This is a genomic window from Paenibacillus validus NBRC 15382 (genome assembly GCF_004000985.1).
Classification (GTDB): Bacteria; Bacillota; Bacilli; order Paenibacillales; family NBRC-103111; genus Paenibacillus_G; species Paenibacillus_G validus.
This window is the reverse complement of sequence record NZ_BIMH01000001.1, coordinates 230686-346028: the sequence shown is the minus strand read 5'-3', so window position 1 is coordinate 346028 and position 115343 is coordinate 230686. Positions and strand designations below refer to the sequence as shown.

115 protein-coding genes (1 of these 115 running past the window's edge) are annotated in these 115343 nt (G+C 53.6%); 111 read left to right on the top strand and 4 right to left on the bottom strand.

Going from position 1 to position 115343, the window contains the following annotated elements; all coding sequences use genetic code 11:
* Window positions 1-16 precede the first annotated feature (16 nt).
* Both rsmD and coaD read left to right on the top strand, forming a co-directional pair.
* A complete protein-coding gene (gene rsmD, locus PVA01S_RS01660; protein WP_127604611.1) occupies window positions 17-568 on the top strand; it encodes a 16S rRNA (guanine(966)-N(2))-methyltransferase RsmD in 552 nt (183 codons plus the stop codon).
* Between the two features lie 66 nt (window positions 569-634).
* Complete coding sequence (coaD, locus tag PVA01S_RS01655) at window positions 635-1150, top strand: pantetheine-phosphate adenylyltransferase (RefSeq protein WP_054798240.1); 516 nt, start codon at window positions 635-637, stop codon at window positions 1148-1150.
* Window positions 1151-1167: 17 nt separating this feature from the next.
* Here the strand turns inward: coaD and PVA01S_RS01650 are convergent, their stop codons facing one another.
* Complete coding sequence (locus PVA01S_RS01650) at window positions 1168-2454, bottom strand: nucleoside recognition domain-containing protein (RefSeq protein WP_127604608.1); 1287 nt, start codon at window positions 2452-2454, stop codon at window positions 1168-1170.
* Between the two features lie 147 nt (window positions 2455-2601).
* Between PVA01S_RS01650 and PVA01S_RS01645 the strand changes: the two genes are divergently transcribed.
* Complete coding sequence (locus tag PVA01S_RS01645) at window positions 2602-3687, top strand: SepM family pheromone-processing serine protease (RefSeq protein WP_127604606.1); 1086 nt, start codon at window positions 2602-2604, stop codon at window positions 3685-3687.
* Here the strand turns inward: PVA01S_RS01645 and PVA01S_RS01640 are convergent.
* Entirely contained in the window at window positions 3684-4946 is a 1263-nt protein-coding gene (locus PVA01S_RS01640; RefSeq protein ID WP_127604604.1) for a nucleotidyltransferase, read from the bottom strand. The genes PVA01S_RS01645 and PVA01S_RS01640 overlap by 4 nt on opposite strands.
* Before the next feature lie 134 nt (window positions 4947-5080).
* On the opposite strand from PVA01S_RS01640, the gene PVA01S_RS01635 reads away from it, so the two are divergent.
* The 26 genes from PVA01S_RS01635 to PVA01S_RS01510 all read left to right on the top strand — a co-directional run bounded on the left by PVA01S_RS01635 (window position 5081) and on the right by PVA01S_RS01510 (window position 28988).
* Complete coding sequence (locus PVA01S_RS01635; protein ID WP_054800294.1) at window positions 5081-5605, top strand: YceD family protein; 525 nt, start codon at window positions 5081-5083, stop codon at window positions 5603-5605.
* Window positions 5606-5650: 45 nt separating this feature from the next.
* A complete protein-coding gene (gene rpmF / locus PVA01S_RS01630) occupies window positions 5651-5824 on the top strand; it encodes a 50S ribosomal protein L32 (protein WP_127604602.1) in 174 nt (57 codons plus the stop codon).
* Window positions 5825-5987: 163 nt separating this feature from the next.
* Window positions 5988-6596, top strand: coding sequence for a transcription factor FapR (fapR, locus tag PVA01S_RS01625; protein ID WP_054798551.1), 609 nt, complete (start codon window positions 5988-5990; stop codon window positions 6594-6596).
* A complete protein-coding gene (gene plsX, locus PVA01S_RS01620; protein WP_127604600.1) occupies window positions 6580-7575 on the top strand; it encodes a phosphate acyltransferase PlsX in 996 nt (331 codons plus the stop codon). The genes fapR and plsX overlap by 17 nt, the downstream gene beginning before the upstream one ends.
* A 6-nt stretch (window positions 7576-7581) precedes the next feature.
* Entirely contained in the window at window positions 7582-8568 is a 987-nt protein-coding gene (locus tag PVA01S_RS01615; protein WP_127604598.1) for a beta-ketoacyl-ACP synthase III, read from the top strand.
* 42 nt (window positions 8569-8610) lie between these two features.
* The gene (gene fabD / locus PVA01S_RS01610; protein WP_127604596.1) at window positions 8611-9549 is read left to right on the top strand and encodes an ACP S-malonyltransferase; all 939 of its coding nucleotides are present in this window, start codon (window positions 8611-8613) and stop codon (window positions 9547-9549) included.
* Between the two features lie 79 nt (window positions 9550-9628).
* The gene (gene fabG, locus PVA01S_RS01605; protein WP_054798548.1) at window positions 9629-10369 is read left to right on the top strand and encodes a 3-oxoacyl-[acyl-carrier-protein] reductase; all 741 of its coding nucleotides are present in this window, start codon (window positions 9629-9631) and stop codon (window positions 10367-10369) included.
* Between the two features lie 164 nt (window positions 10370-10533).
* Window positions 10534-10767: an acyl carrier protein gene (gene acpP, locus PVA01S_RS01600; protein WP_054798549.1), complete on the top strand. Its 234-nt coding sequence runs from the start codon at window positions 10534-10536 to the stop codon at window positions 10765-10767.
* 179 nt (window positions 10768-10946) lie between these two features.
* Window positions 10947-12185: a beta-ketoacyl-ACP synthase II gene (fabF, locus tag PVA01S_RS01595; RefSeq protein ID WP_127604594.1), complete on the top strand. Its 1239-nt coding sequence runs from the start codon at window positions 10947-10949 to the stop codon at window positions 12183-12185.
* Window positions 12186-12302: 117 nt separating this feature from the next.
* The gene (gene rnc / locus PVA01S_RS01590; RefSeq protein WP_127604592.1) at window positions 12303-13007 is read left to right on the top strand and encodes a ribonuclease III; all 705 of its coding nucleotides are present in this window, start codon (window positions 12303-12305) and stop codon (window positions 13005-13007) included.
* A 114-nt stretch (window positions 13008-13121) separates the two neighbouring features.
* Entirely contained in the window at window positions 13122-16697 is a 3576-nt protein-coding gene (smc, locus tag PVA01S_RS01585; protein ID WP_127604590.1) for a chromosome segregation protein SMC, read from the top strand.
* A gap of 152 nt (window positions 16698-16849) precedes the next feature.
* Window positions 16850-17848, top strand: a complete 999-nt coding sequence (ftsY, locus tag PVA01S_RS01580; RefSeq protein WP_127604588.1) for a signal recognition particle-docking protein FtsY — start codon at window positions 16850-16852, stop codon at window positions 17846-17848.
* A 325-nt stretch (window positions 17849-18173) separates the two neighbouring features.
* On the top strand, window positions 18174-18524 hold the full coding sequence (locus PVA01S_RS01575; protein WP_054798472.1) for a putative DNA-binding protein: 351 nt from the start codon (window positions 18174-18176) through the stop codon (window positions 18522-18524).
* Window positions 18525-18562: 38 nt separating this feature from the next.
* Window positions 18563-19930 carry a signal recognition particle protein gene (gene ffh, locus PVA01S_RS01570; RefSeq protein WP_054800296.1) on the top strand — a complete coding sequence of 456 codons (1368 nt, stop codon included), beginning with the start codon at window positions 18563-18565 and terminating at the stop codon, window positions 19928-19930.
* Between the two features lie 59 nt (window positions 19931-19989).
* Window positions 19990-20262: a 30S ribosomal protein S16 gene (rpsP, locus tag PVA01S_RS01565; RefSeq protein ID WP_054798473.1), complete on the top strand. Its 273-nt coding sequence runs from the start codon at window positions 19990-19992 to the stop codon at window positions 20260-20262.
* Between the two features lie 22 nt (window positions 20263-20284).
* Window positions 20285-20515 carry a KH domain-containing protein gene (locus tag PVA01S_RS01560; protein WP_054800297.1) on the top strand — a complete coding sequence of 77 codons (231 nt, stop codon included), beginning with the start codon at window positions 20285-20287 and terminating at the stop codon, window positions 20513-20515.
* 67 nt (window positions 20516-20582) lie between these two features.
* Entirely contained in the window at window positions 20583-21107 is a 525-nt protein-coding gene (gene rimM, locus PVA01S_RS01555) for a ribosome maturation factor RimM (protein ID WP_054798474.1), read from the top strand.
* Window positions 21104-21856 carry a tRNA (guanosine(37)-N1)-methyltransferase TrmD gene (gene trmD, locus PVA01S_RS01550; RefSeq protein WP_054800298.1) on the top strand — a complete coding sequence of 251 codons (753 nt, stop codon included), beginning with the start codon at window positions 21104-21106 and terminating at the stop codon, window positions 21854-21856. Before rimM ends, trmD begins: the two co-directional genes overlap by 4 nt.
* 202 nt (window positions 21857-22058) lie before the next feature.
* A complete protein-coding gene (gene rplS, locus PVA01S_RS01545) occupies window positions 22059-22400 on the top strand; it encodes a 50S ribosomal protein L19 (RefSeq protein ID WP_127604586.1) in 342 nt (113 codons plus the stop codon).
* A 74-nt stretch (window positions 22401-22474) separates the two neighbouring features.
* Window positions 22475-23059 (top strand): signal peptidase I, encoded by a 585-nt coding sequence (gene lepB / locus PVA01S_RS01540; protein ID WP_230876013.1) that lies wholly within the window; start codon window positions 22475-22477, stop codon window positions 23057-23059.
* Window positions 23060-23101: 42 nt separating this feature from the next.
* On the top strand, window positions 23102-23977 hold the full coding sequence (gene ylqF, locus PVA01S_RS01535) for a ribosome biogenesis GTPase YlqF (RefSeq protein ID WP_127604582.1): 876 nt from the start codon (window positions 23102-23104) through the stop codon (window positions 23975-23977).
* Between the two features lie 320 nt (window positions 23978-24297).
* Entirely contained in the window at window positions 24298-24921 is a 624-nt protein-coding gene (locus PVA01S_RS01530) for a ribonuclease HII (protein WP_306439391.1), read from the top strand.
* Window positions 24922-25318: 397 nt separating this feature from the next.
* Window positions 25319-26815: a hypothetical protein gene (locus PVA01S_RS01525; protein ID WP_127604578.1), complete on the top strand. Its 1497-nt coding sequence runs from the start codon at window positions 25319-25321 to the stop codon at window positions 26813-26815.
* The gene (locus PVA01S_RS01520) at window positions 26812-27111 is read left to right on the top strand and encodes an EscU/YscU/HrcU family type III secretion system export apparatus switch protein (protein ID WP_054796982.1); all 300 of its coding nucleotides are present in this window, start codon (window positions 26812-26814) and stop codon (window positions 27109-27111) included. Before PVA01S_RS01525 ends, PVA01S_RS01520 begins: the two co-directional genes overlap by 4 nt.
* Complete coding sequence (locus tag PVA01S_RS01515) at window positions 27108-27482, top strand: YraN family protein (protein WP_054796983.1); 375 nt, start codon at window positions 27108-27110, stop codon at window positions 27480-27482. Before PVA01S_RS01520 ends, PVA01S_RS01515 begins: the two co-directional genes overlap by 4 nt.
* Before the next feature lie 54 nt (window positions 27483-27536).
* Window positions 27537-28988, top strand: a complete 1452-nt coding sequence (locus PVA01S_RS01510; protein WP_164751701.1) for an ATP-binding protein — start codon at window positions 27537-27539, stop codon at window positions 28986-28988.
* 168 nt (window positions 28989-29156) lie between these two features.
* Here the strand turns inward: PVA01S_RS01510 and PVA01S_RS01505 are convergent, their stop codons facing one another.
* A complete protein-coding gene (locus tag PVA01S_RS01505) occupies window positions 29157-30725 on the bottom strand; it encodes a YifB family Mg chelatase-like AAA ATPase (RefSeq protein WP_127604574.1) in 1569 nt (522 codons plus the stop codon).
* Between the two features lie 177 nt (window positions 30726-30902).
* Between PVA01S_RS01505 and PVA01S_RS01500 the strand changes: the two genes are divergently transcribed.
* Window positions 30903-31160, top strand: a complete 258-nt coding sequence (locus PVA01S_RS01500; protein ID WP_054796985.1) for a hypothetical protein — start codon at window positions 30903-30905, stop codon at window positions 31158-31160.
* Window positions 31161-31199: 39 nt separating this feature from the next.
* Here PVA01S_RS01500 and PVA01S_RS01495 read toward each other — a convergent pair whose 3' ends face one another.
* Complete coding sequence (locus PVA01S_RS01495) at window positions 31200-31736, bottom strand: 5' nucleotidase, NT5C type (RefSeq protein WP_054796986.1); 537 nt, start codon at window positions 31734-31736, stop codon at window positions 31200-31202.
* Between the two features lie 275 nt (window positions 31737-32011).
* Here PVA01S_RS01495 and sucC point away from each other — a divergent pair, with 275 nt between their 5' ends.
* From sucC to yfmH, 81 genes are all read left to right on the top strand, one after another.
* On the top strand, window positions 32012-33172 hold the full coding sequence (sucC, locus tag PVA01S_RS01490; RefSeq protein WP_127604572.1) for an ADP-forming succinate--CoA ligase subunit beta: 1161 nt from the start codon (window positions 32012-32014) through the stop codon (window positions 33170-33172).
* Between the two features lie 61 nt (window positions 33173-33233).
* A complete protein-coding gene (gene sucD, locus PVA01S_RS01485; RefSeq protein WP_127604571.1) occupies window positions 33234-34166 on the top strand; it encodes a succinate--CoA ligase subunit alpha in 933 nt (310 codons plus the stop codon).
* Between the two features lie 120 nt (window positions 34167-34286).
* Window positions 34287-35390: a DNA-processing protein DprA gene (dprA, locus tag PVA01S_RS01480; RefSeq protein WP_127604569.1), complete on the top strand. Its 1104-nt coding sequence runs from the start codon at window positions 34287-34289 to the stop codon at window positions 35388-35390.
* A gap of 40 nt (window positions 35391-35430) precedes the next feature.
* Window positions 35431-37542, top strand: coding sequence for a type I DNA topoisomerase (gene topA / locus PVA01S_RS01475; protein WP_127604567.1), 2112 nt, complete (start codon window positions 35431-35433; stop codon window positions 37540-37542).
* A 63-nt stretch (window positions 37543-37605) separates the two neighbouring features.
* The gene (trmFO, locus tag PVA01S_RS01470; protein ID WP_127604565.1) at window positions 37606-38934 is read left to right on the top strand and encodes an FADH(2)-oxidizing methylenetetrahydrofolate--tRNA-(uracil(54)-C(5))-methyltransferase TrmFO; all 1329 of its coding nucleotides are present in this window, start codon (window positions 37606-37608) and stop codon (window positions 38932-38934) included.
* Between the two features lie 127 nt (window positions 38935-39061).
* On the top strand, window positions 39062-39604 hold the full coding sequence (gene hslV, locus PVA01S_RS01465; protein WP_054796988.1) for an ATP-dependent protease subunit HslV: 543 nt from the start codon (window positions 39062-39064) through the stop codon (window positions 39602-39604).
* A gap of 17 nt (window positions 39605-39621) precedes the next feature.
* The gene (gene hslU / locus PVA01S_RS01460) at window positions 39622-41019 is read left to right on the top strand and encodes an ATP-dependent protease ATPase subunit HslU (RefSeq protein ID WP_127604563.1); all 1398 of its coding nucleotides are present in this window, start codon (window positions 39622-39624) and stop codon (window positions 41017-41019) included.
* Window positions 41020-41042: 23 nt separating this feature from the next.
* Window positions 41043-41816 (top strand): GTP-sensing pleiotropic transcriptional regulator CodY, encoded by a 774-nt coding sequence (gene codY / locus PVA01S_RS01455; RefSeq protein WP_054799589.1) that lies wholly within the window; start codon window positions 41043-41045, stop codon window positions 41814-41816.
* 253 nt (window positions 41817-42069) lie between these two features.
* Window positions 42070-42468, top strand: a complete 399-nt coding sequence (gene flgB / locus PVA01S_RS01450) for a flagellar basal body rod protein FlgB (protein ID WP_127604561.1) — start codon at window positions 42070-42072, stop codon at window positions 42466-42468.
* Window positions 42469-42471: 3 nt separating this feature from the next.
* Window positions 42472-42927 carry a flagellar basal body rod protein FlgC gene (gene flgC, locus PVA01S_RS01445; RefSeq protein ID WP_054796990.1) on the top strand — a complete coding sequence of 152 codons (456 nt, stop codon included), beginning with the start codon at window positions 42472-42474 and terminating at the stop codon, window positions 42925-42927.
* Between the two features lie 35 nt (window positions 42928-42962).
* Entirely contained in the window at window positions 42963-43262 is a 300-nt protein-coding gene (fliE, locus tag PVA01S_RS01440; protein ID WP_054799591.1) for a flagellar hook-basal body complex protein FliE, read from the top strand.
* A 45-nt stretch (window positions 43263-43307) separates the two neighbouring features.
* Window positions 43308-44915 carry a flagellar basal-body MS-ring/collar protein FliF gene (gene fliF, locus PVA01S_RS01435; RefSeq protein WP_127604722.1) on the top strand — a complete coding sequence of 536 codons (1608 nt, stop codon included), beginning with the start codon at window positions 43308-43310 and terminating at the stop codon, window positions 44913-44915.
* Between the two features lie 13 nt (window positions 44916-44928).
* Window positions 44929-45945 carry a flagellar motor switch protein FliG gene (gene fliG, locus PVA01S_RS01430; protein WP_127604559.1) on the top strand — a complete coding sequence of 339 codons (1017 nt, stop codon included), beginning with the start codon at window positions 44929-44931 and terminating at the stop codon, window positions 45943-45945.
* Window positions 45938-46756 (top strand): FliH/SctL family protein, encoded by an 819-nt coding sequence (locus tag PVA01S_RS01425; protein WP_127604557.1) that lies wholly within the window; start codon window positions 45938-45940, stop codon window positions 46754-46756. The genes fliG and PVA01S_RS01425 overlap by 8 nt, the downstream gene beginning before the upstream one ends.
* Window positions 46757-46760: 4 nt before the next feature.
* Window positions 46761-48080 (top strand): flagellar protein export ATPase FliI, encoded by a 1320-nt coding sequence (gene fliI, locus PVA01S_RS01420; RefSeq protein WP_127604555.1) that lies wholly within the window; start codon window positions 46761-46763, stop codon window positions 48078-48080.
* Between the two features lie 8 nt (window positions 48081-48088).
* On the top strand, window positions 48089-48529 hold the full coding sequence (gene fliJ / locus PVA01S_RS01415; protein WP_127604553.1) for a flagellar export protein FliJ: 441 nt from the start codon (window positions 48089-48091) through the stop codon (window positions 48527-48529).
* A gap of 24 nt (window positions 48530-48553) precedes the next feature.
* Window positions 48554-49477 carry a MotE family protein gene (locus PVA01S_RS01410; protein ID WP_054796991.1) on the top strand — a complete coding sequence of 308 codons (924 nt, stop codon included), beginning with the start codon at window positions 48554-48556 and terminating at the stop codon, window positions 49475-49477.
* Window positions 49478-49504: 27 nt separating this feature from the next.
* The gene (locus PVA01S_RS01405; RefSeq protein ID WP_127604551.1) at window positions 49505-50995 is read left to right on the top strand and encodes a flagellar hook-length control protein FliK; all 1491 of its coding nucleotides are present in this window, start codon (window positions 49505-49507) and stop codon (window positions 50993-50995) included.
* A 50-nt stretch (window positions 50996-51045) separates the two neighbouring features.
* Window positions 51046-51519, top strand: coding sequence for a flagellar hook assembly protein FlgD (gene flgD, locus PVA01S_RS01400; protein ID WP_127604549.1), 474 nt, complete (start codon window positions 51046-51048; stop codon window positions 51517-51519).
* The gene (locus tag PVA01S_RS01395) at window positions 51516-51899 is read left to right on the top strand and encodes a TIGR02530 family flagellar biosynthesis protein (protein ID WP_054796993.1); all 384 of its coding nucleotides are present in this window, start codon (window positions 51516-51518) and stop codon (window positions 51897-51899) included. Before flgD ends, PVA01S_RS01395 begins: the two co-directional genes overlap by 4 nt.
* Before the next feature lie 108 nt (window positions 51900-52007).
* Window positions 52008-52832: a flagellar basal body rod protein FlgG gene (flgG, locus tag PVA01S_RS01390; RefSeq protein WP_127604547.1), complete on the top strand. Its 825-nt coding sequence runs from the start codon at window positions 52008-52010 to the stop codon at window positions 52830-52832.
* A gap of 66 nt (window positions 52833-52898) precedes the next feature.
* Window positions 52899-53120: a flagellar FlbD family protein gene (locus tag PVA01S_RS01385; RefSeq protein WP_127604545.1), complete on the top strand. Its 222-nt coding sequence runs from the start codon at window positions 52899-52901 to the stop codon at window positions 53118-53120.
* A gap of 1 nt (window position 53121) precedes the next feature.
* A complete protein-coding gene (locus PVA01S_RS01380; protein WP_127604543.1) occupies window positions 53122-53610 on the top strand; it encodes a flagellar basal body-associated FliL family protein in 489 nt (162 codons plus the stop codon).
* A gap of 42 nt (window positions 53611-53652) precedes the next feature.
* Window positions 53653-54651 (top strand): flagellar motor switch protein FliM, encoded by a 999-nt coding sequence (fliM, locus tag PVA01S_RS01375; RefSeq protein WP_127604541.1) that lies wholly within the window; start codon window positions 53653-53655, stop codon window positions 54649-54651.
* A complete protein-coding gene (fliY, locus tag PVA01S_RS01370) occupies window positions 54641-55945 on the top strand; it encodes a flagellar motor switch phosphatase FliY (RefSeq protein WP_054796995.1) in 1305 nt (434 codons plus the stop codon). Before fliM ends, fliY begins: the two co-directional genes overlap by 11 nt.
* Window positions 55946-55975: 30 nt before the next feature.
* Window positions 55976-56338, top strand: coding sequence for a response regulator (locus tag PVA01S_RS01365; protein WP_127604539.1), 363 nt, complete (start codon window positions 55976-55978; stop codon window positions 56336-56338).
* Window positions 56339-56373: 35 nt separating this feature from the next.
* On the top strand, window positions 56374-57009 hold the full coding sequence (locus PVA01S_RS01360; protein WP_236595864.1) for a flagellar biosynthetic protein FliO: 636 nt from the start codon (window positions 56374-56376) through the stop codon (window positions 57007-57009).
* Complete coding sequence (gene fliP, locus PVA01S_RS01355) at window positions 57006-57767, top strand: flagellar type III secretion system pore protein FliP (RefSeq protein ID WP_127604537.1); 762 nt, start codon at window positions 57006-57008, stop codon at window positions 57765-57767. Before PVA01S_RS01360 ends, fliP begins: the two co-directional genes overlap by 4 nt.
* A gap of 27 nt (window positions 57768-57794) precedes the next feature.
* Window positions 57795-58064 (top strand): flagellar biosynthesis protein FliQ, encoded by a 270-nt coding sequence (gene fliQ, locus PVA01S_RS01350; RefSeq protein WP_054796996.1) that lies wholly within the window; start codon window positions 57795-57797, stop codon window positions 58062-58064.
* Between the two features lie 10 nt (window positions 58065-58074).
* Window positions 58075-58854: a flagellar biosynthetic protein FliR gene (gene fliR / locus PVA01S_RS01345; protein ID WP_127604535.1), complete on the top strand. Its 780-nt coding sequence runs from the start codon at window positions 58075-58077 to the stop codon at window positions 58852-58854.
* A 12-nt stretch (window positions 58855-58866) separates the two neighbouring features.
* Window positions 58867-59958 carry a flagellar biosynthesis protein FlhB gene (flhB, locus tag PVA01S_RS01340; protein WP_413773683.1) on the top strand — a complete coding sequence of 364 codons (1092 nt, stop codon included), beginning with the start codon at window positions 58867-58869 and terminating at the stop codon, window positions 59956-59958.
* 49 nt (window positions 59959-60007) lie between these two features.
* On the top strand, window positions 60008-62041 hold the full coding sequence (flhA, locus tag PVA01S_RS01335) for a flagellar biosynthesis protein FlhA (protein ID WP_127604531.1): 2034 nt from the start codon (window positions 60008-60010) through the stop codon (window positions 62039-62041).
* Window positions 62038-63387, top strand: coding sequence for a flagellar biosynthesis GTPase FlhF (flhF, locus tag PVA01S_RS01330; RefSeq protein ID WP_127604529.1), 1350 nt, complete (start codon window positions 62038-62040; stop codon window positions 63385-63387). Before flhA ends, flhF begins: the two co-directional genes overlap by 4 nt.
* A complete protein-coding gene (locus PVA01S_RS01325) occupies window positions 63380-64252 on the top strand; it encodes a MinD/ParA family protein (protein WP_127604527.1) in 873 nt (290 codons plus the stop codon). Before flhF ends, PVA01S_RS01325 begins: the two co-directional genes overlap by 8 nt.
* Window positions 64253-64334: 82 nt before the next feature.
* Complete coding sequence (locus PVA01S_RS01320) at window positions 64335-65477, top strand: protein-glutamate methylesterase/protein-glutamine glutaminase (RefSeq protein ID WP_127604525.1); 1143 nt, start codon at window positions 64335-64337, stop codon at window positions 65475-65477.
* Between the two features lie 40 nt (window positions 65478-65517).
* Complete coding sequence (locus PVA01S_RS01315) at window positions 65518-67560, top strand: chemotaxis protein CheA (protein ID WP_127604523.1); 2043 nt, start codon at window positions 65518-65520, stop codon at window positions 67558-67560.
* 49 nt (window positions 67561-67609) lie between these two features.
* Window positions 67610-68071, top strand: coding sequence for a chemotaxis protein CheW (locus tag PVA01S_RS01310; RefSeq protein ID WP_054796998.1), 462 nt, complete (start codon window positions 67610-67612; stop codon window positions 68069-68071).
* Window positions 68072-68109: 38 nt separating this feature from the next.
* Window positions 68110-68697: a chemotaxis protein CheC gene (locus PVA01S_RS01305; protein ID WP_155614373.1), complete on the top strand. Its 588-nt coding sequence runs from the start codon at window positions 68110-68112 to the stop codon at window positions 68695-68697.
* Entirely contained in the window at window positions 68694-69188 is a 495-nt protein-coding gene (locus tag PVA01S_RS01300) for a chemotaxis protein CheD (protein WP_054797011.1), read from the top strand. Before PVA01S_RS01305 ends, PVA01S_RS01300 begins: the two co-directional genes overlap by 4 nt.
* A 2-nt stretch (window positions 69189-69190) precedes the next feature.
* On the top strand, window positions 69191-69619 hold the full coding sequence (locus PVA01S_RS01295) for a hypothetical protein (protein WP_054796999.1): 429 nt from the start codon (window positions 69191-69193) through the stop codon (window positions 69617-69619).
* Between the two features lie 17 nt (window positions 69620-69636).
* Window positions 69637-70419, top strand: a complete 783-nt coding sequence (locus tag PVA01S_RS01290; protein ID WP_127604519.1) for a FliA/WhiG family RNA polymerase sigma factor — start codon at window positions 69637-69639, stop codon at window positions 70417-70419.
* A 23-nt stretch (window positions 70420-70442) separates the two neighbouring features.
* Complete coding sequence (locus PVA01S_RS01285) at window positions 70443-71852, top strand: DUF342 domain-containing protein (RefSeq protein ID WP_127604718.1); 1410 nt, start codon at window positions 70443-70445, stop codon at window positions 71850-71852.
* A gap of 36 nt (window positions 71853-71888) precedes the next feature.
* The gene (locus tag PVA01S_RS01280; protein ID WP_054799596.1) at window positions 71889-72215 is read left to right on the top strand and encodes a hypothetical protein; all 327 of its coding nucleotides are present in this window, start codon (window positions 71889-71891) and stop codon (window positions 72213-72215) included.
* A gap of 27 nt (window positions 72216-72242) precedes the next feature.
* Window positions 72243-72875: a hypothetical protein gene (locus PVA01S_RS01275; protein ID WP_127604517.1), complete on the top strand. Its 633-nt coding sequence runs from the start codon at window positions 72243-72245 to the stop codon at window positions 72873-72875.
* Window positions 72875-73378 carry a hypothetical protein gene (locus PVA01S_RS01270; protein WP_127604515.1) on the top strand — a complete coding sequence of 168 codons (504 nt, stop codon included), beginning with the start codon at window positions 72875-72877 and terminating at the stop codon, window positions 73376-73378. Before PVA01S_RS01275 ends, PVA01S_RS01270 begins: the two co-directional genes overlap by 1 nt.
* A gap of 260 nt (window positions 73379-73638) precedes the next feature.
* Window positions 73639-74337, top strand: a complete 699-nt coding sequence (gene rpsB / locus PVA01S_RS01265; RefSeq protein ID WP_127604513.1) for a 30S ribosomal protein S2 — start codon at window positions 73639-73641, stop codon at window positions 74335-74337.
* A gap of 95 nt (window positions 74338-74432) precedes the next feature.
* The gene (gene tsf / locus PVA01S_RS01260; protein ID WP_127604511.1) at window positions 74433-75083 is read left to right on the top strand and encodes a translation elongation factor Ts; all 651 of its coding nucleotides are present in this window, start codon (window positions 74433-74435) and stop codon (window positions 75081-75083) included.
* 95 nt (window positions 75084-75178) lie between these two features.
* Window positions 75179-75904 carry a UMP kinase gene (pyrH, locus tag PVA01S_RS01255; protein ID WP_054797002.1) on the top strand — a complete coding sequence of 242 codons (726 nt, stop codon included), beginning with the start codon at window positions 75179-75181 and terminating at the stop codon, window positions 75902-75904.
* 3 nt (window positions 75905-75907) lie between these two features.
* Window positions 75908-76465, top strand: a complete 558-nt coding sequence (gene frr, locus PVA01S_RS01250) for a ribosome recycling factor (protein ID WP_127604509.1) — start codon at window positions 75908-75910, stop codon at window positions 76463-76465.
* 65 nt (window positions 76466-76530) lie between these two features.
* Complete coding sequence (locus PVA01S_RS01245; RefSeq protein WP_127604507.1) at window positions 76531-77298, top strand: isoprenyl transferase; 768 nt, start codon at window positions 76531-76533, stop codon at window positions 77296-77298.
* Window positions 77299-77318: 20 nt separating this feature from the next.
* Window positions 77319-78107, top strand: coding sequence for a phosphatidate cytidylyltransferase (locus tag PVA01S_RS01240; protein ID WP_054797003.1), 789 nt, complete (start codon window positions 77319-77321; stop codon window positions 78105-78107).
* Window positions 78108-78132: 25 nt separating this feature from the next.
* Window positions 78133-79281 carry a 1-deoxy-D-xylulose-5-phosphate reductoisomerase gene (locus PVA01S_RS01235; RefSeq protein WP_054797004.1) on the top strand — a complete coding sequence of 383 codons (1149 nt, stop codon included), beginning with the start codon at window positions 78133-78135 and terminating at the stop codon, window positions 79279-79281.
* Between the two features lie 174 nt (window positions 79282-79455).
* Window positions 79456-80724 carry an RIP metalloprotease RseP gene (rseP, locus tag PVA01S_RS01230; protein WP_127604505.1) on the top strand — a complete coding sequence of 423 codons (1269 nt, stop codon included), beginning with the start codon at window positions 79456-79458 and terminating at the stop codon, window positions 80722-80724.
* A 34-nt stretch (window positions 80725-80758) separates the two neighbouring features.
* A complete protein-coding gene (proS, locus tag PVA01S_RS01225) occupies window positions 80759-82216 on the top strand; it encodes a proline--tRNA ligase (protein WP_127604503.1) in 1458 nt (485 codons plus the stop codon).
* 107 nt (window positions 82217-82323) lie between these two features.
* Window positions 82324-86640, top strand: a complete 4317-nt coding sequence (locus tag PVA01S_RS01220; RefSeq protein ID WP_127604501.1) for a PolC-type DNA polymerase III — start codon at window positions 82324-82326, stop codon at window positions 86638-86640.
* Between the two features lie 183 nt (window positions 86641-86823).
* Window positions 86824-87282 carry a ribosome maturation factor RimP gene (gene rimP, locus PVA01S_RS01215; protein ID WP_054797007.1) on the top strand — a complete coding sequence of 153 codons (459 nt, stop codon included), beginning with the start codon at window positions 86824-86826 and terminating at the stop codon, window positions 87280-87282.
* Window positions 87283-87332: 50 nt separating this feature from the next.
* Window positions 87333-88430 carry a transcription termination factor NusA gene (nusA, locus tag PVA01S_RS01210; protein ID WP_054799598.1) on the top strand — a complete coding sequence of 366 codons (1098 nt, stop codon included), beginning with the start codon at window positions 87333-87335 and terminating at the stop codon, window positions 88428-88430.
* 42 nt (window positions 88431-88472) lie between these two features.
* The gene (gene rnpM / locus PVA01S_RS01205) at window positions 88473-88790 is read left to right on the top strand and encodes an RNase P modulator RnpM (protein WP_054797008.1); all 318 of its coding nucleotides are present in this window, start codon (window positions 88473-88475) and stop codon (window positions 88788-88790) included.
* On the top strand, window positions 88777-89076 hold the full coding sequence (locus tag PVA01S_RS01200) for a YlxQ family RNA-binding protein (RefSeq protein WP_127604716.1): 300 nt from the start codon (window positions 88777-88779) through the stop codon (window positions 89074-89076). Before rnpM ends, PVA01S_RS01200 begins: the two co-directional genes overlap by 14 nt.
* 22 nt (window positions 89077-89098) lie before the next feature.
* Window positions 89099-91987, top strand: a complete 2889-nt coding sequence (gene infB, locus PVA01S_RS01195) for a translation initiation factor IF-2 (protein WP_127604499.1) — start codon at window positions 89099-89101, stop codon at window positions 91985-91987.
* Between the two features lie 14 nt (window positions 91988-92001).
* Window positions 92002-92358: a 30S ribosome-binding factor RbfA gene (gene rbfA, locus PVA01S_RS01190; RefSeq protein WP_127604497.1), complete on the top strand. Its 357-nt coding sequence runs from the start codon at window positions 92002-92004 to the stop codon at window positions 92356-92358.
* Complete coding sequence (locus tag PVA01S_RS01185) at window positions 92355-93344, top strand: DHH family phosphoesterase (RefSeq protein ID WP_127604495.1); 990 nt, start codon at window positions 92355-92357, stop codon at window positions 93342-93344. The genes rbfA and PVA01S_RS01185 overlap by 4 nt, the downstream gene beginning before the upstream one ends.
* Entirely contained in the window at window positions 93341-94279 is a 939-nt protein-coding gene (gene truB, locus PVA01S_RS01180; RefSeq protein ID WP_127604493.1) for a tRNA pseudouridine(55) synthase TruB, read from the top strand. The genes PVA01S_RS01185 and truB overlap by 4 nt, the downstream gene beginning before the upstream one ends.
* Window positions 94280-94314: 35 nt before the next feature.
* The gene (locus PVA01S_RS01175; protein ID WP_174817548.1) at window positions 94315-95259 is read left to right on the top strand and encodes a bifunctional riboflavin kinase/FAD synthetase; all 945 of its coding nucleotides are present in this window, start codon (window positions 94315-94317) and stop codon (window positions 95257-95259) included.
* A gap of 184 nt (window positions 95260-95443) precedes the next feature.
* Window positions 95444-95713, top strand: a complete 270-nt coding sequence (rpsO, locus tag PVA01S_RS01170) for a 30S ribosomal protein S15 (protein ID WP_054795795.1) — start codon at window positions 95444-95446, stop codon at window positions 95711-95713.
* Window positions 95714-95951: 238 nt separating this feature from the next.
* Window positions 95952-98057: a polyribonucleotide nucleotidyltransferase gene (gene pnp / locus PVA01S_RS01165; protein WP_127604489.1), complete on the top strand. Its 2106-nt coding sequence runs from the start codon at window positions 95952-95954 to the stop codon at window positions 98055-98057.
* 184 nt (window positions 98058-98241) lie between these two features.
* Window positions 98242-99285, top strand: coding sequence for a polysaccharide deacetylase family protein (locus PVA01S_RS01160; protein ID WP_127604487.1), 1044 nt, complete (start codon window positions 98242-98244; stop codon window positions 99283-99285).
* A gap of 68 nt (window positions 99286-99353) precedes the next feature.
* Complete coding sequence (locus PVA01S_RS01155) at window positions 99354-100604, top strand: M16 family metallopeptidase (protein ID WP_054795796.1); 1251 nt, start codon at window positions 99354-99356, stop codon at window positions 100602-100604.
* A gap of 1 nt (window position 100605) precedes the next feature.
* The gene (dut, locus tag PVA01S_RS01150; protein WP_054799138.1) at window positions 100606-101052 is read left to right on the top strand and encodes a dUTP diphosphatase; all 447 of its coding nucleotides are present in this window, start codon (window positions 100606-100608) and stop codon (window positions 101050-101052) included.
* Between the two features lie 178 nt (window positions 101053-101230).
* A complete protein-coding gene (gene dpsA / locus PVA01S_RS01145) occupies window positions 101231-102127 on the top strand; it encodes a dipicolinate synthase subunit DpsA (protein ID WP_054799139.1) in 897 nt (298 codons plus the stop codon).
* Window positions 102127-102720, top strand: a complete 594-nt coding sequence (locus PVA01S_RS01140; RefSeq protein WP_127604484.1) for a dipicolinate synthase subunit B — start codon at window positions 102127-102129, stop codon at window positions 102718-102720. The genes dpsA and PVA01S_RS01140 overlap by 1 nt, the downstream gene beginning before the upstream one ends.
* A gap of 42 nt (window positions 102721-102762) precedes the next feature.
* Complete coding sequence (locus PVA01S_RS01135; protein ID WP_127604483.1) at window positions 102763-103803, top strand: aspartate-semialdehyde dehydrogenase; 1041 nt, start codon at window positions 102763-102765, stop codon at window positions 103801-103803.
* A gap of 118 nt (window positions 103804-103921) precedes the next feature.
* A complete protein-coding gene (gene dapG / locus PVA01S_RS01130; protein WP_127604481.1) occupies window positions 103922-105136 on the top strand; it encodes an aspartate kinase in 1215 nt (404 codons plus the stop codon).
* 21 nt (window positions 105137-105157) lie between these two features.
* A complete protein-coding gene (gene dapA / locus PVA01S_RS01125; protein WP_127604479.1) occupies window positions 105158-106021 on the top strand; it encodes a 4-hydroxy-tetrahydrodipicolinate synthase in 864 nt (287 codons plus the stop codon).
* A gap of 214 nt (window positions 106022-106235) precedes the next feature.
* Entirely contained in the window at window positions 106236-107912 is a 1677-nt protein-coding gene (locus PVA01S_RS01120; RefSeq protein WP_054799141.1) for a ribonuclease J, read from the top strand.
* A gap of 156 nt (window positions 107913-108068) precedes the next feature.
* Window positions 108069-108833 (top strand): ClpP family protease, encoded by a 765-nt coding sequence (locus tag PVA01S_RS01115; RefSeq protein ID WP_054795799.1) that lies wholly within the window; start codon window positions 108069-108071, stop codon window positions 108831-108833.
* Window positions 108830-109063: a YlzJ-like family protein gene (locus tag PVA01S_RS01110; RefSeq protein WP_127604477.1), complete on the top strand. Its 234-nt coding sequence runs from the start codon at window positions 108830-108832 to the stop codon at window positions 109061-109063. The genes PVA01S_RS01115 and PVA01S_RS01110 overlap by 4 nt, the downstream gene beginning before the upstream one ends.
* A 71-nt stretch (window positions 109064-109134) precedes the next feature.
* Window positions 109135-111735 carry an FtsK/SpoIIIE family DNA translocase gene (locus tag PVA01S_RS01105; protein ID WP_127604475.1) on the top strand — a complete coding sequence of 867 codons (2601 nt, stop codon included), beginning with the start codon at window positions 109135-109137 and terminating at the stop codon, window positions 111733-111735.
* 111 nt (window positions 111736-111846) lie between these two features.
* Window positions 111847-112677, top strand: coding sequence for a spore cortex-lytic enzyme (gene sleB / locus PVA01S_RS01100; protein ID WP_127604473.1), 831 nt, complete (start codon window positions 111847-111849; stop codon window positions 112675-112677).
* A gap of 94 nt (window positions 112678-112771) precedes the next feature.
* On the top strand, window positions 112772-114088 hold the full coding sequence (gene yfmF, locus PVA01S_RS01095) for an EF-P 5-aminopentanol modification-associated protein YfmF (protein ID WP_127604471.1): 1317 nt from the start codon (window positions 112772-112774) through the stop codon (window positions 114086-114088).
* Window positions 114089-115343, top strand: partial view of an EF-P 5-aminopentanol modification-associated protein YfmH gene (gene yfmH, locus PVA01S_RS01090; RefSeq protein ID WP_127604469.1) — the 5' portion only. The gene runs 32 nt beyond the window's last position; only the first 1255 of its 1287 coding nucleotides appear in the window; its start codon is at window positions 114089-114091; its stop codon lies beyond the right edge, outside the window.

Here is a 115343-nt window from a genome sequence, read left to right as displayed (position 1 = left end):
AGGAAGGCTTTTCGACATGAGAGTGATTTCGGGGGATGCCCGGGGACGAGCGCTGAAAGCGGTGCCGGGCACGGGGACCAGGCCTACGACGGATAAAGTGAAAGAAGCGGTATTCAGTATGATTGGTCCGTATTTCGACGGCGGACAGGTGCTTGACCTGTTCGGGGGTACGGGCGGACTCGCGATTGAGGCGCTCAGCCGCGGGATGGAACGCGCGGTTTTGACGGATACCGACAAGAAAGCGATCGATACGATTCGGCAAAATTTGCAGGTAACCGGTTTCGCGGACCGTGCCGAGGTGTATCGCAATGATGCAAGCCGGGCATTGAAGGCGCTTGCGAAGCGGGAGGTCAAGTTTGATCTCGTGTTTCTCGATCCGCCTTATAAATTGAAGGTGATCGGCGGCTTGCTCGAGCAGCTTATGCAGGACGAGCTTTTGGCGGAAGGCGCCACGGTCGTTGTCGAGCATGATGCGGAGGATCGTTATGACGATCCGGTAGGGGAACTCGCCCCGTTGCGACGAGCGGAGTATGGGGATACGGCGATCACCATTTTCCGTAAGGGCTGACGAAGGGCGGAACCTGCGTGAACCGACATAATAGAGGGATGTATACAGAGGGAGCTGACCGTACGAATGGATGCAAGTGTGCAACGAAGTGATAGAGTGGCGGTATACCCGGGCAGTTTCGATCCGGTGACGAACGGGCATTTGGACATTATCCGCAGGGCGGCGAAGGTATTTGACAAGCTGGTCGTCGCGGTGCTGAACAATACGAGCAAAAATCCGCTGTTCACGGTGGAGGAACGTACCGAGCTGCTGCGCAAGGTGACTGCCGACTTGCCGAATGTGGAGATCGACAGCTTCCGCGATTTGCTGATTAATTATATGAAGCAAAAGGATGCGCAATTGATCGTCCGGGGGCTGCGGGCCGTTTCCGATTTTGAATACGAGCTTCAGCTCGCGTCTACGAATCGCAAGTTATGCGAGGACATCGAGACGTTCTTTATGACGTCCACGCCGAAATATTCCTACTTAAGCTCGAGCATTGTTAAGGAAGTCGCCCGCTTCCACGGACCGGTGGTCGACTTGGTGCCGCCGGAAGTGGAGCGGGCGCTGCGCGGGAAATACGGGAGCAGGCCAAAGGCGTAACCGGCGTTAGAGGCCGGTTACGCCTTTCGTCCCCGCCCACGTCGGAACAAGAAGGCGGCGAATACGGACAGGACAAGCATGACGAGCAGCACGCTGCCGAACTGCAGCATCATCGGGCTGATGAACGGCCACCCCTGGTTCTGCTCAAGCGACCAACCGCCGTTCCAGGCGGCAATCGGCGCCCAGGTAGACACAGCGGCGCCTTCCTGGAAATACTGCAGGAGCGGGCGCCAGGCCACCAAGGTCAGGACAAAGGCGATGCCGCCGTGCTGCAGCCTTGCCGACAAGAAGCGGACAAACCGCAGGTCGGTGGCGGCGGTGAAGCTGCGCACCTGGGCGTGCGTGGATAGCCCGCCCCAAGCGAGCAGCGCGCTGAGTGCGGCATACCCGAGCGAGGACGCGCTCCCGGGAGGGCCGACCTGCTGCGTCATCGCATATGCGCCCAAATGCGGCTCGATGATCCCGGTCATCAAGGCGGTCAACAGCGACGCAGCTTCGCCTTGTCCGATATCGCTGACAACAGCGACGACGATGGAGGTCAGCCCGTCGATCATACCCGTCAACGGGATCGCCTGAAGCAGGACGGAGAACATCATCATATAACCACCGATGACGAACAATTGCTGGACGCCGGAAGATACCGCGTCGCCAAGCAGCTTGCCGAACGTACGGCCGTCGCGGCTGCGGGCATCTTCCAGCGTATGCCAGAAGCGGCTAAGGAAGCCGCGTTCGCCCGGCTGCGTGTCGTAAACGCTCCGCGCTTCGCTCGCCCGCTCTGCGCGAAGGCGGTGCGCCAAGGCCATCAGCAGCGCCGAGCCGTAATGAATGACGGCGAGGGCAAGGCCGGCGGGCGCGCTGTGCAGGAAGCCGACGCCCACGACGCTGATCAAGATGACAGGGCTCAGCAGATGGGATACGGCGAGCAGCCGTTCGCCTTCGTCGCGCGTCAGCTGCCCGTCCTTGCGCATGCCGCCGATGGCGGCGGCACCCGCCGGCATCCCCGCCGTGAATGCGATCGCCATCACGAAGCCGCCGATGCCAGGCACGCGGAACAGGATGCGGAACAGCGGTTCGAGCAGCACGCCTAACGCGTGCAGAGCGCCGAGACCGCGCAGCATCTCGGTGAGGATCAGGAAGGGCAGCAGGGCGGGGAAGACAAGCTTCCACCAGAGCTGCAAGCCTTGTAAAGACGATTGAAATGCCAGGTCGGGGAATAAGATGATGCTGATGACTAAAGCAAGCGCCGAGGCGCCTAACAGGAGCGTCGTGAATTTGGGGGAGAATAAGCTGGATAACCGCGGCATACGAACCCCTCCGGCTTGTCAGAATGGTACATGTTTACGCTTGGCCCGCATGGATTAGACCTGACGGGCGTACGATAGACAAGAACCGGGAGAACCGGAAGAGGCAGATTCGGGTAGAAGATCCGATACGGGAGAGAGGAGAGCCGTATGGAGGACAGAAGACATGTGAAGCAGGCGTCCCGCATCGTATTTAGCGTCTTTATCGCGATCGGGCTGCTGTTTATCGTTTATTTTATTCCGCTGCCGCTGTATGTGTTTAAACCGGGTACGGCGGAGGTGCTCGCGCCGATGGTGCAAGTCAAACAGGCGGCCGGTGCGGATCGCGGCGAGTTTATGCTAACGACGGTGGAGCTTAGCGACGTCAATCTCGTCAGCTATGTGCTGTCGTTCGTGAGACCTTATCAGGAGCTTCGGCTCAAGAAGGAGCTGCTGCAAAACAACGAAACCCGCGAGGAGTACTCGCAGCGGCAAGAAATTGTGATGCTGACCTCGCAGGCGGACGCGATTCAGGCGGCCTACAACAAGCTAGGGGTGCCGTATCATATTCAGAAGGACGGCGTCGTGGTCCAGCAGGTGTACCCCGAATTTCCGGCGAGCGAAACGCTGCATGCGGGAGACTACATTCTGGAGATTGACGGGCAGGCCATCCAAACGTATGAAGAGTTGCGGGCTGCGGTGGGAAATAAACAAGCGGGAGACACGGTCAAGATCGTTTACAAGCGAGGCGGCGTCACCCGAACGAAAGACATTGCGCTGGCCGTGCTTCCGGAACAGGAAGACATGGCGGAGAACGCCAAGCGCGTGGGACTGGGCATTGTGCCGACTGAAGTACACAGCGTGAAAGCGGAATCGCCCGATCATCAAATTGAGATCAAAGCCGGAGAAATCGGCGGTCCGTCCGCCGGACTTATGTTTGCGCTTGAAATTTATAACCGGTTAAGCGCGGAAGATATTACGAAGGGGTATAAAATCGCCGGTACCGGCGAAATTGATCCCGACGGCAAGGTCGGCGTCATCGGCGGCATCAAACATAAAGTCGTGGCCGCCGACCGGGCCGGGGCGGAAATTTTCTTCGCGCCCGAGGACTACAAGTCGCCGACCGGCGGGACAATTCCCAATTACTCGGATGCCAAGGCGAGGGCGGAGGAGATGGCTACATCGATGAAAATCGTGCCGGTCGCGACGCTGGACGACGCTTTGAAGTATTTGGCTGCGTTGACGCCGAAGCCTTAATCGTCCGGATTGCCGGTAGAGGCTAACCGCACCGGCGGCTCGTAATAATCGCGCAGCCAGTCCCGCGGACCGGAATCGCGGTAAGCCAGCGCGTGCACGGAAGTCGCACGCACATCCATCGCTAAGAGAGGCGAAGATTCCCGGGTCACTTTCGTGATGACGGGGACCTTCGCTTTCGTTTTCATCGCCCGCAGCAGCTCGCGTCCGCGCGGGCTGAAGCCCAGCACGCGAATGTACGGCGCCCCTTGCCGCAGAAGCTCCGGCGCAAGGTCCGCCTTGCGGTGCTCGAGCAGGATGCGCAGCAGCGTCCGCTGCAGCTTCGTGCGGGTATACCGCCGTGTCTTGAGCCGTTCCAGCAGCGCCTCCACCGTCCGTCCGCTGCGGGCCTCCTCAGGGTCCATCTCGCGAAGTGCCGCGGCGATGCGGTGCTCAAGTCCTTCGTTGACCTCGCAGCAGTCGGCAAGCCGCTCCGGCGGCTGGGAGAGCAGCTTGTGCAGCAGCGGCTGCGCGAACAGTTCCCAATGCACCGGCGCGCGGCCGGCCCGCCATTCGCGCTCCAGGATGTCTGCCGTGGCTGGCGGCACGTAAGGGCGAATGGCATCCAGCGAGCCGCCGCCGAGCAGCAGCTTGCGCAGGGCGGTAGCGCTGGCAATGGAACCGTCGGTCACGTCCGCTTGGTTGTAATCCGCCTTCGTGCGGCGGATCGTCCTGGGCGTTATGGAGCTGCCCAGCCGATGCAGGGCAATCAAGTAATGCAGGCCAAGCGTATTGTTCGGCTTTGCCAATTCGTCAACGTCTGCGCCGGGCACGAAGCGGGCGACGGTCCGGCTGTAAGCGGCCGGGTAAGGCAGGCCGCCGGCAAGCTCTTCCCGCAGCAGGGCCGCGAACGCCGGCGGCTCGCGGTGCAGCAGCTCGGCTGCGGCGCTCAGCACGGACAGGTCGCCGCTCTCGCTGCCGAAGCAGAGGCTGTCGACGACGCCCGTCGCCTCAAGCACGGACACCGCACCGTACGCGAACCATTCCGCGGGCTGCGCGGCATAAGCGACGGGCAGCTCGAGCACCAGATCGGCGCCCATGGCGAGCGCCATCTCCGCGCGAGCCCACTTGTGGACAATCGCGGGCTCCCCGCGCTGCAGGAAGTGGCCGCTCATGACGCAGACGGCGGCGTCTGCGCCCGTTTCCTTTTTCGATTGTTGGTAATGATAGTAGTGACCATTATGCAGCGGATTATATTCGACGATAAGACCTACTGTACGCATGGCGGCGATTCCCCCGGATATTTGACTCCTGCTGTCTATCGTTCTATGATTTTACATGATAGCATGAACTGAAAATGTTGACAAAAGGTGAAGCGAGTCGATATAATAATCTTTGTTTGTTTGGAGTGATGCCCATGTTTATACAACTGAAGGAATTGGCGACCAAAGGCTCGATCCGGCTGGAAGGTCAAGAGGATCTCACCGACAACCTGCCCAAGACGGGAAGCTTGCTCGGATACGGACCGCTTCAGGTTCGGCTCGAAGCGCGTGATGTCGAAGGCGCGGCTGAAGTTGACGGAGAACTCGAGATCGACGTCGAGCAATCGTGCTCGAGATGCTTGGCTCCGGTGGCGCAGCATGTGACGGTCCCTTTTCATGAAACGTTCGTGAAGGGTGAAGAGAAGGCGATCGATGAAGAGAGCGACGAGGACGAGGAAGACGACGACGTTCTCTACGTAACCGGAGATCGCATTGAACTGAAGCCTTATTTGGCGGAAGCAGTCATGCTGTCGCTTCCGTTCATTCCGTTATGTAAAGAAGATTGCAAGGGCTTGTGTCCCGTTTGCGGTACGGATCGCAACGAACGCGAATGCGGCTGCAAGCAGGAGAAGGTTGATCCGCGATTGGCCGGGCTGGCGGACTTTTTCAAGAACGAGTAGCTCCGGGGCGCCGAACGCGTGAATTCGTTGAAGGAGGTGGGAAATATGGCAGTACCTCAAAGGAGAACGTCCAAAACACGCCGTGACAAGCGTCGGACTCACTTTAAATTGGAAGTACCGGGTATGGTGAAATGTGACAATTGCGGCGAATTGAAGTTGGCTCACCGCGTTTGCAAATCTTGCGGCACGTATAAGAACAGAGAGATCATCAACCAGTAATTTCATACACACACAAAGAGATAGTATCCGCCGCCAAGGTTGGGTGCTATTTTTTTTGCCTGTCCTCGCTTCCCTTTTCTTGCCGAATCCAGTATACTTTTCTTTATGACTTGGTCATAAGATATAGTGTAAATCATAGGATATACGTAGATTGGATCATAAGGTGGTGCTCGCGATCGAACGCCTTCCCAAAAGACAACGCCAGCAGCAACTGGCGAAAGCTATTGAACAAAATCCTTTCATCACCGACGAGGAGTTGACTCGGCTGTTTCAGGTCAGCATTCAGACGATTCGTCTGGATCGGCTCGAGCTCGGGATTCCGGAGCTGCGCGAGCGGATGAAGCTGATGGCCGAGCAGTCTTACGACCAAGTGCGTTCGCTGCCGCTTCACGAGGTGATCGGGGACGTCATCGACTTGCAGCTCGACAAGAGCGGGATATCGATGTTTGAAATTAAAGAGGAGCATGTGTTCTCGCGAACGAAAATCGCGCGGGGCCACCACATCTTCTCGCAAGCCAATTCGCTTGCCGTGGCGCTCATTAACGATCAGGTCGCATTGACGGCGGCCGCGGACATCAGGTTCGTCCGTCCGGTTCGCCTTTCCGAAAAATGTATTGCCAAAGCATATGTACGTTCCATCTCCAAAGGCAAAGCTAAGGTGGAAGTGTTTACTTACGTTGGCGACGAAGTGGTGTTCCAAGGCAATTTTATTATTTATCACGCGAGCAAAGACCGCTCCGAAGGAGGAGAACTGCATGCGGATAGCGATTGACGCGATGGGCGGGGACCACGCCCCTGCGGCGCAAGTGGAAGGCGCGCTGCTGGCGGCTGCGGAATGGTCCGATACGACCGTCGTGCTCGTGGGCGACAGCGCCCGAATCGAACCGCTGCTTCAAGGCAGGAAGCCGGCGAATGTGGAGGTCCGTCATGCCTCGGAAATCATCGAAGCCGAAGACGAACCGGTGAAAGCCGTCCGGCGCAAGAAGGACGCTTCGATGGTAATCGCCGGGCGTATGGTAAAAGACCGCGAGGTCGACGCGATGATCTCGGCCGGCAATACCGGCGCGCTGATGACGACGGGGCTGCTCGTGGTCGGCCGGATTAAAGGGATTGAGCGTCCGGCGCTCGCTCCGATGCTGCCGTCGCTGGACGGCGAAGGGGTGCTTGCGCTGGACTTGGGCGCGAATATGGACGCGACGCCCGAACAGCTTGTGCAATATGCGATTATGGGCAGCATCTATCGCAGCAAGGTACATGGCCTGAAGGAGCCGCGTGTAGGCTTGCTTAACGTCGGTACCGAAGCGATGAAAGGCAATGAACTTACGAAAGCGGCATACCCGCTGCTGGAACAGGCGCCGGTTCGATTCGTCGGCAACATCGAGTCGCGCGACATCTTGAAGAAGCCATGCGACGTGATCGTCTGCGACGGCTTCGCCGGCAACATTATGCTGAAATCGCTGGAAGGAGCGGCTTCGGTCATTTTTTCCGTGCTCAAAACGGAATTCACGCGCACGTGGTATACGAAATTGGCCGCAGCTGTCGTGAAGAAGGGAATCGGGCAGTTCCGGAAAAAGATGGACTACAACGAGCACGGGGCGGCGCCTCTGCTTGGCGTGGACGGGCTCGTGCTGAAAAGCCACGGCTCTTCCAACGCGCTCGCCATCAAGAATGCCGTGCGCCAAGCGCGCATTGCGGTTTCGAACGAACTGGTCAGCAGTATACGGGTGGAAATCAGTAACGGAAGCGAGTGACCTAAGATGAGTTTATTGCCTGTCGGCATCATCGGTACGGGTAAATATGTGCCTGAACGGGTGTTAACCAATCAGGAGCTGGAACAAATGGTGGAAACGAACGATGAATGGATCGTCTCCCGGACGGGCATCCGCGAACGCCGGCTCGCGTCGAGTGAGCAAGCAACGTCGGATTTGGCGTACGAGGCGGCGCTCATCGCCCTGCGCAATGCGGGCGTGAGCGCCGAGAATCTCGACTTGATTATCGTGGCGACGGTGACGCCGGACATGTCTTTTCCGTCCACCTCCTGCATTTTGCAGGAGAAGCTGGGCGCCAAGAAGGCGGCTGCGTTCGACCTGTCCGCGGCCTGCTCCGGTTTTATATACGGTCTCGCGACCGGCTCGAACTTTATAGCGACCGGCGTGTACAAGAATGTGCTTGTCGTGGGAGCGGAATGCTTGTCCAGGATTACGGATTACACGGACCGCAACACCTGCATTTTGTTCGGGGACGGGGCAGGCGCGGTCGTGCTCGGCCAAGTGCCGGAAGGACGCGGTTTCAAATCGTTCGAGCTGGGCGCCGACGGCACCGGCGGTCCGCTGCTGAGGGTAGCCGCCGGGGGCTCACGCTGTCCGGCAACGCCGGAGACGCTTCAAGGCAAAGATCATTTCATCTATATGGCCGGAGCGGAAGTGTTCAAATTCGCCGTTCGCATTATGGGTGGTGCGGCGGAAGAAGCGCTTCGCAAAGCGGGTCTGGAGAAGAGCGACATCGATCTGCTCGTTCCGCATCAAGCGAACATCCGGATTATTCAATCGTCGCTGCAGCGTCTGGAGCTCAGCGAAGACAAGTGCATGATCAACTTGGATAAATACGGCAACATGTCAGCAGCCTCGATCCCGGTGGCTTTGGCGGAAGCCGTGGAAGCGGGACGGGTCCGGGAAGGCGACTGCGTCGTGCTTGTCGGGTTCGGCGGCGGTTTGACTTGGGGCGCATCCGTGCTGATTTGGTAACAACGCGATCGTAAGGGGTCAATCGTTGAAGGAGGCTTTCTGATGGGGAAATTGGCATTTGTGTTTCCGGGACAAGGGGCGCAGGCGGTCGGCATGGGCAAAGACATCGTCGAAGCCGACCCGGAGGCGAAACGCGTATATGAGGCTGCGGATGAAGCGCTTGGTATGGCGTTAAGCCGCATTATCCTGGAAGGACCGGAGGCCGAGCTGAAGGCGACGTACAACACGCAGCCGGCGCTCTTGACGACGAGTATCGCCTACCTGGAACGCTTCCAGGCGCGCTACGGCTTGAAGCCGGATTATGTCGCCGGCCACAGTCTGGGCGAATACTCGGCGCTGGTGGCGGCGGGCGTTATGAGCTTCGCCGATGCGGTGCGCACCGTGCGGGCGCGCGGGGAGTTCATGGAAGCCGCCGTGCCGAGCGGACAAGGGGCCATGGCGGCCGTTCTCGGCGCGGACCGCGAAGCGCTGAAGTCGCTGTGCGCGTCAATCAGCGGCGAAGCTGGCATCGTTGAACTGGCGAACTTGAACTGCCCCGGCCAAATTGTCGTATCCGGCAGTGTGGCGGGCGTTCAGGCCGTCGGCGAGCGGGGCAAAGAGGCGGGCGCCAAACGGGTTATTCCGCTTGAAGTGAGCGGTCCGTTCCACTCTTCCATGATGCGTCCGGCTTCGGAGAAGCTGGCCGGGGTGTTGTCCGGCATCGAGATGGCGCGCGCTGCAATTCCCGTTGTCGCTAACGTCAACGCCCGGCCGGTACAGGATCCGGCGGAAATCCGCAGCCTGCTCGTGGAGCAAGTATACAGCTCCGTCCTGTGGGAAGACAGCGTAGTCTGGTTGATCGCCGAAGGCGTGGATACGTTCGTCGAATTCGGCAGCGGCAGCGTGCTGGCGGGGCTGATCAAAAAAATCGACCGCAGCGTTACGGTGCATTCGATCAACAGCTTGGAAGCGCTCGAGAAATTTCAAATCGAATCCGTGTGACCCCAAGGGTTGGGGTTGCTTAGGATCGGAGTTCCGCGCGAAGTTATCTGCCGGAACGCGAATCTGGGAGGGATAACGTATGCTTACGGGAAAAGTGGCGCTCGTGACGGGCGCATCGCGCGGGATCGGCCGCGCCATCGCGGTTACGCTTGCCGAAGCGGGCGCCGATGTCGTCGTCAATTATGCGGGCAGCGAAGCGGCGGCGGCGGAGACGGTCGCGCTGATCGAGGCTCTCGGACGCCGTTCGTTCAAGGTGCGGGCGAATGTCGGTTCTTCGCAGGAAGTGGACGAGATGTTCAAGCAAGTGCTGGAGACGTTCGGCCGCATCGACATTCTGGTCAACAACGCCGGCATTACGCGCGACAATTTGATCATGCGCATGAAAGAGGAAGAGTTCGACCAAGTGATCGAAACGAACCTTAAAGGCGTGTTTAATTGTGTGAAAGCGGCGACGCGTCCGATGATGAAACAGCGTTCCGGCCGCATCATCAACATTTCGTCGGTCGTCGGCGCGCTCGGCAACGCGGGACAGGCGAATTACGTGGCGGCCAAAGCCGGCGTCATCGGGATGACGAAGGCGACGGCGAAGGAGTTGTCCTCCCGCGGCATAACGGTCAACTGTGTTGCTCCGGGCTTTATCGAGACCGACATGACCGACAAGCTGTCCGAAGAACTGCGCTCCGGCTTGCTTCAGCAAATTCCGCTCGCCCGTCTCGGGAAGCCGGAAGATATCGCGAAAGCGGTGCGGTTCCTGGCGTCCGACGATGCGTCTTACATGACCGGCCAAACGATACACGTCGACGGCGGCATGTATATGTAACGGACGCCACGGCAACAATGAGCAAAGGTATTCGGTCGTAAACGCCCGATTTCGGGCGATATGCGTCGAAAACGGAAGTCCTCGTGTTTTTTTAACTGCGATTGGGGCTGGCTATGGCAATTTGTCCATAAGTTAAGTATAATACCAAAGAGGAGGTGAACCGGATGTCCGACGTAATAGATCGCGTAAAGCGAATCGTCGTTGACCGTCTTGGCGTTGATGAGGCGGAAGTGACCTTGGAAGCATCGTTTAAAGATGATTTAGGTGCCGATTCTCTCGATGTAGTGGAGTTGGTTATGGAATTGGAAGATGAGTTTGATATGGAAATCTCTGACGAAGACGCAGAGAAAATCGCTACTGTAGGTCAAGTAGTTGAGTACATAAAATCTCATACGTAAGACGTATAAGTCCCGTTACTGTTAAGCGACGGGACTTATCTCCATCTCCGCCTAACGAGGAGCGAAGCCCGGTATATAAGCGCTCTCCTGTTTGACGTAATTGGCTACTAATTCTGGTGACAACGAGAATCGGACGATGCCGGTCTCGGTGCAACCATATTCATAGAGGTGGGTTTATAGTGAAGCAAAGAGTCGTGATAACCGGTCTTGGTGTTATGTCCGCGCTCGGCCGCGAAGTGGAAACGTTCTGGTCGAATTTGCTTGCGGGGAAATCCGGGGTCAGCACCATCGAATCGTTCGATGTAAGCGAGTACCCTACACGGATTGCTGCAGAAATTAAAGACTTCGTTGTTGAAGAATATGTGGATAAGAAAGAAGCGCGCCGCATGGACCGTTTTGTTCAGTTCGCCGTTGCGGCGACGCTGAATGCGTTGAAGGACGCGCAGCTCGACGTTCGCGAGCAAACCGATCCCGAACGCGTCGGGGTGTATGTCGGCTCGGGAATCGGCGGTTTGTCGACATGGGAAGAGCAGCACAAGATTTTGCTTGAAAAAGGACCGAAGCGCGTCAGTCCGTTCTTCATTCCGATGATGATCGCGAACATGGCATCGGGCCAAATTTCGATGATCACCGGTGCAAAAGGCCCGAACAGCACGGCGGTTACGGCTTGCGCAACGGGAACGCACTCGATCGGCGACGCCTACAAAACGATCCAGCACGGCGATGCCGATGTGATGATTTGCGGCGGCGCGGAAGCGACGATCAGTCCGACGGGCGTGGCCGGCTTCTGTGCGCTGCGCGCCATGTCTACCCGCAACGACGAGCCGGAGAAGGCGAGCCGGCCGTTCGATACAGGCCGCGACGGCTTCGTGATGGGGGAAGGGGCCGGGATTTTGATTCTGGAGTCGCTGGAGCATGCGCAGAAGCGCGGCGCCCGTATTTACGGCGAAGTGATCGGATACGGGATGAGCGGCGATGCGTACCATATGACCGATCCGGATCCGGACGGCGCGGCCCGCTGCATGGTGAAAGCGGTCAAGGATGCCGATATTCCATTTGAAGCGATCGATTACATTAATGCGCACGGCACGTCGACCCCGGTCGGGGACAGGTCTGAAACGACCGCGATCAAGAAAGCGTTCGGCGACCATGCCTACAAGCTGGCGGTCAGCTCGACCAAATCGATGACGGGTCATCTGCTTGGGGCGGCCGGCGGTGTCGAAGCGCTGATCTGCGCGCTCGCGTTGAAGAACAGCATCATTCCACCGACGATCAACCTCGACAATCAAGATCCGGAATGCGATCTGGATTACGTGCCGAACACGGCGCGTCCGGCGGATCTGGGCATCGTGATGTCCAACTCGTTCGGCTTCGGCGGCCACAACGCCACCATCATTTTGAAAAAATACGAGGCGTAACTTGCCTCACCGGAATTTGATCCTGCACGATGTTTAATGGGGCTGGGCGAGCTTGGCGGAAGTTACGCATTAGGCGCCCAGCCTCATAACCAATAGCCTATACGAAGGTGATACGACATGCATCGTAATTTAAAACAGTTGCAATCGGAGCTGTCCATCCCGTTTGGGAATCCGGACCTGCTAAGGCAGGCGTTTACGCATTCGTCCTACGTGAACGAGCACCGCATGGGTCATCATAAGGACAATGAGCGCATTGAATTTTTGGGAGACGCGGTGTTGGAACTTACGGTATCCGAATATTTATATGAGAAATACCCGGACCGGACAGAAGGAGAATTGACGAAGCTGAGAGCTTCAATCGTTTGCGAACCTTCGCTCGTCGGTTTTGCCGAGCAGCTCCAATTCGGTTCTTATGTGCTGCTAGGCAAAGGCGAAGAGCTGACTGGGGGACGCACCCGGCCTGCGCTTTTGGCGGACGTGTTCGAATCGTTCATCGGGGCGCTGTATCTGGACCAGGGACTCGAGGTGGTGCGCATGTTTTTGCAGCGGCATATGTTTCCTTACCTGCCGGAGCAGGGGCGGTTATTGACGGCCGATTACAAAACCTTGCTGCAGGAGCATACGCAGCAGCACAATCTCGGTCCGCTTGAGTACAGAATCGTGGACGAACGCGGACCGGCGCACGAGCGGGTGTTTATCGCCGAAGTGTTTCTGCACGATCGGATGCTCGGGCAAGGGGCGGGGCGCTCCAAGAAAGAAGCGGAGCAGCATGCGGCTGCCGGGGCGCTTGAAGCTTTGAAGGTAAGAACGGTGCAATCGTAAAGCAAGGAGGAGCGGCGGCCGGTGGTCGCCGTTTCTTTTTTGCGGCCCGACCGGGATCGGGGTATCTACGAAGCGCTGAGGATGTGTTACAATAGCCGTAAGAGGTGAGCCAATTTGTTTTTAAAGCGTATTGAGCTTTCGGGTTTCAAATCATTCGCCGACCGCACCGAACTGGAGTTCGTGCAAGGCATTACGGCGGTCGTCGGCCCGAACGGAAGCGGCAAGAGCAACATCTCCGACGGCATCCGCTGGGTGCTCGGGGAGCAAAGTGCGAGATCGCTGCGCGGGGGCAATATGCAGGATGTCATTTTTGCCGGAAGCGATGCGCGTAAAGCGGTCAATTACGGCGAGGTGTCGCTGACGCTGGATAATGCCAGTCAATCGCTGCCGCTTGATTTTAACGAAGTGACCGTGACCCGGCGGGTGCACCGGAGCGGGGAAAGCGAATATTTAATTAATAAACAGCCGTGCCGTTTGAAGGACATCACCGAGCTGTTCATGGATACCGGGATTGGAAAGGAAGCGTACTCGATTATCGGGCAGGGCCGGATCGAGGAAATTTTAAGTACGAAATCGGAGGACCGCCGGGGTATTTTCGAAGAAGCTTCGGGGATCGTCAAATATAAATCGCGGAAGAAGGAAACGGAGAAAAAGCTGCAGGAAACCGAGCAAAACCTGCTTCGGATTCATGATTTGGTGTCGGAGCTCGAGGATCAGCTGGATCCGCTTCGCACGCAATCCGAGAAGGCGATTCGCTTCAAGGAATTGAAGGAAGAGCTGAAGTCGAGCGAAATCGCCATGTACGTGTATCAGATCGAACAGATTTACGAGACGTGGGCGGATACAAATACGAAGCTGGAGACGTTGAAGCAGTCTCAGCTGGAGCTTGCCGGTTTCGTCAGCGCGCACGATGCACAGCTCGAGACCGACCGCTGGGAGCTGCGGCGCTTGGAAGAAGTCGTCGAAGGGCTGCAGGCGAGCTTGCTGCAAATCAGTGAGGAGTTCGAGAAATGCGAAGGCCAGGGCGAAGTGCTGAAGGAGCGGAAGAAGAACTACGCTTCGAACCGCGCGCAGCTGGAAATTACGGCGAGGCAGCAGGAAGACCGCTTGGCGGACAAGCAGGCTGAGCTTGGGGAGCTGCGCGGGAAGCTGCAGGCGGTCGCAGACAGGCTCGCCGAAACGCAAGGGATGCTGCGGGCCGAGGAGGACCGGCTGCTCGGCGTAGCCGGCGGCATCAGCAGCGCCGAAGAAGACCGCTTGAAGACCGAGCTGCTCGAGCTGTTGAACCAAACGGCGAATGCACGCAACGAAGCGCGTTATGCGGAGCAGCAGCTGGAGGCGCTGTCACGGCGCATGGGCCGGCTCGGCGACGAGCACCGCAAATGGCGGGAGCAGCAGGACGGCATTGCGGCGCGTAAAGCTGAGCTGGAGCTCCGGCTCGCGCAAGCGGTCGCCGGCATCGAGGAGGTACGTAACCGTTATTTGCAGGTGAACCAAGGTCTGCGCGCGAAGCAGACGCTTTCGGACGAAACGCAGGCGACGGTGCGCAAGTGGGAGCAAAAGCTGGATGCGCTTATTTCACGGCGGGACACGATGAACGAAATGGCCAGCGATTACGACGGCTTCATGCACGGGGTTAAGGAAGTGCTGAAGGCCAAAAGCCGCGGCGATCTTCGCGGGATACGCGGCGCCGTGGCCGAGCTTGTGAAAGTGCCTGCCCAGGTGGAAGTGGCGATGGAGACCGCACTCGGCGGGGCGCTGCAGCATGTCGTCGTCGAGAGCGAGGCGGAAGGCCGCGAAGCGATCGCCTTCCTGAAGCGCCGTCAGCTCGGACGCGCCACGTTCCTGCCGCTTGATGTCATCCGCGGGCGGTCCATTCCGGACAGCGAACAGCGCGCCATTCAAGGCATGGATGGCTTTGTCGGCATAGCGGTCGATCTCGTGCAGTTTGAGGAGACGTACCGGCATATCGTCGGCAGCTTGCTCGGCAATGTGATCGTCGCCCAGACGCTTGAGGTGGCGAACCGCATTGCGGCGCGCGTTCAATACCGTTACCGCGTCGTCACGCTGGAGGGGGACGTCGTCAACCCCGGCGGTTCGATGACCGGGGGAAGCCAGCAGAAGAAAACGACCAGCTTGCTCAGCCGTCAGCGGCAAATCGAGGAGATGGATAAAGAAATCGCCGTCTCCCAGTCGCAGCTGCGCGAGCTGCGTGCGAAATCGGAAGCGATGCGGCAGGAAGTCGCCGATGCGAACAAAGAGCTGGACGAGCTTCGCGCTCTTGGGGAAACCCGGCGCATCGAGGAGCAGCAAATTCGCGCATCGCTTGCGCCGCTTGACAGCGAAGCGAAGCAGGCGGCCGAGCAGCTGGAGCTGTACGGGGCCGACGATGAGTCGCTCTCGGCGGAACGCACGGAGCTGGAGCGCAAACGCGCTGCCGCCCTGGAAGCATTGGAGCGTCTTGCGAAGGAGGAGGCCGATCTGCAGCAAGCGATCCGGGATGCGGAAGTTCGCCGGAAGGCAAGCGAGTTCGCCAAGGAAGAGCTGCAGTCGCAGCTGACCGATCTGAAAGTGAAGGTCGCCTCCCAAATGCAGGAGAAGCAATCGCTCCAAGAGCAGGAACGCCGGATGTCGGCGGAGCTGGAGTCGATCCGGACCGAGCTGGAAGCATGCCGTTCTGCGCTCCGGCAGCTGGAAGCGGACATGGACAATCATGATCAGGCGACGATTCGGCAGATTGAGCAGCTGAACGAATTAAAGCTGAAGAAGCAAGAGGTCGCCGAACAGCTGGACATGAAACGGGCCGAACGGGCAAGCGGCGTGGCCAAGCTGGAAGCGGAGGAGAACAAGACGAAGGAGCAGCGCAACGAGCTGCGTGCGGTCGAGGAGCAGCTGAGGCAAACCGAGGTTCGGGTGAACCGGTTGGATGTCGAGCTCGAGAACTTGTTGAAGAAGCTGTCCGAGGACTACGAATTGAGCTACGAGCTGGCGAAGGAGCGGTTTCCGGTGCCGGAGGACGTGCTCGGTACGCAAAACAAGGTGCGCGACCTGAAACGCGAAATTTCGATTTTAGGCGATGTCAACTTGGGGGCGATCGAGGAGTATCAGCGCGTCAATGAACGGTTCCAGTTTTTGTCGGAGCAGAAGAACGACTTGGTTGAGGCCAAGACGGCGCTGTATGCGGTCATCCGCGAGATGGACGAAGAAATGGCGAAGCGATTCCGCACAACGTTCGACGCGATTCGCTCTCACTTCGTCGTCGTGTTCGCGAAGCTGTTCGGCGGCGGCCGCGCGGATCTGATCTTGTCCGAGCCGGATAACCTGCTCGATACGGGCATCGAAATCGTCGCTCAGCCTCCCGGCAAAAAGCTGCAAAACCTGCAGCTGCTGTCCGGCGGCGAGCGTGCGCTGACTGCGATCGCGCTGCTGTTCTCGATCATCCGCGTCAAGCCTGTGCCGTTCTGCGTGCTCGATGAGGTGGAGGCGGCGCTGGACGAAGCGAACGTCACTCGTTTCGCCGAATATTTGCGCGAGTTTTCGCAGCAAACGCAGTTTATCGTGGTGACGCACCGCAAAGGCACGATGGAGGAAGCCGATGTGTTGTACGGCGTGACGATGGAGGAAGGCGGCGTGTCCAAGCTCGTGTCCGTCCGGCTGGAGGAAGACGAAGCGATTATGGAGGCCGGCTGATCCGGGCTAGCAGGCTCGCCCTTCCCGGGTGCGGCTGCCGGCCTGGTAGCTTCCTTCGGCACGTTTGGCGGAAATAGCGGAACTGTGGTATCTTAATTTACGCCGATAACCGAAGAAGATTCGCTTATTTTACATAAAAGGTGGATGGTTTCGTGAGTTTTTTTAAACGATTGAAGGAAAGCATTTCGTCCAAAGCCGAGGCGGTGACGAGCAAGTTTAAAGAAGGGCTTGCCAAGACGCGGGATGTGTTCGTCGAACGGGTCGAGGATTTGTTCACGCGCCGGAAAAAAATCGACGAGGAGTTTTACGAGGAGCTTGAAGAGATTCTGATCGGGGCGGACGTTGGCGTAAATACGGTGCTGAAGCTGATCGAGGAGCTGCGCGCCGAGGTGCGTAAACGCAAAATTGAGAGCCCGAGCGAGCTGCAGCCGATTTTGTCGGAGAAGATCATCGCCCTGCTGAAGGGGGAAGAGCACGCCGCATTGAACATGGCTGCCAGCGGGCTAACGGTCATTCTGTTTGTCGGCGTCAACGGTGTCGGCAAGACGACGACGATCGGCAAGATGGCGCATATGCTCAAGTCGGAAGGCAAGAACGTTCTGCTTGCCGCCGGCGACACGTTCCGTGCCGGTGCGATCGAGCAGCTTGAAGAATGGGGGAGGCGCGTCGGCGTCGACGTCATCAAGCAGCAGGCCGGGTCCGATCCGGCGGCGGTCATGTTCGATGCGCTGCAAGCGGCCAAGTCGCGAGGCGTCGACGTGCTGCTGTGCGATACGGCAGGACGGCTTCAGAACAAAGTGAATCTGATGGAAGAGCTGAATAAAATATTCCGCATCATCCGCCGGGAGGTGCCGGATGCGCCGCACGAAGTGCTGCTTGTGCTCGACGCGACGACCGGTCAGAACGCGCTGATGCAAGCGAAGCTGTTCGACGAGAAGTCCGGGCTAACCGGTCTCGTCCTGACGAAGCTGGACGGGACGGCCAAGGGCGGTATCGTCGTGGCGATTCGTCAAGAGCTGAAGCTGCCGGTGAAATTCGTCGGCCTCGGCGAGAAGATGGACGATCTGCAGCCGTTCGACTCCGATCAGTTCGTACACGCGTTGTTTAACAAATGGGTGGAAGCGGAGAAGGAAGAGACGTCCCAAAGTTAGCAGTGAACAGGCGGAAGCCTGCTGCCGAGACCAAACCGTGGATGGGCCGGGGCCTGTCCGTGTGTATATCTTGGGCGCTGGCGGAGAGCAATCCGAAAGCAGAGAACAGTCTGGTTGCAATTGGAGAGCAGTCGGCGCGAGCCCGGCATCAGCCTGAGGAGCCATCCAACAGTTGACTGAGTGTCCTGCAGGGGCAAGGCGTGCGGCGCGCATCTTCCGCTTATAGCCTGACAAGGAGAAAAGCTTGACATCTGTTGATCGTTTCAGTATGATAAGTGATGTTGTCTGCTGTAAAGTGTTTTACCTTAACGGAGGTGAGGCGCGGATGTCGGAAGAGAGCGTCCTCCAGAAAACCAATCGGATCAACCTGCTGTTCGATTTTTATGAACGTCTGCTGACCGAGAAGCAGCAAGTGTTTATGAAGCATTATTTTCACGACGATTATTCGCTCGGGGAAATCGCAACGGAGTTCAATATTAGCCGCCAAGCGGTCTACGAACATATAAAGCGTGCCGAATCCGTGCTTGAAGAGTACGAATCGAAGCTGAATCTGCTCGTCAAGCATGAGGAGCGCGGACGGCTATTGGAGCGAATGACCGCTCTAGCGGACGCGCTGCCCGACGATGAGAAGCGTCAGCTGCTTGAGCTGGCGGATCGGCTGCAAACACTCGACTAAACGCGGGGGATATTCCTCCTTAAAGGTGGTGACGACGGATGGCATTCGAAGGATTATCCAACCGGCTGCAAAGCGTCTTCAGCAAGCTGAGAGGCAAAGGAAAGCTGACCGAAGACGATGTCAACGAAGCGCTTCGCGAGGTTCGTCTCGCGCTGCTGGAAGCCGACGTCAACTTTAAAGTCGTGAAAGATTTCGTCGCCAAAGTGAGAGAACGGGCGATCGGCCAAGAAGTGCTGCAAAGCTTTACGCCGGGCATGGTCGTCGTCGATATAGTGAACAAAGAGCTGACCGCGCTGATGGGCGGGACGCAAAGCAAGCTGGCTCGCGCCAACAAGCCGCCGACCGTGATCATGATGGCCGGTTTGCAAGGTGCGGGTAAGACGACGACGACGGGGAAGCTGGCGAAGATGCTTCAGCAGCAAAACCACCGTCCACTGCTTGCGGCGGCGGACATTTACCGGCCGGCTGCGATTAAGCAGCTCCAGGTGCTCGGCGAGCAGCTGAAAATTCCGGTATTCGCGCTGGGCGACAAGGTGAGCCCGGTAGACATCGCGAGGCAAGCGCTGCAGCATGCGAAAGACAATCATAACGATTATTTGATCATCGATACCGCGGGCCGCTTACATATCGACGAGAACTTGATGGACGAGCTGAAGCAAATCGCCCAAGCGGTTAGTCCGGACGAGATTCTTCTGGTCGTGGACGCGATGACCGGACAAGATGCGGTTAACGTTGCCGAAAGCTTCCACAAACAGCTGGAGCTGACCGGTGTCGTGTTGACGAAGCTCGACGGCGATACGCGCGGCGGAGCTGCGTTGTCCGTTAAAGCGGTCACCGGCTGCCCGATCAAATTCGCGGCGATGGGCGAGAAGATGGATGCGCTCGAACCGTTCCATCCGGAGCGGATGGCTTCGCGGATTCTCGGCATGGGCGACATGCTGACGCTGATTGAGAAGGCCCAGGCCGGCATCGACGCGGATAAAGCCAAGGAAATGGAACGCAAGCTGCGGCAGGCGGAATTCACCTTCGACGATTTCCTCGATCAGATGGAACAAGTCAAGAAGCTCGGCCCGCTTGATCAGATCCTGGATATGCTGCCGGGGGCAGGGAAGCTCAAGGGCATGAAGGACGTCAAGGTGGACGACAAGCAAATGGCGCGAATTGCGGCGATTGTGAAGTCGATGACGAAGGAAGAGCGGCAAAATCCGGATTTGCTGAGTCCAAGCCGACGCAAGAGACTGGCTGCTGGCAGCGGCAATTCCGTGCAGGACGTGAACCGGTTCATCAAGCAGTTCGACGATATGCGCAAGATGATGAAGCAGTTCTCCAGTATGATGGGGCCGAAAGGCGCCAAACAGATGAAAAACCTCAAGAAGTTAGGCCGCGGGATGAAGTTCCCGTTCTAAATAGCCGAAAGGCGCGCGGCTTTTACGCCGTTTATCTTATCAGGGAGGTGAATTTTAACATGGCAACTCGCATTCGTCTTAAACGTATGGGCGCTCACAAAGCTCCTTTCTACCGTGTGGTGGTATCGGATTCCCGTTCCCCGCGTGACGGTCGCTTCATCGAAGAAATCGGTACTTACAATCCGGTGGCTCAACCCGCTGTTGTAAATATTGACGAGGAAAAAGCACTGAAATGGCTTCAAAACGGTGCTCAAGCTTCCGATACGGTCCGCAGCCTGTTCAGCAAAGCAGGTATCATGACCAAGTTTCACGAATCCAAACTGCAGAAGTAATCTGTAAGATTCGGAGGGTACGATGAAAGATCTGATTCTCGTAATAGCGAAGAGGCTTGTCGATCATCCGGATGACGTACGTGTGAATACGGTCGAAGACGAACGCAATATTACGTTCGAGCTTTCCGTTCACCCCGACGATGTCGGGAAAGTGATCGGAAAGCAAGGACGCATTGCCAAGGCGCTTCGCACCGTGGTCACTTCTGCTGCAGTGAAGGAATCGAAACGTGTTTCGGTTGAAATCGTATCATAATGGAAATGATGAGGGTTAGGAGCTGCTTCCTAACCCTTTTCTTGTTTAAGGAGGCCCTGAGATTACGATGAGCGAAAAGCTGTATACAGTCGGTAAAATCGTCAATACGCACGGCATTCGCGGCGAATTGAAAATCGTGCCGCAAACCGATTTTGCGGACGAACGCTTCGCCGCAGGCAGCAAGCTGGTGTTCGTCGATCCGAATTCATCGGCGACCTTGCCTGTCACAGTCGAGTCGGCCCGGGAGCATAAAACGATGTTCATTATCCGCTTCCGGGGATTCGGGAATATCAACGAGGTGGAGAAGTACAAAGGCTGGCTGCTGAAGGTCGAGGAAAAATACTTGTCGGAGCTTCCGGACGGCGAGTTTTATTATCATGAGATCGTCGGCTGTACGGTGGTAACGGAAGAGGGCGAAACGCTCGGGGAAATTACCGAGATTTTATCCCCCGGCGCCAACGACGTGTGGGTCGTGAAACGTCCGAAGGGCAAACCGCTTCTGCTTCCTTACATCGACGACGTCATTTTGGATGTGGATGTCGAAGGGAAGAAAGTGACAGCCCGATTAATGGAAGGCTTGCTCGACCTATGAGGATCGATGTGCTGACGCTGTTTCCGGAGATGTTCGAAGGCGTGTTTACCTCCAGCATTCTCGGCAAGGCGAGAGAGAAAGGGCTTGTAGAGCTCCATACCGTCAACTTTCGGGATTACGCGAACAACAAGCATAACACGGTTGACGATTACCCGTACGGCGGTGGAGGCGGCATGGTGCTGAAGCCCGATCCGATTTTCGCCGCGGTGGAAGACATAACGCCAAAAGACGAAACGAAGCCGAGAGTCATCCTCATGTGCCCGCAGGGCGAGCCTTTTACGCAAAAGAAAGCGGAGGAGCTGTCAGCGGACAAGCATCTGATCTTCATCTGCGGCCACTACGAAGGCTACGACGAACGGATTCGCGAGCATCTGGTAACCGACGAGCTATCGATTGGCGATTACGTCCTGACTGGCGGCGAGCTGCCGGCCATGGTTGTGATCGATAGTGTCGTGCGGCTGCTGCCCGGCGTCCTGGGTAATGAAATGTCAGCGGTGACGGACTCGTTCAGCACCGGTTTGCTGGAGTATCCGCACTACACCAGGCCTGCCACATTCCGCAATTGGAGCGTGCCGGATGTGCTCATTTCCGGGCATCATGGACATATTGACGAGTGGCGCCGCAAGCAATCGTTGTACCGGACTTGGAAGAAGCGGCCCGATCTGCTGGCAGCTGCCGACCTTACCCCGAAGGATCGCAAGTGGCTGGCGGAATTCGAAGCGGAACGTGATCGGACGGAAGCCGATTGAGGGACTCGTCCGACCGAAATTACATAGGCAAAAAAGCAGGAGAAATCCGGAAGTTCATATTGAATAATGCACGAGTTTATGTTATGATATTTGACGTTGTGGCATTTTGCCACGAGTACGGTGGTCCTCTGCGCGTGACGAATGAAAAGACAGGCATCTTAAGAAGCGGCAAGAACACCTGTGTGGAAGGAGGGAGTCATCCATGAATTTGATTCAAGAGATTACGAAGGAACAGCTTCGCAGCGACATTCCGAGCTTTCGTCCTGGCGACACGTTGAAAGTGTATGTTAAGGTTATCGAGGGTTCGCGCGAGCGGATTCAGCTGTTCGAAGGCGTTGTAATTAAACGTCGCGGCGGCGGAATCAGCGAAACGTTCACGGTAAGAAAAATTTCTTACGGTGTCGGCGTTGAAAGAACGTTCCCGATTCATACTCCGAAGATCGACAAGATTGAAGTGGCTCGCCGTGGTAAAGTCCGTCGCGCGAAGCTCTACTATCTGCGCGGCCTTCGCGGTAAAGCAGCAAGAATTCAAGAAATTCGATAAGAAGAACACCGGGGGCTTGTTCAGACAAGCCCCTGTTCTATTTTTTCAGCACGATGCAAAGGGGTAGAACGCCGATGGAGCAGGGACAGGAACAATCCGTGAAAAAAGCGAATTCGGTCAAGAACGAAGCTTGGGAATGGACGAAGGCGCTGCTGCTGGCGGCAGCTCTTGTGATTATCATACGCTGGCTTATTTGCTCCCCGTTCGTCGTAGAAGGCCCGTCTATGGAGCCGAATTTCTACACGGGCGAAAAAATGATCGTGAACAAAATTTTGTATAAGTTCCGTGAGCCGAAACGCGGCGAAGTGCTCGTATTCCTCGCTCCCGACGGCAGAGACTACATAAAACGCGTCATCGCCTTACCGGGCGATAAAGTCCGGGTAGAGGGCGACAAAGTGTACGTCAACGACACGCAGGTCGAAGAAGCTTATTTGAAGGAAGCGTTGGATGAAGCTGCGAAGAAGGGCGTACCTTATAACCGACTGAACAATTTTGCGGAACAAACTGTGCCCGAAAACAGCTTGTTCGCGATGGGCGACAATCGTTCGAACAGCCTGGACAGCCGGGACAGCCGCGTAGGCTTTGTGCCGTATGATCATATCATTGGACGGGCGGATGTCATTTACTGGCCGCTCGATAAAATCAGCCTGATCCATTAACCGGGTCAGGCTTTATGTATACTTAGGCGAGGTGACGATAACATGACGATTCAATGGTTCCCGGGACATATGACGCGGGCGCGGCGTCAAATTCAAGACAAGCTGAAACTGATCGATCTGGCGATCGAGCTGCTCGATGCGCGCATTCCCCTGTCCAGCCGGAATCCGATGATCGATGAGATTTTACAGAGCAAGCCGCGGCTCGTGCTGTTAAATAAAAGTGATTTGGCCGATCCCGAGGCTACGCGCAGGTGGGTTGAATTTTTTGCCGATCAGGGCCTTCCCGCGCTGCCGATCGACGCCGTAGGGGGCAACCCGTCCCGTGAGATCTTGCTGCGCAGCAAGCAGCTGCTGTCTGCGAAGATCGAGGCGCAGATTCGCAAAGGCATGAATCCGCGCGCGATTCGCGCGCTGATCGTCGGCATACCGAACGTAGGCAAGTCGACGCTGATCAACAAGATGGCCGGCCGCAAGGTGGCGGCGACGGGGGATAAGCCGGGCGTAACGAAAGGGCAGCAGTGGATCAAGGTCGGTACGGAGATGGAGCTGCTCGATACGCCGGGCATTCTATGGCCGAAGTTTGAAGATCAGACAGTCGGGTTCCGACTCGCCGCTACCGGCGCGATCAAAGAAGAAATTTTGCAGCCGGAAGAAATCGCCTTGTTCGCGATGCGATATTTGGTCGCGCGCTACCCGGCAGCGGTGGGGGAGCGGTTCGGCGTCAACGAGGTGCCTGCCGACCCGTCCGATACGGATGCGGTTGTAGCTTTGATGGAAGCGATCGGCCGGAAACGCGGAGCGCTTGTCAGCGGCGGACGCGTCGACCTGGAGAAGGCATCTCTGGCCATCCTGCGCGAGCTTCGGGCAGGCAAGCTGGGGCGGATTACTTTGGAAATGCCGGATGAAGTTCAGGCTTAACTGAAGGAGCAGCAGCCGCAGTAGCATAGAGGGATGACGTTACGGGTAAAGCAAACGGAGAGCCTTCGCCGAGAACGGCGATTTTCTTGCGTATAACTGCATGCGCAGCAGACCGAGTCCTTGCGCGACGGCGCAATCATAGAAGAGTGAACCCGGCGTTCGAGTCAACGCCGGGCTTTTTCCATATGCTGCGAAAGGCTGCGCGCTCCTATACGAGCAAGACGTTTGCCTGCAGAAGCGTACGTACAGTTCCGGTTTCAGGGATGGTCAGAAGCCGGTGTTCGCGTTATAATGGTACATCATGACAAGTTAGGGAGAGAGTGCGGTTGGATGTCATGCTGGACTATGAACGCAAGTTATGGGAACAAGGGAAAAGGCATATCGCGGGCGTCGATGAGGTCGGCCGGGGATGCTTGTTCGGGGATGTGGTGGCGGCGGCCGTTATTTTGCCGCAAGGGCTTGTCCTGGAGGGTGTGAACGATTCCAAGAAGCTGAGCGAGAAGAAGCGGGAAGCGCTGTTTGACGTAATCCGGCAGCAAGCGCTGGCGATCGGCATCGGCGTCGTCGACGTGGCGACGATCGAGCGAATCAACATCAAGCAGGCGGCGCGGCTGGCTATGAAGAAAGCGGTGGAGCAGCTGCAGCCGGAGCCGGACATGCTGTTGGTCGACGCGGAGAATGTGGACGTCGCTTGCGAACAGCTTGCCGTCATCCATGGGGATGCGTTGAGTCAATCTATTGCGGCGGCGTCGATCATCGCCAAAGTGACAAGAGACCGGATGTGTAAAACCTGGGACCTGGAGTTTCCCGAATACGGTATCGCCATACATAAAGGGTACGCAACCAAGCTGCATCGCGAACGCATTGCCGCTTACGGCGCTTCGCCGCTGCACCGACGAACGTTTTTGAGAAATATCGAATTTGAGCAGCAGGTGTTGTTTTAGTGAAATGTCAGGCAGCTGCTGCCGATATATAGAAGTACCGGAACCGTAAGCCGGCAGGGGCGCGAAGGAAGTGAAGCGTCCCAGGCCGGCTTGTCGTTTAGCTGGCAGAACGTTATGGAGAAGTCGTTAGGACAGGCATTAACAAATAGCAGACATATGCAGCGGCTGCGCGCGCCCGGAACGATTGCACGCAGGCGGATGGGGCGTTCCATGAGCAGCAAGGCGCTTCCGTTTATCGGTTAGGATCATGGCCGAGCTATGATAGGTGAATCGGGATATAGGTTGCGTAATGGGAAATTCCGTTATTTTTTAAAATCCGTTCATTCCGCAGAAATTCAAATACGAGAGTATCGTTATGGTTGGCATGGCAGGTCAGGGAGACGAAGGAGGGGCAGCGGTGAATATTAGCGGGTTGTTACGCGGCTTGATCGGCGACGCTCAGGTTCAAGAGCCGAAGTCCTTGGAACTGAAGGCCGGGCAAGTCGTGAAAGGGATGGTTCTGCAGACGTTCTCGGACCAGGACGCCTTGATCAATATTAGCGGGGTTCAGGTACGCGCGCAATTGGAAGCGCCGTTAAAGCAAGGGGAATTGACCATGCTGCAGGTGCAGCCGGAGTCGAAGGACGGTCAAATCGTGTTGAAGCCGCTGCAGACCTCGCAGGTTCAAATAGCCGACGGTTCGCTGGGGGAAGTATTGAAATCGATGGGGATGAGCGATACGCCAGAAAACCGGCAGCTTCTTCAGCTGCTGCATCAGTCCGGCGTTGCATTGTCGAAAGAAACGGTCCAGGCTTTTGCGGCGCTGCAGGCCCGGATGTCTTCCGACATTCCGCAGGAAAACTGGTTGCCGACAGCTGTGATCGCTTATCAAAAAGGTCTTCCGCTGACTCCGGACACCGTAGCTTCTCTAAAACAAGCTGTTCAAGGCCCGCCGCTGCATGAAATGCTGGATCAATTAACGCGCACGGTTGAGAAGGAAGAACAGGGCGGGAAGGCATTGTCTCCGCAGACGCGCGCCTTGGTTGAAGCGGTACGCGTACTGCTGCAGCAGGTCAAAGAGGCCGGCGGCCAGTTGACTGGCGCAAGCGCGCCCGCAGGCGGCCCGGCGCAGCCCGGCAGCGTGAGCGCGCCCGCAGGCGGCACCGCGCAGCCCGGCGGAGCAAGCGCGCCTGCAGGCGATCCGGCACAAGCGCGCCCGATCGAAGAAGGCCATCATGCGCTCGGGCGCATCATGAAAGCGATCGGCGTCGAGCATGAGCATCAGGCGTTCAAGCTGCTCGGGACGGATTCGCCGTCGGAAGCGAGAGATAGACAAGCCGATTCGCTGAAGAGCGTGCTGATGCAGCTGGCGCAAGTGCCGGACGCATCGGAAGAGGTCAAGCAGGCCGCCCAGCAGGCGGTGCAGCAAATTACAGGTCAGCAATTGTTGTTGAGTCCAGACCGGAACGCCCTTTTTTCCCATGTCACCCTGTTCGTTCCGCTTGTTCAAGCGGACGGCACGCAGACGGCCGCCATACACATTCAGTCCCGCAAAGGGAAGAAGGGCGGTCTGGATGCGAGCAATTGCCGGCTCGTATTCGATTTGCAGATGAAAGCGCTCGGCGATACGTTAGTGGACGTTCAGGTGGTGAATCGAATCGTCAGCCTTCATGTGCATAATGACTCCTCGTTCACCGCGGCGCTTCTGGAGTCGTACCGCGAAGAAATTGCCGGAGGTCTTGCATCGATTGGTTACCAATTTATTTCCATGAAAGTAAGTCCATACCCGGCCAAGTTAAGCGATATTAACGACGCATCGGGCGAAGACCGCATGTCGGGGAAAGATTCCAAATCGAACGGAATTCCGTCGGTCTACTCGCACAAGCCCTATAAAGGGGTGGATATACGCGTATGAGTAAAAACGAACCGTCTGGAGCCGTAAAGAGAGCGGTGGCCCTCAAATATGCGCCCGAAAGCACGGCAGCGCCGAAGCTGGTGGCCAAAGGGAAGGGCCGGATCGCCGAATTGATGCTGGACAAAGCCAAAGAAAACGGCGTTCCGATTCAAGAGGATCCTTCGCTCGTCGAGGTGCTGTCCAAGTTGGACATCGATCAGGAAATACCGCCCGAGCTGTACAAGCTTGTGGCGGAGGTGCTCTCCTACATTTACCGTTCGGATTCCCGGGCGAAGGAATGGAGGAGTGAGCATTGACGGATCGGCTCGCCAATAGGAAACAAAGGGGCGCCAAGAGCGAAGCGGAGGCAGCGGCCTATTTAAACCGCGAAGGATGGACGATTGTTGCACGAAATTGGCGCTGCCGCACAGGAGAGCTGGATATCGTGGCGGAGGAGAAAGGGACGCTCGTTATTGTTGAAGTGCGCAGCCGAAATTTGAACGAGACATACGGTACGCCTTCCGAATCGGTCAACGGCAGGAAGCAGCGCCAAATCCGGGAGACGGCCGAAGTGTACTTGCACCGTTATCGGGTGTACGACCGTCAAGTCCGGTTCGACGTAGTCGCAATCCGGATGGATCGTGAGGACAACGTCATACAGCTGGAACATATCCGCAACGCTTTCTGACGGGAGAGCGATTGCGGATTTTGTATGTTGTCGAGACTTTGGAATTGCAGTGCCTTGGCCAAGGGGGGCGTCTACCGTTGTTGCTTCCTTTCGGGCGGCGTCAAGGAGCAGACGTTTGGCGATTTGTTTATTTTCAGGAAGGTCTCTACGCATAGAAGGATAGCGACAAGGGTTGTCGAATTCTATACAAAAAAATGGTTTTTGTTTCTGGAAGTGGAGAAAAACAGGAGAAATAAACTGGAGGCAACTATGATCGCTTATTTCAAAGATTTCTTGTTAAATATTTTCATTATCTTTTCTCCGCTCGTATTTTATCCCTATATTTACAAAACCAAAAGCAGAATTCTACTATACCGATTGCTGTTGTATATCCTCTTTGCGTTTGCCTTAGTAGTCACCATGTCCTTTCCAATCAATCTGAATGGATTAAATTATGATTTTCGCTCGATTCCTTTAGCGGTCGGAGCTCTGTATGGCGGAACGCAAGTCTCCCTTTTATTATACGCAACCCTCATTTTATACCGTTATCTTGCAGGATATCCGTACAATTTGTTTTACGCCATTGCGTTACTGCCCAGTTTTATTGTGATCGTTTTCTCGCTTAGAAAGTATGCCTATTTAAAGCTGTCTCATAAAATCATAGCAGCGGTCCTTTTATGTACCCTGATTAAACTGACGACATTTACCGCTTATCTCTTCATGACGCAGCAAATCGAACTTTTTATTAATAACCCTATGGAAACCTTGCAGACCTATGCCATCCAAGGTGTAATCGTGGGCTTATGCGTTTATTTAGTGGAATTTCTGAATACCTATTTTCACATGCAAGAAGAGGTTAGCAAAAGCGAGAAAATGAAAATGGTCAGCGACATGGCCGCTTCCGTTGCTCATGAGATTCGGAACCCGCTTACAACGGTGAGAGGTTTTATCCAGTTGTTTGGATCAGAAAACTTAGATAAAGATAAGAGACAACTGTATCAAAAAATATGTTTGGAAGAATTGGATCGTGCCCAGGTCATTATTACCGATTATCTCTCGCTGGCCAAACCCGATCCTGAAATTATTGAAAAGATCCATATTCATGAGGAAATCAGTTATTTATCGAATGTTCTCCTGACGTATGCCAATTACAATAATATACAAATCAATGCTATATTGCCTAAAGAACATCTCCTGCATATTGTGGGAGACCGCTATAAATTTAGACAGGCTTTAATCAATATCGGCAAGAACGCTATTGAGGCCATGTATAATGGAGGTCTTTTGGAAATTAAGGCTTATAAAATGTACGATCATGTTGTCATCATCATTAGCGATACCGGAATTGGAATGACTGCCGAGCAAATCAAAAGACTTGGAACCCCTTATTATTCGACCAAGGAAAAGGGCACAGGTCTCGGGACTATGGTTTCCTTCGGCATTATAAAAAAGATGAATGGGAAGATCGATATTAAGAGTGAGCAGGGCAAAGGTACGGAATGCAATATTATGTTCCCCAGCGCCTAGTTGAAAATGATGCGGCCGATAGCAGCGGCTATTAGCCGGGACGGCTAAGGCGGATTTGTACCGGCATACGGTATGCGCGCCAAGTCCGCTTGAATCTTAGCGATATTCGAGTATAGATTGAGGCAGCATCGTACAGGTCGGACAGTGGGCAGGATCCGCAGACGCTTCCTAACGGGAGAGCGATTGCGGCTTTTGCTTCTTGTCGAGACTGCGGTATTGCAGCGCCTCGGCGACATGATGGGCGTTCACTTCATCGCTTCCCTCCAAATCCGCAATCGTGCGCGCGACTTTAATAATCCGGTCATAAGAGCGAACGCTTAAGCCGAGCAGTGTGAACGAACGCTCCAGCAAGGCGGAGGCGTCCCGCTGCAGCCTTCCGTATTCGCGTAAACGGCGGCCGCTCAGCTCGCTGTTGAACAGTATGCCGGTTCCCTGAAAACGCCGTTTCTGCGTCAAGTGCGCCTGCTCGACGCGTTCCCGCATTTCGGACGATGACATCGGCTTCTCCAAGCCGGCTAATTGCTCAAAGGGAACCCGGGGCACCTCGACATGCAGGTCGATCCGGTCCAGCAGCGGGCCGGAAATTTTCGAGCGGTATTGCGCCAATTTCAAGGGGGAGCAGAAGCAGGCATCGTTCCCGTCGCCCGTATCGGCTCCCCAATATCCGCATGGACACGGATTCATCGAAGCGGCCAGCAGAAAATGGGCAGGAAACCGATAGACGGCTTTCGCCCGTCCGATCGTTACCCATCGTTCCTCCATGGGCTGGCGCAGCACCTCCAGCACCGTTCTCGTAAATTCAGGCAGCTCGTCCAGAAATAACACCCCGCGATGCGCGAGGCTGATCTCGCCGGGCTTGGGCACGCCGCCTCCACCGACTAACCCGGCCGCCGATATCGTATGATGCGGCGTGCGGAAAGGGCGTTCCCGCACCAGCTGCCGACGATCGGCGAATTTGCCGGAGGCGCTGTAAATTTTAGTTACGTCTAACGATTCCTGCTCGTTCATGGGCGGCATGATGGTGGGCAGTCGTTTGGCAAGCATCGTTTTGCCCGTGCCGGGCGGCCCGATTAACAGGATGTTGTGCATGCCCGCGGCACTGACCATCAGCGCGCGCTTGACGTGCTGCTGTCCGCAAACGTCGGCGTAATCGTCGGCTTGTGCATCCGCTTGAAGGGACGCTGCTTGTGCAAGCGCAGGGGCTAAAGCCTGTCGTCCGCCATCCGTATCCGCTGTCAGCCTCAAATTCCATTCCGCTAAATGGCTGGCCGGCACGACTTCACAGCCTTGAATCCAGCCAGCTTCCTCGGCGTTATCCCGCGGTACGATCACCCGGCGGATCCCTCGTTTAACCGCCGATTCGATCATCGACAACACGCCGGGTACTGGGCGAATCGATCCGTCCAAAGCCAGCTCGCCAATCAGGAGCGAACGCTCCAGCGCTTCCGGCTCCAGCTGGCCGCTTGTCGCGAGAATGCCTAATGCGATAGCCAGGTCGAATGCGGCGCCTTCTTTGCGAATGTCGGCCGGCGCCAAGTTCACCGTGATTCGCTGCAGCGGAAAGGTAAACCCGCAGTTTTTGACGGCCGCCCGCACGCGCTCGATCGATTCTTTGACCGCGCTGTCCGGCAAACCGACAATATTCATTTGGGGAAGTCCGTTGCTCAAGTCGACCTCAACCTCGATCAATCTGCCTTCCACGCCGTGCAAACATGCGCTCGTTACTTTTCCGTACATGCCAAAAAACACCTCTCCCATGAATTTGCCATGGCTAAAGGTGCTTCCTTATCCGCCTCATTATGATTGTATTGTAATCGTTCCCTTCAAAGCTTGCAACAGTTTGCACGCAGAAGCTGTAACACGACGTTTGAACCGCCGGAATTTTGGCGACAATGGGGCTAGAGGTGATGAGAGATGCAGGAAAAACCGTACTTTTGTCCGAATTGCCGGTCCAATCGTATTAAGTTCAGCATCATATCGAGCTACTCGCAGCGTTTTCTGAAAGACGCGATAACCGGGACGGTCCAGCAGGTGACCGAACCCGAAGCGATCGAAGGCCAGGAGCCGACGATCCAATGTCTGGTGTGTCAATTCACCGGAAACGAGCTGCGCTTCATTAAACAAGCGGAGAGAGAGCCTCGAGAATCGACTTCCATCAATACGATTTATTGAGACCGGAACGCGCATCTTCTTTGACGGAAATGCGCGTTTTTACATGTTTAACGCCTTGGCGAAGAAGTCTCGAACCTCCAGCCAATTATTCACGCGAACGTAACCCGTTTCAAGAATGTTGTGAGGAGACGTAAACAGCAGGCCTTGTCCTTCAAACCGTTCAAAATGCTTCGCATTATCGTCGATCAAGTAATCGGCCCGAATGATGCTTTTATCCCCGCAAAACACGAAATTCATATCCGACAAGAACGGAAAGTGCTCCTTCAGCCAAGCATACTTGGCATTAAAAGACGTCGGCACTTCCATGGCAGCGGTCGTGATGAAGATTTCGTACGATTCGCTCAATTCGCGAATGACTTCCTGACTGTGAGGCATGACCTCCAGGTCGCGAAAGAAGTCGTTCGTCATGAAAATCTCATGTATATCGTCGCTTCTTTCCGGCCGCAATGCGCGCAGCTTAACGCCGTGCAAATCCGCGGCAGTCAATTGTTCCTGGAAGCCCTCGTTATACAAACGCAAATATTTGCTCATGGCATCCGCAATGACTTCATCCATATCAATAGCAATTCGTTTCAACTTCACTCCGCCTTCCGTCTTTGTCTAATTTTGTCGAATCAGAAAACTGCTCCGTTCCGAAAACTAATATTTTGTGAATCTATAAAAATAATATATCGCTATTTTAACATAAAAAATAAGGTATCCGCTTAAAAAAAGTGTTACAATGATAAAGGTTTGCCAGATCGGACATGCTATTGTTTGGCAAGCGCGCGTATTTTTAGCGGTCAACTCTTACCGGAAGGGAAGGGTCGATTCCATAGAGCAAGTCAATACCGATAGGAGGATTTTGCTAAATGAATATCCATGAGTATCAAGGCAAAGAAGTGCTGAAGCAGTACGGGGTTGCCGTACCGGAAGGTAAAGTGGCTTTCACGGTGGACGAAGCGGTGGAAGCGGCGAAGTCGCTCGGTACTCCGGTCGTCGTCGTCAAGGCGCAAATTCATGCTGGCGGCCGCGGTAAAGCTGGCGGTGTTAAGGTTGCCAAAAACCTGGATGAAGTGCGTACATACGCTGAGCAAATTCTCGGCAAAGTGCTGGTGACTCACCAAACGGGTCCGGAAGGTAAAGAAGTGAAGCGCCTTTTAATCGAACAAGGCTGCGATATTAAGAAAGAATACTACATTGGCGTCGTCGTAGACCGCGGTACGGGACGCGTCGTGATCATGGGCTCTGAAGAAGGCGGTACGGAAATCGAAGAAGTAGCCGCTCATTCCCCGGAGAAAATCTTCAAAGAAGTTGTCGATCCGGCCATCGGCTTGCAACCGTTCCAAGCGCGTAGACTCGCCTATAACATCAATATTCCTAACGAGCTCGTAAATAAAGCGGCTAAATTTATGCTGTCGTTATATACCGCTTTCGTTGAGAAAGATTGCTCTATCGCCGAAATTAACCCGCTCGTTGTTACCGGCGATGGCAACGTTATGGCTCTGGATGCCAAATTGAACTTCGATTCGAACGCTTTGTTCCGTCACAAAGACATTGTTGAGCTTCGCGATTTGGAAGAAGAAGACGAGAAGGAAATTCAAGCGTCCAAGTATGACCTCAGCTACATCGCGCTCGACGGCAACATCGGCTGCATGGTTAACGGCGCAGGTCTGGCCATGGCGACGATGGACATTATTAAATATTACGGCGGCGACCCGGCCAACTTCCTTGATGTAGGGGGCGGCGCTACCAAGGAGAAAGTAACGGAAGCGTTCAAAATCATTTTGTCCGACGAGAACGTCAAAGGGATTTTCGTCAATATTTTCGGCGGCATTATGAAATGCGACATTATCGCGGAAGGTGTCGTTGCTGCGGCTAGAGAGCTGGGATTGTCTCGTCCGCTCGTCGTCCGTTTGGAAGGCACGAACGTAGAGCTCGGCAAAAAAATCTTGAACGAATCCGGCCTGAATATCGTGGCTGCCGATTCGATGGCAGACGGCGCTCAAAAAATCGTGGCACTGGTGAAATAAGTCGAACGACGCAAACAGGCAAAGCCTTTTCTAAATAATTCAGGGGATGTGAACCATAAACATGTCTATTTTGGTAGATAAAAATACAAAGGTCATCACACAAGGGATTACCGGCGCGACCGGTTTGTTCCATACCAAGGGCGGTTTGGAATACGGTACGCAAATGGTTGGCGGCGTAACGCCGGGTAAAGGCGGAACGAACATCGATATTACGCTGGAGAACGGTACAACCGTCTCTCTGCCGGTTTTCAATACGGTTCAAGAAGCGAAAAAAGCGACCGGCGCGACCGCATCCGTTATTTATGTTGCCGCTCCGTTCGCCGCAGACGCAATCATCGAAGCCGTTGACGCCGAGCTTGACCTCGTCATCTGCATCACGGAAGGTATTCCGGTTCTGGACATGGTTAAAGTCAGCCGTTACATGGAAGGCAAGAAGACCGTCCTGATCGGACCGAACTGCCCGGGCGTCATCACGCCGGACGAGTGCAAAATCGGCATCATGCCGGGATATATTCACACCAAAGGTCATGTCGGCGTTGTTTCCCGAAGCGGAACGTTGACATACGAAGCCGTGCATCAATTAACGACTCGCGGTATCGGCCAATCGTCCGCTGTAGGTATCGGCGGCGACCCGGTTAAAGGCTCCGAGTTCATCGATATTCTTAAATTGTTCAACGAAGATCCGGACACTTACGCGGTCATCATGATCGGTGAAATCGGCGGTTCTGCCGAAGAAGAAGCGGCCGAATGGATCGCGGCGAACATGAAAAAACCGGTTGTCGGCTTCATCGGCGGACAAACGGCGCCTCCGGGCAAACGGATGGGCCATGCCGGCGCTATCATTTCCGGTGGTAAAGGGACGGCAGCTGAGAAAGTGGCCACGATGGAACGCTGCGGCATCAAGGTTGCACCGACTCCTTCCGAAATGGGCTCCACGCTTGTCAGCGTGCTTCAAGAAAAAGGTCTGCTCGAAAAGTGCACGACCCGCAAATAATTCCCGAGAACGGCAAGCAGCCTCTCATTCTCCGCATGACGGAGATGAGAGGTTTTTTTTGTTGGATTCGCCCCGAGTTTCAGTAAAGTTGTTTCTATTATAAGGAGTGATATATACTATATGAACAACCGGCACCTTTTGTTTGCGCTTCATCAACTGCCCGGCATCGGTTGGAAGACGATTCAACGGCTTGTATCCCGATTCGAAACGCTTGACGATATGCGAACGCTGGAACCACGCGAATGGACGCAGTTCGGATTCACACCCGGCCGGGCCGGACAGATGAGTTCCGCATTGCGGGAGCTGTCCGAGCGGACTTTGGAGGACTGGCTCGCGAGGTATGAACGCGAGGGAATCCGCTGGCTGACCGTCTGGGATGCGGATTACCCGGCGCTGCTGAAAGAAACGGCCGATCCGCCGTGGATTATATACGGCAAGGGCGACTTCTCTTTAAGCGGGCGATTATGTATCGCGTTGGTAGGGACGCGAACGCCGACCGTGTACGGCAAGCTAACGGCGGAAAGGCTCGGTGAGTCGCTTGCGAATGCCGGTGTTTGCGTCGTCAGCGGCATGGCGCGGGGGATTGACAGCCTATCGCACGAAGGCGCTTTAAGGGGAAAGGGTGGTACGATCGCCGTCCTTGGCTGCGGGCTGGACACGGTGTATCCGCCGGAAAATAAAGCGTTGTTTCACCGGGTCGCGGAGCAAGGGCTGCTCTTGTCCGAATATCCGCTCGGTACGCTGCCGCGCGCAGGCTTGTTCCCGCAGCGAAACCGCATTATTGCAGGGCTAAGCGTGGGCGTCGTCGTGGTGGAAGCGGCGCTTCAAAGCGGATCGCTGATAACGGCCAACCTTGCGCTCGACTACTCGCGCGACGTGTTTGCGATTCCGGGGCCGATTCATTCGGCCAAGAGTCAAGGAACGCTGAAGCTCATCAAGGATGGGGCCAAAATGGTTACAAGCCCGGACGATATTATGGAGGAATATGCGAGCCGGATAGCCTCGGAGCATTCCGCATACATTAATGACACGAAGGAAACACTGGGAATTATGGCTGAAGACGAACGGAAAATCTATGAATTGCTGGAGTCCGGTCCGAAAACGATCGATCAGCTCTTGGGGCAAAGTCAATTTAACTTTGGACATTTGCACGCAGTTCTGATAAATTTACTAATGATGCGACGAATTGTAGAACTACCGGGATCAGCCTACACGATACCTTGATTTGTATACATATATATATGTTGAAGGGGGAAGGACACCTATGGCCGATTCGTTAGTCATTGTGGAGTCACCCGCAAAAGCCAAAACGATTGGTAAATACTTGGGCAGTAAATATATCGTAAAAGCTTCCATGGGGCACATTCGAGATTTGCCAAAAAGCCAGATCGGCGTTGAGATCAAAAAAAACTTTGAACCGAAATACATTACGATTCGGGGCAAGGGCTCTGTTCTGAAAGAATTGAAAGACGCGAGCAAACGCGTAAAAAAAGTATATCTGGCGGCTGACCCGGATCGCGAAGGGGAAGCGATCGCCTGGCATTTGGCGCACTATCTGGAAATTTCCGATCAGGACCCCTGCCGCGTCGTGTTTAACGAGATTACGAAGCAAGCCGTGAAGGACGCGTTCAAGACGCCGCGCAAAATCAATCAGGATTTGGTTAATGCGCAGCAAGCCAGACGTATTTTGGACCGGTTGGTCGGTTATAAGATCAGTCCGCTGCTCTGGAAAAAGGTGAAAAAAGGACTTTCCGCAGGCCGGGTACAATCTGTAGCTGTCAAGCTCATTTACGACCGGGAGAACGAAATTAATGCGTTCGTGCCGGAAGAATACTGGACGATTACGGCAAAGCTGTCTACGGGCAAAGCCGATTTCGAAGCGAAGTTCTACAGCGTCGGCGGCAACAAGAAGGATTTAAAGAATGAAGCCGAGGTTAAAGAAGTTCTTCAAGGGTTAAGCAAGTCGGAGTTTGTCGTCAGCGAGGTGAAAGAGAAGGAGCGGCACCGCAATCCTTCGCCGCCGTTCATCACAAGTTCGCTGCAGCAGGAGGCCGCTCGTAAGCTCGGCTTCCGCGCCTCGAAGACGATGTCCGTTGCGCAGCAGCTATACGAAGGTATTGATCTCGGCCCGGAGGGCACGGTCGGGTTGATCACTTACATGAGAACCGACTCGACCCGTATTTCGCCGGTGGCGCAAGAAGAAGCGAAGGACTTCATTGTGAATAAGTTCGGGGCGGAGTATTACCCGGAGACGCCGCGTGTTTACGTCAAGAAAAACAGCAACGCGCAGGATGCTCATGAAGCGATCCGGCCAAGCTCGGTGCTTCGCGACCCGGATTCCATCAAATCGCATTTGAGCCGGGATCAATTCCGTTTGTATAAGCTCGTTTGGGAACGCTTTGTCGCAAGCCAGATGGCCTCGGCCGTGCTGGATACGATGACCGTCGATTTAACGGCGGGCGAAGCTGTTTTTCGGGCGGTCGGGTCCAAGATAAAGTTCCACGGTTTTATGAAAGTTTATGTTGAAGGCAATGACGACGCGGCCGATTCCGGCGATGACGACGATCGTTTGCTGCCTCCGCTGAAGCAGGGCGATCAGGTAACAAAGAAACAGATTGATCCCAAGCAGCATTTCACACAGCCGCCGCCGCGATTTACGGAAGCGCGCCTCGTGAAAGCGCTCGAGGAGATGGGCATCGGACGACCGAGCACGTATGCGCCGACGCTCGAAACGATCCAGAAGCGCGGGTATGTCGCAATTGAAGATAAGAAGTTCGTTCCCACAGAGCTCGGCGAGCTTGTGATCCAGCAGATGATCGAGTTTTTCCCGGAAATCCTGGACGTGGAATTTACCGCGCATATGGAAGAGGGACTCGATCATATCGAGGAAGGCAAGGAAGACTGGGTTCAGGTATTGAGCGAATTTTACGAATCTTTCGAAAAAAGGCTGGAAGTTGCGGAAGAAGAAATGGAGAAGGTGGAAATCCAGGATGAGGTTTCCGACGAAATTTGCGAGAAGTGCGGCCGCAATTTTGTATACAAGATGGGTCGATTCGGCAAGTTTCTTGCCTGCTCAGGCTTTCCGGACTGCCGCAATACGAAGCCGATAGTCAAAGATATCGGCGTGCCGTGTCCGACTTGTCATCAAGGAAAAATCATCGAACGCCGCAGCAAAAAGGGACGCATATTTTATGGTTGCGACCGCTATCCCGAGTGCGAATTCGTCTCGTGGGATAAGCCGATCGGCCAGCCTTGTCCGAAGTGCAGCGGGATGCTGATCGAGAAGCGCAACAAGTCGGGTGTCTTTATTCAATGCGTCTCGTGCGACTTCAAGGAAGAAGCGAAGGACAACGAGAACGAGAGTGAAATGGAGTAACCGCATTATCGCTGACAGCGGTTAGCGGAGGCGTTGATGCGGAACATGCAGGAGGAACGAACGTTGACTGAAGGAAATAAAGTGACCGTCATCGGGGCGGGGCTTGCGGGCAGCGAGGCCGCCTGGCAAATCGCGTCGCAGGGCGTCCCGGTGGTTCTATATGAGATGCGGCCGGTGCGCAAGACACCGGCGCATATATCCGATCAATTCGCGGAGCTTGTCTGCAGCAACTCGCTGCGAGCGAACGGCTTGACGAACGCTGTCGGTTTGCTGAAGGAAGAAATGCGTATCATGAACTCGCTGATATTACGTGCGGCGGACAAACATGCGGTGCCTGCCGGCGGTGCACTTGCCGTCGATCGCGAAGGGTTCTCGGGCGAGGTCACCTCGATGCTGCGCAATCACCCGCTGATCGAGGTTCGCAACGAGGAGCTGGAGACGCTGCCGGACGGGATTACCGTAGTGGCTACAGGGCCGCTAACGTCGCCAGGCTTGTCCAAGCATCTGCAGGAGCTATTCGGCGAAGAATATTTGTACTTCTACGATGCGGCCGCTCCGATTGTCGAGAAAGATTCGATCGACATGAGCAAAGTGTACTTGGCCTCGCGTTACGATAAAGGCGAAGCCGCCTACTTAAACTGTCCGATGAACGAAGAAGAGTTTAACCGTTTCTACGATGCGCTTGTTACGGCGGAGACGGCGCCGATGAAGGAATTTGAGAAGGAAATTTATTTCGAAGGCTGCATGCCGATCGAAGTCATGGCTAAGCGCGGCCGGCAAACCGTTCTATTCGGACCGATGAAGCCTGTCGGACTCGTCAATCCCCATACGGGCGAACTGCCGCACGCGGTCGTTCAGCTCCGTCAGGACAACGCGGCGGGCACCTTATACAACCTGGTCGGATTTCAGACCCATTTGAAATGGGGCGAGCAAAAGCGCGTCTTCTCGCTAATTCCCGGTCTGGAGAATGCGGAGTTTGTCCGATACGGCGTGATGCACCGCAATACGTTTATCAACTCGCCCCGCTTGTTGAAGCCGACCTATCAATTCCGCAATCGCGACAACCTGTTTTTTGCCGGACAGATGACCGGGGTGGAAGGATATGTGGAATCGGCTGCTTCCGGCTTGATCGCAGGCATGAACGCAGCGCGCTTCGCCAAGGGGGAAGAATGCGTCGTATTGCCGGCAGATACGGCATTAGGCAGTATGGCGCAGTATATTACGACGGCGGACTTTAAACATTTTCAACCGATGAACGCAAATTTCGGATTATTTCCGCCGCTGGAAGAACGAATCAAGAACAAGAAGCTGAAGTACGAGAAAATCGCTGAACGAGCAATTGCGAAAATTCAGAATTTTTCACAAAACACACACAATTCGGCTTGTCAATGAAACTTGTACTATGTTACGATATACCCGTCTATCATGCATGTACCTTGGTCATGGGTCGGAAACTCACGGAAACTAAGCTTGTAATTAAGCTTAGTTTTCGTCTTGAATAGAGGAGGAAATTCGCCTTATGGAGACATTTCACGCGACGACGATATTCGCGATCCGGCATCAGGGGAAAGGCGCCATCGCCGGGGACGGTCAAGTGACGTTCGGCAACAGTATGGTGATGAAGTCGCAAGCGAAGAAAGTACGCCGATTGTACCGCGGCAACGTCATCGCCGGCTTTGCAGGCTCGGTGGCGGATGCGATCACCCTTTTTGAGAAATTTGAGGCCAAGCTTGAGGAGCATCACGGCAACTTGCAGCGGGCCGCGGTGGAGCTGGCCAAAGATTGGCGTCAAGACCGGGTGCTCCGGCGTCTTGAGGCGATGATGATCGTCATGGATCGTACGGGCCTGCTGTTGATTTCCGGCAATGGCGAAATTATCGAACCGGACGACGGCATACTGGCGATCGGCTCCGGAGGCAGCTTCGCGCTTGCGGCGGGTAGAGCGCTTCACCGGTACGCGCCCGACATGAGTGCCAAGGAAATCGCGAAGGCGGCTTTGACGATGGCTGCCGACATCTGCGTATTCACAAACCATAACATTATCGTCGAAGAGATCGAATAATCCGGGAGGTGGCGGACGTGCCTGCAAACAGCTTGACTCCGAAAGAAATCGTAGCCGAATTGGATAAATATATTATCGGCCAGCGGCAGGCTAAGAAATCAGTCGCCGTTGCCTTGCGCAACCGTTATCGCCGCAGCCGATTGGAAGAATCGCTCCGGGATGAGATTGTGCCGAAAAACATTCTTATGATCGGACCTACCGGCGTTGGGAAGACGGAAATCGCCCGACGGCTGGCTAAGCTTGTCGGGGCGCCTTTTATTAAAGTCGAAGCGACCAAATTTACGGAAGTCGGGTATGTCGGACGCGATGTCGAATCGATGGTTCGCGATTTGGTCGAAACGTCGATCCGGATGGTGAAAGCGGAGAAAACGGACCGATTGAAGGACAAAGCGGAGCAAATGGTCGTCGAACGTATCGCTGCGATCCTTGTGCCGAGCCCCTCGAAATCGAAAGGACAACGCAACCCGTTCGAAATGTTGTTCGGCAATCAAGGAAATCCGGCGGCCGAAACGGAGCCGGAGAATGACGCCGCGATTATCGCCCGACGCAAAGAAGTGAAGGAGCAGCTTGAGCGAGGCGAGCTTGAGCAGAAGGTGATTGAGATCGAGGTGGAGGACAACAGTCCGACAATGCTCGACATGCTGGGCGGCCAAGGTAACGAGCAGGCGGGCATGAATATGCAGGAGCTGTTCGGGAGCTTATTGCCGAAGCGTACGAAAAAGCGCAAGCTGCCGATCAAGGAGGCGCGCAAGACGCTGCTTCATGAGGAAGCGCAGAAGCTGCTTGATATGGACGAAGTCATTCAGGAGGCGGTGCTTCGCGCGGAGCAAAGCGGCATTATTTTTATCGATGAAATCGACAAAATTTGCAGTTCCGGCCGCGGCGGTGGGCCCGACGTATCACGCGAGGGCGTGCAAAGGGATATCTTGCCGATTGTGGAAGGCTCGACCATTTTGACGAAGTACGGACCGGTCAAAACCGATTTTATTTTATTCATGGCTGCTGGGGCGTTTCATATTGCCAAGCCTTCCGATTTAATTCCCGAGCTGCAGGGGCGCTTTCCGATTCGCGTCGAATTAAGCAGCCTGACCCAGCAAGACTTCGTACTGATTTTGAAAGAACCCAAAAACGCACTGACGAAGCAGTACACCGCATTGCTCGAGACCGAGGGCATCCGTGTCGAATTTTCAGATGAGGCGATTCTTGAAATTGCGCGGATTGCCGCAGAAGTGAATCAGAACACCGACAATATCGGTGCGCGTCGTCTGCACACGATACTTGAGAAACTGCTGGAGGACTTGTCTTTTGAAGCGCCTGAGCTTACCTTGGAGCAAATCGTAATCTCTCCCGAATATGTGCGCGAGAAGTTGTCCGATATCGTTCAGAATCGGGATTTGAGCCAATATATACTGTAATCGTTTGACTTGGAGGCACGAACATGACACTTTTGATGAAAACCAGAAGGCTGAATAAATTGTTGCAAAAAGAAGCGGGCAATCCGGTCAGCTTTATGGATATGGCGGCCGTTCTCGGCGATATTTTGTCCGCTGATATTTTTGTCGTCAGCCGGAGGGGAAAGGTGCTGGGCAGTTCGCTTACCACGTCGGGGCAGGAGGCTTGGACGAGGCTTTCCGTTCTGCAAGAAAATCGCTTTCCGAACGAATATAATCAACTTCTCATGCAGGTGACGGAAACGTCGTCGAATTTAGAAGCGGGTTCCGCTTATGACGTGTTCGGCGATCATGCGGATGAGCCGAGATTTCATATCACGCTTGTCCCGATTATTGGAGGCGGGGAACGCCTCGGGACGCTCGTGCTGACGAAGCGCGGCCGCGAATTTATCGACGACGACTTAATATTGGCTGAATACGGTTCAACGGTTGTGGCGATGGAGATTTTGCGGGAAAAGGCGGAGCAGATCGAAGTGGAAGCAAGAAGCAAGGCGGTCGTTCAGGTAGCGGTAGCCTCGCTGTCCTTCAGCGAACTGGAAGCGGTCGAGCATATTTTCGAGCAGCTTGAAGGCATGGAAGGGCTGCTCGTGGCCAGCAAAATCGCCGATCGTGTCGGCATTACGCGTTCGGTTATCGTCAATGCGCTGCGCAAGTTGGAGAGCGCCGGCGTCATCGAAACGCGCTCCCTCGGGATGAAAGGGACGTATATTCGAGTCCTGAATGATCAACTTCTTGCCGGTATACAGAGCGTGAAATTATAAATTTTTTTTGAAATGTGTCGAAATTAACAAAATAACATCGTTTTTTAAAGTCCTATATGAAAATATAGGGCTTTTTTCTTATTGAAATCATTTCCATCTTTCTTCAATATAGATATAGTTCTCGGTTACTACAATATATGCCATGGTTGTTATTATTTTTTTAAAAGATATTGTCGAAGAAAGGAGGATATTACCCCTCCCTTGTTGAATTACTACTCTCAGATTATTTCGTGCGAAAGTAGGAGTTTTTCTTATGATGATCCTGAATAAGCCCGGTTTTCAAATGATGGAACGCACGTTGGATGCGGCCACCTTACGGCAAAGAGTTATTGCCGATAACATAGCCAACGTCGATACGCCATTTTTTAAGAGATCGGAAGTTCGATTTGAAGAATTGCTGCAGCAGGAAATAAACGGAGGTTCAATCCAAGGATTTCGGACGGATCCGCGGCATATTGAAATTGGGCGTCCTAGTCAGCCCCAGCCGCAGTTGATACGGGACAATCAAACATTAATCAACAATAACCTGAATAATGTCGACATCGATTATGAAATGGCCTTAATGGCCAAGAACCAATTACGCTACAATACGATGGTGCAGCAAGTGAGTGCGGATATCAAAAAGGTTAGAACAGCTATAGGGGGACGGTAAGCGGTGAGATTAACGAACGGTTATGACATAAGTGCTTCCGCCCTGACGGCTCAGCGGTTTCGAATGGATGTCATTTCTTCCAACATTGCCAACGCCGACTCGACGCGCGCGCGCATGGTGAACGGCAAATGGGTACCTTATCAACGAAAGCTCGTAACGATGGAGCCGAAGCAGCAAAGTTTTGCCTACACGCTTCAAAACGCAATGTCCGGTAAGGATGCCGGGGCAGGCGAAGGGGTAAGAATTGCGCAGGTGATTGAAGATACTTCACCGCTTAAGCAAGTATACAATCCGACGCATCCCGATGCGGACGAGAACGGATTTGTCATGCTGCCGAACGTAGACATTCTGAAAGAAATGGTTGACATGATGTCGGCAACGCGATCCTATGAAGCGAATGTTACCGCTTTGAACGCCTCCAAGGCGTTGGTGACCAAAGCGCTCGAAATCGGTAGATAAAAACGACAAGCCATTTGGGTAAAGGGGTTACGAACATGATTGATAAGCTGAGCTTGCAACCGTTAATGACGGTCAAAGCCGCTGAGCCGAAAACCTTGACCGCTGCTGAAGTGTCCGACCAATTCAGTCGATTTTTAAACGGCGCGATTGCGGATTTGAACGCCCAGCAAGCTGGCGTAGATAAATTGAACAACCAATTCGTTAAAGGTGAAATTTCCGACGTTCACCAACTGATGATTGCCTCCGAAAAAGCATCGCTCGGATTGGAACTAACGGTTCAAGTAAGAAACAAAGTTATTGAGGCCTATCAGGAAATTATGCGTATGCAGGTCTAATCTTACTTGATTTATCTTCGTGATGTTCAGGTTGAATGGGGTGAAATGGTGAACGAGAATGTACTCCAATATTGGAACCGCATTAGACAATATTGGAATCAATTTAGCAAAACACAAAAGTTTACACTGATCGCCACTGTGATTTTGATCATACTGACGGTAGGGATCATCAGTTATAATTTTTCCAAGACGGAGTACGCACTGGCTTATACGAATTTGCAACCTAGCGATGCGGCAGCGATCAAAGGATATTTGGACGGGGCTAAAATCCCGTATCAGCTAAGCGATGACGGGAAGAGCATCGGCGTCCCCCGAAGCGAAGTGGCCAACGTCAAATTGGCGGTCGAATCGCAAGGTTTGAACAAAACCGGCAACGTCGGTTACGGCGCATTTAACCAGAGCAGCACATTCGGGACAACGGATCGCGAATTCGACGTGAAATACGTCAATGCCGTTCAAGGCGAACTGCAGCAGTTGATCAATTCCAACAATGCCATCCAGAGTTCCAAGGTTCTGATCAGCTTGCCTAAAGAAAGCGTGTTTCTTCCGAAGGGCGCCGAGCCGGAGAAAGCTACCGCATCCGTCGTTCTTGAGATCAAACCCGGATACACGCTGGATCAAGCAAAAGTAGATACGATGTACAACCTCGTTTCCCACAGTGTGAAGGGATTGCCGGTCGAAAATATTACCATTTCCGATCAGAACGGGGACTTGCTGGAATACTCCAAAGGCAAAGGAAAGACGAACGGTTCGTCCAGCCTGGCGAAAGACCAATTCGAAATCAATAACCAATTCCGCAATGATGTGCAGCGGAACGTGCAACAGATGCTCAGTGCCATCCTTGGCAGAGACAAGGTTATCGTCAGCGTGTTCTCTACAATGAACTTTGATCAAACGAGCTCTAAGCGCAATCTGGTGACGGCTCCCAATGAAGTCGATCAAAGAGGACTTGAAATTTCCGTTCAGGAAATTCAAAAAAATTATAACAGCGACAACAGCGCCGCAAACGCCGGTGTACCGGGAACCGGTGCAACCGATGTACCCGGATATCCAGGCAGTAACAACAGCGGCACGTCCAATTCCGAAGAATTGCAGCGAACCGTAAACTATGAAGTGAACCGCATCACGGAAGAAATCGTAGCTACACCATACACTGTAAAGGATTTAACCATTAACGTCGGGGTTGAACCACCCGATCCGGCAGATCCGAATTCATTAACTCCGCAAACGACGGAAGCGGTGCGCCAGATTCTTGTCAACATTGTTCGCGCGGCGCTGGCAGACAGCAAAGTGACGCTGACCGACGAAGATTTAGCTAAAAAAGTAACGGTGTTTCCCCATACGTTCGCTAAAACGAACGAATCGCAAGCTACCGCTTCCAACGCAATGCTCCTTTACGGAGGCCTGGGCGGATTGGCATTGGCGTTACTCGCGGGAGGGGCTTTCTGGTTCATGCGGCGCAGACGCAAAGCGCAAGAGGAAGCCGAAGCAGCTGCACTGCTCGAAGATGCGGCGCCGAAAGTGGAATTCCCGACTATTGATATCGACAATGTTAATAATGAAAACCAAATACGCAAGCAGCTGGAACAGTTGGCTAAACGGAAACCGGACGAGTTCGTTAATCTGCTTCGTACTTGGTTAGTAGACGAATAGAGGTGTACAGTGCTTGGCTAAAGTACAGCAACCCATTTTATCGGGACGGCAAAAAGCTGCTATTCTTCTGATCAGCTTAGGACCCGAGGTATCGGCCCAAATTTTTAAACATTTGCGGGATGAAGAGATCGAGCAGCTTACGTTGGAAATAGCCAATGTCCGAAAAGTCGATAATGCCGAAAAAGACGCGATTATGGCTGAGTTTCATCAAATTTGCCTAGCGCAAGAATTTATCTCGCAAGGCGGTATCTCGTACGCCAAAGAAATTTTGGAGAAGGCGCTCGGTTCCCAGAAGGCGCTCGACATCATAAACCGACTGACTGCGACGCTGCAAGTCAGGCCGTTTGATTTTGCGCGCAAAGCGGATCCGGCCCAAATTTTAAACTTTATCCAGAACGAAAACTCGCAAACCATCGCGCTTGTGCTCTCTTACTTGCAGCCGGAGCAAGCGTCGATCATTCTTTCTTCGCTGCCGCAAGATAAACAAGCGGATGTCGCCAAGCGGATTGCGCTGATGGACAGCACGTCGCCGGAGGTCATCAGCCAAGTCGAACGCGTGCTGGAGCAAAAACTGTCCGCTACCGTGACACAGGATTATACGAATGCAGGCGGGATTTCTTCGGTTGTTCAAATCTTGAACGGTGTCGACCGCGGGACGGAAAGGACCATTCTGGACTCCCTGGAGATTCAAGACCCGGAGCTTGCCGAAGAAATCAAGAAACGCATGTTTGTCTTCGAAGATATCGTCAACATCGACAATCGTTCGATTCAACGCATTATTCGCGATATCGAGAACGCCGACCTTCAGCTTGCGCTTAAAGTTGCCAGCGAAGAAGTGCGTGAAGCCATCTTCAAGAACATGTCCAAACGGATGGCCGAAACGTTCCGCGAAGAAATGGAATTCATGGGTCCTGTCCGCTTGCGCGACGTAGAAGAAGCACAAACGCGCATTGTATCGACGATCCGCCGTTTGGAAGAAGCCGGTGAGATCATCATCGCACGTGGCGGAGGAGATGATATTATTGTCTAATGTCATCAAGTTTTTTCAATATGTTCCTGTCGAGGACACGAAAATTGTCGAACAACCGAAGCCGCCGTTGCCGGATCTTGAAGAAACGGCTGAGGAAGGCCGCACGGCCGAACAGCAGCAGGAACTCGACGAGCTGAACCGTGAGAAAGCGCAAATCATTCAAGACGCGCAAAGTTTTGCCGAAGAGCAAGTTCGCGCGGCGATGGACGAGGTGGCTGTCTTAAAAGAACAGGCGCAGGCCGAGATCGAGGCCTGGTGGCAAGAACGCCGGATGCTGGACGAAAGCGTGCTGCAGGAAAACAAAGAACAAGGCTATCTGCAAGGCTATGAGGCAGGCTTGGCGCAAGCGGAAGCCGAGCTCCGCGAGCGTTACGACCAGATGCTGCAGGAGGCGGCTCAAACCTTGGAGCAAGCGTATATATTGAAGCAAGAGATCATTCAGGAATCCGAACCGTTTCTTATTGAAATGAGCTGTTCGATCGCCGAGAAAATTATCGGACGCCAGCTGTCGCTGGAACCGCAATGGGTGACGGAGATGATTCGCAAGGTGCTTGCGCGTCGCAGGGAAAAGGGAATGATTGCGCTTTGTGTTTCCCCTTCCCAGTTCTCCTATATTCAAGACGCGCGGGACGAGCTGTTGCTGCATATCGATTCCCAGGCCGAGCTGCAAATCATTCCGGATGGTTCGGTGCAAGATCATGGCTGTGTCATTCGCTCATCCTTCGGCAGTATCGACGCAAGAATCGATACGCAGTTGAACGAAATTAAGCAAGCGCTGCAAGATCTCGCCATCCGCAACGAAGGAGGCTAACCTGATGCAAAGCCCGTCCGCTCAAAAATATATTGATCATCTCAGGCAGATGGATCCGATTCGCGTTAACGGCAAGGTGACGCAAGTTATCGGACTGACGGTGGAATCCGAGGGGCCGGATGCGAGCGTCGGCGACGTCTGTTACATTTATCCGTTTAAATCGAATCAGCCCTTGAAGGCGGAAGTGGTTGGTTTCAAAAATAACAAAGTGATCTTGATGCCGCTCGGCGAGCTGAATTCCATCGGTCCCGGCTGCGACGTAGTCGGAACGGGCAAGCCGCTAACCGTGCAGGTCGGTCACGAATTGCTCGGTAAAGTGCTGGACGGTCTCGGACAACCGCTCGATGGAACGTTCTTGCCGGCAAGAATGACCCATTATTCGACCAACAACGTCCCCAGCAATCCTCTGAAGCGTCCGCGGGTTCAGGAGCCGATTAGTGTCGGCGTGCGTTGTATCGACGGTTTGTTAACGATCGGCAAAGGTCAGCGCGTCGGTATTTTTGCAGGATCCGGCGTCGGGAAAAGTACGCTGATGGGAATGATCGCAAGAAATACGTCAGCGGACGTCAATGTCATTGCCCTTATTGGTGAGCGTGGACGCGAGGTGCTTGATTTTATCGAACGCGACCTCGGACCGGAGGGACTGGCCCGCTCTGTCGTTATCGTCGCTACTTCCGATCAGCCTGCGCTAATTCGGATCAAAGGCGCTTTGATCGCCACTAGCATTGCCGAGTATTTCCGCGATCGCGGACTTAACGTCATGATGATGATGGATTCCGTTACACGTTTTGCGATGGCACAGCGGGAAGTTGGTCTTGCCGTTGGCGAACCGCCTGCAACGCGAGGTTACACCCCTTCTGTTTTTGCTACGCTGCCCAAGCTGCTGGAGCGATCCGGAACCGGGCCGAAAGGATCGATCACAGCGTTCTACACGGTGCTGGTCGACGGCGACGATATGAACGAACCGATTGCGGATGCGGTAAGGGGTATTTTGGACGGTCATATCGTTCTCAATCGAGGTATCGCGAACCGCGGTCACTATCCGGCCATTGACGTGCTTGCGAGTGTCAGTCGGGTCATGAAAGAAATCGTGCCTCAAGAACAGCAGCTTGCAGCCGAAAACTTGAAGCGTTTGTTAGCTGTATATAAAGATTCGGAAGACTTGATCAATATAGGGGCGTACCAGAGAGGGTCGAACCCGGAAATCGACCTCTCCATGGATTCGATCCAATCGATCTGGGACTATACGAAGCAGCGGGTGCACGACAAGTTGACCTATGCGGAAGCAACGGAGCAATTAATTCAACAATTTTATAGGGGTTGAGACCACTGATGCGCTTTCGGTACGCTTTTCAAAAAATCGTGGATCTGAAAGAGAACGAGAAAACTCAAGCGGAATGGGTTTTGTCTGAGGCGATCGGTCAAATGCGTAAAGAGGAGTCGAAGCTTTCCGAGCTTCAACAGTCCAAAACGGATATCCAGGAACAATTGCATGAAGCATCCGGTCGACGGACAACGGTTTCCAATCTCATGCTGCTGCAAAGTTATGTCGATCACATTGAAGGCCGAATTCAGGCGAAACACCGCGACGTTCAGCAGGCGAGAGGGGTCGTGCAGTTGAGACAGGATGATTTGAATGGAAAGATGCTCGAAGAAAAAGTATGGAACAAAGCGAAAGAGAAAGCGTACCAACGGTTCACCGCCGATCTGCTGAAGCGTGAACAGGACCAGTTGGATGAAATGGCGACGAACCGGTATAAACGGCTTTCTTAGCCTAAGCAGGGGAGGTGACGGTAGATGGCAGACGCAGACACAGAGCAAACCGCATCTTACGGCGCCATGGAGCGTTTTCTGATATGGTTCCTCATTCCGTTCGTTTTTACGGCCGTTTTGCTCGGGGTGTTGCTGACGATTTTCGATTACGACGTGATGAATAATGTGTTGAAAACGGCCAATAAAATACCCGTCGTCAACCAAGTGATTCCTGATCCTCAGTCGGATACGGATAGCGGGAAACCGCAGACTGAGGCGGCGAAGGCCCAAGAGGAGGGGGCCGACCCGACGAAGGATGATCAGGTTGCGCAAATGACGTCATCCGTCCAGCAGAAGGATCAGGATCTGCAAAAAGCGGAGGCGGCGATTCAACAACGGGATCAACAAATCAAAGAGCTTCAGTTGAAGAACAGCTCGCTTGAAGAACAAATGAAAACGAAGACACAGTCGGATGAAGAATATAAGGCACAAATTCAGCAGCTGGCAAGCCTGTATGCGAAGATGTCCCCCAGTAAATCGGCACCGATCCTGGAGAACTTGACGTTGAACGAACAAGTGCTGGTGCTGAGTATGATGAAGAACGACGAACGCGTGAAAATTTTGGAAAAGATGGATCCGAAGAAGGCGGCGGAAGCTTCCATTTTGATCAAGGATCAGAAGCTCGTTCGCGATACGGAACTTGCGGCTCTTCAAGAAAGGCTGCAAGCTATGCAAGCGCCGGCAGCCAAGACCGACAAGCTTAGCAAGGACGATCTGGGATCGACCTTCGCCAACATGACGCCGAAAAGCGCTGCGACGGTACTGCTGGAGCTTCAAAAGACGACGCCGGATAAAGTCATTTCCATCTTGAATTCCATGGACAATGCCGGCAGGTCGAAAATTCTTTCTGCCATTTCGGATCAATCGAAAGAAACGGCGGCTTTAATTTCGGCCCGACTCGCTCAATAGAAGCTTGAAAGGAGGTGAAAAGAAAAGATGGAAATTCAAGCTCAATCTGTGGCCCTGGGCGGCACTGCATCTGCAGGCGGAAGCGCCAATTCAGCGGGTTCTGCGCAAGGCTCCGCTTCAGGCGGGAGTGCGTTCTTGACGACGTTAACCGGAATGCTTGTCGGAGAAGCGAATCAAGCCGGCAGCGAGGCCAAGGGCGGGATGAACGGATTAAGCGCCTTGATTCAATGGCTCAACCCGTTAGCGGCGGCCGCTTCCGTTATGAACGAACAGTCGACCGAACTCCAGGCCGGGCAAATTGACGGTCTCCTTCAATTGCTGGAGCAGACGGAGCGGCAGGAAGACGTCGACGCGCTGCTAAGCAATCCGGATCTTCAAGCTTGGCTTGCCGAACTTCAAGCGCTTCTTGCGTCGCTGATATCGACAGATGCAAGTGCCGGTAAGGATGGCGAAGCGGCTGAGCATCCGAAGCAGGCCGGAGAAAAAGCTCATCCAGGTGAAGAACAAATGTTAAATCCGCAATTGTTCATACCGCTATTGACGCAAGTCGCTACAGACGCTTCGGAGTCTGCGGCGAACGTTCAGTCGAAGTTATTGTCTTCAGCCGAAGTCGTACAGATACTAAAGCAGCTTAAAGAAATAATGGCCGGCGGGCCCCTGCATCCGAGCTTGCAACAAGCGATGAAAGAGTTGCCGTCTGCGTTATTGTCGGCGGCCGCAACATTCGGCGAGTTACATAAAGCGAAAAGCGATACGCAACAAGCGGTGCAAACCGCTGTTTCAGCGAAAGCGAGTACGGATTCGGCGAATCCTTCAACCGCTCCGCTAGTTCAGGTGGTTTCCAATCCGATGCACAAACTCGAAGCGCTCGCTTTGGCACAGCATGCCTTAAAGCTGACGAGCGAACTAAGCGGCAGCGAAGAGGAAGCGCCTTTATTCGAACCGCTTCGTTCGGAGGATGGTCAATCGGGAACTTCCCAGCCGATGACGATGCACGATTTCATGAAACAAGTACAGAACGGGCAGATGGTTTCGAAATCAGCGTCGCTGCATATGCCTGCTTCGTCCTTCACTGAGGATATGACGCAATTTATCGTCAGCTCCTTCGTACTTGGGACGACGGCCGACGGCTTGACAGAAGCGAAAATTTCTCTTTATCCGCAGCACTTGGGTCATGTAGAAGTCAAGCTGACGATGCAAAACGGACATCTGATCGCCCAATTCGTAGCGGACAGCGCAGCGGGCAAAGAAATGTTGGAGGCACAGCTCTCCCAATTGAAGAACACCTTGCAGACGCAAGGCATTCAAGTGGATAAGCTGGAGGTCAGTCAAAGCCAAAGCTATCAATCCGGGATGTTCCAGGAAGGACGCCAACAGCAATCGCAGCAACCGTCCAAGCAGAAAAATTCGGGCAGCAATAAAGCTGCTTCTTTAGATGAACTTGGAGAGACGGAAAGGATGTCCGGCGTAGGAGACAATCGGACAGGCGTTAACGGTTCGATTGACGTCATCGCCTAAGTTGCGCTGTACGGCGGTTGGAGATAAGCGGGAAGCAGGAGGTGAACAACATGGCCGATTCCAATATCAGCACGAAAAATATTTGGCCTTATTATTCGAAAGCGAACGTCGACCGCGCAGAAAAGAAGACGGAAGGCAGCGAGCTCGGCAAAGACCAATTTCTGAAAATATTAATTACACAATTAAAAAATCAGGATCCGACACAGCCTTTGCAGGATAAAGAGTTTATCGCGCAGATGGCGCAGTTTACTTCGGTCGAGCAGCTGACGAATATGAGCAGCGAAATGAAATTGTTGCGCCAGTCTCTAGGCTTCGCATCGGGACTGATCGGCAAAGAAATTACTTGGTCTTACGCAGATAACGAGGGCACGACTCACTCCAAAACCGGGGTTGTCGAGTCGATTACCGTTAAAGATCATCAGCAATTTGCAAAAGTGAACGGCGAAGAGGTCGCGCTCGAAAATATTTCGCAGATCGGCAACCCGGCTCCTTCAAAGGAACCTGCAGGGGGAGAGGCACCATGACGGAACGGATGACGGTAGGTCAGCTATTTCCGAATGGCGTTACGCCTGCGCTCTCGAAGCCGCCTCAAACGAGAACTGGACGGGAAGCGCCATCGACTTCGTTTGATTCGATCTTGCACCACCAATTCGTACGCTTCAGTCATCATGCGGAAGAACGGTTGCGCCAAAGAGGCATTCAGTTCCAGCCCGAACAACTGGCGAAGATCCAGTCCGCCATCGACAAAGCGGCAACGAAAGGCGCCAAAGATTCGTTGATGCTCATTAACGATACGGCTTTAATCGTGAACATTAAGAACCGGACCGTGGTTACCGCAATGGACGGAGCATCAATGAAAGACAACTTGTTTACGCAAATTGACAGCGCCATGATCATTTCTTAAGAACAGGCCGGCCCGGAGTTCGGAGGCCTTGGTTGTGGACCGACTGAAACAACCAGTAACACCATTAAGCAAGGCTGACGAGTTCAGCCTTTAGGAGGCAATCGATCGATGTTAAGATCTCTTTATTCCGGTGTTTCGGGTATGAGAGGATTTCAAACGAAGTTGGACGTTATCGGGAATAACATCGCTAATGTGAACACGGTCGGGTTCAAGACCGGACGCGTGATGTTTAAAGATATTTTGAGCCAAACGGTCGCCGGGGTCTCGGCTCCGACGGAGGAAAGAGGCGGCGTGAATTCGAAGCAGATCGGTCTTGGCGTTACGGTTGCCGCGGTTGATACGATTCATACGCCGGGCAGCGCGATGACGACGAACAAACCGACCGACCTGCGGATCGACGGCGACGGATTTTTCGCGGTTTCCTCGATGGTAGACGGAGGCGACGGCCCATATTTGACTCGTGCCGGTAACTTTGAGCTGGATGCATTGAATCGCCTCGTGAATGCGGACGGGATGTTCGTCTTGAATACCGAAGGCACAGCGGTCACGTTGGAGGATGGCGTTACGGCTTTCTCCATCTCCCAGAACGGGGAGATTATCTCGGTTGCTGCCGATGGAACGGCGACTCCGACCGGACAGCTTATCGCTGTTGCTAAAGTGACGAACCCTGCCGGTCTTGAGAAAATCGGGGGTAACATGTACCGGATGACGCCGAACTCCAACACGGAAGAACTCGATCTGGGCGCCGCTACTGCCGCGAATCCGGAGACGGGAACGGGAGCTATCATCTCCGGTCAGCTTGAAATGTCCAATGTGGACTTAACGAGCGAATTTACGGAAATGATTATCGCACAGCGGGGGTTCCAATCGAACTCCAGAATCATCACAACTTCAGATGAAGTGCTTCAGGAAGTAGTCAACTTGAAACGATAGTAACGTTCAGTATCAGTAAACGGGGGAGCCGGTCTCCCCCGATCCTATCCCAAGCGGAGGTAGCCGATGGTAACGCTCACCCGGCTTAACGGCAAACCGATCATGGTTAATGCCTTACTGATTGAGACGATTGAAGAGACTCCGGATACTATGATTACTTTGGTGACCGGAAAAAAAATAATGGTGCTCGAACCGGTGCCGGAAGTTGTCGCCATGGTACAGCGCTTTTTGCAGACCGTAGGTCTCATCGGCGGAACGATAAAGAGCCTGAATTCGGAGGGGTCGTAAGTTGTTTAAAAGTAAAATTTTTATCATGGTCGTAGCTATACTTATTGCGATAACTTTAATTTTAACTGCAGCGTTCGTTCTCTGGAATTACATGGATAAATCCAGTTCCGATCCCCAAGACCAAGCGCAGCAATTGGTACGGGAAGTAAAATCCGGTAAAAAATTAACACCGGTACAAGTGAAAGAAAATACGGTCGAAATGAAAGACGTTCTGACAAACCTGGCCACGGCGAGCGGGGCAAGCGCGAAGTTCGTGAAAGTAAGCTTTGCCTTTGAACTTGAAAACAAGAAGGCTAAAGAAGAGTTTGATTTCCAGCAAAGCCGGATGAAAGCAATCGTAATTGAAACGTTGGCCGATATGACGCCGGAACAAGTTTCGGGCAAAAAAGGCTTTGACAATCTCACTTCAGCCCTTATGAATAGAATGAATGAACTGCTTCACGAAGGTAAATTGAATCAAATCCTTATTACCGATATCGTTCTCCAATAGATTGAGGGATATTCGCGAATAAGCAAGCGGGAGGTGACGCAGATGGTAGATGTGCTTTCGCAGAATGAGATAGACGCCCTGCTAGCGGCGCTCTCATCCGGTGAAATGGATGCGGAAGAACTTAAAAAGGAAGAAACTCAGAAAAAAGTTCGAGCCTATGATTTCAAACGCGCAGTGCGGTTTTCCAAGGACCACATTCGCAGCTTAACTCGAATTCACGAAAACTTTGCCCGTTATTTAACGACTTATTTTTCCGCACAGCTCCGGACCTTTGTACAAATAAATGTTGTCCAGGTCGAGCAGCTGCCTTATGATGAATTCATACGGTCCATTCCAAAAATGACCATCCTGAACATTTTCGAAGCGGAGCCTCTGGAAGGAAGAATGGTGCTCGAGGTGCATCCGAACGTGGCTTTTGCCATGCTCGATCGTTTGCTGGGAGGATCGGGTACCTCGCCAACCAAAATTAACGCTTTAACCGAGATCGAAACGATCGTCATGGAGCGGATTTTCAGCAGAGCGTTTGAAAGTTTGCAGGAAGCGTGGAAGACGGTCATTGATTTGTCCCCAAGGCTGGAAGCTTTGGAGACAAATCCGCAATTTATGCAGATCGTCTCGCCTAACGAAACGATTGCCTTAATTTCGTTAAGCACCAAGATCGGGGATACGACGGGGATGATCAACTTATGTATTCCACACGTCGTCATTGAGCCGATTATGCCGAGATTGTCGGTTCATCACTGGTTTGTGTCCCAGAAGAAGACGAGTGCCCCGGAAGAGCAGACGGCTTTGCAGAATCGGCTTCATAAGGCAAAGCTGCCGATTATCGCAGAGCTGGGCGCTTCCCAAATATCCGTACGCGAGTTTCTCAGCCTAAATGCAGGCGACGTCATTACGTTGAACAAATCGGTAAATGAGCCGCTGCATATACGGATAGGGGAAAGGTTGAAGTTTTATGGCAGTCCGGGTACGACCCGCGGTAAGCTGGCTATACAAATCAGTGAGATTGTCAGTGAAGGAGTAGAAGAGAATGACGAATAATAAGGATTATTTGTCTCAAGAAGAGATCGACGCCTTGCTGAGACAGTCTTCCGAAAGCGAGTCAAGCGGTGGTTTTTCGAGCGGCTCGAGTCCAAGAGTAGAAGACTACTTATCGTCGCTGGAACAAGATGCTTTAGGCGAGATCGGCAATATCACATTCGGCAGCGCCGCGACAGCCTTATCGACCTTGCTCGGTAAGAAAGTCGATATCACCACGCCAAAAGTTTCTGTGATTGCCCGAGCCGACTTGGTCGAAGAGTTTCCTAAGCCGCATGTCGCTGTCCACGTTAACTATGTTGACGGATTTGACGGCATCAACCTGTTGGTCATCAAGACGCGCGATGCGCAAGTGATTGCCGATTTGATGATGGGCGGAGACGGTACGGGGCAAAATATGGAATTGTCTGAAATTCATATCAGTGCCGTACAAGAAGCGATGAACCAAATGATGGGGTCATCCGCTACTTCAATGTCGACGATATTTAACCGATTCGTCAACATTTCGCCGCCGGGGATCGATATCTTGGATTTGGCAGAGGGCGGCGAACCTTCATCGATTCCGCAAGTAGACGTCTTTATCAAGGTTTCATTCCGCTTGACGATTGGCGACTTGATCGACTCCACGATCATGCAGCTGCTGCCCGTCGCGTTCGCGCGGGAGATGGTCTCCACCCTGATGGGCGGCGGAGACATGCAGGAAACGGCCGCTCCGCCGCCGTCGGCTCCGCCTGCTCCGGGCTCGATGGCGCAGGACACGCTTACGCCGCCTCCTGCGGCGCCTTCGAATGATGCATACCAGCAGCCGCAGGTTCAGCAACCGATGTACCAGCAAGCGCCGATGTATCAAGAACCGCCGATGCAGCAGCCGATGTACCAGCAAGCGCCGATGTATCAACAGCCCCCGATGATGCAGCCGCCGGGCTATGCGCCGCAGCCTGCCGCTTACGGGATGCCGACAGGGCGTAACGTCAATGTTCAGCCTGCGCAGTTCTCGAATTTCACGCCGCCGCAGCTGTCGCCTGCCGAAGATACGAACTTGAACTTGCTCTTGGACATACCATTGAAAGTAACGGTGGAACTCGGTCGCACGCATAAGGTGATCAAGGACATTTTGGAGCTTTCGCAAGGGTCGATTATCGAACTTGATAAACTCGCAGGAGAGCCGGTTGATATTCTCGTCAATAACAAGCTTATTGCAAAAGGCGAAGTCGTCGTTATCGATGAAAATTTCGGTGTTCGTGTCACGGATATCGTAAATCAGTGGGACCGGATTCAAAAACTGCAACAATACTAAACCATAGCGCTCTAGGAGGACTGTATACCCATGGCAAACCGAATTCTGATTGTAGACGATGCAGCATTTATGAGAATGATGATCCGCGATATTTTGTCCAAAAACGGTTACGAGGTTTGCGGTGAAGCGAACGATGGCGCACAAGCGATCGAGAAATACAAAGAGCTGCGTCCCGATCTAATCACGATGGACATTACGATGCCTGAGATGGACGGTATCCAAGCGTTGAAAGAAATTAAAAAAATCGATGCCAACGCCAAGGTCATCATGTGTTCCGCGATGGGGCAGCAGGCGATGGTTATCGATGCGATTCAAGCCGGTGCCAAGGACTTTATCGTGAAGCCGTTTCAAGCGGATCGCGTTATCGAAGCCATTAAGAAAACGTTGGGGTAACCCGAAACTTCACGAATTGAAGGGAATGTGAGCACTTGAAGAGACTCGCAACCAAGACGTTGCTAGCCGTTCTCGTTCTATGGATGCAAACAGCGGCGTGGTTAGCTGCTGTTTGTTTCGGGGAAACGGGGACCGATGCGCCCGGTTCGAGTCCTTTTGACTCACCGGACAACATCTATTCAGCCGGAGACACGCTCGGGATGATTGTCAAAGTCATTTTTTTTCTTATTCTCATTATCGTCATCTTCTTTGTGATTATGAAGATCATTGCTCAAAAAAATAAGTACTTCACAGGAAGATCCATTCGGTCGCTTGGCGGTTTGCCTCTCGGACAAAACAAATCGATCCAAGTCGTTGAGATCGGGAAGTCGCTCTATATCGTGGGGGTTGGCGAGAACATCCAACTGCTCGAGAAGATTGAAGACGAAGCGGAGGTCGCGCTCATTCGCGACATGATGACTGCGGGTCCGGCTATGACGGCGCCGGCGTTCGAATCGTTTGGCGGCTGGCTCAAAAAGCTGAGACAGAAGCCAGAGGTGGAGGAAGAGCTTGACATTGAAGCAACCTCGTTCCAGCACGTGTTCCAGACCAAGATGACGGACCGTAAGAAGATGATGGAGGAGCTGCTCCAGCAAGACAATAATTCAGATCGGTTGAATGATAAACCATGAAAAAGCTCATCAAATTATTACCGCTGCTTCTGCTTGCCGGAATGCTCTGCTCGGTTTCCGGCCAAGCGTTCGCGGCGGATCCGATTCCGGGTATTAATATCGATATCGGGACAGCGAACAGTCCGGACAATGCGTCGGGTACCGTTACGATCATACTCCTGATTACGATTCTTAGTCTTGCGCCTGCCATCCTCGTCATGATGACAAGTTTCACCCGGATTATCATTGTGCTCGGTTTCGTCCGAACGTCCCTGGGTACGATGCAAATGCCGCCGAATCAAGTACTGATCGGATTGGCGATGTTTCTAACCTTCTTTATTATGGCGCCGACGTTAGGTGAAATAAACGAGACGGCTTTCCAGCCTTATATGAAGGGGGAAATTACGCAAACCGCCGCATTGGATAAAGCGTCGATTACGATGAAGCAATTTATGTTTCAGCATACGCGCCAGAAAGATTTGAAGCTGTTTCTCGACTATACCAAAGCCGCGCCTCCGAGCGGCGTGGAAGATACGCCGCTGACCGCGCTCGTTCCGGCCTATGCGATTAGTGAGCTGAAGACGGCGTTTCAAATGGGCTTTATGGTATTCATTCCGTTTCTAGTCATCGACATGGTTGTCGCGAGCACCTTGATGGCGATGGGGATGATGATGCTTCCCCCGGTCATGATATCGCTGCCTTTTAAAATACTGCTGTTCATCCTGGTTGACGGTTGGTATTTGGTCGTGCGCTCGCTGCTGCTCAGTTTCAATTCGTAATCGGGACCCGAAAAGGAGGGACTTGCTTTGAGCTCGGAGTTTATTATCGGGTTGGCCGGCGAAGCGGTTTATACAACGTTAAAGGCCAGCGCTCCGATGATGGTGGTCGCTCTTGTCATCGGCTTGATTATCAGCGTTTTTCAGGCAACGACTCAAATTCAAGAGGCTACGCTGGCTTTTGTACCGAAAATCGTGATGGTGCTCGTCTCGATTCTGATTTTCGGACCCTGGATTCTAAATACGCTCGTCGATTTTACTTATAATCTTATGAACAATCTTTACAAATTCGTCGGGTAGGTACATGTAGATGGCTTGGTTCGTACAGTATCTCCCTGGATTTCTGCTGTTTTTTTGTCGAATTACTTCGTTTTTTGTGGTCGCGCCTATTTTTTCGGGTCGAAATGTGCCTGCGCAGTTTAAAATCGGGATCTCGGTTTTCGTAGCGTTTATCGCTTTTGTCGGGGCCGGCACCCAATCGCCGGTTGCTATGGATTCGATGTACGTGCTGCTGATTATACGGGAAATATTGGTCGGCTTATGCTTGGGCTTTGTCGCCTATATGTTTTTCACAATCGTGCAAATTGCAGGATCGTTCATTGACATTCAAATCGGGTTCGGTATTGCGAACGTCATCGATCCGATGACGGGAACGCAAAGCCCGGTGATCGGCAACCTGAAATTTATGGTCGCCTCGATGCTGTTTCTGTCGCTAAACGGTCATCATTATTTGCTCGAAGCCATCATGCGAAGCTATGAATGGATCCCGTTAAACAACGAGACGTTCGCCAAGTTTTATGGCGGGCAAATTTCAGACTTTATGTTGAAGTCATTCTCAAGCGTATTTGCGTTAAGTTTCCAAATGGCCGCACCGCTTATCGTTGCGATGTTTTTGACGGACGTCGGTCTCGGGCTTCTGGCGAGGGTCGCGCCGCAATTCAATATTTTTGTGATCGGGCTTCCGGTCAAGCTGTTGCTCGGCCTTATTATGTTGGTTTTATTATTTCCTGGTTACGAGTCTCTGTTCAGCAATATTTTCGCCAAAATGATGGAATCGATCAAGAGCTACTTCGGATTGTTTCAAACCTAAGGGGGGATGGACGTGGCGGCACTTCGTTTACAACTCGACCTGCAGCTGTTTGCCGGGGAAAAGACGGAAGACGCGACGCCCAAGAAGAAACAAGATGCAAGAAAACAAGGACAAGTGGCCAAAAGTATGGAACTGCCCGCTGCCTTTATCTTGTTTTTTTCCTTCCTGGCGTTTTACTTGTTCGGCGGGTTCATGAAAGGACATCTGGTCGGCGTTTTCCGATCGATCTATACGGACTTCCTGCTGGTCGACCTCACATCGCCCAATATGATGGTGTTATACGAGCAGCTGGCGCTGCAGATGCTGCTGATATTAAGCCCGATTTTCGTAATCGCGGTCGTCATAGCCGTGCTCGGCAACTATTTGCAATTCGGCTTCCTCCTCACGGGCGATCCGCTGATGATGAAATTCAGCAAAATGAACCCTCTTGAAGGCGCGAAACGAATGTTTTCGATGAGGTCGGTCGTTGAGTTTCTGAAGTCCATGTTGAAAATGAGCATTATCGGTTATGTCGTGTATTCGGTCTTATGGGGCGAGAAAGCGCACATTATGCAGCTAGCGCATCTCCCTCTTCAGGAGATTCTGACTTTTACTTCTTCGCTCGTGTTGAACCTTGGCGTGAAAATCGGAGGCATTTTGATCATACTGGCCATTTTCGATTTTTTGTATCAGAAATATGAGCATGAGAAGAATTTGAGAATGTCCAAACAGGACATTAAAGACGAGTATAAGAAGTCGGAAGGGGATCCGCTGATCAAAGGGAAAATTCGGGAGAAACAGCGCCGTATGGCGATGCAGCGTATGATGCAGGACGTGCCCAAGGCCGACGTTATCATTACGAACCCTACCCACTTTGCCGTGGCTCTCCAGTACGACGGTTCGAAGATGCAGGCTCCGACCGTCATTGCCAAAGGGACCGACTTCGTCGCTCTCAAGATCAGACAAGTCGCCAAAGACCATGGCGTCGCTACGATCGAAAATAAACCGCTCGCCCGGGCTTTGTACGCTCAGGTGGAAATCGGAGAAGCGATTCCCGCCGACATGTTCCAAGCCGTGGCCGAAGTATTAGCCTATGTATACAAACTTAAAGGCAAGGCATTGTGATCTTGGCCTGAAGATAGCGAACGAAAACTAAGTAGAGGGGGCACCGGCTTTGAAAATTAGAGACCTTGTCGTATTGATCGGCATCATCGGCATCATTCTCATGATGGTCGTTCCGCTCCCGATTTGGTTGTTGGACTTTTTGTTGATCCTGAATATTACGCTGGCGCTTATGATTATTCTGGTCGGGATGAATACGACCGATGCGCTGCAATTTTCAATCTTTCCTTCGCTTCTTCTCATTACAACCCTGTTCAGGCTCGCCCTAAACGTCTCCACCACCAGGAACATCCTGGCACACGCCGATGCCGGTAATGTGGTCGAAACCTTTGGTTCATTCGTCGCGGCAGGCAACCTGGTTGTCGGCTTCGTCGTCTTTATCATTCTCGTACTCGTACAGTTTATCGTCATTACCAAAGGTTCCGAGCGCGTTGCCGAAGTTGCGGCACGGTTTACATTGGATGCGATGCCCGGCAAACAAATGAGTATCGACGCCGATTTGAACGCCGGCATGATCAACGAACATCAAGCGAAGGAACGCCGTGAGAAAATTTCACGCGAAGCAGACTTTTACGGTGCGATGGACGGGGCGAGCAAGTTCGTCAAAGGGGATGCGATCGCGGGCATCATCATGCTGATCATCAATATCATTGGCGGTTTGATCATCGGGGTCGCCATGAAAGGAATGTCTTTCGCCGAAGCAGGCGAAAAATATTCGATTATGACGATTGGCGACGGCTTGGTGAGCCAAATTCCGGCGCTGCTTATTTCGACGGCTGCAGGTATTATCGTTACCCGGGCTGCGTCCGACGGCAATCTGGCGCATGACCTGACAACGCAAATTTTCTCCTACCCGAAGCTGCTCTATATCGCGGCAGGTACGGTGACGGCGCTTGGCCTCTTTACCCCGATCCATTTCTGGACGACGTTTCCGATTGCGGGTCTGCTTGCCTTTGCCGCTTATCGGATGCAGCAAATCGTGAACCGCAAGCAAGCGGAGGAGGTGCAGCTCGAGGAAGAGCAGCAAATTGAAGAAGTGCGAAGTCCGGAGAGCGTTATTGGGCTGCTCAATGTGGACCCGATTGAATTCGAATTCGGGTATGGCCTTATTCCGCTTGCGGACACGCAGCAGGGCGGCGATCTGTTAGACAGGATCATTCTCATTCGCCGTCAGTGCGCGCTGGAGCTCGGGGTCGTCGTTCCTGTTATTCGGATTCGCGATAATATTCAGCTGAGGCCGAATGAATACATCATCAAAATCAAGGGCAATATCGTCGCTCGCGGCGATTTACTGCTCGGTCATTACTTGGCGATGAGCCCGGGCATCGATGACGATTCGATTGCCGGGATCGATACGCTTGAGCCGGCTTTCGGTCTTCCGGCACTCTGGATCGACGAACAAACCAAAGAACGCGCAGAGCTTTCCGGGTACACGGTGGTCGATCCGCCGTCGGTGGTCGCGACGCATTTAACGGAAATCATCAAGAAGCATGCTCACGAACTTCTCGGACGGCAAGAAACGAAAGCACTTATCGAGAATGTCAAGGAAAGCTTCCCGGCACTGGTGGACGAGCTCATCCCGAATGTTCTTTCCTTAGGAGACGTTCAAAAAGTACTGGTGAAGCTGCTGCGTGAAAAAATTTCGATCCGGGATCTCGTTACGATATTAGAGACTTTAGCGGATTACGGCACCTATACGAAGGACCCCGATATTTTGACCGAATACGTGCGGCAAGCGTTATCCCGGCAAATCACCCAGCAATTCACGTCGATCGGCGACTCGTTAAAGGTGATCACCGTAGGCCCGAATCTGGAGAAAAAGATAGCCGAATCGGTACAGCAATCCGATCAAGGCAGCTACCTGGCACTCGATCCGACTTCAACGCAAGTGATCTATCAACGGCTTAGCGATCAGGTGACCAAACTGATCCAATCCGGGCAGCAGCCGATCGTACTGACATCGCCGACGATCCGCATGTACCTGCGCCAGCTGCTTGAGCGCACGATGCAGGATATTCCGGTATTGTCTTACAGCGAGTTGGAGCCTAACGTGGAAATCCAGAGCATGGGGGTAGTTAATCTATGAGAGTGAAACGGTACGTAGTGGATTCAATGCCGGATGCGCTGCAAAAGATTAGAATCGACTTAGGCCATGACGCAGTGATCATCAACACCAAAGAAATTCGTACCGGCGGATTTCTGGGGATGTTCTCTAAGAAAAAAATTGAAGTCATTGCAGCGATGGATACCGCTTCCCCCGGCGGTTCCGCCGCAGGAGCCAGGACGCCCGCGGGCGAGGCTGCCGTTGTTGCTGCAAAGTCGACAGCTCCCTTTGCGGCTCCGCCTTTCGCTCAGTCTGCCAAAAAGACCGTAGCCGCTGCTTACGGGGCGCAGACGCTGCGGGAAGAGAAACAGCCGGTTCTTGCTTTTCCCGAAGTGCCGGACGTGCTTCCGCCGGAATCGGCGGCATCATTCGTACCGGTTCAAACGGCGGCGCCCGCGCCGCTCATGCCGGTTCAGCGCATTCAAGCGGCAGCTCCGGTGAAAGCGAAGGAAGACATGCTCCTGGAAGAATTAAAGCAGATGAAAGAAATGATGTGCAGACTCTCACAGCAGCATGGAAGTGCCGAACAACTGAATCCCGCGGTTCAGCGGTTCGAGCAGCGTCTGCTTGAACAAGAGGTGGAACCTCATCTTGTTCAGGAACTGATTGCCCAGGTGCTGGAAGATGCAGTAATCTCGGCGGCTGAATTGTCAGAGACGTTCGTGAAGCAGTCGCTGCAGCGCCAACTGCTCGCGATGCTGAGAATGGAAGGCAGCAAGTCCATAGCGGCCGATACGCGCATTGCGCATTTTGTCGGCCCTACCGGAGTCGGCAAAACGACGACGATTGCCAAGTTGGCGGCCGAGCAGGTGCTCAAGCACCACCGCAAAGTCGGTTTCATCACTTCGGACACGTACCGCATTGCGGCCGTCGAGCAATTGAAAACGTACGCGACGATCTTGAACGTACCGCTTGAAGTTGTATTCTCGCCCTCGGATTTAACTAAAGCTTTCGACAACTTGAAGGATTGCGATCTTATTTTCATGGATACGGCCGGACGCAATTTCCGCAACGAAATGTACGTTTCCGAATTAAATGCGCTGCTGAAATCAAGCGGAAAAAGCGAAACGTTCCTTGTGCTCAGCTTGACAACCAAATATAAAGACATGAAAGCCATTACGAGCAACTTCAGCAAATTCAAGCTGCACAAGGTGTTGTTTACGAAGATGGACGAAACTGACTCCTACGGCGCAATCCTGAATTTGGTTCGCGAATTCGGGCTCCAGATCTCCTATATCGCGAACGGACAAAGTGTCCCCGACGATATTAGAGTGCTGCAAGAACAATTCATCATCGATCTGATTCTGGAGGACGATAATCATGAGTGATCAGGCCCAAGGGCTGCGGAATCTGATTAAACATCAGGGCGCCGATCAGGAAAAGGCGACCCGGATCATCACCGTAACCAGCGGGAAGGGAGGGGTAGGCAAATCGAATTTCACCTTGAATTTTGCCCTATCGCTCCAGAAAAAAGGGTTCAAGGTGCTCATTTTCGACGCGGATATCGGACTCGCCAATATTGATGTGCTGATGGGCATCTCTGCAAAATATAATTTGTACCACTTGTTGAAACGGGAAAAAACGGTCTGGGATATCATCCACAAAGGACCGAATGATATACAGTTCATCGCCGGGGGCTCGGGCTTTAACGAATTAATTCGTCTAACGGATGAGCAGCTTGACTATTTCGCGGAACAAGTGAATCAGTTGAACGGACATGTCGATTTCATCATTTTTGATACCGGGGCGGGCTTGTCCAAAGAAACGTTGAAGTTTATTCTCGCCGCACAAGAAACGATTGTGGTGACAACGCCGGAGCCTACTTCCATTACCGATGCTTATGCGATTATCAAAATGGTTCACTCGATGAGTTACGACGTGAAATTCCGGTTGGTCGTCAACCGTGTGACGGATTGGAAGGAAGGGCGGCAAACTGCGGATAAAATCAGAATGGTAGCCAAGCAGTTTATGGATTTGGACATTCCGACGATCGGATACGTGTTGGATGACAATTCGGTTTCCAAAGCGGTGAAAAAGCAAATCCCCTTTACGATCGCTTTTCCGGAAGGCGCGGCTTCGAGGTCGCTGGGCGAATTAACCGACGATTTTGTGTTGAACCAGCTGCCGGCCGACAATCAAGCGGGTTCGGTTAAAGGTTTCCTGAGCCGAATGATTCGTTTGCTGAAGCAATAGCGAGCAGGGATGTTGATTTGGCCCGGTGAACAGGAACAACTTCTGACCTTCTAGCTCAGTGACAACGTAGAGGAGTGAAGCTATGCAGCAGCCGTTTGATGTGTTAGTGGTCGATGATTCCATATTTATGAGAAAAATCATCTCGGATTTTATCTCGCAGGATCCGATGCTGCGGGTAGTCGGGACGGCCAGGAACGGGAAAGAAGCCGTCGAGCAGGTGAAGAAACTACAGCCTCATGCGGTTACGATGGACATCGAAATGCCGGAGATGAACGGACTTGAGGCGCTTCGCGTCATTATGAAGGAAAGCCCGGTTGCGGTCATTATGCTCAGCAGCTTGACGCAAGAAGGGGCGTCCGAGACGATAAAGGCACTGGAATGGGGGGCTGTCGACTTCGTCGGCAAGCCGTCGGGCTCAATTTCGCTCGATCTTCATAAGGTAAAAACCCAGCTGCTGGAGAAGCTTCATATCGCAGTGAGAATGAATGTGAACAAGATTGGGCTGCAGCGCCCGATCCTTCCACGTCAACCGGAGCTGAAGCCGATACCGCAGGCCCGCACGACAGCGGCTGCAGCGCCATCGAATCCGTCTCCAAAGGCTGAGAGGCGATCGGTTGACCGATCGCAAGCGGGCATCGGGCACTTGGTCGCGATCGGAACTTCCACCGGAGGTCCGCGTGCGCTTCATCAGGTATTGTCGGAGCTGCCGGCGGAGCTTGCGGCTCCGGTCGTGATCGTGCAGCATATGCCGCCGAATTTTACCAGATCGCTTGCTCAACGGCTCAATTCGATATCCGGTCTGAAGGTGGTCGAAGCGGAGGAAGGCATGCCTCTTGAGAACGGCACGGCTTACATCGCTCCCGGCGGAAGTCACATGGCGGTCGCCCGCAATGGGCCGGGCGCTTATCGCATCCATCTGAGCAAAGAAGAGCCGCGCAGCGGCCATCGACCGTCCGTGGATGTTCTTTTTGAATCGCTGCTTCCGCTCAAGGAGTTGAAGCGTCATATCGTGATCATGACCGGCATGGGATCGGACGGCGCCAAAGGGATGCTGGCTCTGAAAGAATCGGGAGCTGTAACCACGATTGCCGAATCGGAAGAAACCTGTATCGTCTACGGTATGCCCCGAGCAGCGGTCGAGCTTAAAGGTGTCATGCATGTGCTGAAGCAGCAAGAAATTGCAGGCAAATTAATATCCGCAATCGGTTTATCGGCCTTATCTTAGTCCTTATACATATAAACGATCCTGATGGAGGTGTACGGTTATGGAAATGAATCAATATCTCTCGATGTTTATTGACGAGTCCAGAGATCACTTGCAAGCGATTAACGAACATATGCTCAGCCTGGAAAGCAATCCGGAAGACATCAGCATTGTCCAGAACATTTTTCGTTCCGCACATACGTTAAAAGGAATGTCTGCTACCATGGGCTTCGAGGATATCGCCTCGCTGACGCATGAGATGGAGAACGTGCTGGATCTTGTGCGCAATCATAAGTTGAAAATGGATTCATTCATCTTTGATTGCCTGTTCAAAAGCACCGATTCGCTCGAGACGATGGTCGAAGACATTATTCAAGGCGGCACCGGTAAAGCCGACGTTTCGGACATTGTAGCGGCTTTGAAATCCATAGTCTCCGGCGATTACCTGAAAGGCACTGCGGGGGGATCGGCCAAGCCTGCTGATGGGCAGGACGAAACCAAAGCGGAGCTCGACGAATTCCAGCTCTCGATTGTCCAGCAATCGATCGAAGCGGGGATTCCGGTATTCTGGATCGAGGTCACCGTTCGTCAAGATTGCGTGCTGAAAGCCGCCCGCGCTTACATGGTGTTTAATGTGCTCGAGCAGAACGGGGAAGTCATTAAAGCGAGCCCTTCGGTCGAAGATATCGAGCAGGAGAAGTTCGGCGAATCGTTCGCGGTGTACTACATATCCCAGATCGATCATGACCAGCTGCATAAACAAATTTCCAGCGTATCTGAAATCGATAAGGTCGAATTGGTCGTGCTGAATCAAGAGAAGCTGGCTGAGCGCATGCTGCCGGCCGCGAGAGCGGCACAAAAGGAAGTTGCTGCCGCTGCAGCCGTAGTAACGCCGGAACCTCCTAAAGCCGAAGTGAAGAAACCGCCGGCTGCGCAGGCGGGAGCTCCGGTCGCCAACCGGACGATTCGCGTCGATATCGAACGTTTGGACTTCTTGATGAATTTATTCAGCGAGCTGTTGATCGATCGCGTCCGGCTGGAGCAGCTGGCCAGTGAAATTCGCAAAAACGAATTAACGGAAACGGTCGAGCATATGGCCCGCGTCAGCAGCGACCTGCAGAACATCGTGCTCAAACTGAGGATGGTTCCGGTCGATACCGTGTTCAACCGGTTCCCGCGGATGATTCGCGATGTCGCCAAAACGCTGGACAAGAAAGTGGATTTGATTATTACGGGAGCGGAAACCGAACTCGACCGTACGGTTGTGGACGAGATCGGCGACCCGCTTGTACACTTGCTGCGCAACGCCGTCGACCATGGTCTGGAACCGACGTCGGAGCGTATCGCCTTGGGCAAACCCGAGACGGGTACCATCCATCTTCGCGCATACCATAGCGGAAATCATGTGTTTATTGAAATCGAAGATAACGGCCGCGGCATTAACCGGGACAAGGTGCTTGGCAAAGCAATCCAGAACGGCGTCGTCACCCAAGAGCAAGCGGCGCGCATGACGGACAAGGAAGTGTATATGCTTCTTTTCGCTTCCGGCTTCAGCACGGCAGACAAAATCTCCGACATTTCCGGCCGCGGCGTAGGTTTGGATGTCGTGAAGACGAAGATCGAAAGTCTGGGCGGCGAAGTGCACGTCGATTCGGAATTCGGTAAAGGATCGAAATGGTCCGTACAGCTGCCGCTGACGCTGTCTATTATTTCCGCGATGTTGATTCGTCTTCACGGTGAGAAATACGCGATCCCGCTTTCTTCGATCGTCGAAACGGCCGCCATTCGCCCGGAGCAAGTTCGAATCGTACACGGCAATCAAATGGTCGACTACCGGAATAGCGTCATTCCGCTGATCCCGTTAGCCAAGCTGTTCGACGTCCCGCAGGGCGAAGACGAATCGGAAGCGGATATCCAGATCGTCGTTATTCGCAAAGGGGAGAAGATGGCCGCACTCGTCGTCAACGAGTTCATCGGCCAACAGGAAATTGTGTTGAAAACGCTGGGGAAATACTTAACCAACCTGTTCGCCGTTTCCGGTGCGACGATTCTCGGCGACGGGCAAGTCGCCTTGATTATCGATACGAACGCTTTAATCAAATAACGATAACCGCGATTGATCTACTGCACGATAATTTGAGGAGGACGAGGGTATGGGACAAGAAATGAAAGTAATCGTTTTCGCGTTGGCGCATGAAGAATACGGCGTTGAAGTTGAAAAAGTAAAAACCATCGAGCGGATGCAGCCGATGACGCGCGTTCCCAAAACGCCTGACTTCGTAAAAGGAGTCATCAACCTGCGTGGGGTCGTGACCCCGGTCATCGATTTGCGCGGCCGTTTTGGTTTCGCGGAGAGCGAATACACCGAGAACACGCGGATTATTATCGTCGGGGTGGACGATATCGAAGTCGGATTAATCGTCGATTCCGCTAACGATGTCATCGATGTGGACACCGACCATATCGCTGATCCGCCTGAAATCGTGGGCGGCATTAAAGCTAAATATTTGCACGGTATTGCAAAAATCGACGATAACCGGCTGCTCGTGCTTCTGAATTTGAAAGAAGTGCTCAATAAGAGCGAGATTGTCCAATTGGAGAACATAGAGGAGTAGATCCTGTGGAATCATTTAACGCATTTGCCGATTTTCAAATGGACGTCCTCAAAGAAGTAGGCAATATCGGCGCCGGACATGCCGCCACCGCATTATCGAAGCTGCTTGATAAGCCGGTCGACATGCTCGTGCCGAAGGTGCGGATGGTTCCATTTGAAGAGATTGCGGATAGCGTGGGCGGAGCGGAGCAGGTTGTCATTGCGATCTTCTTGCGAGTAGAAGGCGAGACGCCGGGCAACTTGTTCTTCATTCTTAAGCAGGAATCGGCCAAAAAACTGCTGCGCAATTTGTTAGGAATCGAAGTTGTCAGCGATGAGGGATATACGGAGATGGAAATCTCCGCGCTAAGCGAGATCGGCAACATCTTGGCGGGTTCCTATTTATCGTCGTTGGCTGACTTTACGAGGCTGAACATGCAGCCTACGGTTCCTTCTCTTGCCATCGATATGGCGGGAGCGATTTTGAGCTACGGCCTTCTCCAATTCGGTCAAATGGGAGATCAAGCGCTCTTGATCGATACGAAGTTTCTGAATGGGAAGGATGAAGTGGAAGGGCATTTCTTTCTCATTCCCGATCCCGAATCGTTTGAGAAAATTTTTATCGCTCTGGGAGTGCAAACTCCATGATCCAAGACAATTTGATCAAAGTCGGAATGGCTGATCTCAACGTTGCCCGCCAGACCGGCGTGCTGAAGACGACCGGCCTTGGTTCGTGCGTCGGCATCACGCTATATGACGCGAAAGCCAAGGTGGCCGGTATGGCTCACGTCATGCTTCCTAACTCGGATATAGCCAAAGAGGGCCAGCTTAATATTGCAAAGTATGCGGACACGGCGATTCCGGAGTTGATACGGTTAATGGAAGCGCTGGGTGCACAAATTCGCAGAATGGAAGCGAAAATGGCCGGAGGCGCACAAATGTTCGCTTTCGGCAGCCAGTCCGATACGATGCGCATCGGACCGCGTAATGTGGAGTCGTGCAAGGAGCAGCTGTCCCGTTTCAAGATTCCGCTTCTGGCGGAAGATACGGGCTCCAATTACGGCAGGACGATTGAATTCGACTGCGAGAAGGGAACTCTTCTCATCCGCAGCGTACAACACGGAGTGAAGGAACTGTAACCATGATTGGATCGATACGGTGGAACTTTATCATCGGCGCTATTGCCTTTATATTCACCTTTATGTTTTCTGTCGGGAACAATATTTGGTTGACGACGCTCCTTCGGAGCGTCTACAGCTTTGCTGTCCTTTTTATACTTGTCTTTGGTTGTCGTTGGCTGCTCGGCACCTTTGCCGGCTTTAATCAATGGAACTCGAACAAAACGGAGCTAGGCGAAGGGGATTCGGACGGCACGAAGGGAACTGTTTTCGATGCCGTCACCCCCCCGGATCAAGATGAGGAGCTTCATCAAATGCTGAAAAAGAAAGTAGACGCTCCTATGCCGGAAGAGGAAACGTTCTCTCCGTTAAACCCGCCCAAATTGTCTACCAAGTTCAGCGAAACGCCGGAGGAATTGGCTCAAGCGGTTCGCCGTATGACTGAAGAATAAGGGGGTGAAAGAGCGTCATGATCGGGCAAAAATCTCATTTAGCGAACATCGAGATGTGGAAGAGGTGGAGAGAAGAACACGATACTGTAGCCAAGCAAACGCTGATCGAAACCTATTTGCCGCTTGTGGACTACGTATCCGGCCGACTTTCCATTGGACTTCCCAAAAACGTATCCAGGGAAGACCTCATCAGTTACGGGGTGATGGGGTTAATCGACGCTATCGAGAAATTTGACTACGAACGCGGACTGCAGTTCGAAACGTACGCCTCATGGCGCATTCGCGGAGCGATGATCGACGGACTCCGGCAAGGGGACTGGGTTCCTCGTTCCGTACGCGAGAAGGCGAAGAAAATCGAGGAAGCTTACCAGAAGCTGGAGCAGCAATACCTGCGTTCCGTCACGGATGCGGAGATGAGCGCTTATTTGCAGGTAAGCGAAGGCGATTTTCAACAGATGGTTCAAGATATTGCGGTCACCACGGTATGTTCGATCGACGATCCTATCCGTGAAGAAGAAGCGGAGACCCGTCTTTCGTTATTGATTGACGAAAAGGCAAAAAATCCGGAATCGAAAGTAAAAGAAGTGTACTTGAAAGATACGCTCGCGCAAGCGATTGAACGGCTTACTGAAAAAGAACGCACCGTCGTCTCGTTGTTTTATTACGAAGAACTTTCACTTAGCGAGATTGCTGAAGTTATGAGTTTATCCCCTTCCAGAATTTCACAGCTGCATTCCAAGGCGATTTTGCGCTTAAGGGGTTCGTTAAGCCGGCATAAGTCGCATCTATTTCAAGACTAAGCTACGAAAGCGGGGTTATGAATATGGGCGACCTGGCGATGCCGTTAAGTTATTATTTGGACCTTACCTTATCCGATGATAAACTGACCGCCTACCTGCAGTTTATGAACTGCGACGATAAATTTGCCGTAACTAAAGAACAGCTGGACGAACTGATCAAATCGCATCATATCGTGCACGGTATCGACGAGGACAAGCTCCTTGCGATCGTGAGAGATCCGAAATCGTTTTTCTTTACGAAAACCGCGATTGCAACCGGTCAACCCCCGGCGCATGGACAGGACGGTCAAATACGTTTATTGTTCGATTTGGACGGTCAATCCAAGCGTCCGCTGGAAATGGAAGACGGCAAAGTTGACTATAAAGAAGTGACGGCCATCAACAATGTCCGTAAAGGACAGTTGATCGCAGAACGCATACCGGCAGGTAAAGGAACGGATGGACGTGCGGTCACCGGGGAAACCATATTCGCCAAGGACGGGAAGGAAGCTCGCTTCAAGCCCGGGAAAAATGTCGTCTCCGATCCGGATCAGCTTGCCCTTTACGCCGCTATCGATGGGATGGTGACGAAGACGGACCGCGAAAAAATCAACGTCTTCCCGATATTTGAAGTGAACGGCGACGTAGACTATAATATCGGCAATATTGATTTTGTCGGGTCGGTCGTTATTCGCGGCAGCGTGCTTCCGGGATTCCGGATCAAGGCCGCGGGCGATATACGGATTACCGGTAATGTCGACGGCGCGGATCTCGAAGCGGGGGGCTCGATCGAGATCACCGTCGGTATCCTGGGGCACAATAAAGCGATCATTCGCGCAGGCAAACGGGTCAAATGCTCGTTCATTCAGGATGCGACGGTCGAAGCCGGGGAAGAAGTGCTCGTGGGACAAAGCATCATGCATTGTCAAATTCGCGCCGGTAAACTGGTCGCCTGCAAGGGAACCAAAGGATTGATCGTCGGAGGAATGATTCAAGCGGGCGAATGCGTCATTGGGCGAACGATCGGAAACTCGATGTCGACGGCAACCGTCATCGAGGTAGGCGTGCTGCCGGAGCTGCGCAACGAGCTGCAGCAGCTGCGTACGAATCTAAAGACGTTGATCGAGAATTTCGACAAGACGGAGAAAGCGCTCGTGCTGCTCGACCAATTGGCTGCGGCCGGACAGCTCGGACCGGATAAAGTGGCGATGCGGATCAAGCTGAACCATACGAAGAAGCAGGTTATGGAAGAGATCTCTTCATTGAAGGAACGTGCACTGGAGATTGAGAAGTCGCTTGAAGATTCGGAGCGGGCGAAGGTCGAGGTCATCTCGAGCGTGTACAGCGGTACGAAAATCGTCCTCGGTCGTTACACGAAATTCATCAAGGACACTTCCCAGCGCGTAAAGTTTCAATTGGTGGACGGCGATATTGCGATGCTTCCGATTCAATAACGCAAGGCAACAGCCTGTTACGGGAGGGGAAGTTCAATGAGTTTGAAGGCGGTCGAATTGCAGTTTGCATTGCACAAGAACGAAGAGGTCGGAGTCAAACAGCAGCAGCTGACCCAGAAACCGTTATCCGACCAAGCTTCACTTTCGGAAGCGGCGGCCAAGCAAGTGGTTGAGGAACGCCATAAGAGCACGAAAACCGAGGAATCTGCCCGCGCATCCGTCAAGGATAACGGCGAACGTTCTTCGAAGCGGGGGACATCCGGAACCCCGAAGCGAACGGCCGAAGCCAAAGAACCGGAGAAAGCGCCGATCTCCCGCCATGATCATCCGTTTAAAGGGCATCATATCGATTTATCGCTTTGACATTAAGCTGTGAAAAAGGTGAACGCGTTGAACCAACCTTGGGTATATATCGTCTTGTTCGGCTTGGTGATCATCGTCTACGCCAAGCTTTTGCCGAAAAAAGCCGAGCATAGCGCGGAAATTCCGACCACGATGAAAGATGTGGAAAGCGCGATGGATCACTTTGCCGTCGAGCTGGAAGAGCAGAATAAAACGATCATTCAGCTCTTTACGGAAACCAAAAAAGATTACGAGGTTCATGCCGCCAAGCTTGCTTCCCGTGTCGAAACGCTTGAGAAGCATAATCAGCAGCTCCAATCCGAGCTTCACCGGGTCGGTTTTGTCGCCGAACAAATTCAGAAGCACCAGGCTCCGTCTGCGCCCGTGATTCAGGCAGAGCCTGCCCCGGCGTCTGCGCCCGGCTCCTTGTCAACGAATGCGGATCCTGCCCGTTCCGAATCGCCGCTTCAAGCTGTCCCTGTTGCGGATCAGGAGCCGGCGGCAACGCGCGAGCAGCCGAACGAACCTGTTGCATTAATGAATATCAAGCAGCGGTACGCCGAATTGTTCGAGTTGTACGAGCTCGGCAAGTCGATGGACTTCATCGCCAAGAAGCTCGGGATGAATAAAGGCGAGATCAGCTTGATCCTGCTGCTTGCGAAACAGGAGGAGCGCCCCTGATGTCCAACAAAAAATCGCTCTTGTACGGACTGGGCTCGGGGATGATCGCCGGTTCCGTGCTGCTCCAGCTGATGAGTTTCGCTCCCGCCGCAAACCAGGGGCTGTCCAAAGAAGACTTACAGCAGCCGGCAGCGGAAACGATGACCCGGGAACAAATCAAAGAAAAGGCCTCCGTATATTTCAATGTGTATGAGAAGGATGTTAAAGTATATTTGCAGCCGCAGGTTGACGCCTTAGTCCAGCAGCGCGTGAACGAAGAGCTGGAGAAAGAGAGGGCCAAACCGGTAGAACCTGTCCGAGAAGTTTATATCAACGTAACCAGCGGCCTTGTGCTTTGGCAAGTTTCGGACTTGCTGTATCAGAGCGGGGTCATTGCCGATAAGAAGACGTTTGAGGAAGAAATGAGAAAACGTCGGCTTGCCGGCAGCATAAATACTGGCGTACACGTATTTAAAGGTCCGCAAACGCTCGAACAGGTCATTACCGGCTTGACCGAGAAGTAACCGAACAGACTCCGGGGTTCCGGGGTCTGATTTTGTTTGATTATGGCGAAAAGGGGCGCTGGTTGCAACCTCATGTTACTTATGGTATAGTAATTCTCGGTGTAAAAATCCACACGCCGATGAATTCCGGTGAGCGTGCTTCCGCGTTGCAGCGGGCTGCGACAAAGTTTGCAGCGGCTGACAATAATCTGGGAGTTTCACCGAGAAGATGATATCGCGCGGAGGTACCAAAACAACTAATTTTGAGGAGGTGCGTGAGGATGGCAGTAATCTCCATGAAACAGCTGCTTGAAGCTGGGGTACACTTCGGTCATCAAACCCGTCGTTGGAACCCGAAAATGGATCGTTACATCTTCACCGAAAGAAACGGCATTTATATTATCGACCTGCAAAAAACGGTCAAAAAAGTTGAGGAAGCGTACAACTTCGTCAAATCCGTAGCCGAAGAGAACGGTACAATCTTGTTCGTCGGCACGAAAAAACAAGCGCAAGATTCCGTGAAAGAAGAAGCGGAACGCAGCGGCATGTTCTACATCAACCAACGTTGGTTGGGCGGAACGCTCACGAACTTCTCGACCATCCAACAACGGATTAACCGTCTGCATGAGTTGGAGAAATGGGAAAACGACGGTACGTTCGAAGTTCTTCCCAAGAAAGAAGTTATTATTCTTCGCAAAGAAAAAGATCGTCTGGAGAAATTCCTGGGCGGTATCAAACATATGAAGGGTCTGCCGAGCGCATTGTTCGTCATCGATCCTCGTAAAGAGCGCATTGCTGTTGCCGAAGCTCGTAAGCTCGGTATCCCGATCGTCGGTATCGTTGACACGAACTGCGATCCGGACGAAATCGACTACGTTATTCCAGGTAACGACGATGCGATCCGCGCCGTGAAATTGCTGACAGCCAAAATGGCCGACGCTGTGATCGAAGCGCATCAAGGCGAGCAAACGACAGCTTAAGCAGGCGAATACAAAAAAGGGTGGTTTAAAGGTGCAAAATCCTTTCACCGCCCTTTTTTTAAGGTACATATCCCTAAACCTAAGGAGGCCCTACCATGGCAGTAAGTGCAGCAGCAGTTAAAGAATTGCGTGAGAAAACAGGAGCGGGCATGCTCGATTGCAAGAAAGCGCTGGAAGAAGCAAACGGTGATTTGACGAAAGCTTCCGAAATTTTGCGTGAAAAAGGATTGGCCGCGGCAGCCAAAAAATCCGATCGTATTGCGACGGAAGGTATGATTGAGTCCTACATCCACGCTGGCGGTAAAATTGGCGTATTGGTTGAAGTCAACAGCGAAACCGACTTCGTTGCCAAGAACGATACGTTCAAAACTTTCGTTCGCGACGTAGCTCTTCATATTGCTGCTTCGAACCCGAAATACCTTCGCCGTGACGAAGTTCCTCAAGATGCGCTCGATAAAGAACGTGAAATCTTGACGAACCAAGCCTTGAACGAAGGCAAACCGGAGAAAATCGTGGAGAAAATCGTAGAAGGCCGTCTTGCTAAATTCTACGAAGAATACTGCTTGCTGGAGCAGCCGTTCATTAAAGATCCGGACAAAACGGTTGAAGAAGTGTTGAAAGAGAAAATCGCTACGATCGGCGAAAACTTGTCGATCCGCCGCTTTGTTCGTTACGAGCTCGGCGAAGGCTTGGAGAAGAAACAAGAAAACTTCGCAGAAGAAGTCATGAGCCAAGTGAAACTGTAAGACCTATACGGAATTCCAAAGGCGGGAACACGATGTGTTCCCTCTTTTGTAAATAGAGAAGGAAATGCGTAAGTGATGAAACGGAGGTATGCAGCTTGGAACGTCCGATATTTAAAAGAGTCGTACTGAAATTAAGCGGAGAAGCTTTAGCCGGACAGCAAGGATACGGAATCGAAGCCGACATCATCGCTTCCATTGCACAACAGGTGAAAGAAGTGGTCGATCTTCAAGTCGAAGTCGCCATCGTCGTTGGCGGCGGCAACATTTGGAGAGGTATCGCAGGCAGCGCCAAGGGCATCGATCGGGCCACAGCCGACTACATGGGTATGCTTGCAACCGTCATGAATTCGCTGGCGCTTCAAGACGCGCTCGAAACGATCGGCGTACCTACCCGCGTGCAATCTTCGATTACGATGCAGCAGGTAGCGGAGCCGTATATCCGCCGAAGAGCGATGCGCCATCTGGAAAAGGGCCGAGTCGTCATTTTCGCTGCAGGTACGGGCAATCCGTTCTTCTCCACAGACACGACGGCGGCGCTAAGAGCGGCGGAAATCGAAGCGGAAGTCATCCTGATGGCCAAGAACAAAGTCGACGGCGTATACTCCGCCGATCCGTTCAAGGATGCGACCGCGCAAAAGTTCGAAACGCTGACTTATCTCGAGGTGTTGAACAAAAACCTCGGCGTCATGGACTCCACCGCATCTTCCTTGTGTATGGACAACAATATCCCGCTGATCGTATTCTCCATTACGGAGAGCGGCAACATCAAGCGCGTCGTGCTTGGGGAGAAGATCGGCACGATTGTAAAAGGGAGTGTATAAAACATGCCTCAATCCATTAAGAAAAACGCTGAAGACCGGATGGAAAAAGCTATCGGTTCTTTGAAGAAAGAGCTTCTGACCTTGCGGGCAGGCCGCGCGACGCCAGCGCTTCTGGACCGCGTGCAGGTGGAATATTACGGGGCGATGACGCCGGTGAACCAATTGGCGAACATCAATACACCGGATTCCCGCACCTTGATGATTCAACCTTGGGATAAAAGCTCGGTATCCGCGATCGAAAAAGCGATCATGAAATCCGACCTTGGCTTGACGCCTTCCAACGACGGCAGCAGCATTCGCATCATCATTCCGGCGCTAACGGAAGAACGCCGTGCGGAATTGGTGAAAATGACGCGCAAGTTCGGGGAAGAAGCGAAAGTTGCGATCCGCAACGTCCGCCGCGATGCGAACGACGAGATCAAGAAGCTTGAGAAGTCGGCCGGCCTCTCGGAAGATGAGTCTCGCCGCCATCAAGAAGATATTCAAAAGTTTACGGATAAATTTATCGGTGAAGTCGATAAAGTGCTGCAGGCGAAAGAGAAAGAAATTATGGAAGTGTAACGGGTAAAGACCCCCTTAATTGAGGGGTTTTTAGTCTTTTAGTCTTTCCTGACGGGGGATTGGCAATGAAACCATTCAGAAAGTGGTTCGGAGGAAAGTCGGAAGGGGAAGAGGCTGCAAGCGCGCTCGATTCCGATAATATACCGAATCATGTCGCCGTCATCATGGACGGCAACGGCCGATGGGCGCAGAAACGCGGGCTGCCGCGGGTTGCGGGTCACCATTCGGGGATGAAAAACGTGAAAAAAATAACGATGGCGGCGAATCATATCGGGGTGAAAGTGCTGACGATGTATGCTTTTTCCACAGAAAATTGGAAGAGGCCGAAGGAAGAAGTTGAGTACTTGATGAAATTGCCGCTGGAGTTTTTTCCTAAAGAAATCGAAGAACTGATTGCGAACAACGTCCGAATACGTATGACCGGCTGGCCTGAAGGGTTGCCTGACTATACGTTGAAAACCGTTCAGGACGCGATCGACAAAACGAAACACAATACGGGCCTTATCTTGAATTTTGCTTTAAATTACGGGAGTCGCAAAGAGATGCTTTCCGGTATTCAGAGGCTTGCTCAAGACGCAAAAGACGGGAAAGTGAACCCGGCAGAAATCAATGAGCATCTGTTCTCGCGATATTTGCTGACCGATCCGTTGCCGGACCCCGATTTGCTTATCCGGACGAGCGGGGAGCTGCGGATCAGCAACTTCATGCTGTGGCAGCTGGCGTATTCGGAGCTGTGGTTTACGGATTTGTGCTGGCCGGAGTTCACCGAGCCGCACTTTTATGAAGCGATACAAGAATATCAGCGGCGAGCCCGGAGATACGGCGGATTGTAGCGGCAATTGGAGGAATCGACTTGAAGCAGCGGATCGTTACTGGATTAGTGGCGGGGCTCGGATTTTTCATCATGTTGTACTTGGGCGGCTACTGGTTTGCCGGACTCATTGTTGCGCTCGCGCTGATCGGGTATGACGAATTTTTGAGAATGAACGGCTTGAATCGAAACCGGGTGATCCAGGTCATCGGTTACATCGGAGTCGTCGTGTTGACGCTGCCGTGGCAGTTTGGCTTCATGTCGTCGGCGCAGGGCATATGGTTGTTCCTGTTTCTGTTCTTGGCCGCCACCGTGATCACGAAGAACAAAACGACGATCGATCACGTAGCGACGGCTTTCCTCGGCATGGCATACGTCGGACTCGGCTTTCATTATATGATCGAAACCCGCACCATTCCGGATCACGGGCTGTTTTTGACGCTGCTCGTATTTTTGTGCATCTGGACAACGGATTCGGGCGCTTACTTCACCGGTTCGATGATCGGGAAGACGCCGCTCTGGCCTACGATCAGTCCGAAGAAGTCGGTCGAGGGCGCCATAGGCGGAACGGTATTATCCGTCATCGTGGCGATCGGTTTCGCCTGGTGCCGGCCGGATCTGCTCGGGTACGCGCAGGCTGTATGGATCGGCCTCGTGATCGCAGTCGTCGGGCAGGTTGGCGATTTGGTGCAGTCGGCTTACAAGCGGGTGAAGGGAATTAAAGATTCCGGCATGATTTTGCCGGGTCACGGCGGGGTGCTCGATCGGACGGACAGCTGGCTGATCGTCTTCCCGTTTCTGCATGTGGTTTCCTTAATTCCGCATGTTTAATTATGAGTGCTGGGGGTAGGCCGCAGTGAAAAAGATCAGCATTCTCGGATCGACGGGCTCCATCGGCACGCAGACGCTGGATGTCATCTCGCATGATCCGGAAGCTTACGAAGTCGAAGGCTTGGCCGGCGGTTATAATATCGGCTTGCTCGGGGAGCAGGTCAGGCGCTTTCGCCCGAAGAAGGTAGCGGTGGCGACGCGTGATTTGGCCGAGAGGCTGAGAATCGATGTGCCGGCGGGAACCGAAGTGTTCTATGGCGAAGAAGGGCTGCTCGAAGTCGCTGCGGGGACGGACGCCGAGCTGCTCGTGACGGCGCTTGTCGGCAGTCAGGGCTTAAAGCCGACGCTGGCGGCCATCGAAGCGGGCAAGCACATTGGCCTGGCCAACAAAGAAACGTTAGTAAGCGCAGGGCACTTGGTAACGGCGCTGGCGGAACGGAAGCAGGTTTCGCTGTTGCCGATCGACAGCGAGCATTCCGCAATTTTCCAGTGCTTGAACGGCGAGAATAAAGATCATATACATAACATTACGCTGACCGCGTCAGGCGGATCGTTTCGCGATCGTACACGCGAAGAACTGGCCTCGGTTTCCGTGGAGGATGCGCTTAAACATCCGAATTGGTCGATGGGCGCGAAGATTACGATCGACTCCGCAACCATGGTGAACAAAGGGCTCGAGGTGATCGAAGCGCATTGGTTGTTCGGGTTATCCTACGACCAAATCGAGGTGGTGATCCATCCGGAAAGTATCGTTCATTCGTTCGTCGAGTTCGTCGACTGTAGCATTATTGCACAGATGGGCTTGCCTGATATGCGGGTGCCGATCCAATACGCTTTAACGTATCCGAATCGAATGGTAACGCCTTCGAAGCGTCTGAGGCTGGCCGACATCGGCAAGCTGCATTTTCGGGAAATGGACTTTGCCCGATACCCTTGCTTGGCGATGGCATTTGAGAGCGGCCGAAAGGGCGGCACGATGCCGACGGTATATAATGCGGCGAATGAGGTCGCGGTCGAACGTTTCTTGAAGGGGGACATCTCCTTCCTCGCCATCGAGCGCATTATCGCCGAGGTGATGGCGAAGCATGAGGCGATAGACGGGCCTGACCTGGATACGATTGTCGCGAGCGACGCTTGGGCGCGGTCGGCGGCGGCGCAAATCCGCCGAAGCTGAAGTCCTTGCCCGGGACGGTTGGCAAGCATGTTTGTTCGCGTCCGGTAATATGTTCATATCAAGGGCTCGGCTTGTGTTCCGTTTGTCATTAATGTTAATCTAAGGACATGGAATAGCGCCCTTCCCATGCTAGCAGATGTGAACATTGATGTATTTAAGGAGGCCGTGAACTAGGTGGACGTACTTCAAATCATCGTGCTGAATGTGCTCTTGTTTTTCGTACTCGTGACGGTGCACGAGTGGGGGCATTTTTATTTCGCCAAGCGGGCGGGGATCTTGACGCGCGAGTTCGCGATCGGCTTCGGTCCGAAGGTGCTTTCGTTCGTTCGCGGTGAAACCCGGTATACGCTGAGGCTTCTGCCCATCGGCGGGTTCGTGCGGATGGCCGGCGAAGATCCCGAAATCGTACAGATCAATCCGGGACAACGGATAGCCGTTGCCTTGGAGAATGAAACGGTTACGCATATTTATTTGAACGATTTCGACAGCCGCCGCGGCGCTTTGGAAGGTGTCGTGGAAGATATCGATTTGGAGCGTCAGCTGTTTGTCCGTATGGATGTCGACGGCGCGGCACAGCGCTTTGCCGTTCACCCTCGCGCGCTTATCGTCAGCAAGGAGAAGGAGACGCAGATCGCGCCATGGGAACGCCAGTTTGGCAGCAAGACGGTGGGACAGCGGGCGATGGCCATATTCGCGGGTCCGTTAATGAACTTCATTCTCGCGTTCATCTTGTTCGTCACGGTTGTTTTCGTGGCCGGTATGCCTTTGCCTGATCGGGTGCGCATCTCCGACACCAAGCCCGGTTCGGCCGCGGAGCGCGCCGGCTTGATGGGCGGGGACGTTATCGTTGAAGTGAACGGCGAGAAGATCGGCGGCGACAGCAAAAAGCTGACGACGCTGATTCAAAATTCGCCGAACAAGACGATGACCTGGGTGGTTGAGCGCAACAAGCAGCTCGTTACCAAAGAAGTGAAACCGGAACTGGATGAGAAAGACCGCGTGATTCGTGTCGGCGTCTCACTCGGCCCGGATACCCGGCCGGCTACGATCGGGGAAGGAATCAGCAACGGTTGGCGCAGCATGGTTTCCGCTACGACGCTCATCTTGGACGGCTTCGGCAAGCTGGCGACCCTGCAGGTGAAGATGGACGATCTCGGCGGTCCGATCCGGATTGTCGAGTTCACAAGCGAGCAGGCAAGCGCCGGACCGGCCCAGTACATCAACTGGATGGCTGTGATGAGCTTGTACCTGGGCTTGTTCAATTTACTGCCGATTCCGGCGCTGGACGGCAGCCGCCTTGTTTTCCTCGGGTTAGAAGCGGTGCGCGGCAAACCGGTCGATCCGAGCCGGGAGAGCATGGTGCATTTCGTCGGCTTTGCCATGCTGATGCTGCTGATGATCGCCGTCACATACAACGATATATTAAGGCTGATTAAAGGATAAATGAATCGCCGTCTGTAGGGGGAGCATTCGAACCATGTCGAAGGATAAACAGGATAAACAATTCGTCAAAGAAATTACGCCGCAAAGTGAAGATTTCTCGCGCTGGTACATCGATACGATCAAGAAAGCGGACCTGATGAGCTACTCACCGGTTCGCGGTTGTATCGTGTTCAAGCCCGACGGCTATGAAATCTGGGAAAACATTCAGCGCGAACTGGACCGTCGTTTCAAAGAAACGGGTCACCGCAACGCCTATTTCCCGCTATTCATTCCCGAAAGCTTCTTTCAGAAGGAGAAGGAACACGTCGAGGGCTTCAATCCGGAGCTTCCATGGGTAACCGAAGCCGGCGGCGAGAAGCTGGAAGAACGTCTGGCGATCCGCCCGACTTCAGAAACGATGATCGGTCATATGTACTCGGAGTGGATCAACTCGTACCGCGATTTGCCGCTGCTTATCAACCAGTGGGCCAACGTGGTACGTTGGGAGAAGAAAACACAGCCGTTCCTGCGCACCAGCGAATTTCTTTGGCAGGAAGGCCATACGGCGCACGAGGACGAAGCCGATGCCCGGAGAGAAACGATGCAAATGCTGGAAATTTACCGCGATTTCGCGGAAAATTTCTTGGCGATGCCGGTTATCATGGGCCAAAAAACGCCTTCGGAGAAGTTTGCCGGCGCCGTCGATACATTCTCTATAGAAGCGATGATGAAAGACGGGAAGGCCGTGCAGGCGGGGACGTCGCATTACCTCGGCACGAATTTCGCCGTCGCCTTTGATATTAAATACTTGGATCGGGACAATCAGCATACGTTCTGCCATACAACTTCGTGGGGCGTCAGCACCCGTTTGATCGGGGCGCTGATTATGGTGCACGGCGACGACCGGGGACTCGCGCTGCCGCCGAAAGTCGCGCCGACGCAAGTTGTCATGATCCCGATCGGGCCTCCGAAGACGCGCGACCAAGTGATCGCTTGCGTAGACGGTCTGTACGATCAATTGAAGCAAGCCGGCGTGCGTGTGAAGGTGGACGACCGTCAGGATCAAAGCCCGGGCTGGAAGTTCAACGAATACGAGATGCGCGGCGTCCCGGTTCGCGTCGAGCTTGGCCCGCGCGATATGGAGAACGGACAAGTCGTGCTCGTCTCCCGCATCACCGGGGAGAAGCGCGTCGTCGCGCAAAGCCAATTTGTAGAAGAAGTGCAAAAACTGTTGACGGAAACGCAGCAGGAAATGTATGATCGAGCCAAGAAGTTCCGCGATGAGAACATGACCGCAGCCGATACGTTGGACGAGCTGAAGGCGTTCCTGCAGCAGAAGCGCGGTTTTACGCTGTCCGGCTGGTGCGGTTCCGACGCTTGCGAGGCGACCGTGAAGGAAGAGACGGGCGCTACAAGCCGGAACATTCCATTTGAACCGGCTGTACGGAAGACCAAATGTCTCGTGTGCGGGGAAGATGCGAAGCATACAGTCGTATTCGGTCGAGCTTATTAAGAAGCGGTTAACCAGGAAAGCATGAACTAAGATAGGGGTACATAAGGGCAAAACGGGATGGAGTTCAATTCCTTTTGCCCTTTGATTGTTTATGGGGGAGGAGCATCATGAGCAGTAGCAGTACGGCTTTAAAACGGGATCGGTTTGAGATGCTGATGCAGCAGGCGAACGTTCCGGCGGATGTCGTGCAGACGTTTTTCGCGGACGGGTACATCGACAAGGTGGAAACGAGCCGTAAAAACCGCGAATGGACGTTCTATATCGTCAAGACGCAGGTCGTGCCCGGAGACATTTATCGTTCGTTTTGTAAAATGATCCGTGACAAATTCGCGCATATCGCGACGATCCGTTTCGTTCTGCAATACACTTCTGACGTGAACCCGGAAAGCGTGGCCCACGAATACTGGAGCATGTTTCTCGAGTGGGTGCAGCGGGAAGCGGCGTCCATCAACGGCTGGATGACCAAAGCCAAGATCGAGGTTCACGGCAAGGTGCTGACGTTGCATTTGCTGGATAGCTTCGGTTTGGAACTTGCGAAGAAGAAAAATATTAACGACTGGATCCGCCAATATTTTAACGGTTTTTTTGGCGTCGATTATCAAGTGAAATACGCTTTGAGCGACTCTCGCGAGGAAGAGCTTGAGAAATTTACGAAGCAGCGGGAGATCGAAGAGAAAGAAGTTACAAGCGTCATTATGACCGCCGTGGAAGCGGAAGAGGCGGCGCAAGCGGCTGTGCCTGATGGCGAAGTCAAGCTGATGGTCGGTTACGATATTAAAGAACCGGCCGTACCGATTCAAGATGTGAAGGACGAGGAGAAGAAAGTAACGGTGCAAGGTACCGTGTTCGGTCTGGATATGAAGGAATTGCGGAACGGAAGCACGTTGTTTACGTTCAATATTACCGATTTCTCAGACTCGATCATGGTGAAATCGTTCGCGAAAACGAAGGAAGACGTGAAGATTTACAGCCTGATCAAAAACGGTACTTGGCTGAAGCTTCGCGGCCGTGTCGAGTATGACCGATTTATGCAAATTCCGGAGCTTGTGATGATCCCGTCCGACGTTAATGAAATCGTAGCTCCCCCTGACCGGAAGGACGACGCGGCAGAGAAGCGGGTCGAATTTCATCTACATACGGCGATGAGCACGATGGACGGCATTACGCCCGTGGATCAATATATCAAAATGGCCGCCAAATGGGGCCATAAAGCGATTGCCGTGACCGATCACGGCGGTGTGCAAAGCTTCCCGGAGGCTTACAAAGCCTCGAAGAAGAATGGTATTAAAGTTATCTACGGCGTTGAAGCCAATATCATTGACGACTCCGTGAAAGTGGCGATGAACGCCACCGATATCGCGTTAGCCGATGCCGAGTATGTCATTTTCGACGTTGAGACAACGGGGCTTTCCGTTACGAACAACAAGATTATCGAGCTTGCCGGCGTCAAGATGAAGGAAGGCAAGGAGATCGGCCGGTTTGCCACGTTCATCGACCCGCACGAGCGGATTCCGTATAATATCCAGCAATTGACGAATATTACCGACGATATGGTGCGCGGAGCGCCGGACATTGCCGAGATGCTGCCGAAGTTTTTGGAATTCGTCGGCGATGCCGTTCTCGTTGCACATAACGCGCGGTTCGATATGGGCTTCCTGAATACGAACTGCAAGCGTCTCGGACTGCCGGAAGTGAACAATCCGGTGATCGATACGCTGGAACTGGCCCGTTTGTTGTACCCGACGATGAAAAATCACCGGTTGAACACGCTGTCCGACAAGTTTAAGGTCAGCCTCGATAACCATCACCGCGCCATCGACGACTCCATTGCGCTCGGATTCGTGCTGTTTCACATGCTGAAGGAGGCTGCGGAGCGCGGGTATACGCAGCTCGACCGGCTGAACGACCAGGTCGGCAAAAACTTGACGACGCAGCGCCCGTTCCACTGCTGCATTTACGCGCAGAACATGATCGGGAAGAAAAACCTGTTCACGCTCGTTTCGCTCTCGCATACCGAATATTTCCACCGGGTCCCCTGCATTCCGAAGAGCAAGCTGCAGGAAATGCGCGAAGGGTTGATCATCGCTTCCGGCTGCGAGAAGGGCGAGCTGTTCGAGACGGTGCTGAACAAGTCCATGGAAGAAGCGGAAGCGGTCGCCGAGTTTTACGACGTGCTCGAGATTCAACCGACGAACGTGAACATGCACCTGGTCGAGAAGGGGCTGGTCGGCAGTCCTTCACTGCTGGAGGACGCAGCCAGACGCATCCTGCAAATCGGGCGCAAGCTCGGCAAGCCGGTCATCGCGACGGGCAACGTTCACTACCTGCACCCGCGCGAGAAAATAAACCGCGATATTACGATTCACGGCATTACCGGCTTCAGCCCGCTCAAGGACATTCGCAAGCCTGACGTTCATTTCCGTACGACGAAAGAAATGCTCGCCGAATTCGAGTTCCTCGGAAAGGAGGACGCCTTCGAAGTCGTCGTTCACAACACGGCGGAGCTTGCAGACCGTTTCGAAGAGCTGGAGCTGTTTCCGACGAAGCTGTTTACACCGATCATCGAGGGCGCGGATGACGAAATTCGTAATAAATGTTACGAGACCGCGCGCAGCATCTACGGCGAGCCGATACCGGAAGTGGTGACGGCGCGTCTGGAGAAGGAGCTAGTCCCGATTATTAAATACGGCTTCTCGGCAAACTATCTGATTTCCGAGCGGCTTGTGAAGAAATCGAACGAGGACGGTTATCTCGTCGGCTCGCGGGGCTCGGTCGGTTCGTCCGTCGTCGCTACGTTCCTGGGGATTTCCGAGGTTAACCCGCTGCCGCCGCACTATATTTGCCTGTCGTGCAAGCATAGCGAATGGATTCTTGACGGCTCGATTCCTTCCGGGTTCGACCTGCCGGATAAAGCCTGCCCGAACTGCGGCGAGAAGCTGAAGGGCGAAGGGCAGGACATTCCGTTCGAAACGTTCCTTGGCTTTAAAGGGGACAAGGTTCCCGATATCGACTTGAACTTCTCCGGAGAATACCAGCCGCACGCCCACAACTACACGAAGGTGCTGTTCGGCGAGAAGAACGTGTTCCGGGCCGGTACGATCGGTACGGTCGCGGAGAAGACGGCTTTCGGATTCGTGAAGAAGTATGAAGAGGATCAAGGCAAAAAGTGGCGCGGCGCCGAACTGAGCCGTCTGGCTTTAGGATGTACCGGCGTCAAGCGAAGCACCGGCCAGCATCCGGGCGGTATCGTCGTCGTGCCGGACTACATCGACGTCAATGACATTACCCCCGTGCAGTACCCGGCGGACGATACGAGCGCCGACTGGAAGACAACGCACTTCGACTATCATGCCTTCGACGCGAACTTGCTGAAGCTCGATATTCTCGGGCACGATGACCCGACGATGATGCGGATGCTGCAGGACTTGACGGGCGTCGATCCGACGACGATTCCGATGAACGATCCGAAGGTCATGAGCATGTTCAACTCGGTCGAAGCCCTGGGCGTGACGCCTGAGAAAATCCGCACGCCTGTCGCCACCTACGGGGTGCCCGAGATGGGGACGAAGTTCGTGCGCCAGATGCTGGAAGAAGCAAAGCCGTCCAGCTTTGCCGATCTGCTGCAAATTTCCGGACTGTCGCACGGTACGGGCGTGTGGCTCGGCAATGCGCAGGAGCTGATCAAGAAAGGCATCTGTACGATCAAAACCGTTATCGGCTGCCGCGACGACATCATGCTGTACTTGATTTATAAAGCGGGGATGGACGCGGGACTGGCCTTCAAAATTACGGAAAGCGTACGGAAAGGGAAGGGCTTGACCGAAGAGTGGAAGGAAGAGATGAAGAAGCATAACGTGCCGGCCTGGTATATCGATTCTTGCGAGAAGATCGAATACATGTTCCCGAAGGCGCATGCCTCGGCATACGTGATCTCGGCCGTACGTACCGCCTACTTCAAGCTGTACCATCCGATCGCCTATTACGCGACGTACTTCTCGGTCCGTGCCACGGACTTTGAACTGGACCTGCTCTGCCAAGGCTATGACGCGATTCTGCGCAGGCTGATTGAAATTGAGGAAAAAGGGTTCCAGGCGCTGCCGAAGGAGAAGAACATGATCTCGATTCTCGAGATGGCGCTCGAGATGACGGCGCGCGGCTTCTCCTTCAAGCCGGTCGATCTGTACAAATCGGACGCCACGAAATTTCTCATTGAGGGCGATTCGCTCATTCCTCCGTTCTCCGCGATTGCCGGTATCGGGGAGAACGCGGCGAAGAACATTGCCGCCGCCAGGGAAGCGGGTCCATACTTATCGATCGAAGATTTTCAAAGTCGCAGCAAAGCGTCGAAGACGATCATTGAGCTGCTCGGCAGCATGAACTGCTTCCGCGGCTTGCCCGAAACGAATCAGCTTTCGCTGTTCTAAGGAAGACGGACGGCGCGGGAGCCGGAAGGCGCCCATGTTGCATAAACAATCGCACTTATGGTATAATCTGCTATGGTGGTAACAATGTAATATCTCGAAACCGGAGAGTGGGGCAACCCACTCTTTACATTTTGTATTAGGGTTTTCGGCGACTCGTCTCATATAGATAGGAGGAATAGACGTTTGAGCAATCAGATCAAATCGACGGTGGAAGCTTTGGTTCGTCCGTACCTGGACGAGAACCGGTTTGAGCTTGTCGACATTGAATATGTGAAAGAAGGCGGCAATTGGTTCTTGCGAGTGTATGTTGATAAAGAAGGCGGGATCGATATTGACGATTGCGGCCGTATTAGCGAATACCTTAGCGGCAAGCTGGATGAAACCGACCCGATCCCGGACGCTTACTTCTTGGAGGTGTCTTCGCCGGGCGCAGAGCGTCCTTTGAAGAAGCCGCAAGATTATGAACGTGCTGTCGGTCAGCATGTGTTCATTACGACCTATGAGCCTATCGATGGACTGAAGGAATTCGAGGGCACGCTGCGATCGTTCGACGAGAAGACGGTCGAAGTTGAAATCGGCAAGAAGAAGCACAGCCTGCCGTTTGATAAAGTGGCAAGCGCCAGACTGGCTATTTTATTTTAATTGCCGCCGCGCGCGGTTTCGCATTTTATGAGAGGGGGAACTCCATTCAAATGAACATGGATTTTATCGAAGCTTTAAATGAAATTGAACGGGAGAAAGGGATCGCTAAGGACTTGCTGATCGATGCGATCGAAGCGGCCTTGATCTCGGCCTACAAACGCAACTTTAACACGGCTCAGAACGTGCGCGTCGATATTAACCGGCACACCGGTTTGATCAAAGTGTATGCACGCAAAACTGTCGTAGACGAAGTGCTCGATCCGCGTCTTGAAATTACGCTTTTTGCCGCAAGAGAAATGAATCAGAATTACCAGCTTAACGATATCGTCGAGATCGAAGTGACGCCTCGCGATTTCGGACGCATCGCTGCGCAAACAGCGAAGCAAGTCGTGACGCAGCGTATTCGGGAAGCTGAACGCGGGCTTATCTACAACGCTTACGTCGATAAAGAAGAAGATATCGTCAACGGTATCGTGCAGCGCCAGGACCAGCGAAACCTGTACATCGATCTCGGCAAGATCGAAGCGGTCATGCCGCTTACGGAGCTGATGCCGACCGATAAGTTTAAACAAGGCGACCGGGTCAAGGCGTATATTACGAAGGTAGAGAATACGACCAAAGGACCGCAAATCGTCTTGTCCCGCACACATCCCGGCTTGCTGAAACGACTGTTCGAGCTCGAGGTGCCTGAAATTTTCCAAGGCGTCGTTGAGATTCGGTCCGTCGCCCGCGAAGCCGGCTTTCGTTCGAAAATCGCCGTTTACTCCCGCAACGCGGAGGTCGATCCGGTCGGCTCCTGCGTAGGACCGAAGGGGATGCGCGTGCAAACGATCGTCGGCGAGCTGAAGGGCGAGAAAATTGATATCGTCCGCTGGGTCGACAGCGTGGAAGAATATGTGGCGAACGCACTCAGCCCGTCCAAGGTTATCGAGGTGCAGGTGTTCGAAACGGAGAAAATGGCCCGTGTCATCGTGCCGGACTACCAGCTATCGCTGGCGATCGGCATCAAGGGCCAGAACGCGCGTCTTGCTGCCAAGCTGACCGGCTGGAAAATCGACATCAAGAGCGAGACGCAAGCCGAACAGGAGTATGGACGTCCGAAGACCTACACGGAAGAGATGCATCAGGATTCGGTCAGCATCGATTAAGCGGTCGTATCGACCTGTTAGCCATACGGGGGGGAGCAACGGATGAAGCCTAGAAAAACACCGCTGCGCAAATGCGTAGCCTGCCAGCAAATGATGCCCAAGCGGGAGTTGATCCGCGTCGTCAAAACCCCAACCGATGAGCTGCTCATCGATCTGACGGGCAAGAAAGCCGGACGCGGCGCCTACCTATGCGGCAAGTCTTCTTGCTTTAAGCTGGCGAAGAAATCGCGGGCCCTCGATCGGGCGCTGAAGGCGCAGGTCAGCCCTGAAATTTACGACGCACTGGAGCAAGATTTTATAAAGGTCGAAGACGAGTTTATTGCTGGAAAGCATGCGGCGGGTGATGATGACGATGAATGATCGTTTTTTTAATAATTTAGGGCTTGCGATGCGCGCAGGAAAACTGGTGACCGGGGAAGATATGGTTATTGAATCGGTTCGGCACGGGGATGCTAAGCTTGTTATCGTCTCCGAGGACGCTTCTGCCAATACCCTGAAGAAGCTCAGCGATAAATGCAGTCATTATCAGGTTCCTATTCATCAATACGGCAGCCGGGATCAGCTGGGAGCCAGTATCGGGAAAGAAGCGCGAGTCGTCATTGCCGTAACCGATGCGGGATTTGCGCGATTGTTATTGAAGCAGTAAAATCGCTCGGAGGTGGACTGTATTGACAAAACAAGATAACAATAAGGATAAACTAAGAGTATACGAATACGCGAAGTCATTGAACATGAGCAGTAAAGAGATTATCACGATTTTGAAACGACTGGGCCTTCCGGTCAACAATCATATGAGCGTAATGGAGAACGATGCGGTGAATAGTGTAGAGAAATTTTTCAAAGATATTAAAGCAAATGCGGCGGCCAAACGCAGTGATTCCGGTTCGAGCCAAGGCTCGAACAAACCGGCCGCGAATACGAATCGTCCAGAGTCGAAACAGCAGACCGTAGCCGTCCAGCCGAAACCGGACCAGCGTCCGGCTTCCGCGCAAGTGCAGACGGCATCGCCTAGACCGAGCGGCAGCCAGCAAGAGGAAAGACCGCAGGGCGGTCAAAGCGGCGAGCCTCGCCAAAGCGCTCAAGGTCAAGGCGGCGGCGGATATCGCCAAGGCGGCCAAGGTCAAGGCCAAGGCGGCGGGCAAAACCGTCAGGGCGGCCAAGGTCAGGGCGGTGGATACCGCCAAGGCGGCCAAGGCCAAGGTCAAGGCGGCGGGCAAAACCGTCAAGGCGGCCAAGGCCAAGGTCAAGGCAGCGGGTACCGTCAAGGCGGCCAAGGCCAAGGTCAAGGCGGCGGGTATCGTCCAGGCGGTCAAGGCCAGGGTCAAGGCGGCGGGTACCGTCAAGGCGGCCAAGGCCAAGGTCAAGGCGGCGGGTATCGTCCAGGCGGTCAAGGCCAGGGCCAAGGCAGCGGGCAAAACCGTCCAGGCGGTCAAAGCGGCGGCCAAAGCTCGTTCGGCGGTGGTCAAGGTAACCGTACAAGCGGCCCAGGCCGTCCGCAGGGAACTCAAGGCGGTTCGACTCCAGGCAGCGGCCAAGGTCAACGCAGCCGTCCCGGCGAATCGCGTCCGAACGATCGCGACCGTCGCGATTCCGGTCGTCCTACGACTATTCCTCCGAAACCGGTGGGAGCGGTTGTAGATATCGACGGTGACGATGCAGGGGCTAAAGCGAAAAAGGCCAGACCGCCGCAAAGGCAGTTCGATAACCGAGGCGGCAATCGCGGCCCGGGCAACCGCGGCAACGGCAGAAACCAGGGCAGGGGCGGTCGTTTCCAACAAGAGCCGCCGAAGCCGAAGATCGACAACACGCCGAAGAAAATTATCGTGCGCGGTACGATGACGGTCGGCGAGTTGGCTAAATCGCTGCATAAAGACGCTTCCGAGGTCATCAAGAAGCTGTTGTTCCTCGGCGTGATGGCGACCATCAACCAGGAGCTTGATTTGGACGCGATTCAACTGCTTGCTTCCGATTACGGCGTTGAGGTCGAACTGAAAATTCCGGTGGAGGAAGACAAGTTCGAGAATTTCGAAGAGAAGGACGACGACGAAGATTTGCAGGAGCGTCCTCCGGTCGTCACCATCATGGGTCACGTCGACCACGGGAAGACGACGCTGCTCGATGCGATTCGCAAAACGAATGTGACGGAAGGCGAAGCCGGCGGTATTACGCAGCATATCGGGGCGTACCAAGTTGAAACGAACGGTAAAAAAATTACGTTCCTCGATACCCCGGGTCACGAAGCGTTCACTTCGATGCGCGCCCGCGGCGCCCAGGTGACCGATATCACGATCATCGTAGTCGCAGCGGACGACGGCGTTATGCCGCAAACGATTGAGGCGATCGCCCATGCCAAAGCGGCCAAAGTGCCGATTATCGTGGCGGTTAACAAAATCGATAAGCCGGATGCGAATCCGGATCATATCAAACAAGAGCTTACGGCCTACGAGCTCGTTCCGGAAGAGTGGGGCGGCGATACGATTTTCTGCAACATTTCGGCCAAGCAGCGGATCGGGCTTGAGAATTTGCTCGATATGATTTTGCTCGTATCCGAAGTTCAAGAATTTAAAGCGAATCCGAACAAGCGCGCAAGAGGTACGGTGATCGAGGCCGAGCTGGATAAAGGTAAAGGGCCGGTCGCTCGCGTCCTCATTCAGCACGGTACCCTTAAAGTCGGCGACAGCTTTGTAGCCGGCGTACACTTCGGCCGCGTTCGGGCTATGGTTAACGATAAAGGCAAGAAGTTGAAAGAAGCGGGTCCATCCACCCCGGTCGAAATTACCGGGATGACCGAAGTGCCGCAAGCCGGCGATCCGTTCCTCGTGTTCGAGGATGAGCGCAAAGCAAGGGCAATCGCCGAGAAGCGTGCGATTACGCTTCGTCAGTCGGAGATGGGTGCGAATTCCCGCGTAACGCTGGACGATCTGTACAAACAGATCAAAGAAGGCGAAGTCAAGGATCTCAACGTCATCATCAAAGCGGACGTGCAAGGTTCCGCGGAAGCGTTGAAAGGCTCCCTCGAGAAGATCGACGTGGAAGGCGCTCGCGTGAAAATCCTGCTTAGCGGCGTAGGCGCCGTCACCGAGTCCGACGTTATTCTGGCCTCGGCCTCCAACGCGATCATCATCGGCTTCAACGTCCGTCCGGAGCCGCAAGCGAAAAACACGGCCGATCAAGAGAAGGTCGACATTCGACTCCACAGCATCATCTACAAAGTGATGGAAGAGATCGAATCGGCGATGAAAGGACTGCTCGACCCGACCTATAAAGAAGTGGTCATCGGTCAAGCGGAGGTTCGCAATATTTTCAAAGTGTCCAAAGTCGGAACGATTGCCGGCTGCATGGTCACCTCCGGTAAAATTAACCGAAACGCCGAATTGCGCGTCATTCGCGGCGGTATCGTAGTATTTACAGGGAAAGTCGACTCGCTCAAGCGGTTCAAGGACGACGTCAAAGAAGTCGCTCAAGGCTACGAGTGCGGTATATCTGTAGAGAAATTCAACGATATTAAAGAAGGGGACACGATTGAAGCCTTCGTCATGGAGACTGTAGAGAGGTAAGAGGTGAGGACGCTATGGCAAAAATTCGCGTGGGCCGAGTTGGCGAGCAAATTAAAAAAGAAATCAGCCAAATCATCCAATCTGAACTGAAAGATCCGCGAATCGGTTTCATTACGGTAACCGGCGTTGACGTTACGAACGACTTTTCACAGGCCAAAGTTTACTTAAGTGTCTTGGGCAGTGACGAGCAGAAGCAAGAGACGTTGAAGGCGCTTGGGCGCAGCAGCGGTTTCATCCGTGCCGAGCTCGGCAAACGGATCCGGATGCGTAAAATTCCGGAGCTCTTGTTCAAATTCGACGCGTCGATCGACTACGGCTCCAAAATCGAATCGCTCCTTCATCAGATTAATGAAGGGAACGCGAATCTATGAGCAGCGGATCGGACTATGCCGTACAGCTTCAAGCGGCTGCCGATTTCATCCGGGGGAACGACGATTTTCTGGTGGTGTCTCACATGCAGCCTGATGGGGACGCCGCCGGGTCGACGTTCGGCGTCGCCTGGATGCTGCGCGCTATGAACAAGCGCTTTACCTTGATCAACGAAGGACGGATGCCGGAGAAATTTAAGTTTATGGCCGGCTCTCTCCCCATTATCGATTACGAGAAGGACCGCCCGAACCGTATGTTCGGGAAGGTCATCTCCGTCGATTGCGCGGACTTCGGACGAATCGGCAAAGTGAAAGACTGCTTCGAGCCGGACGCCCTCCTGCTGAACATCGATCATCACGCGACCAACGATCTGTTCGGAACGGTGAACGTGGTGAAAGCGGATGCGGCGGCAACGGTTGAAGTGCTGTACGATTTAGCTGTTGAACTGGGCCTGCCCTTTAGTGCGGAATGGAACGTCTGCATTTATTCCGGACTGCTAACCGATACCGGGGGGTTCCGCTATTCGAATACGTCGCCGAAGGTGCTGCAGATTGCAGCTGATTTATTAAATCGCGGCGTTCAGGGGCACGATTTGGCGGAAAGACTGCTCGAAACGATGACCTTCGGACAAATTTCATTGCTGAAGAAAACGTTGAACACTCTTTCGTTCTCTCACGATAACCGGATCGCTTGGCTGTCGGTTTCGCTCGATGATTTACGTTCGTCGGAAGCGGCCAGCGAGGATATGGACGGGCTGGTCAATTATGCCCGCAACGTCGAGGGCGTCGAAGTCGGCATGATGTTCAAGGAGAAGCAGCCGGGGGTTGTGAAGGTCAGCCTGCGATCGGGCGGACAGGCGAACGTCGCAGAGCTCGCGCAGCGGTTCGGAGGCGGAGGTCATGTGCGCGCGGCAGGGTGCACGATCCACGGTACCTTGGAGGAAGCGATCGAACGCGTCGTACAGGAAGTAGGGATGGCGCTCTCATGACGTTGGAAGGCATTTTACCGATTTGGAAGCCGAAGGGCTACACCTCGCACGATGTTGTGGCGAAAGTGCGCCGTATTTTAAAAATAAAACGAATCGGACATACCGGCACGCTCGATCCGCAAGTGACCGGCGTGCTTCCCCTATGTATCGGACGTGCTACGCGTGTCGTGGAGTATATCCAGGATTTGCCGAAGGAGTACGAAGCTAACGTCTGGCTGGGCCTGGCTACCGATACCGAAGACTTGACCGGCACGACCATCGAGCGGATGGAAGGCGTCTCCGAGCGACTGACCCCCGAACAGGCGGTCGAAGCTATCAACCGGTTCGTCGGCGATATCGAGCAAGTGCCGCCGATGTATTCCGCGGTTAAAGTCGAGGGGAAACGTCTTTACGAGCTGGCTCGTCAAGGCGTCGAGGTCGAACGGAAGTCGAGAGTCGTTACAATTTATCGGATCGATGTGCTGGAGACCGACTGGAGCGGCGAGTATCCGGCCGTACGTTTTCGCGTACTTTGCTCCAAAGGCACCTACATCCGCACGTTGTGCGCCGATATCGGCAAGGCGCTCGGGGTTCCGGCGGTCATGGCCGAACTGGTGCGTACGTCGACCGGCAATTTAACGCCGGAACGGTGCTTAACGCTCGAGCAGGTGCAGCAGCTGGCCGAGGAAGGCGTCTTGGCCTCGCACCTTGTCTCTATGGAAGAAGCGCTGCGCCATCTGCCGCAGGTGCGTCTTCATGCGGACCAAGTGGCGAAAGCGCTGCTCGGTCAGAAGCTTCGCTTGGACGAAGATCAGCGTGTCGGGCTTGAACGATTACAGCCGGATGAAACCGGACAAATCGCCGCTTATTCCGATGGGGAACCGGAGCTCTTGGTCGGCGTGTACGAATGGAATGCAGAATCAGGCCTGCTGCGGCCGGTCAAAATTTTTTCGTAATTTTCGTAATGGGATTGTAGGTGAACGTAACGATGATGCATACGGTATCGCTTTCGTTTCCGCTGGAAGGGCCAGAGCGGTCTGGCCGTCGTCCGCAGGTGCTGGCGATCGGTGATTTTGACGGTGTGCACCTGGGGCACCAAGAAGTGATACGCCTTGCGGTGGAGCGAGGCCGGGAACTTGACAGCGGCGCAGCGATTATGACGTTTCATCCTCATCCGAGGGAGCTGCTGGGGATGAAGCATTACGTGCAGCTGCTTACTCCGCTGGCATTGAAGCACGAAGTGTTGAGCGGGCTTGGCGTGGACATGACGTATGTGGTCGAGTTTAACGAATCGTTCATGCGCGTCAGTCCTGAGGACTTCGTCGAGCATATGCTCGTGCCGCTCGGTTTGGACACCGTGTTTGTCGGTTTCGACTTTACGTTCGGTTATAAAGGGGCAGGCACGCCCGATACGCTGTGCGAGCTGGCGAAGGGCCGTTTCGCCGTCGAAATCGTGCGCCCGTTTCACCTGCACGGAGACAAGGTCAGCAGTACGAGAATTCGCAGCTGTCTGCAGGCCGGAGACGTGCGCGAAGCGGCGGAGCTGCTTGGACGAGCCTACGAGCTTCAGGGCGATGTCGTGCACGGCGACGCACGCGGCCGCACGATCGGTTATCCGACGGCCAATATCGCCTTATCCGACCCTTATGTGCTGCCCGCCAACGGTGTTTACGCCGTCGAAGTGTTCGCACGAGGGCGCTGGCACGGCGCGGTGATGAATGTCGGCGTGAAGCCGACGTTCACGGACGGCTTGCTTCAACCGACCTTGGAGGCGCATTTGTTTGACTTTAGCGAGACGATTTATGGAGAACGCGTGAAAGTGCGGCTGGTCGACTATATTCGGGCCGAGCGTAAATTCGCGTCGATTCAGGAGTTGATCGCACAGATCGGTCAGGACGCCGATCGTGCCAAACAGACGCTGATGGAAAAGAAATAACAGCTGCAAGCGGATTTTATTTTACTTTTATCTATCCGATATGCTATACTATGAAACGTTGTCGAATCGGGATTCGATAGAATCTATCGGATTTCGCCTTGCACATACATCCGTAGCGTGGAGAATCGAGACTCCGACGGTCTCTGGGCTACCGGAGATATACTTATATGGAGGTGAATCAACAATGGCATTGACACAAGAGCGTAAACAGGAATTGATCCAAACGCACAAGACTCATGAAAATGATACAGGGTCCCCTGAAGTGCAAATCGCGATCCTGACGGAAAACATCGTGAACTTGACGAGCCATTTGAAGACGCACAAGAAGGATCACCATTCTCGTCGCGGTCTGCTCAAAATGGTCGGTCAACGCCGTAAGCTGCTGACGTACTTGAAAAACAAAGACGTTAAGCGTTACAGCGCACTGATTGAGAAACTCGGTCTTCGTCGTTAATTCGCGGCTAATTCCACAATCAAAGCAACCACGTTTGTCCTTGGGGCGCTCCAGATCGTTTGCATTTGGATGCACGGGGATTCGGGGTTGCTTTTTTTGGCTAATGTTTTCGCAAAAAGAAGGAAATACTAACCATTACATAGAATGGTTTAGTACAACAGTTCCGTGCGAACGGGCATACATAGGCATATCTCGAAGGCTCATGTTATGAACGAACGCCAATACTAGGAGGTTTTGTATGGAAAGTAAGGTTCAGATGGATCTTGGGGGCCGGACTCTCGTGCTGGAGACCGGACGATTGGCGAAGCAAGCCAACGGCGCGGTCGTTGCCCGCTACGGGGAAACGGTCGTATTATGTACGGTGACGGCTTCTGCCGAACCGAAAGATTTGGATTTTTTCCCGTTAACAGTGAACTACGAGGAGCGTTTGTACTCCGTAGGTAAAATTCCGGGCGGTTTCATCAAGCGCGAAGGCCGTCCGAGCGAGAAAGCGATATTGGCTAGCCGGCTGACCGACCGCCCGATTCGTCCGTTGTTCCCGGAAGGATTCCGGAATGATGTTCAAGTCGTTGCGATCGTGATGAGCGTAGACCAGGATTGCACGCCGGAGATGGCTGCCATGATCGGCGTATCCGCGGCGCTTAGCATCTCCGACGTTCCGTTCAGCGGTCCGGTCGGCGGCGTTATCGTAGGCCGGGTAGACGGTCAATTCGTCATCAATCCGACGCTCGCGCAAGCGGAGAAGAGCGATATTCATCTGGTGGTCGCCGGCACGAAGGATGCGATCATGATGGTCGAAGCGGGAGCGGACGAAGTGCCGGAAGAAGTGATGCTCGAGGCGATCATGTTCGGTCATGACGAAATCCGTAAGATCGTAGCGCTGCAGGAGCAGCTCGTGGCGCAAGTCGGCAAGCCGAAGATGGAAGTGAAACTGCACACGGTGGACGCTGAAGTGAGCAAGGCGGTTCGCGAATTCGCTCAAGCCCGTCTCGTGGAAGCGGTCAGAATTCCGGAGAAGCACGCACGCCAAGATGCGATCGACGCGATCAACGCAGAAACGAAGGAACATTTCATCGCGGTGTACGCGGAAACACCGGATAAGATGGATGACGTTAAAGAAACGTTGTACGATATCGTGAAGGAAGAAGTCCGCCGCCTGATTACGCACGATAAAATCCGTCCGGACGGACGAGCTCTGGATGAGATTCGCCCGATCGAATGCGACATCAATTTGCTGCCGCGTACGCACGGCTCCGGCTTGTTTACGCGCGGTCAAACGCAAGCCTTGTCCATTTGTACGCTTGGCGCGCTGGGCGACGTGCAAATTTTGGACGGGATCGATTTGGAAGAATCCAAACGGTTTATGCATCACTATAACTTCCCTCCGTTCAGCGTAGGCGAAGCAAGACCTCTTCGTCCTCCGGGCCGCCGCGAAATCGGTCACGGCGCTTTGGGCGAACGCGCCCTGGAAGCGGTCATTCCGAACGAAACGGACTTCCCGTATACGATTCGTCTTGTATCCGAGGTGCTCGAGTCGAACGGCTCGACGTCGCAGGCCAGCATTTGCGCAAGCACGCTCGCGATGATGGATGCAGGCGTTCCGATTAAAGCGCCGGTTGCGGGCGTTGCGATGGGGCTCATCAAGGACGGCGATCAATTCTCGATTTTGACCGACATCCAGGGGATGGAAGATCATCTCGGCGATATGGACTTCAAGGTAGCCGGAACGGCGAGAGGCGTCACAGCGCTGCAGATGGATATCAAGATCGACGGCATCGACCGCGACATCCTCGCGCAATCGCTGGAGCAAGCGAAGACGGGCCGGATGTACATTTTGGATAAAATGATGGAGCGCATCTCCGAGCCGAAGTCCGAGCTTTCGCAATACGCGCCGAAAATCGTGACCATGCAGATCAATCCGGACAAAATCCGCGACGTGATCGGGGCCGGAGGTAAAATCATCAACAAAATCATTGAGGAAACCGGCGTGAAAATCGACATCGAGCAGGACGGACGCGTATTCATCGCATCGTCGAACAGCGAGATGAACGAGAAAGCCCGTTCCATCATTGAAGGCATCGTACGCGAAGTAGTCGTCGGTGAAATTTATTTAGGCACCGTGCGGCGTATCGAGAAATTCGGCGCGTTTGTAGAGATTTTGCCGGGTAAAGACGGCTTGGTCCATATTTCTCAGCTGTCCACCGAACGTGTGGCGAAAGTGGAGGACGTTGTGAAGATCGGCGACCAAATTACGGTCAAGGTAACCGAAATCGACGCTCAAGGTCGGGTCAACCTGTCGCGTAAAGTACTGCTTACACCTCCGAGCACTCCCGCACAAACTTAATAATCCGCGCTGCACCGCTTGTGTAGTCGTAACGAAGAAAGAGTCAGAGCAGTCTGTCTCTTTTTTGTTGTGTCCGCCTGCATGGTCTTTTGATCGATACCGCGCACGCATCGGCTTCTCCGGGTCTAAACTTGTCTGCCCCTGCATATGAATGGGACAAACAAAAGGAACGGAGACAACCCTTATGAATCGAAAGCAACGTCAACTGCTGTTGGTGGCATCTGCCTGTTTAGGCGGCATGCTGTTGTTCGTTCAGCAATCACCGGGCGTGGAACGGTTTACCGAGCATGCGCGGCAAGCAGGCGAAGCCGGGCGGTCCTTCGCGTTCGCAGATCCGTTCAAAGCGCTCACAAGGCAAGTATGGCGGGAGGATGCGGGCGACACACGCTCGCAGGCGCTCGCTTACCTGCGCGCCGAGGCGGAGAAGCGGAACGTTCCTGCCGTGAATGCCAAGATCGATCCGGTCTGGAAGGCGCTGCCGGGTTACAACGGGATCGAGGTCGATATCGATCGGTCATTGGCCGCAGCCGAAGCGCAATCGTTTCGACAGCCGCTGCCGATCGTTCTTCGGGAGGTGCCGCCGCAGATCGGGCTCGATCAATTGGGACCGCATCCGATTTATAAAGGCAACCCGCATAAGCGGATGGTCGGTTTGATGATCAATGTTGCGTGGGGAGATGAATATATTACGCCCATGCTGAATACGCTCGAGAAGGAAGGAGTACGTGCGACTTTTTTCCTGGATGGGAAATGGCTCTCGAAAAATGTGGAAACCGCGAAGAAAATTGCGGAACGCGGTCATGAGCTGGGGAACCATGCGTATTCTCACAAAAATATGAGCAAACTGAGCCGCGAGCAGAATACGGCTGAAATTACCAAGACCGAACAACTGCTGAAGGAGGCAGGTGTGACGAACAAGCTATTCGCGCCTCCTTCCGGCGATTTCAATCAGACGACGGTCGAGGTGGCGCATGAGCTGAAGCTGCGTACGATTCTCTGGACCCTCGATACGATCGATTGGAAGAAGCCGGAGCCGGCATCGATTGTTCGCAAAGTGACGACACGGGTGGAGCCGGGATCGCTCATCCTGATGCATCCGACGCCGTCCAGCAGCGAAGCGCTGGCCGGGATGATTCACGCCATCAAGAGCAAAGGACTTCGGCTCGGCACCGTCAGCGAAGTGATTTCGGCGGATCGCATTCCCGAAGTTGAGTCGAAAGGGCAATAATGTTAAGATCTAAATATTATACCAATCGGGTGGCTGCATAAGCCGAACGAATGAGGAGGCTTCTTTGCTTGGACAAATATACCCTCAATAATGGACTGCGTGTCGTCATAGAGAAAATTCCGACGTGCCGCTCCGTCGCATTCGGCATTTGGGTCAAAACCGGATCGCGCAATGAGAATGAAAAGAACAACGGGATTTCCCATTTCATCGAGCACATGCTCTTTAAGGGAACCGACAAATACTCGGCTAAAGATATCGCCGAAATTTTCGACGGTATCGGCGGCAACGTCAATGCGTTCACCTCGAAAGAATACACGTGTTATTATTGCAAGGTGCTTGACGAGCACTTGCCGCTGGCGGTAGAAGTGCTGTCGGACATGTTTTTCCGGTCCGTGTTCGATCCGGCTGAGCTGGAGAAAGAAAAGAACGTTATTTACGAAGAAATTTCGATGTATGAAGATACGCCGGACGATATGGTCCACGATTTGATCGCACGTGCGGCTTTCGGCGGACATACGCTCGGGTATACGATCATCGGCACGCAGGATAACTTGGCTGCGATGAACTCCGACACCTTGAGAAGCTATATGAAAACGCACTATACGCCGTCCAATACGGTTGTCAGCATCGCCGGCAATGTGAACGACGACGTGCTCAAGCTGATCGAGCAGCATTTCAGCGGCTTCGCTGGCGATGCGGCGCCGGAGACGCGGGAACCGCTCGGCTTCCATAGCGAGCTCGAATATTACCAGAAGAAGACGGAACAAAATCATATCTGCTTGTCGCTGCCCGGATTATCGGTGACCGACGAGCGCCTGTACGCGATGATTCTGTTGAACAATGCGATCGGCGGCGGCATGAGCTCCCGTTTGTTCCAAGAAATTCGCGAGAAGCGGGGACTTGCGTACTCGGTCTACTCCTATCATACGTCGTATCAGGACGGCGGGATGTTTACGATTTATACCGGAACCGCGCCGAAGCAAACGGTCGAAGTGCTGAAGGTGACAATGGAGATGCTGGATGACATCAAGCGCAACGGCTTGACTCCGGCTGAACTGCGCAAGGGCAAGGAGCAAATGAAGGGCAGTCTGATTCTTAGCCTGGAAAGCACGAGCAGCCGGATGAACCGCATCGGCAAGAACGAGCTGATGCTCGGCAGACATTACAGCCTCGACGAAATGATTGAGCGGATCGAACGCGTCGAGATGGAACAAATTCAGGCTTTAACCGCAAGTTTGCTGTCAACTCCGTTTGCGCTGGCGATGGTAGGCCAGTCGAACGATGCGATTGACGGGTTCGGGAGGGATCAGCTTGTCTGAGATGTTTGACGTGCGGATTAAACGGCTGCCGGGGAATGAAGACATGCCGCTGCCGGTGAAAATGTCGGAGCTTGCGAGCGGCTTCGACCTGTACGCCGCCGTCGGCGAGCCGGTTGTGCTTGCGCCGGGCGAACGGGCGCTGATCCCGACCGGCTTCGCGCTGGCGATGCCGGGCGAGCTGGAGGCGCAAATCAGGCCGCGCAGCGGACTTGCGTTCAAGCACGGGATAACGACGCTTAATGCGCCGGGCACGGTCGACGCCGATTACCGCGGCGAAGTGAAGGTGCTTCTGATTAATCACGGCCGGGAACCGTTCACCATCGAACGGAAAGAACGAATTGCGCAAATGGTATTCCAGCGCGTACCGCAAATTCGTCTGGTTGAAACGGATGAGCTTGACGACACCGTTCGCGGCGTCGGCGGCTTTGGCCATACGGGAACAAAATAACGATAGGGAATTGAGAAGGACAGGGCGCCCCTGTCCTTTTTTTGTGCTTGCCGCTCTTCCTGTAGAGTCCCGGCGAGCCGAAGCTTCGCCTCTTCAGACGTTCTCCCGCGCTGGAACCCATCTCTGGGCAACCGCATAAGATAAGTTATCGAGAGCGATTTAGAAAGAGGTGAAAGGAATGCTGACCGGGATTCATGTGGGTTTGATCGGCGGCGACGCCAGACAGCTCGAGATTATTCACAAATGCTCCGAGCTGGACGCCACTGTCGTACTGATCGGATTCGACAATCTCCAAAACGGGTTCAGCGGGATCACCAAGGCGGAGCTGACGCCGGAAGCCTTAGAAAGCCTGGATGCCCTGATATTGCCAGCCGTAGGAACCGATGACCAAGGACGCGTCGAAAGCATATTTTCTTCGAAGGAATTACGTCTGTCACATGAACATATAGCCGCCTTGCCGAAACACGCCAAAGTGTTCACCGGCATGGCGAAGCCTTACTTACGCGAGCTGTGTTCCACTGTCGGCATCGGACTCGTCGAACTGTTCGACCGCGATGACGTGGCGATCTACAATTCCATCCCGACGGCGGAAGGCGCTATTATGATGGCGATCCAGAACACGGACATTACGATTCACGGCTCCGAATCGATGGTGCTCGGATTTGGCCGTACGGGCATTACGCTTGCCCGGACGCTTCAAGGGATGGGGGCGAAGGTCAGATTCGGGGTGAATAGGCCCGAATATTTTGCCCGCGCCACGGAGATGGGCATGAATCCTTTTTATTCGAAGGAATTGATCTCCCATGTGTCCAAAGTCGATTTCCTGTACAACACGATACCTTCGTTGATCGTGACGGCGCAAGTTATTGCGAACATTCCGCATCGTGCCATCATCATCGACTTGGCTTCGAAGCCGGGCGGCACCGATTTCCGGTTTGCGGAGAAGCGCGGCGTCAAGGCGATGCTCGCTCCCGGATTGCCGGGCATCGTGGCGCCGAAGACGGCGGGCCGGATCATGGCGGATACGATAATCCGCATCATCATGGAAGATGAAGCGACTAGGAGGAATGCCTGATGGATTGGACAAAAATAACGGTAGGTTTCGCGTTGACCGGCTCCCATTGTACGTTTGAGGAAGTCATGCCGCAAATTAAACGTTTCGTCGACGAGGGAGCGAGGGTGGTGCCAATCGTTTCGAATACGATTATGACGACCGATACGCGCTTCGGAACCTCGGAAAATTGGCAAAAACAGTTGAAAGAGATCACAGGAAATGATATTATTTCTTCAATTGTAGATGCCGAACCGCTCGGTCCTTCGAAACTGCTCGATGTCATGGTTATCGCGCCTTGCACGGGAAATACGACGAGCAAGCTGGCCAATGCGATGACGGAAAGCCCGGTGCTGATGGCCGCCAAAGCGCAAATGCGGAACGGACGTCCGCTTGTGCTCGCGATTTCCACGAATGACGGGCTCGGATTGAACGCCATGAACGTCGGCAAGCTGCTGATCACGAAAAACATCTACTTCGTCCCTTACGGACAAGATGCGCCGGCGGCCAAACCGAATTCGCTCGTGGCCCGCATGGACTTGATTATGGAAACGTGCGAAGCGGCGCTCCAAGGCAAACAGCTTCAGCCGATGCTGATTGAACGTTTTAATTACTAAATTTATAGATTATGGCAAACATACTGCAGGGGAGAGAACTACATGTCGAATCAAAAATTGTTTAACGTTGCCGTCGTAGGCGCAACAGGTGCCGTAGGAGAACAAATCATCCGTTTGCTGGCGGAACGGAATTTCCCCATTCAAGAGCTTAAACTTCTGTCCTCCGCTCGTTCGGCAGGCTCGAAGGTTTCGTTTAAAGGTCAAGAAATTACGGTGCAGGAAGCGACGCCGGACAGCTTTCAGGGCGTCGACATCGCGCTGTTCAGCGCAGGCGGAGACGTCAGTAAAGCGCTCATTCCGGAAGCGATCAAGCATGGCACGGTTTGCGTAGATAACACTAGCGCATTCCGGATGGATCCGGAAACGCCGCTTGTCGTGCCGGAAGTCAACATTGACAAAGTGAACGAACATAAAGGCGTTATCGCCAACCCGAACTGTTCGACGATCCAAATGGTGCAAACGCTGAAGCCGCTCTACGACCGCTACGGGATTTCCCGTATCATCGTATCGACTTATCAAGCGGTATCCGGCGCAGGTGCGCGCGCGATCGACGAAATGCTTCGCCAATCCCGCGAGGTGCTCGCAGGCAATGAGGTGGAACCGCAAATTTTACCGGTTGGTTCGCTGCCGAAAAAACATCAAATCGCCTTCAATGCCATTCCGCAGATCGACAAATTCGTCGAGAACGGATTTACTTACGAAGAGATGAAAATGATCAACGAAACGAAAAAAATTATGGGCGACGAATCGCTTGAAGTAACGGCGACTTGTGTGCGTGTTCCGGTTGTTTACGGTCATTCGGAGTCGGTTTATGTCGAACTGAAAAGCGATTTCGACATCGAAGAAGTGAAACAGCTGCTTGCCGATGCACCGGGAATCATCCTCCAGGACAATCCGGCGGAGCAAGTATACCCTCTGGCGACGGATGCCGCCGGCAAGCTGGAGACGTTCGTCGGCCGCGTTCGCCGCGACCTGAGCAATCCTCGCGCGCTCAACCTGTGGATTGTATCCGACAACTTGTTGAAGGGCGCGGCGTGGAATGCCGTGCAAATCGCCGAGTACATCGCGATCGAACAAAACTAACGAAGAGGCTGGCTTCCCGTTTCGTACGGGAAGCCAAGCTTTTGCTTGCAAGCTGCTGATCGAAGACATTCGAAGTGGCGGCTGCAAGTAATGGAAGAACCGAAAGGGGAGATCTTTGATGAAGATCTTGGTGCAGAAATTTGGAGGCACATCCCTTTCCACTGCCGAAGCTAGAGCAAACGTAATCGAACACATTCAAGACGCTTTGAACCAGGAGTACAAACTCGTAGTTGTCGTATCGGCGATGGGACGGAAGGGTGAGCCCTACGCGACAGACACCTTGCTGGATTGGATAAGCAAGAACGGAGACTGTTTACCGGCAAGAGAGAAGGATCTGCTGCTGTGCTGCGGCGAATTCATATCGGCAGCGACGCTTTGCAGCCTGCTGCATGCGAACGGCATCCCCGCTGTCGCATTGACGGGGGCGCAGGCGGGGATTCAAACGAATGATGACTACGGGAATGCACAGATCGTTTCGATCGTGCCGAATCGAATCTTGGACCTGCTTGAGCAAGGAAACGTTGTCATTGTGGCCGGCTTCCAGGGCCAGACGTCAGGCGGGGATTTGACGACGCTCGGCCGGGGCGGCAGCGATACGTCGGCGACGGCGCTAGGCGCTGTGCTGAAGGCCGAAATCGTCGATATATTCACCGATGTGAGCGGCATATTGACGGCGGACCCGCGGATCGTCGAAGATGCGAAGCCGCTGGATGTCGTATCGTATACGGAAATTTGCAATATGGCGCATTTAGGGGCGAAAGTCATCCATCCGCGCGCCGTCGAAATGGCTATGCAAGCCGGCATTCCGGTGCGCGTGCGCTCCACCTTCAACAAGCACCCGGGAACGCTTGTCACGCATCCCGAAGCGATGAAACAATCGGGTACGCTTCATGACCGTTTCGTTACCGGAATCGCGCATGTTCCCGGCATTTCCCAAATTCGGGTAGCCGCGCAGGAAGGCGCATTCGATCTGCAGCTTCGCGTGTTTAAGGCGATGGCGAGAGAGAGGATCAGCGTCGATTTCATTAATGTCAACCCGTCAGGCGTCGTGTACACCGTCTTCGATCAGGAAACGGACCGCGCTTTGAAAGCGCTGGCCGAGCTCGGCTTGATGCCGCTGATCACGTCACATTGCGCCAAGGTGTCGATCGTCGGCGGCGGCATGAACGGCGTTCCCGGCATTATGGCCACGATCGTTGAAGCGTTGACGGACCAAGATATACAGATTTTGCAATCCGCCGACTCCAATACAACCATTTGGGTGTTGGTGCAAGGGGAAGATATGGCCCGGGCGGTACGGGCTTTGCATCGAAAATTCAATCTGCATAAATAAGCTCGTAAGGAGGAGAAGGTCGTGGATTTCGGAAGACTGGTAACGGCTATGATTACCCCGTTCGATGAGAATCTTAACGTCGACTGGGCACAATTCGAGAAAGTAATGGACTATTTGATTGACGACCAACAAAGCGACAGCCTCGTCATTTGCGGCACGACGGGGGAGTCCCCGACTCTCACCGAGGAAGAGAAGCTGCAATCGTTCAAAGCGGCCGTTACGCATGCGAGAGGACGGGCGAAAATTATTGCCGGCACGGGCAGTTACGACACGGCCCACTCGATTCATTTGTCCAAGGAAGCGGAGAAGCTCGGCGTCGATGCGCTGCTGCTTGTCGCACCCTATTACAACCGTCCGACGCAAGAAGGGCTGTACCAGCATTTCAAAGCGATCGCAGAATCCGTTTCGATTCCGGTTATTTTGTACAACGTTCCGGGCCGTACTAGCGTGAACATCGATGCGCAGACGACGATTCGGCTCTCCCAAATTCCGAACATCGTCGCGACGAAAGATTGCGCGGGCACTGACCAATTAACGCAAATCGTGAGCGGCGCTGCGTCCGGGTTTCGCGTGTATACCGGCGATGACAGCATGACGCTGCCGGCCTTATCGGTCGGAGCGTACGGCGTGGTCAGCGTAGCCAGTCATGTAATTGGAAAAGAAATGAAAAATATGATAAACTGCTACTTGCAGGGGAACGTACAGGAAGCGGCTAAGCTGCATGGGCAGCTTTTGCCGATTTTCAGCGGATTGTTCTTCCGCCCCAACCCGGCCCCGGTGAAATATGCGCTTAACCTTCGAGGGGTTTCGGTCGGTGGCGTACGGCTCCCGCTCGTGGATGTGACCGAACAAGAAGGACAATTCATTGCGTCCCTATTTGCATGAAGTCTTCGATGAATCGGTGCCGTTCGCGGCATCGGTTTTCTTTTTTTAGGAGATGCTAAGCAGTACCCGGCACAGGGATGAGCGGTATTTACGGTTTACTTGTAATGGCAAGATTCTTTCATGTATAATGGTGGCAAGTGACTGGTGCGGTTTATGAATTGGTTAATCGTTCATATGGAAAATCGTCGTCAAATCAACCAAGGAGGTTTATACGTTGTCAAAGAAAAATATAGACAAACTTTCGATTTTTGCCCTAGGCGGCGTGGGTGAAATCGGTAAAAACATGTATGTGATTCAGTATGCGAACGACATCGTCGTTGTCGACTGCGGCTTGAAATTTCCAGAGGAGGACATGCTCGGTATCGACATCGTAATCCCGGATATTTCATACTTGACGGAAAACCGCGATAAAGTTCGCGGTATTCTGATTACGCACGGACATGAAGATCATATCGGCGGCTTGCCGTATGTACTCAAGCATCTGAATGTGCCTATTTACGGAACCCGGTTAACCTTGGGGTTGATCGAAACGAAATTGAAAGAAGCGGGCTTGCTTGGCGAAACGAAGCGTCATGTGATCACAGCGGATTCGGAATTGAAAATGGGTTGCATTACAGCGACGTTCTTCAAAACGAACCACAGTATTCCGGATTCCGTCGGGGTTTGCCTGGAAACGCCGGAAGGGAACGTGGTGCACACCGGAGACTTCAAATTCGATCAAACGCCGGTTAACGATCAGTACGCCGATTTGCACAAAATGGCGGCTATCGGACAAAAAGGTGTACTGGCCCTGTTGTCCGACAGTACGAACTCCGAGCGTCCGGGCTATACCGGATCGGAACGCAGTGTCGGCGCAGAAATCGAAGAGGTGTTCCGCAAAGCGAAGCAGCGCGTCATTATTGCAACGTTCGCGTCCAATATTCACCGGATTCAGCAGGTTGTCGACGCTTGCGTGGCAACGCGTCGTAAGCTGACCGTTATCGGGCGCAGTATGGTGAATGTCGTATCGATCGCCAGCGAACTCGGTTACCTGAACATTCCGGACGGTATGCTGATCGAGCCGGAAGAAGTGAACAAGATGGCAGGCGATCGCGTAGCCATTTTGTCGACAGGCTCTCAGGGCGAACCGATGTCCGCGTTAACGCGTATGGCTCGATCGACGCACCGCAAGGTCGACATTTTGCCGGGAGATACCGTCATTATTGCGGCGACTCCGATTCCGGGCAACGAGCGTTACGTCGGGCGTACGGTGGATGAGCTTATGCGCATCGGCGCGCATGTAATTTACGGACCGGGCTCGATAACCGGTGTGCACGTTTCCGGACACGGCAGTCAAGAAGAACTGAAGCTGATGCTGAATATGATGAGGCCTAAATATTTCATTCCGATTCACGGTGAGTATCGGATGCTGCGGCAGCACGGCTTGTTGGCCGAATCCGTCGGCATTCCGCGCGAAGACATCTTCATCGTGGACAACGGTGAAACCGTCGAAATTCAAGACGGCGTCGCTCGCAAAGGTTCGAAAGTGCCGGCGGGCAACATCTTGATCGACGGTTTGGGCGTAGGCGACGTAGGCAACATCGTGCTTCGCGACCGCAAGCTGCTGTCCCAGGACGGCATTCTGGTCGTCGTCGTAACGTTGAGCAAACAGGATGGTGCGATTTTGTCCGGTCCGGACATCATCTCCCGAGGTTTCGTGTATGTGAGAGAATCCGAAGGTCTGCTTGACGAGGCGAACCGGATCGTGACGAGCACGCTCCATCGCCTGATGAATGAAAACGTAAATGAGTGGGCATCGCTCAAAACGCATGTAAAAGATGCACTCGGACGATTTTTATATGAACAAACCAGAAGAAGACCGATGATTCTCCCGATTATTATGGAAGTCTAGTCACTCGCATTAGTCACTTGAACCCTAAGTTATATAAACGTTAAAGCTTCCTTGTTCGGCCGTTGCCGGGTAAGGAAGCTTTTTCTATACGTGCATATTATTGGCGAAGCGTACCATACTAAAGAAGATTTGGATACTTAGTAGGGGGAATTTGCCATGCTGACGAACAGACAGGATCAACAGCCGCAACAACAGCCGCAACAACAGCCGCAGACAGCTCAGGGGCAGGACGAAAATCGCAAGAACGGAGCGGTTGAAGCCATCCAGCAGCTGGGTCAAACCGTCGTGCCGAGCGGCGAATCGAATATCTTTTGCATGACGATCATCGGTCAAATAGAAGGACACATGGTGCTGCCGCCGCAGAACAAGACGACAAAGTACGAGCATCTGATTCCGCAGCTCGTAGCGGCCGAACAAAATCCGAAAATTGAAGGCGTGCTGATCATTCTCAACACGGTGGGAGGCGACGTAGAAGCGGGGCTGGCCATCGCCGAAATGATTGCCACCTTGTCGAAGCCGACGGTCACGCTGGTGCTTGGAGGCGGACACAGTATCGGTGTACCGATCGCCGTGTCGGCGAACCATTCCATTATCGCGGAAACCGCTACGATGACCATCCACCCGATCCGGCTGAACGGTCTGGTTATCGGTGTGCCGCAAACGTTTGAATATCTGGATAAAATGCAGGAGCGCGTCATTCGTTTCGTAACCCGGCATTCCCGTGTAGACGAGGATAAATTCAAGGAGCTTATGTTTAAAACGGGCGAGTTGACGCGGGATATCGGAACGACCGTCGTCGGGACGGATGCCGTGAGATACGGGCTCATCGACAGCTTGGGGGGAATAGGGGAGGCCATCGGCAAATTAAACAGCATGATCGAAGAACGCCGGAAAACACTCTCCGGGGGTGTGGTGCAATGACGCATTACACGATATTGCCGATGGACAAGGTCATGGAAGGCATTGACGCGATGGAGTCGGCGACGCAATTGCTGGAAATCGTCATGAACGGCGTGACGATGCAGGTACAGCCGATCAATCAAACGCAGGCTACCATCGTACGGCTCATAAGCTGCAACCCGCAAGATTTTTTAAATCCGCAGTACACCCCTGGCCGGTTAATCGAATTTAAACCGGTCTTTCCCGGCTAACCGTTTTTGCAGGCGTCCCGTTCAGCTTCGCTCCAGTTTATGGTATAATAGGCTGACGGGGGTGAATGGTTTTGGCCAAGAGGAAGAAGAGTGGCAAAGGTATCAAAACCAATTTAAAATTTGAGCTGTACGGCATCCTGATCTTAACGTTATCCGTCATCGCGCTTTCCCGTGAAGGCTCGGTGGCCCGTTCGCTCACCTATTTGTTCCGGTTCGTGATCGGGACGTGGGATTTTGTCATCCCTCTCGTATTCATATACGTCGCGTTGTACGCGATGATGAAGCGCCAGTGGCCGATTTGGCGAACGGTCCGAAAGTCGGGGATTTTGCTCATCATGCTGTCCCTGCTGCTGATGAGCCACATCAGCTTGTTCACACAGCTGTACCCTAAGGCTGATTTCACGGCAGGGCAGATCGTCTTCCAGACGTGGACGAGCCTGGTCGAGGGGCTGAGTCCTTCCGAAGAGGGCCAAAACATCTTGACCGACGGTGTAGGCGGCGGGATGACGGGTTCCTTACTGTATGGGGCATTGTATTTCATGTTCGGCAATTTGGGAGCGCGGCTCATTCAATTTACGCTGGTTGTAGCCGGCTTTATTCTGGTTACCGGGTGGTCGTTCGGCGATCTGGCAGCCAGGCTGCAGGGACGCAAGCCGTTCAAGGATACGCTGCTCGGGCAATTCCTAAAGCGGAAGATGATGGAGCGGAAAGCGGCCAGAGCATCCGAGGCGGCCGCAGCGACCGCGGCAGCGCGCAAGAAGAAAGCGGCGGCTGTTCTCGCAATGCCGATCGACGAAGACTTCGACGAAGAAACGTACAGACCGGACCCTAAGGCTCGCAAATCCGCGGCCAAGAAACGGTCTTTGTTCTTTGAGCTGTTAAAACCTTCGGAGGACGGCGGGAAGAAAGCGCGCGTTTCCTCGAAACGAACTAAGGATGAGACGTACTCGGAGGCGGACGAAGAAGTAACGGTATACTCCGCTTATGCCGGGGAAGAACCCGATTCGAACGATGGCAACGATGCGAAAGAAGCCGCGGGATACGACTCGGCGATTCCGGTTATTCGCGATTTTCAGGAACAAGTGCGGCAAGAAAGCTATGACGAGAACGAATTGAGCGGACAGCCGCAAGCCTCTGTCACGGGGGCGGCGACCGCAGCAGCCGATCCGGCAGCGCAGCCGCAAGAGCAGCAGAGCCTCGATACCGCGAACGGTGAAGACTTTGACATCAAGACGAAGCCGCTGACGATACCTTACGAACTGCCTTCGCTGCAGCTTTTATCCAAGCCGGCTTCGGGGAAAGGCGCCGATTCGCTGGACTACAAAGCGGTCGCCCGCAAGCTGGAAGCGACGCTGGAAAGCTTTGGCGTGCGCGCCAAGGTGCTCGAAGTGGTGCGGGGGCCGGCGGTGACTCGTTACGAAATTCAGCCTGACGTCGGGGTGAAGGTTAGCCGCATCGTCAGCTTGACCGACGATATCGCGCTGGCTCTCGCCGCTAAGGACATCCGGATGGAAGCGCCAATTCCCGGTAAATCGGCAATCGGCATCGAAGTGCCGAATACCGAGGTGTCGATCGTTACGATGCGTGAGGTCATGGAGACGGCAGCCTTTCAGGATGCCGCCTCCAAGCTGTCAATCACGCTCGGCCGCGACATTTCCGGCCAGCCGATCGTCGGCAACTTGTCGAAGATGCCTCATATGTTGGTTGCGGGGGCTACAGGTTCAGGGAAATCGGTGTGCGTCAACGGCATTATCACGAGCATTTTATTCAAAGCGAAGCCGGATGAAGTCAAGTTTCTGATGATTGACCCGAAGATGGTCGAATTGAATGTGTATAACGGTATTCCGCATTTGCTGGCGCCCGTCGTCACCGATCCGAAGCGCGCTTCGCTGGCCTTGAAGAAGGTCGTCGTCGAGATGGAGAAGCGGTATGAACTGTTCTCTAAGAGCGGCACACGAAATATCGAGGGCTACAATAACATGCTGGTGGAAACGCAAACCGGTGCTCCGCTGCCCTATATCGTTGTCATCGTCGACGAGTTGGCCGACCTGATGATGGTCGCCGCCAATGATGTCGAAGATGCGATTTGCCGCTTGGCGCAAATGGCGCGCGCGGCCGGTATCCACTTGCTGATTGCGACCCAACGGCCTTCCGTAGACGTGATCACCGGCGTGATCAAGGCGAACATTCCATCGCGGATCGCCTTCGGCGTATCGTCGCAAGTCGACTCGCGAACGATTCTTGATTCAGCCGGAGCGGAAAAGCTGCTTGGCCGGGGTGATATGCTTTATTTGCCGATGGGCGCGTCCAAACCGGTCCGCGTGCAGGGGGCCTTTTTATCCGACCAGGAGGTCGAATCCGTTTGTAATTTCGTGCGCACCCAGCGCCAGGTCGAATACGTTGAAGATATGGTACCGCTTGTGGAGGAGAAACAGGACGATCAGGACCTGTTTGAGGACGAGCTTTACGATCAAGCGGTGCAAATCATTTTGGAGGCGAAGCAGGCGTCCGTATCGCTGCTGCAGCGCCGTATGCGCGTCGGGTACACCCGTGCGGCGCGGCTGATCGATACGATGGAAGCGCGGGGTATCGTAGGGCCGTACGAGGGCAGTAAGCCCCGCGAGGTGCTGATCTCCATGGAGCAGTACGAAATCAACCGAATGAGCTCCTAGCGAGGTTGAAGGATGCATTACGAAAGTATTGAATAGAAGCGGCATCCCTTTCTCATAATAACCCTTAAATAGGTCTGACATCATGAGAGTGGGAAAGGTGAGTTGCCGCGAATGAACAAACGATTGATTGTCATCACCGTTAGTTTGGTAGTTGTGTTATTTGCCGGGTTGGAGCTCAAGCACCGCTTACATACCGAGCAAACGTTCAGCAAGAACGAAATCAGGTACGGAACGTCCGGAACAGCAGACGTGTACGAGCTGCAGGGGCGTTTGAAATTCCTAGGCTTTTATAAAGGAGACGTCGACGGAGACTTCGGCTATCAGACGTTAAGGTCGTTGAAATGGTTCCAGTCGGAATTCGGCCTGAAAGCTGACGGCATTGTCGGCGACAAAACAAAGGTAAAGCTGTGGGAAGCCACCAAAGACTGGAAGGCCAAGCATGACGAGCTTCCGCCTTGGGTCACCGGCAGTTCGCAGGGCAACGCTCCGGCGAACAATGCGGCAGGCGGCGGCGGCGGAGCTGCCCCGAGTACAGGCGGAACGGCGCCTGCGCCGACAGGCATGACCCCGTCCACGAGACTCGGTCTATCGCTTCAGGATATGAAGCTGATGGCGAACGCCGTTCACGGCGAAGCGCGAGGAGAGCCGTACATCGGGCAGGTGGCGGTGGCCGCTGTTATCCTTAACCGCGTCAACTCCCCGAGCTTTCCGAACACGGTCTCAGGCGTTATTTTCCAGCCGGGCGCCTTCACGGCTGTGGCTGACGGCCAAATTTGGCTGGAGCCGAACGAAACGTCGTTCAAAGCGGTCCAGGATGCGCTGAACGGCTCAGACCCTTCGGGCGGCTGCCTGTACTATTTTAACCCGGCCACGGCGACTTCAAAGTGGATTTGGACCCGTCCGCAGGTGAAAACGATAGGGAAACATATCTTTTGCAAATAACCTGTAAATAACTCGGCGAAGAAGTGACCGCTTTGCGGTTGCTTCTTCTGTTTATAGAGGAATATAATGGAATAACCGGAAAGGCGGTAGACCGATGTCGAGAGGGGTTGTTGCAGCTTTGAAGCATATCCAACTTGAACGGGGAACCGTGCGCGGGCTACGCGTGCATGTGCTCCCGACCGAGCAATTTAAAACGTTTGCGATTTCCGTATATATCGGGTGTCCGCTGAAGGAGGACACCGTGACGCCGACCGCTTTGATTCCGTTCGTGCTGCGCCGGGGCAGCCGGGCTTATCCGGAAACGAAACAATTCCGGGAGCGGCTGGACGATTTGTACGGCGCCGGCTTCGGCTTTGACGTTTACAAGCGCGGCGATTATCAGATGGTGCAGTTTCGGATGGACGTTATTCAGGATGATTTTGTCTCAAGCAAGGAATCTTTACTGTCACAGGCGCTGCAGTTTTTAGGCGAGGCTGTGACACAACCGGCGATGGACGCCGATCGGTTGAGGGCCAAATATATCGAATCGGAGAAAACGACCGTCCAGAAGCGGTTGGAAGCGATCGTCAACGATAAGATTCGCTATGCAGCCGAACGCTGCATCGCGGAGATGTGCAAGGAGGAGCCGTATCGGCTGCATCCCCTCGGTCGTATTGAAGATTTGGCAGCCATTGATTCCGATCTGCTGACGAACCGTTACCGTCAATGGCTCGCTCAGGCGCCGATTGACGTGTATGTAGTCGGCAACACCAGTTTAAGCCAGGTACTCCCGTTGATCGAGCGTTCCTTTCAGCTTGGCGACAGCCGCGGAACCGCTCAACCGGGCTATGCCTTGAAGGCGGAGCATCGTCAAGTGACGAAGGTGAACGAAGTGGTGGAACGCCTTGACCTCAATCAAGGCAAGCTGAATATGGGGCTGCGCATCCCGACTTCGTACGGTGACGATTCGTATCCGGCCGCTCTCATGTACAACGGCATTCTGGGCGGTTATCCGCACTCCAAGCTGTTCACAAACGTCAGGGAGAAGGCGAGTCTGGCCTATTACGCTTCGTCCCGACTGGATGGACATAAAGGCATTCTCACGATACAATCCGGCATTGAGATCGGGAACTACGAGAAGGCGGTTCAAATCATTAAAGACCAGCTTCAGGCGATGAAAGACGGGCAGATTAACGACACCGAGCTGCAGCAGACGAAAGCGATGATAACCGGACATTTGCGCGAGCTTCAAGACTCAGCGTTCGAGTTAATCGCCTTCGACTTCAATAACCGGTTGTCGGGAGCGGAGCGCACCGTGCCGAAGCTGATTGAAGCGGTGGAGCAGACGACGCCTGCCGACATACAGCGGATCGCCCGGCAAACCGAGCTGGATACGATTTATTTTTTAACCGACAGCAAAGGGGGACAATAAATGCAAACGATCCCTTACCCGCAAGTCAAGGAAACGCTTTACAGCGAGCAGCTTCCTAACGGATTGACGGTATTCATTTTGCCGAAAGAAGGATTTCAAAAAACATACGCCACGTTCTCAACCAAATACGGCTCGATCGATAATCATTTCCGAGTAGAAGGCCGGCCGGAGCAAAAAGTGCCGGACGGCATCGCCCACTTTCTGGAGCACAAAATGTTCGAAGAGCCCACAGGGGACATCTTCTCCGTATTTGCCGCCCAAGGCGCGTCGGCCAATGCGTTCACAAGCTTCGATCGAACCGCTTACTTGTTTTCGGCGACCGGGCATATCCGGGAAAATTTGACGACCTTGCTTGATTTCGTGCAGCATCCTTACTTTACGGACGAGAATGTGGAGAAGGAAAAGGGGATCATCGGCCAAGAGATTAAGATGTACCAGGATAATCCGGATTGGCGCGTTTATTTCGGGTTAATTGAAACGATGTTTCATGTTCACCCGGTGCATATCGATATAGCCGGCACTGTCGAGTCGATTGGGGAAATTACGAAGGAAATGCTGTACGAATGCTACCATACGTTCTACCATCCGACCAATATGAGCTTATTTGTGGTCGGCGGCGTCGATCCGCAGGAAATAATGGATTTGGTTAAGCAAAACCAGGCGGCCAAGACGTTTAAGCCGCAGGGAGAGATTCACCGTCTGTTTGAAACGGAGCCTGGTGAAGTAAAGGCGCCGCGGAAGGAAAGCACGCTGCCCGTTTCCGTGCCGAAATGCTTGTTCGGCTGCAAGGAATCGAGTCAACCGCTTCGCGGCCGTGAGATGATGAAGCGGGAGCTGGCGATGAAAGTGGTGCTCGACATACTCGTCAGCCCCAGCTCAGCCATTTACCAGAAGCTGTATGATGAGCAGCTCATTTCCGACAGTTTCGGATCCGAATACAACATTGCGGAGCAATACGCATTCTCGGTAATCGGCGGCGACACCAAGGATCCGGAGCTGTTGATCAACCGGGTGAAAGAAGAAATAGACAAGGTGAAAGCGTCCGGCATCGACCGCGCCGATTTTGAACGGAGCAAGAAGAAGAAGATCGGTGCTTTCCTCCGCCAATTGAACTCGCCGGAGGCAATCGCCAACGAGTTTACGAAATACCGTTTTAAGGATATGGACCTTTTTGACATATTGCCGGTGTATGAACAGCTTTCGCTTGAAGATGTGAATGCATGCCTGGCCGATCATTTCAACTGGAACCAGCTCG

What these genes read in the sequence shown, in the direction of transcription:
- fabG (WP_054798548.1), top strand. Translation starts at nt 9,629, where the DNA reads ATGCTTACGGGAAAAGTGGCGCTCGTGACGGGCGCATCGCGCGGGATC.
- PVA01S_RS01270 (WP_127604515.1), top strand. Translation starts at nt 72,875, where the DNA reads ATGTCCAACAAAAAATCGCTCTTGTACGGACTGGGCTCGGGGATGATC.
- PVA01S_RS01305 (WP_155614373.1), top strand. Translation starts at nt 68,110, where the DNA reads ATGGACGTCCTCAAAGAAGTAGGCAATATCGGCGCCGGACATGCCGCC.
- nusA (WP_054799598.1), top strand. Translation starts at nt 87,333, where the DNA reads ATGAACATGGATTTTATCGAAGCTTTAAATGAAATTGAACGGGAGAAA.
- fliR (WP_127604535.1), top strand. Translation starts at nt 58,075, where the DNA reads ATGGCTTGGTTCGTACAGTATCTCCCTGGATTTCTGCTGTTTTTTTGT.
- PVA01S_RS01320 (WP_127604525.1), top strand. Translation starts at nt 64,335, where the DNA reads ATGCAGCAGCCGTTTGATGTGTTAGTGGTCGATGATTCCATATTTATG.
- sucC (WP_127604572.1), top strand. Translation starts at nt 32,012, where the DNA reads ATGAATATCCATGAGTATCAAGGCAAAGAAGTGCTGAAGCAGTACGGG.
- fliI (WP_127604555.1), top strand. Translation starts at nt 46,761, where the DNA reads ATGCAAAGCCCGTCCGCTCAAAAATATATTGATCATCTCAGGCAGATG.
- PVA01S_RS01185 (WP_127604495.1), top strand. Translation starts at nt 92,355, where the DNA reads ATGAGCAGCGGATCGGACTATGCCGTACAGCTTCAAGCGGCTGCCGAT.
- fabD (WP_127604596.1), top strand. Translation starts at nt 8,611, where the DNA reads ATGGGGAAATTGGCATTTGTGTTTCCGGGACAAGGGGCGCAGGCGGTC.
- PVA01S_RS01300 (WP_054797011.1), top strand. Translation starts at nt 68,694, where the DNA reads ATGATCCAAGACAATTTGATCAAAGTCGGAATGGCTGATCTCAACGTT.
- truB (WP_127604493.1), top strand. Translation starts at nt 93,341, where the DNA reads ATGACGTTGGAAGGCATTTTACCGATTTGGAAGCCGAAGGGCTACACC.
- rsmD (WP_127604611.1), top strand. Translation starts at nt 17, where the DNA reads ATGAGAGTGATTTCGGGGGATGCCCGGGGACGAGCGCTGAAAGCGGTG.
- PVA01S_RS01505 (WP_127604574.1), bottom strand. Translation starts at nt 30,725, where the DNA reads ATGTACGGAAAAGTAACGAGCGCATGTTTGCACGGCGTGGAAGGCAGA.
- dpsA (WP_054799139.1), top strand. Translation starts at nt 101,231, where the DNA reads ATGCTGACCGGGATTCATGTGGGTTTGATCGGCGGCGACGCCAGACAG.
- PVA01S_RS01310 (WP_054796998.1), top strand. Translation starts at nt 67,610, where the DNA reads ATGGGACAAGAAATGAAAGTAATCGTTTTCGCGTTGGCGCATGAAGAA.
- PVA01S_RS01175 (WP_174817548.1), top strand. Translation starts at nt 94,315, where the DNA reads ATGCATACGGTATCGCTTTCGTTTCCGCTGGAAGGGCCAGAGCGGTCT.
- yfmF (WP_127604471.1), top strand. Translation starts at nt 112,772, where the DNA reads ATGTCGAGAGGGGTTGTTGCAGCTTTGAAGCATATCCAACTTGAACGG.
- PVA01S_RS01615 (WP_127604598.1), top strand. Translation starts at nt 7,582, where the DNA reads ATGAGTTTATTGCCTGTCGGCATCATCGGTACGGGTAAATATGTGCCT.
- rplS (WP_127604586.1), top strand. Translation starts at nt 22,059, where the DNA reads ATGAATTTGATTCAAGAGATTACGAAGGAACAGCTTCGCAGCGACATT.
- rpsB (WP_127604513.1), top strand. Translation starts at nt 73,639, where the DNA reads ATGGCAGTAATCTCCATGAAACAGCTGCTTGAAGCTGGGGTACACTTC.
- frr (WP_127604509.1), top strand. Translation starts at nt 75,908, where the DNA reads ATGCCTCAATCCATTAAGAAAAACGCTGAAGACCGGATGGAAAAAGCT.
- fliE (WP_054799591.1), top strand. Translation starts at nt 42,963, where the DNA reads ATGATTGATAAGCTGAGCTTGCAACCGTTAATGACGGTCAAAGCCGCT.
- lepB (WP_230876013.1), top strand. Translation starts at nt 22,475, where the DNA reads ATGGAGCAGGGACAGGAACAATCCGTGAAAAAAGCGAATTCGGTCAAG.
- PVA01S_RS01200 (WP_127604716.1), top strand. Translation starts at nt 88,777, where the DNA reads ATGACGATGAATGATCGTTTTTTTAATAATTTAGGGCTTGCGATGCGC.
- PVA01S_RS01315 (WP_127604523.1), top strand. Translation starts at nt 65,518, where the DNA reads ATGGAAATGAATCAATATCTCTCGATGTTTATTGACGAGTCCAGAGAT.
- sleB (WP_127604473.1), top strand. Translation starts at nt 111,847, where the DNA reads ATGAACAAACGATTGATTGTCATCACCGTTAGTTTGGTAGTTGTGTTA.
- PVA01S_RS01385 (WP_127604545.1), top strand. Translation starts at nt 52,899, where the DNA reads ATGGTAACGCTCACCCGGCTTAACGGCAAACCGATCATGGTTAATGCC.
- rbfA (WP_127604497.1), top strand. Translation starts at nt 92,002, where the DNA reads ATGGCAAAAATTCGCGTGGGCCGAGTTGGCGAGCAAATTAAAAAAGAA.
- rnpM (WP_054797008.1), top strand. Translation starts at nt 88,473, where the DNA reads ATGAAGCCTAGAAAAACACCGCTGCGCAAATGCGTAGCCTGCCAGCAA.
- rpmF (WP_127604602.1), top strand. Translation starts at nt 5,651, where the DNA reads ATGGCAGTACCTCAAAGGAGAACGTCCAAAACACGCCGTGACAAGCGT.
- PVA01S_RS01410 (WP_054796991.1), top strand. Translation starts at nt 48,554, where the DNA reads ATGGCAGACGCAGACACAGAGCAAACCGCATCTTACGGCGCCATGGAG.
- PVA01S_RS01295 (WP_054796999.1), top strand. Translation starts at nt 69,191, where the DNA reads ATGATTGGATCGATACGGTGGAACTTTATCATCGGCGCTATTGCCTTT.
- trmD (WP_054800298.1), top strand. Translation starts at nt 21,104, where the DNA reads ATGAGGATCGATGTGCTGACGCTGTTTCCGGAGATGTTCGAAGGCGTG.
- rimM (WP_054798474.1), top strand. Translation starts at nt 20,583, where the DNA reads ATGAGCGAAAAGCTGTATACAGTCGGTAAAATCGTCAATACGCACGGC.
- dprA (WP_127604569.1), top strand. Translation starts at nt 34,287, where the DNA reads ATGAACAACCGGCACCTTTTGTTTGCGCTTCATCAACTGCCCGGCATC.
- PVA01S_RS01635 (WP_054800294.1), top strand. Translation starts at nt 5,081, where the DNA reads ATGTTTATACAACTGAAGGAATTGGCGACCAAAGGCTCGATCCGGCTG.
- PVA01S_RS01325 (WP_127604527.1), top strand. Translation starts at nt 63,380, where the DNA reads ATGAGTGATCAGGCCCAAGGGCTGCGGAATCTGATTAAACATCAGGGC.
- PVA01S_RS01135 (WP_127604483.1), top strand. Translation starts at nt 102,763, where the DNA reads ATGTCGAATCAAAAATTGTTTAACGTTGCCGTCGTAGGCGCAACAGGT.
- fliY (WP_054796995.1), top strand. Translation starts at nt 54,641, where the DNA reads ATGACGAATAATAAGGATTATTTGTCTCAAGAAGAGATCGACGCCTTG.
- dut (WP_054799138.1), top strand. Translation starts at nt 100,606, where the DNA reads ATGTTTGACGTGCGGATTAAACGGCTGCCGGGGAATGAAGACATGCCG.
- PVA01S_RS01290 (WP_127604519.1), top strand. Translation starts at nt 69,637, where the DNA reads ATGATCGGGCAAAAATCTCATTTAGCGAACATCGAGATGTGGAAGAGG.
- tsf (WP_127604511.1), top strand. Translation starts at nt 74,433, where the DNA reads ATGGCAGTAAGTGCAGCAGCAGTTAAAGAATTGCGTGAGAAAACAGGA.
- flgG (WP_127604547.1), top strand. Translation starts at nt 52,008, where the DNA reads ATGTTAAGATCTCTTTATTCCGGTGTTTCGGGTATGAGAGGATTTCAA.
- flgD (WP_127604549.1), top strand. Translation starts at nt 51,046, where the DNA reads ATGGCCGATTCCAATATCAGCACGAAAAATATTTGGCCTTATTATTCG.
- PVA01S_RS01245 (WP_127604507.1), top strand. Translation starts at nt 76,531, where the DNA reads ATGAAACCATTCAGAAAGTGGTTCGGAGGAAAGTCGGAAGGGGAAGAG.
- PVA01S_RS01395 (WP_054796993.1), top strand. Translation starts at nt 51,516, where the DNA reads ATGACGGAACGGATGACGGTAGGTCAGCTATTTCCGAATGGCGTTACG.
- PVA01S_RS01285 (WP_127604718.1), top strand. Translation starts at nt 70,443, where the DNA reads ATGGGCGACCTGGCGATGCCGTTAAGTTATTATTTGGACCTTACCTTA.
- PVA01S_RS01575 (WP_054798472.1), top strand. Translation starts at nt 18,174, where the DNA reads ATGTCGGAAGAGAGCGTCCTCCAGAAAACCAATCGGATCAACCTGCTG.
- hslV (WP_054796988.1), top strand. Translation starts at nt 39,062, where the DNA reads ATGGAGACATTTCACGCGACGACGATATTCGCGATCCGGCATCAGGGG.
- PVA01S_RS01115 (WP_054795799.1), top strand. Translation starts at nt 108,069, where the DNA reads ATGCTGACGAACAGACAGGATCAACAGCCGCAACAACAGCCGCAACAA.
- rpsP (WP_054798473.1), top strand. Translation starts at nt 19,990, where the DNA reads ATGGCAACTCGCATTCGTCTTAAACGTATGGGCGCTCACAAAGCTCCT.
- PVA01S_RS01220 (WP_127604501.1), top strand. Translation starts at nt 82,324, where the DNA reads ATGAGCAGTAGCAGTACGGCTTTAAAACGGGATCGGTTTGAGATGCTG.
- PVA01S_RS01280 (WP_054799596.1), top strand. Translation starts at nt 71,889, where the DNA reads ATGAGTTTGAAGGCGGTCGAATTGCAGTTTGCATTGCACAAGAACGAA.
- PVA01S_RS01560 (WP_054800297.1), top strand. Translation starts at nt 20,285, where the DNA reads ATGAAAGATCTGATTCTCGTAATAGCGAAGAGGCTTGTCGATCATCCG.
- PVA01S_RS01405 (WP_127604551.1), top strand. Translation starts at nt 49,505, where the DNA reads ATGGAAATTCAAGCTCAATCTGTGGCCCTGGGCGGCACTGCATCTGCA.
- pnp (WP_127604489.1), top strand. Translation starts at nt 95,952, where the DNA reads ATGGAAAGTAAGGTTCAGATGGATCTTGGGGGCCGGACTCTCGTGCTG.
- topA (WP_127604567.1), top strand. Translation starts at nt 35,431, where the DNA reads ATGGCCGATTCGTTAGTCATTGTGGAGTCACCCGCAAAAGCCAAAACG.
- ffh (WP_054800296.1), top strand. Translation starts at nt 18,563, where the DNA reads ATGGCATTCGAAGGATTATCCAACCGGCTGCAAAGCGTCTTCAGCAAG.
- fliM (WP_127604541.1), top strand. Translation starts at nt 53,653, where the DNA reads ATGGTAGATGTGCTTTCGCAGAATGAGATAGACGCCCTGCTAGCGGCG.
- coaD (WP_054798240.1), top strand. Translation starts at nt 635, where the DNA reads ATGGATGCAAGTGTGCAACGAAGTGATAGAGTGGCGGTATACCCGGGC.
- PVA01S_RS01110 (WP_127604477.1), top strand. Translation starts at nt 108,830, where the DNA reads ATGACGCATTACACGATATTGCCGATGGACAAGGTCATGGAAGGCATT.
- PVA01S_RS01650 (WP_127604608.1), bottom strand. Translation starts at nt 2,454, where the DNA reads ATGCCGCGGTTATCCAGCTTATTCTCCCCCAAATTCACGACGCTCCTG.
- flhF (WP_127604529.1), top strand. Translation starts at nt 62,038, where the DNA reads ATGAGAGTGAAACGGTACGTAGTGGATTCAATGCCGGATGCGCTGCAA.
- plsX (WP_127604600.1), top strand. Translation starts at nt 6,580, where the DNA reads ATGCGGATAGCGATTGACGCGATGGGCGGGGACCACGCCCCTGCGGCG.
- rnc (WP_127604592.1), top strand. Translation starts at nt 12,303, where the DNA reads ATGCATCGTAATTTAAAACAGTTGCAATCGGAGCTGTCCATCCCGTTT.
- codY (WP_054799589.1), top strand. Translation starts at nt 41,043, where the DNA reads ATGACACTTTTGATGAAAACCAGAAGGCTGAATAAATTGTTGCAAAAA.
- fliJ (WP_127604553.1), top strand. Translation starts at nt 48,089, where the DNA reads ATGCGCTTTCGGTACGCTTTTCAAAAAATCGTGGATCTGAAAGAGAAC.
- flgB (WP_127604561.1), top strand. Translation starts at nt 42,070, where the DNA reads ATGATGATCCTGAATAAGCCCGGTTTTCAAATGATGGAACGCACGTTG.
- PVA01S_RS01520 (WP_054796982.1), top strand. Translation starts at nt 26,812, where the DNA reads ATGAGTAAAAACGAACCGTCTGGAGCCGTAAAGAGAGCGGTGGCCCTC.
- proS (WP_127604503.1), top strand. Translation starts at nt 80,759, where the DNA reads ATGTCGAAGGATAAACAGGATAAACAATTCGTCAAAGAAATTACGCCG.
- rpsO (WP_054795795.1), top strand. Translation starts at nt 95,444, where the DNA reads ATGGCATTGACACAAGAGCGTAAACAGGAATTGATCCAAACGCACAAG.
- dapG (WP_127604481.1), top strand. Translation starts at nt 103,922, where the DNA reads ATGAAGATCTTGGTGCAGAAATTTGGAGGCACATCCCTTTCCACTGCC.
- PVA01S_RS01640 (WP_127604604.1), bottom strand. Translation starts at nt 4,946, where the DNA reads ATGCGTACAGTAGGTCTTATCGTCGAATATAATCCGCTGCATAATGGT.
- PVA01S_RS01365 (WP_127604539.1), top strand. Translation starts at nt 55,976, where the DNA reads ATGGCAAACCGAATTCTGATTGTAGACGATGCAGCATTTATGAGAATG.
- acpP (WP_054798549.1), top strand. Translation starts at nt 10,534, where the DNA reads ATGTCCGACGTAATAGATCGCGTAAAGCGAATCGTCGTTGACCGTCTT.
- PVA01S_RS01160 (WP_127604487.1), top strand. Translation starts at nt 98,242, where the DNA reads ATGAATCGAAAGCAACGTCAACTGCTGTTGGTGGCATCTGCCTGTTTA.
- PVA01S_RS01645 (WP_127604606.1), top strand. Translation starts at nt 2,602, where the DNA reads ATGGAGGACAGAAGACATGTGAAGCAGGCGTCCCGCATCGTATTTAGC.
- PVA01S_RS01500 (WP_054796985.1), top strand. Translation starts at nt 30,903, where the DNA reads ATGCAGGAAAAACCGTACTTTTGTCCGAATTGCCGGTCCAATCGTATT.
- fliP (WP_127604537.1), top strand. Translation starts at nt 57,006, where the DNA reads ATGAAAAAGCTCATCAAATTATTACCGCTGCTTCTGCTTGCCGGAATG.
- fliF (WP_127604722.1), top strand. Translation starts at nt 43,308, where the DNA reads ATGGTGAACGAGAATGTACTCCAATATTGGAACCGCATTAGACAATAT.
- ylqF (WP_127604582.1), top strand. Translation starts at nt 23,102, where the DNA reads ATGACGATTCAATGGTTCCCGGGACATATGACGCGGGCGCGGCGTCAA.
- sucD (WP_127604571.1), top strand. Translation starts at nt 33,234, where the DNA reads ATGTCTATTTTGGTAGATAAAAATACAAAGGTCATCACACAAGGGATT.
- PVA01S_RS01140 (WP_127604484.1), top strand. Translation starts at nt 102,127, where the DNA reads ATGGATTGGACAAAAATAACGGTAGGTTTCGCGTTGACCGGCTCCCAT.